The sequence below is a fragment of the Sediminibacillus terrae genome (genome assembly GCF_009602435.1).
Taxonomy (GTDB): domain Bacteria; phylum Bacillota; class Bacilli; order Bacillales; family Amphibacillaceae; genus Sediminibacillus; species Sediminibacillus terrae.
Genome location: NZ_VZDQ01000029.1, coordinates 65,999 through 153,342 on the forward strand (window position 1 = coordinate 65,999; position 87,344 = coordinate 153,342).

General features: G+C 44.5%; 75 protein-coding genes and 1 tRNA gene. 55 read left to right on the top strand and 21 right to left on the bottom strand.

All coding sequences use genetic code 11. The features are described from left to right. The 3 genes from F6X55_RS19600 to F6X55_RS19610 form a co-directional block, all read left to right on the top strand. The coding region (locus F6X55_RS19600) for a LysM peptidoglycan-binding domain-containing protein (protein WP_153465451.1) at positions 1-909 on the top strand (909 nt) is incomplete at its 5' end. A gap of 264 nt (positions 910-1,173) precedes the next feature. Then, the gene (gene htpG, locus F6X55_RS19605) at positions 1,174-3,051 is read left to right on the top strand and encodes a molecular chaperone HtpG (protein WP_153465453.1); all 1,878 of its coding nucleotides are present in this window, start codon (positions 1,174-1,176) and stop codon (positions 3,049-3,051) included. A 154-nt stretch (positions 3,052-3,205) separates the two neighbouring features. Next, positions 3,206-3,757 carry a winged helix-turn-helix domain-containing protein gene (locus F6X55_RS19610; RefSeq protein ID WP_026569446.1) on the top strand — a complete coding sequence of 184 codons (552 nt, stop codon included), beginning with the start codon at positions 3,206-3,208 and terminating at the stop codon, positions 3,755-3,757. A gap of 22 nt (positions 3,758-3,779) precedes the next feature. Here the strand turns inward: F6X55_RS19610 and F6X55_RS19615 are convergent, their stop codons facing one another. Continuing rightward, positions 3,780-5,030, bottom strand: a complete 1,251-nt coding sequence (locus F6X55_RS19615; RefSeq protein ID WP_153465455.1) for an MFS transporter — start codon at positions 5,028-5,030, stop codon at positions 3,780-3,782. Positions 5,031-5,293: 263 nt separating this feature from the next. On the opposite strand from F6X55_RS19615, the gene F6X55_RS19620 reads away from it, so the two are divergent. From F6X55_RS19620 to F6X55_RS19660, 9 genes are all read left to right on the top strand, one after another. Next, on the top strand, positions 5,294-6,649 hold the full coding sequence (locus F6X55_RS19620; protein ID WP_153465457.1) for a radical SAM/SPASM domain-containing protein: 1,356 nt from the start codon (positions 5,294-5,296) through the stop codon (positions 6,647-6,649). Beyond that, positions 6,639-7,187 (top strand): flavoprotein, encoded by a 549-nt coding sequence (locus F6X55_RS19625; RefSeq protein WP_035426551.1) that lies wholly within the window; start codon positions 6,639-6,641, stop codon positions 7,185-7,187. The genes F6X55_RS19620 and F6X55_RS19625 overlap by 11 nt, the downstream gene beginning before the upstream one ends. Before the next feature lie 256 nt (positions 7,188-7,443). Further along, complete coding sequence (locus F6X55_RS19630; protein ID WP_153465459.1) at positions 7,444-7,626, top strand: hypothetical protein; 183 nt, start codon at positions 7,444-7,446, stop codon at positions 7,624-7,626. 229 nt (positions 7,627-7,855) lie between these two features. Beyond that, the gene (locus tag F6X55_RS19635) at positions 7,856-8,728 is read left to right on the top strand and encodes a YitT family protein (RefSeq protein ID WP_026772471.1); all 873 of its coding nucleotides are present in this window, start codon (positions 7,856-7,858) and stop codon (positions 8,726-8,728) included. 654 nt (positions 8,729-9,382) lie between these two features. Continuing rightward, entirely contained in the window at positions 9,383-9,952 is a 570-nt protein-coding gene (locus tag F6X55_RS19640; protein ID WP_237648724.1) for a GNAT family N-acetyltransferase, read from the top strand. Positions 9,953-10,121: 169 nt separating this feature from the next. Beyond that, positions 10,122-10,616 (top strand): sigma-70 family RNA polymerase sigma factor, encoded by a 495-nt coding sequence (locus F6X55_RS19645; RefSeq protein WP_026569451.1) that lies wholly within the window; start codon positions 10,122-10,124, stop codon positions 10,614-10,616. Continuing rightward, positions 10,613-11,719, top strand: coding sequence for an anti-sigma factor (locus tag F6X55_RS19650; protein ID WP_153465461.1), 1,107 nt, complete (start codon positions 10,613-10,615; stop codon positions 11,717-11,719). The genes F6X55_RS19645 and F6X55_RS19650 overlap by 4 nt, the downstream gene beginning before the upstream one ends. Beyond that, positions 11,710-12,030, top strand: coding sequence for a hypothetical protein (locus F6X55_RS19655; protein WP_026569453.1), 321 nt, complete (start codon positions 11,710-11,712; stop codon positions 12,028-12,030). Before F6X55_RS19650 ends, F6X55_RS19655 begins: the two co-directional genes overlap by 10 nt. Before the next feature lie 59 nt (positions 12,031-12,089). Continuing rightward, complete coding sequence (locus tag F6X55_RS19660) at positions 12,090-13,103, top strand: flagellar basal body-associated FliL family protein (protein ID WP_153465463.1); 1,014 nt, start codon at positions 12,090-12,092, stop codon at positions 13,101-13,103. A gap of 61 nt (positions 13,104-13,164) precedes the next feature. On the opposite strand, the gene F6X55_RS19665 is transcribed toward F6X55_RS19660, so the two are convergent. The 3 genes from F6X55_RS19665 to F6X55_RS19675 form a co-directional block, all read right to left on the bottom strand. Then, positions 13,165-13,962 (bottom strand): phospholipase A2 family protein, encoded by a 798-nt coding sequence (locus F6X55_RS19665; protein ID WP_153465465.1) that lies wholly within the window; start codon positions 13,960-13,962, stop codon positions 13,165-13,167. 227 nt (positions 13,963-14,189) lie between these two features. Further along, positions 14,190-14,435 (bottom strand): glutaredoxin family protein, encoded by a 246-nt coding sequence (locus F6X55_RS19670; protein ID WP_161993119.1) that lies wholly within the window; start codon positions 14,433-14,435, stop codon positions 14,190-14,192. A gap of 463 nt (positions 14,436-14,898) precedes the next feature. Next, positions 14,899-15,630: a DsbA family oxidoreductase gene (locus F6X55_RS19675; protein WP_153465469.1), complete on the bottom strand. Its 732-nt coding sequence runs from the start codon at positions 15,628-15,630 to the stop codon at positions 14,899-14,901. A gap of 170 nt (positions 15,631-15,800) precedes the next feature. Here F6X55_RS19675 and F6X55_RS19680 point away from each other — a divergent pair, with 170 nt between their 5' ends. Both F6X55_RS19680 and F6X55_RS19685 read left to right on the top strand, forming a co-directional pair. Then, complete coding sequence (locus F6X55_RS19680; RefSeq protein ID WP_153465471.1) at positions 15,801-16,094, top strand: hypothetical protein; 294 nt, start codon at positions 15,801-15,803, stop codon at positions 16,092-16,094. A 117-nt stretch (positions 16,095-16,211) separates the two neighbouring features. After that, positions 16,212-19,025, top strand: coding sequence for a DEAD/DEAH box helicase (locus F6X55_RS19685; protein ID WP_153465473.1), 2,814 nt, complete (start codon positions 16,212-16,214; stop codon positions 19,023-19,025). Between the two features lie 14 nt (positions 19,026-19,039). Here F6X55_RS19685 and F6X55_RS19690 read toward each other — a convergent pair whose 3' ends face one another. After that, the gene (locus F6X55_RS19690) at positions 19,040-19,438 is read right to left on the bottom strand and encodes a (deoxy)nucleoside triphosphate pyrophosphohydrolase (protein WP_026569458.1); all 399 of its coding nucleotides are present in this window, start codon (positions 19,436-19,438) and stop codon (positions 19,040-19,042) included. A 389-nt stretch (positions 19,439-19,827) separates the two neighbouring features. Between F6X55_RS19690 and F6X55_RS19695 the strand changes: the two genes are divergently transcribed. The 6 genes from F6X55_RS19695 (at position 19,828) to F6X55_RS19720 (ending at position 23,308) form a co-directional block, all read left to right on the top strand. After that, positions 19,828-20,775 carry an aldo/keto reductase gene (locus F6X55_RS19695; RefSeq protein ID WP_153465475.1) on the top strand — a complete coding sequence of 316 codons (948 nt, stop codon included), beginning with the start codon at positions 19,828-19,830 and terminating at the stop codon, positions 20,773-20,775. A gap of 37 nt (positions 20,776-20,812) precedes the next feature. Next, complete coding sequence (locus F6X55_RS20450) at positions 20,813-21,028, top strand: UPF0158 family protein (RefSeq protein WP_153465478.1); 216 nt, start codon at positions 20,813-20,815, stop codon at positions 21,026-21,028. A gap of 220 nt (positions 21,029-21,248) precedes the next feature. Next, positions 21,249-21,764, top strand: coding sequence for a pyridoxamine 5'-phosphate oxidase family protein (locus tag F6X55_RS19705; protein ID WP_153465480.1), 516 nt, complete (start codon positions 21,249-21,251; stop codon positions 21,762-21,764). 237 nt (positions 21,765-22,001) lie between these two features. After that, complete coding sequence (locus F6X55_RS19710; RefSeq protein ID WP_153465482.1) at positions 22,002-22,340, top strand: VOC family protein; 339 nt, start codon at positions 22,002-22,004, stop codon at positions 22,338-22,340. A gap of 3 nt (positions 22,341-22,343) precedes the next feature. Further along, the gene (locus F6X55_RS19715; protein ID WP_026772459.1) at positions 22,344-22,529 is read left to right on the top strand and encodes a glycine zipper domain-containing protein; all 186 of its coding nucleotides are present in this window, start codon (positions 22,344-22,346) and stop codon (positions 22,527-22,529) included. A gap of 293 nt (positions 22,530-22,822) precedes the next feature. Further along, positions 22,823-23,308 carry a hypothetical protein gene (locus tag F6X55_RS19720; RefSeq protein ID WP_153465485.1) on the top strand — a complete coding sequence of 162 codons (486 nt, stop codon included), beginning with the start codon at positions 22,823-22,825 and terminating at the stop codon, positions 23,306-23,308. A 157-nt stretch (positions 23,309-23,465) separates the two neighbouring features. Here the strand turns inward: F6X55_RS19720 and F6X55_RS19725 are convergent, their stop codons facing one another. Next, positions 23,466-23,900 (bottom strand): hypothetical protein, encoded by a 435-nt coding sequence (locus F6X55_RS19725; protein WP_074600494.1) that lies wholly within the window; start codon positions 23,898-23,900, stop codon positions 23,466-23,468. Between the two features lie 354 nt (positions 23,901-24,254). Further along, positions 24,255-24,740 carry a GyrI-like domain-containing protein gene (locus F6X55_RS19730; RefSeq protein WP_153465488.1) on the bottom strand — a complete coding sequence of 162 codons (486 nt, stop codon included), beginning with the start codon at positions 24,738-24,740 and terminating at the stop codon, positions 24,255-24,257. A 108-nt stretch (positions 24,741-24,848) separates the two neighbouring features. On the opposite strand from F6X55_RS19730, the gene F6X55_RS19735 reads away from it, so the two are divergent. Next, positions 24,849-25,811, top strand: coding sequence for a helix-turn-helix transcriptional regulator (locus F6X55_RS19735; RefSeq protein WP_153465490.1), 963 nt, complete (start codon positions 24,849-24,851; stop codon positions 25,809-25,811). Positions 25,812-26,243: 432 nt separating this feature from the next. On the opposite strand, the gene F6X55_RS19740 is transcribed toward F6X55_RS19735, so the two are convergent. Then, complete coding sequence (locus tag F6X55_RS19740) at positions 26,244-26,732, bottom strand: hypothetical protein (RefSeq protein WP_026569467.1); 489 nt, start codon at positions 26,730-26,732, stop codon at positions 26,244-26,246. Positions 26,733-26,829: 97 nt separating this feature from the next. On the opposite strand from F6X55_RS19740, the gene F6X55_RS19745 reads away from it, so the two are divergent. Both F6X55_RS19745 and F6X55_RS19750 read left to right on the top strand, forming a co-directional pair. Next, positions 26,830-27,417, top strand: a complete 588-nt coding sequence (locus F6X55_RS19745; RefSeq protein WP_153465493.1) for a vWA domain-containing protein — start codon at positions 26,830-26,832, stop codon at positions 27,415-27,417. Positions 27,418-27,511: 94 nt separating this feature from the next. Beyond that, a complete protein-coding gene (locus tag F6X55_RS19750) occupies positions 27,512-27,883 on the top strand; it encodes a DoxX family protein (protein WP_153465495.1) in 372 nt (123 codons plus the stop codon). Positions 27,884-28,013: 130 nt separating this feature from the next. Here F6X55_RS19750 and F6X55_RS19755 read toward each other — a convergent pair whose 3' ends face one another. Next, a complete protein-coding gene (locus tag F6X55_RS19755; protein ID WP_153465498.1) occupies positions 28,014-29,063 on the bottom strand; it encodes an NAD(P)/FAD-dependent oxidoreductase in 1,050 nt (349 codons plus the stop codon). Between the two features lie 306 nt (positions 29,064-29,369). On the opposite strand from F6X55_RS19755, the gene F6X55_RS19760 reads away from it, so the two are divergent. Next, positions 29,370-30,191 (top strand): SDR family oxidoreductase, encoded by an 822-nt coding sequence (locus F6X55_RS19760; RefSeq protein WP_153465500.1) that lies wholly within the window; start codon positions 29,370-29,372, stop codon positions 30,189-30,191. A 44-nt stretch (positions 30,192-30,235) separates the two neighbouring features. Here the strand turns inward: F6X55_RS19760 and F6X55_RS19765 are convergent, their stop codons facing one another. From F6X55_RS19765 to F6X55_RS19775, 3 genes are all read right to left on the bottom strand, one after another. Then, positions 30,236-31,081, bottom strand: a complete 846-nt coding sequence (locus F6X55_RS19765; RefSeq protein WP_153465502.1) for an aldo/keto reductase — start codon at positions 31,079-31,081, stop codon at positions 30,236-30,238. A gap of 503 nt (positions 31,082-31,584) precedes the next feature. After that, entirely contained in the window at positions 31,585-32,595 is a 1,011-nt protein-coding gene (locus tag F6X55_RS19770; RefSeq protein ID WP_153465504.1) for a FecCD family ABC transporter permease, read from the bottom strand. Beyond that, positions 32,595-33,620 carry a FecCD family ABC transporter permease gene (locus F6X55_RS19775; protein ID WP_153465506.1) on the bottom strand — a complete coding sequence of 342 codons (1,026 nt, stop codon included), beginning with the start codon at positions 33,618-33,620 and terminating at the stop codon, positions 32,595-32,597. Before F6X55_RS19775 ends, F6X55_RS19770 begins: the two co-directional genes overlap by 1 nt. A gap of 139 nt (positions 33,621-33,759) precedes the next feature. Between F6X55_RS19775 and F6X55_RS19780 the strand changes: the two genes are divergently transcribed. Continuing rightward, entirely contained in the window at positions 33,760-34,743 is a 984-nt protein-coding gene (locus tag F6X55_RS19780) for an iron-hydroxamate ABC transporter substrate-binding protein (RefSeq protein WP_153465508.1), read from the top strand. 68 nt (positions 34,744-34,811) lie between these two features. Here F6X55_RS19780 and F6X55_RS19785 read toward each other — a convergent pair whose 3' ends face one another. From F6X55_RS19785 to F6X55_RS19800, 4 genes are all read right to left on the bottom strand, one after another. Continuing rightward, positions 34,812-35,006 (bottom strand): DUF4177 domain-containing protein, encoded by a 195-nt coding sequence (locus tag F6X55_RS19785; RefSeq protein ID WP_153465510.1) that lies wholly within the window; start codon positions 35,004-35,006, stop codon positions 34,812-34,814. 128 nt (positions 35,007-35,134) lie between these two features. Next, on the bottom strand, positions 35,135-36,154 hold the full coding sequence (locus tag F6X55_RS19790) for a hypothetical protein (protein WP_153465512.1): 1,020 nt from the start codon (positions 36,152-36,154) through the stop codon (positions 35,135-35,137). 419 nt (positions 36,155-36,573) lie between these two features. Then, a complete protein-coding gene (locus F6X55_RS19795; protein ID WP_153465514.1) occupies positions 36,574-38,418 on the bottom strand; it encodes a YecA family protein in 1,845 nt (614 codons plus the stop codon). Positions 38,419-38,550: 132 nt separating this feature from the next. Further along, positions 38,551-38,919 (bottom strand): winged helix-turn-helix transcriptional regulator, encoded by a 369-nt coding sequence (locus F6X55_RS19800; RefSeq protein ID WP_026571815.1) that lies wholly within the window; start codon positions 38,917-38,919, stop codon positions 38,551-38,553. 602 nt (positions 38,920-39,521) lie between these two features. Between F6X55_RS19800 and F6X55_RS19805 the strand changes: the two genes are divergently transcribed. From F6X55_RS19805 to F6X55_RS19845, 9 genes are all read left to right on the top strand, one after another. Then, the gene (locus tag F6X55_RS19805; protein ID WP_026571816.1) at positions 39,522-40,580 is read left to right on the top strand and encodes an LLM class flavin-dependent oxidoreductase; all 1,059 of its coding nucleotides are present in this window, start codon (positions 39,522-39,524) and stop codon (positions 40,578-40,580) included. A gap of 12 nt (positions 40,581-40,592) precedes the next feature. After that, entirely contained in the window at positions 40,593-41,159 is a 567-nt protein-coding gene (locus tag F6X55_RS19810) for an NADPH-dependent FMN reductase (RefSeq protein ID WP_026571817.1), read from the top strand. 329 nt (positions 41,160-41,488) lie between these two features. After that, positions 41,489-42,766, top strand: coding sequence for a hypothetical protein (locus F6X55_RS19815; protein WP_153465516.1), 1,278 nt, complete (start codon positions 41,489-41,491; stop codon positions 42,764-42,766). A 97-nt stretch (positions 42,767-42,863) separates the two neighbouring features. Next, positions 42,864-43,292: a DUF1801 domain-containing protein gene (locus F6X55_RS19820; RefSeq protein ID WP_153465578.1), complete on the top strand. Its 429-nt coding sequence runs from the start codon at positions 42,864-42,866 to the stop codon at positions 43,290-43,292. Between the two features lie 171 nt (positions 43,293-43,463). Further along, entirely contained in the window at positions 43,464-45,191 is a 1,728-nt protein-coding gene (locus tag F6X55_RS19825) for an alpha-amylase family glycosyl hydrolase (RefSeq protein WP_153465518.1), read from the top strand. Positions 45,192-45,202: 11 nt separating this feature from the next. Next, the gene (locus F6X55_RS19830; RefSeq protein ID WP_237648725.1) at positions 45,203-46,360 is read left to right on the top strand and encodes a glycerate kinase; all 1,158 of its coding nucleotides are present in this window, start codon (positions 45,203-45,205) and stop codon (positions 46,358-46,360) included. After that, a complete protein-coding gene (locus F6X55_RS19835; protein ID WP_026571822.1) occupies positions 46,357-47,985 on the top strand; it encodes a sodium:solute symporter family protein in 1,629 nt (542 codons plus the stop codon). Before F6X55_RS19830 ends, F6X55_RS19835 begins: the two co-directional genes overlap by 4 nt. Positions 47,986-47,995: 10 nt before the next feature. Next, positions 47,996-48,538, top strand: coding sequence for a hypothetical protein (locus F6X55_RS19840; protein ID WP_026571823.1), 543 nt, complete (start codon positions 47,996-47,998; stop codon positions 48,536-48,538). Positions 48,539-48,596: 58 nt separating this feature from the next. Continuing rightward, entirely contained in the window at positions 48,597-49,730 is a 1,134-nt protein-coding gene (locus tag F6X55_RS19845) for a CdaR family transcriptional regulator (protein ID WP_153465523.1), read from the top strand. Positions 49,731-50,078: 348 nt separating this feature from the next. Here the strand turns inward: F6X55_RS19845 and F6X55_RS19850 are convergent, their stop codons facing one another. Continuing rightward, positions 50,079-51,845: a glycoside hydrolase family 13 protein gene (locus F6X55_RS19850; RefSeq protein ID WP_153465525.1), complete on the bottom strand. Its 1,767-nt coding sequence runs from the start codon at positions 51,843-51,845 to the stop codon at positions 50,079-50,081. Between the two features lie 293 nt (positions 51,846-52,138). Between F6X55_RS19850 and F6X55_RS19855 the strand changes: the two genes are divergently transcribed. The 6 genes from F6X55_RS19855 (at position 52,139) to F6X55_RS19880 (ending at position 59,972) form a co-directional block, all read left to right on the top strand. Beyond that, the gene (locus F6X55_RS19855; RefSeq protein WP_026571826.1) at positions 52,139-53,413 is read left to right on the top strand and encodes a sugar ABC transporter substrate-binding protein; all 1,275 of its coding nucleotides are present in this window, start codon (positions 52,139-52,141) and stop codon (positions 53,411-53,413) included. Between the two features lie 72 nt (positions 53,414-53,485). Next, positions 53,486-54,814 (top strand): carbohydrate ABC transporter permease, encoded by a 1,329-nt coding sequence (locus tag F6X55_RS19860; protein ID WP_026772447.1) that lies wholly within the window; start codon positions 53,486-53,488, stop codon positions 54,812-54,814. Then, positions 54,814-55,653 carry a sugar ABC transporter permease gene (locus F6X55_RS19865; protein ID WP_026571828.1) on the top strand — a complete coding sequence of 280 codons (840 nt, stop codon included), beginning with the start codon at positions 54,814-54,816 and terminating at the stop codon, positions 55,651-55,653. The genes F6X55_RS19860 and F6X55_RS19865 overlap by 1 nt, the downstream gene beginning before the upstream one ends. Before the next feature lie 85 nt (positions 55,654-55,738). Beyond that, on the top strand, positions 55,739-58,093 hold the full coding sequence (locus F6X55_RS19870; RefSeq protein ID WP_153465527.1) for a glycoside hydrolase family 31 protein: 2,355 nt from the start codon (positions 55,739-55,741) through the stop codon (positions 58,091-58,093). Positions 58,094-58,128: 35 nt separating this feature from the next. Continuing rightward, entirely contained in the window at positions 58,129-59,148 is a 1,020-nt protein-coding gene (locus F6X55_RS19875; protein ID WP_272914959.1) for a LacI family DNA-binding transcriptional regulator, read from the top strand. 239 nt (positions 59,149-59,387) lie between these two features. Further along, positions 59,388-59,972 (top strand): spore coat protein, encoded by a 585-nt coding sequence (locus F6X55_RS19880; protein ID WP_051382242.1) that lies wholly within the window; start codon positions 59,388-59,390, stop codon positions 59,970-59,972. A gap of 346 nt (positions 59,973-60,318) precedes the next feature. On the opposite strand, the gene F6X55_RS19885 is transcribed toward F6X55_RS19880, so the two are convergent. Next, complete coding sequence (locus F6X55_RS19885; protein WP_237648726.1) at positions 60,319-61,134, bottom strand: alpha/beta fold hydrolase; 816 nt, start codon at positions 61,132-61,134, stop codon at positions 60,319-60,321. Between the two features lie 163 nt (positions 61,135-61,297). Here F6X55_RS19885 and F6X55_RS19890 point away from each other — a divergent pair, with 163 nt between their 5' ends. Continuing rightward, on the top strand, positions 61,298-61,741 hold the full coding sequence (locus F6X55_RS19890; RefSeq protein ID WP_051382241.1) for a hypothetical protein: 444 nt from the start codon (positions 61,298-61,300) through the stop codon (positions 61,739-61,741). A gap of 297 nt (positions 61,742-62,038) precedes the next feature. After that, a complete protein-coding gene (locus F6X55_RS19895) occupies positions 62,039-63,820 on the top strand; it encodes a methyl-accepting chemotaxis protein (protein WP_153465531.1) in 1,782 nt (593 codons plus the stop codon). A gap of 47 nt (positions 63,821-63,867) precedes the next feature. Here the strand turns inward: F6X55_RS19895 and F6X55_RS19900 are convergent, their stop codons facing one another. Together F6X55_RS19900 and dat are read right to left on the bottom strand one after the other, a co-directional pair. Beyond that, complete coding sequence (locus F6X55_RS19900) at positions 63,868-64,374, bottom strand: DNA topology modulation protein (protein WP_026571832.1); 507 nt, start codon at positions 64,372-64,374, stop codon at positions 63,868-63,870. A gap of 806 nt (positions 64,375-65,180) precedes the next feature. Continuing rightward, complete coding sequence (gene dat, locus F6X55_RS19905; RefSeq protein ID WP_153465533.1) at positions 65,181-66,050, bottom strand: D-amino-acid transaminase; 870 nt, start codon at positions 66,048-66,050, stop codon at positions 65,181-65,183. Between the two features lie 317 nt (positions 66,051-66,367). Between dat and F6X55_RS19910 the strand changes: the two genes are divergently transcribed. The 8 genes from F6X55_RS19910 (at position 66,368) to odhB (ending at position 78,453) form a co-directional block, all read left to right on the top strand. Beyond that, a tRNA-Gly gene (locus F6X55_RS19910) sits at positions 66,368-66,441 on the top strand. A gap of 163 nt (positions 66,442-66,604) precedes the next feature. Then, positions 66,605-68,320, top strand: coding sequence for an ABC-ATPase domain-containing protein (locus F6X55_RS19915; protein WP_153465536.1), 1,716 nt, complete (start codon positions 66,605-66,607; stop codon positions 68,318-68,320). A 189-nt stretch (positions 68,321-68,509) separates the two neighbouring features. Continuing rightward, a complete protein-coding gene (gene queG, locus F6X55_RS19920; protein WP_026571835.1) occupies positions 68,510-69,658 on the top strand; it encodes a tRNA epoxyqueuosine(34) reductase QueG in 1,149 nt (382 codons plus the stop codon). 151 nt (positions 69,659-69,809) lie between these two features. Then, positions 69,810-70,673, top strand: coding sequence for an amidase domain-containing protein (locus F6X55_RS19925; RefSeq protein WP_153465537.1), 864 nt, complete (start codon positions 69,810-69,812; stop codon positions 70,671-70,673). Between the two features lie 97 nt (positions 70,674-70,770). Then, complete coding sequence (trmL, locus tag F6X55_RS19930; RefSeq protein ID WP_026571837.1) at positions 70,771-71,244, top strand: tRNA (uridine(34)/cytosine(34)/5-carboxymethylaminomethyluridine(34)-2'-O)-methyltransferase TrmL; 474 nt, start codon at positions 70,771-70,773, stop codon at positions 71,242-71,244. A 786-nt stretch (positions 71,245-72,030) separates the two neighbouring features. Continuing rightward, complete coding sequence (locus tag F6X55_RS19935; protein WP_026571838.1) at positions 72,031-73,929, top strand: PrkA family serine protein kinase; 1,899 nt, start codon at positions 72,031-72,033, stop codon at positions 73,927-73,929. Between the two features lie 392 nt (positions 73,930-74,321). Then, positions 74,322-77,183: a 2-oxoglutarate dehydrogenase E1 component gene (locus tag F6X55_RS19940; protein ID WP_153465539.1), complete on the top strand. Its 2,862-nt coding sequence runs from the start codon at positions 74,322-74,324 to the stop codon at positions 77,181-77,183. Next, complete coding sequence (odhB, locus tag F6X55_RS19945; protein WP_153465541.1) at positions 77,170-78,453, top strand: 2-oxoglutarate dehydrogenase complex dihydrolipoyllysine-residue succinyltransferase; 1,284 nt, start codon at positions 77,170-77,172, stop codon at positions 78,451-78,453. Before F6X55_RS19940 ends, odhB begins: the two co-directional genes overlap by 14 nt. A 488-nt stretch (positions 78,454-78,941) precedes the next feature. On the opposite strand, the gene F6X55_RS19950 is transcribed toward odhB, so the two are convergent. Continuing rightward, a complete protein-coding gene (locus F6X55_RS19950) occupies positions 78,942-80,768 on the bottom strand; it encodes an SgrR family transcriptional regulator (protein WP_237648730.1) in 1,827 nt (608 codons plus the stop codon). Here F6X55_RS19950 and F6X55_RS19955 point away from each other — a divergent pair. The 5 genes from F6X55_RS19955 to yhbH all read left to right on the top strand — a co-directional run bounded on the left by F6X55_RS19955 (position 80,767) and on the right by yhbH (position 87,145). Continuing rightward, positions 80,767-82,029, top strand: a complete 1,263-nt coding sequence (locus tag F6X55_RS19955; protein ID WP_153465545.1) for an MDR family MFS transporter — start codon at positions 80,767-80,769, stop codon at positions 82,027-82,029. The genes F6X55_RS19950 and F6X55_RS19955 overlap by 2 nt on opposite strands. 161 nt (positions 82,030-82,190) lie before the next feature. Next, complete coding sequence (locus F6X55_RS19960; protein ID WP_153465547.1) at positions 82,191-83,699, top strand: spore germination protein; 1,509 nt, start codon at positions 82,191-82,193, stop codon at positions 83,697-83,699. Further along, positions 83,680-84,792 (top strand): GerAB/ArcD/ProY family transporter, encoded by a 1,113-nt coding sequence (locus tag F6X55_RS19965; protein WP_161993120.1) that lies wholly within the window; start codon positions 83,680-83,682, stop codon positions 84,790-84,792. The genes F6X55_RS19960 and F6X55_RS19965 overlap by 20 nt, the downstream gene beginning before the upstream one ends. Beyond that, positions 84,779-85,900, top strand: a complete 1,122-nt coding sequence (locus F6X55_RS19970; protein WP_153465551.1) for a Ger(x)C family spore germination protein — start codon at positions 84,779-84,781, stop codon at positions 85,898-85,900. The genes F6X55_RS19965 and F6X55_RS19970 overlap by 14 nt, the downstream gene beginning before the upstream one ends. Before the next feature lie 84 nt (positions 85,901-85,984). Then, the gene (yhbH, locus tag F6X55_RS19975) at positions 85,985-87,145 is read left to right on the top strand and encodes a sporulation protein YhbH (protein WP_153465553.1); all 1,161 of its coding nucleotides are present in this window, start codon (positions 85,985-85,987) and stop codon (positions 87,143-87,145) included. Positions 87,146-87,344 lie beyond the last annotated feature (199 nt).

Consider the following 87,344-nt stretch of genomic DNA (forward strand, 5'->3'; position numbering starts at 1 on the left):
CTACAGGAGTGGAATGATATCAGCAATCCGGATGCGATTCAAATCGGCCAGGTACTAATTGTGAAAGCCCCGGCAGACGGTGGAGGCAGTGGAGCGAGCACCTATACCGTACAGGCCGGAGACAACCTAAGTTCTATCGCTGTGAAATTTGGAGTAACCGTAGCACAGCTACAGGAGTGGAATGATATCAGCAATCCGGATGCGATTCAAATCGGCCAGGTACTAATTGTGAAAGCCCCGGCAGACGGTGGAGGCAGTGGAGCGAGCACCTATACCGTACAGGCCGGAGACAACCTAAGTTCGATCGCTGTGAAATTTGGAGTAACCGTTGCCCAGTTACAAGAATGGAACAATATCAGCGATCCAGATGCGATTCAAATCGGGCAGGTATTACGGGTGAAAGCCCCGGCAGACGGGGGAGGCAGCGGTTCGAGTACTTATACCGTGCAGGCCGGAGACAACCTAAGTTCGATCGCCTTGAGATTTGGCGTGACAGTCGCGCAATTACAGGAATGGAACAACATCAGCGATCCAAATGCAATTCAAATCGGTCAAGTATTAATTGTGAAAGCCCCGACGGATGGGGGAGGCAGCGGATCGAGCACCTATACCGTGCAGGCCGGAGACAACCTAAGTTCCATCGCTGTGAAATTTGGAGTAACCGTTGCCCAGTTACAGGAATGGAACAACATCAGCGATCCAAATGCAATTCAAATCGGTCAAGTATTAATTGTGAAAGCCCCGACGGACGGGGGAGGCAGCGGTTCGAGCACCTATACTGTGCAGGCCGGAGACAACCTGAGTTCGATCGCCTTGAGATTTGGTGTGACAGTCGCGCAATTACAGGAATGGAACAACATCAGCGATCCAAATGCGATTCAGATCGGCCAAGTATTAATAGTCGGTTAAATCATAAAAAAGGAAAAAGTTTTTAATACAAGTAAAAGGCATCTCTTGCAGGTGCCTTTTTTCTATCTGTCCAGGGACTGATGTTTTTATTCAATATAACTTCACCAATTTAGTGCTAATAAAAATTCATGATGAATGAATCTCACAAATATTGACACCATTTAGGAGATGTGATATTTATTTGTTAGGCGTTAGCACTCTAATACGTCGAGTGCTAAAATAAATGAATCCATGCTAAAAATTGATCGAAAAGGGGCTGTAGAAATGGGAAAAAGAAAATTTAAGGCAGAATCCAAACGGTTGCTAGACTTAATGATTAACTCTATCTACTCGCAGCGGGAAGTGTTTTTGCGAGAGTTGATTTCCAATGCCAGCGATGCCATTGATAAAATTTACTACAAGGCGCTGACTGATGAAAATCTGTCCTTTAACCAAAGCGATTACTACATAAAAATCGAAGCGGATAAGGATGCCCGTACCTTGACGATCACCGATACAGGGATCGGCATGACCCAGGAAGAACTGGAGAAAAACTTGGGGACAATTGCGAAAAGCGGCTCGTTGAATTTCAAAAATGAAAATGAAGTGAAAGATGGCCATGATATCATCGGTCAATTCGGGGTAGGGTTTTACGCGGCATTCATGGTGGCAGATGTGGTGACCGTGACGAGTAAAGCGCTTGGCAGTGACGAAGCCTTCAAATGGGAATCAAAAGGGTCCGACGGCTATACCATTGAACCGGTGGCCAAAGAATCAACTGGCACGGTGATTACCTTGAAGCTGAAGGAGAACACAGAAGAGGAAAACTATGATGAATTCTTGGAAGAATACCGCTTAAAAGAAATCGTCAAAAAGTACTCTGATTTCATCCGCTACCCAATTAAAATGGATGTAACGAAGAGCAAAAAAGAAGATGACGGCAATGAGTATGTCGAGTATAAAGAAGAAGAAACCATCAACAGCATGGTGCCGATTTGGAAAAAGAATAAAAACGAGCTAAGTGATGAAGATTATGAGAATTTCTACCGGGAAAAGCGTTATGGATTCGACAAGCCGCTGAAGCACATCCATTTGAGTGTGGACGGTACAATCCGTTACAATGCGATGCTGTTCATTCCGGAAAATCGTCCGTTCGATTACTACACGCAAGAGTATCAAAAAGGGCTGGAGCTGTACTCAAACGGTGTGCTGATCATGGAAAAATGTGCCGACCTGATTCCGGATCATTTCAGCTTCGTCAAAGGGCTGGTGGATTCTGAAGATCTTTCCCTGAACATCTCCAGGGAAATGCTGCAGCATGACAGACAACTGAAGCTGATCGCTAAAAACATCAACAAAAAAATCAAATCCCAGCTTCTCACCCTGCAAAAAGACGACCGGGAGCAGTACGAGAAATTTTATAATGCCTTCGGCCGTCAGATTAAGTTTGGCGTTTATAACGAATTCGGCGCCAACAAAGATGTGCTGAAAGACCTGCTGTTGTTCTATTCTTCGAAAGAGAAGAAACTCGTTACATTGGCTGAATATGTATCGAGAATGCCGGAAGACCAAAAGTACATTTATTATGCAACCGGTGAATCAATCGACCGCATCGATAAGCTGCCGCAAACAGAGCTTGTGGCCGACAAGGGATACGAAATCCTTTACTTCACCGAAGAAATTGATGAATTCGCCATCCGCATGCTGGCAAGCTATGAAGAAAAAGAATTCAAGTCTGTTTCCAGCAATGATTTAGGATTAGAGGATGAGGAAGAAAAGACGCAAGACGATGAAAAAGAACACCAAGAACTGTTTGATTATATGAAAGAGCAGCTGAACGGGAAAATTAAACAAGTGCGGGTATCCAAGCGCTTGAAAACCCACCCGGTTTGTTTGACGGCAGACGGCGAGATTTCTATTGAAATGGAAAAAGTCATCAACGCCATGCCGGACAATCAGCATATTTCTGCGGACAAAGTGCTGGAAATCAATCCGACCCATGAGGTTTTCGAGATTCTGAAGGGTGCCTTCGACAACGATAAAGAGAAATTGAACTTGTACACCAATATTTTATATAACCAAGCCCTGTTAATCGAAGGATTGCCGGTCGATGATCCGGTTGAGTTCTCGAATAACATGTGCAAAGTGATGGTGACGGCTTAAATAATCGTGTGGTCAGAATGTGAATATGGGAAGATGCGAAACTGTGAGGTGGAATCCGTTTGGTCTCTGCTTCGCAGTTTTCGTAGTTTATTGGTAGAATGAAAGGAAACTATTGTGGAATTCGAAAAAGATAGTAAAAAGGGGGGAGTATACGATGGAAAAAAGGGAAACCAAAATCGCCAAATCACTTTTTAATTACCAACGGGCCAGAATTCTTCAAGTGGTAAAGGGGAAAGAAAAAACGGTGAAGCAAATTGCAGAAGCACTGAATGAGAAGCCATCCAGGCTATACTATCATATCAACCAGTTAGAAGAACTAGGGCTGTTAAAGATCACCAGCGAAAAACAGATAAATAATTTAACCCAAAAGTATTATACCGCCGCAAATACTGGTGCAATGTTAAACGAATACACGTTTACCGGAAAAGAAGCATCCAAAAATGCCGAATTCATCACTTCCCAGTTATACGCCTTCACAGAAGAGGCGATTACAAGAATTCAGACAGATCTTAGTATAGGGAATGAGACGGATATATCTTCGGAGGCAAGCATCATCAATGCCCATCTAACGAAAGAAGAGTGGAAAGAAGTCAACCAAAAAGTAAGAGAGATTGTTTCGAAGCGTGAAGACAAAAATGAGGACGGGAAAGGGTATGAAGCTACCTATATTTTCATGAGCTATCTAAATGAACCCGACAACCAATAACTATTCGGAAGCGAGGCGAGCATTACGCCTGCTTCGCTTCGAATAGCGTTTCCGCTTCAAATGAACTAGGAGATGGCATATTTCTCAATGTAGGAATGACTATCCAATAAAAAGAGACGAACATCGTTGCTGCGCTTCCTCCCATAAATATCATCCAGCTTCCTGTCACGGTAGCTGTCGCCCCGCCTATTAACGCCCCTAAGGGAGTGGCAAGTGCGGTTGCTCCTGCTACAAAAGAAAAAACTCTTCCAAGGTAATCAGACGGTACCACTTTTTGCAATGAAGAAAGAAACAAGACATTCGTCATTCCGATAGCAATATAACTGAAGCCATACAAGAAAACGGAAAGCAATGTAATATTCGTTATACCCGCAATCAACCAGCTAATTCCCGAAATAAAAAATCCCACAATTGTCACCCTGCCAAGAGAAATCTTATCAAAGAAACTGCTTATCAAGGAACCGACCAATAAACCTCCCGACATTGCACCTAAATACCATCCATACACATTGCTTCCTCCACGCTCGGCAGAATACTCAGGAAGGATCGCCGATACTGCCCCTATAATGAAATTGGCTAAAATCGCGGCCAGTAAAAATTTCGGAATGAAGGAGTTTTTTATAAAACGGTAACCATCCGTTAAATCGGTTTTGTAGCTTTTCCATTTGTCACTCAATGTTAGGTCGGAATCGTTTTCCGTTTCATTGAATTCTGTCTTTGGGACCTTAAGGTAAAAAAACAGCGTCATCGCCATTAAGAAAGTCGCCGAGTTTAATGTGTAAACCGATACAGCCCCCATGGCTGCGATGATAATTCCGGAAACTCCAAGCAAAATCACATCAAGTAATTGATAGGTAGCGGACATCACCGAGTTTGCTTTGGTTATATGTTCTTTATCGACAATGCTTGGCAATAAGGCTGCCTGGGTTGGATAGACAAATTGCTGAATGATCGAAACGACGGGATTAATGATCAATACAATCCACACGGAAAGAAAACCGAAAAAATAGGCCAAAGGAATGAACATTAGCAAAATAGCCTGAATCATCTGCGAATAAATAAGGATGGACTTATACTTGGCTTGATTAATGAGCGGGCCGATAAAAAATTGAAGGGCGATTGGAGCAGAAGTCAAAAAGCCTGCCAAGCCAGTGAAAAAACTATTGTGAGTAAGGTCGTAAATCAACCACATAGATGCCACAGCGTACAGACTGTCACCGATGTTCGTCAGAACCCTGCCAGAAATCAAAAACGTAAAATTTTTGTTTATCACCTTAACACCTCCATTAAAATTATTTTAACGTTAAATAAAATAAAACGCAATATTTTAATTATTATAATATTGACATAATTTTGAAAACAGGGTAAGTTATATGTAACAGAAAAATAATTAAACCGATAAAATAATTTTAATGAAAGGTGGTGAGTAATATGGCAGATAAACCAGTAACTGTTAATGTATTTTGCTAACCTTTGATTACTTATCATCCGGGGTTGTCCTGTTTTAGGACAACCTCATTGTTTAGGAGGGAAAAAATGTTTAACAGGGATTCCAAAAAAGTGAACAAAATGAAAGAATTACGCTTAAAGCCTTCAAGATTTAACGTGTTCAGTAATGGAGAAGACCATGTAAAACTGTTTAATAGTTATACAGGTGAAATCGTTAGATTTAATGGAGAGCATAAGGATTCTTTACTTAAAACTTTAAGAACGAAGGAAATTTCCTATAAAGAAAATAATCGGCTAGTAGATTTTTTGGTTGATAATAAATTCCTGGTAAATAGTGAAACGGATGAATTCAGAAAAGCCACTGCACAAAAAGTCGCTTCATTGAATAAGGATCGGACACTGAATTTAATCATCATGCCTAATGAAGACTGTAACTTCAGGTGTGTATATTGTTATGAAAGTTTCGAGAAACAAGAGATGAGTAACCATACTAAAAAAGGAATAATTAATTATTTGAAAGCCAATTTACAACGTTACGATACTTTGCTAATCTCGTGGTTTGGCGGCGAGCCATTGATATCTTTTAATGTTATACGCGAATTATCCAAAGAAATGATGAAATTATGTGAGGAATACAATGTAAGCTATCTGGCAGGTATCACTACAAATGGGTACAACTTGACTCCAGAGGTATTTAAAGAGTTGCTAAGTTATCAGGTGGTCGGATATCAAATAACATTAGACGGCACAAAAGAAACCCATGATCAATCGAGAATAGGCAAGCATGGAGAAGAAACGTATGAAACAATCATGGAAAACCTGATCAAAATGAAAGAAGTAGACAATGAAAATTTTCAGGTGATTCTACGATCGAACATAAGCCAGGAAACCTTTCCTGTCATGTATGATTTTATTGATAACATGAAGACTCACTTTGTAGAGGATCCGCGCTTCAGTCTGCATTTTGTTTCTGTGTTGAATTTGAAAGGTGAACAAAATGCAAATATCCACTTATGTAATACGAAAGAATTGTTCCCATTTTATAATTACGCTCAAAACCAAGGGTTTAATTTTGATTTCTATAAGCAAAACTTGCAGCCCGGCGGCTCGGAGTGTTATGCATCCAATCCCAACTCCTTCGTTATAGGATCAGATGGAATGATTTATAAATGTACCGTTGCTTTTGATAATCCATATAACCATGTCGGCGATTTAAAGGAAGATGGAGAAATGAATCTTTATCACGATCGTCTCTATTTATGGTTGTCAGGTGGAGAGAACGAGGATTCATCTTGTACAAGATGCTACTTTAGACCATCCTGTCGGGGGAATGCATGTCCATTGGAAAGAATTGAATCGAATCAGACGCCATGTCCACCAATTAAAACAAATATTAAGCGATATTTAGATATCGTGGAGGAGGATATGGTCTATGAAGGATAAAAAGAAAATCCTGTTCGGTGTGACGGGAGCTATTGGTTCTATCAATGCCCCTGCGTATATTCAGCAATTGATTACGGACTTTGAAGTGGATGTGGTTTTCACAAAATCAGCAGGTTTTTTTATAAACCCTGAGGGGATGAAGCCTATTGCGAATGGGGTTTATACCGAGGCTTTTGATTTAAGCGAAAAGAAAGTCCCACACGCTAATTTACCGAAAGAAGCTGATGCATTTGTCATTCTCCCCACTTCTGCAAATTTTTTATCTAAGCTGGCAAATGGCATTGCAGATGATTTACTATCTTTATGCGCACTAAACTATGAAAAGCCTATTTTCCTGGCGCCGAATATGAATAAGGTGATGTGGGAAAAGAAGAGTGTGCAACGTAATGTGGAATTATTGAAAAATGATGGGCACATATTCATTAATGAATCCTCAGAAGGATATGAGGCTTCTACCGGAAAAAGAATCATATCTGAAGCTGCTTTACCTGCTCCAAGAACTCTCCAATATTACTTATCCCAAGAAGTTTTTGTCTGAATGATTATTTTGAATGAGAAATGGATGGTTTTCTTCCGTAATGTTGTAACCTGGTTTTCTTATTAATGAAATCCAGGTTATTTTATGTCTTTAATCAATGAATATAATGAGCCTAACAATCTTTGGAGCGAGGAGCATACTTAGTATAGTATAAAAAACGGCTGTACTATAAATAGGATATAAAACCTCAGCATTGAAAATGTCCCGAAGGAAACGGGGGTGTCCCCTGCTTACGTATGTTAAAATGTGAGTAATATTGCCTCTTCAAGGTGACGGTTTTGCCACAGAAGGCGGGGATCCGGTTTCTTTTGTAGTGGCGAGAGGGACAGCTGCTTTTGAGTTTATCCATAATCAGCGCAAGGATGACGTGGTGGTATTCATTCATTATACATATTCGCACACTTCTGCTGGAGAAAAAACAGCTGAAGAAAACGCCTGAGTGACTATCGAATGGTTATCCGGATAAAGGAATCGGCCTCATACAACATCACATTTGATAGAGCGGGAAAAACCAACATGCCAGGGAAAAAATCATAATCAAGTAGTCGGAGCCAATGCATTGTTTGATGCCATAAAGTCGTTTGACGGGGAACGTGGGGCTTTTACCTAAGAGAATTTCCATGGCATACATTTTGAAACTGTAAACACTATAGAAACGGGGCATCAGCATGAGTACGTTGAAAAAACAAAAACGCAACAAACTATTCACTCTATTAAGAGGATTAGCAGTAATCGTGGGTGGATTTATCGCAGCATACGGATTGGAAGCGGTATTGATTCCAAACAATGTTTCGGACGGGGGAGTTACGGGGCTAAGCATCGTCGGTTCGCAGCTGTTCGGAATGCCGTTGGGAATTCTCATTGGCATTTTCAATATCCCTTTCATTTGGCTGGGATACAAACAAATCGGCAAAAGCTTTGCCATCTTTTCGATTATCGGGATTGTTTCTCTGGCTGTCGGCACCAGTCTCATGCATCACATCCCGGCGATCATCGAGGGAGACACGCTATTAATCACCGTAGTCGGCGGGATTATCCTCGGGTTTGGAATGGGGCTCGCACTGCGTAACGGCGGAGCTCTGGATGGCATTGATATGCTGGCGGTGCTTTTATCGCGGAAATTGCCGTTTGGGACCAGTGACTTTATCCTGTTCCTGAATTTATTTGTATTCATTTTCGTGTCGTTTGTATTTGGGCTGCAAGGTGCGATTTTGTCTGCGATTGCTTACTTTATCGCTTCGAAAGTGATCCATATCGTCGAAGAAGGATTGAGCGGGTCCAAGACCTTCAAGATTATTACGACAGAGCCGAAAACAATGGTCGAAACGATACGGGATCGTCTGGGAAGGAGTGCCACGTACAAGGAAGCATATGGCGGTTACTCCCATGAAAAATTCATGGAAATCACCTGTGTCATCAACCGGCTGGAGGAAAGCAAGCTAAAGGAAATCATCAATGAAATTGACGACACTGCCTTTGTCACGGTATATGACGTGGTGGAAGTGAAAGGCGGAAACTTCAGAAAAAGTGATATCCATTAAAGGAACAGGAATGAACTTGGGACAAATGCATCATGACCACAACAAAAACCAACCATTCTTATCCTTCTCTCATGATTCGTGTGCCACTCCGGCAAGGTACTTCGCTTCCGCGGGCACGGCTTCAGCTAACTTGGCAAAGAATACCGCTTCGCCAAGTGGATCTTCAGCTCGCGCTCTTCCCGCAGGAGTCTATGTACCTTGCCTCCGTTGAATGAAGGTGGTTTCTCTTCTGGCGTGCTTTCCGTTTTTTCTATTGCTGTTCCGGTAGAAAGCCAATCCCCATGGAAACAAGGAGTACTTTCCTAACTATGCTGTTTATCCGCAACTTCCGATTTCTGAAGAATCTTCTGCTGATTTTTCGTCTTCGTCACTGTTTAGAAACCTAACGCAGATAGAAGAATACAGCTCTGTTTATTTTATCTTGATATGTAGAAATCAGACTACGAAAACGTAGCGATACGAAGAACGCATCAAACAACAGGAAAAAAGAAGTTTACTGAACACACAAGTTAAAACCGAACGAATTTGATTGATACTTCCAATTCGCACGGTTTTTGCTTTGATGACCATGCTTTTGTCCCGGCCGCATTTTCCATTTATAAAGAATAATAAAAGAGCAAGGTGCCAGCGTTTAATTTGGCAGAAGAAAAATCGATGGAGATGAATCGAATGATAGACTTTAGCAACAAACCGACCATCACAGGGGAAAAGGTTATTTTGAGGCCATTCATGGTTGAAGCGGACTTTCCTTATCTCGTGGAGTGTTTAAAAGATCCAGAGGTATTGAAGCTGACAGGAAGTGATTCCGGTTTTGACCAGGAAGAGGTGCTGAAATGGTACCAGACCAGAAACGGTCAGACCGACCGGCTGGACCTGGCCATTGTCGATAAACAAGAAAATCATCTGGTTGGGGAAGTGGTGGTCAATTTATATGAAGAAGCCGATCACAGCATGAACTTTCGAATCCTGATCGGTCCAAGAGGAAGAAACCGAGGTCTTGGCACCGAAGCAACCCGGTTGACTGTCGATTATGTATTCGCCAATACCAATCTTAACCAACTGACGTTGAGTGTGTTCGCATTCAATCCGAGAGCAAAGAAGGTTTATGAAAAAACAGGATTTGTTTTGGACAGTATCGACAAGGATGATTTGCAATATGAAGGAGAGTGGATAGACGCGATCAATATGAAATTGACCAGAGAAGCTTGGCAGGGAACGAAATGAATAGAATAAGAAAATGGAGACCTTTCTATACCAAAAGGTCTTTTTTTCGTCTGTTTTCCCTCCTTTTAGTCAAAACGAACTATTAACATTTCCTGGTTGTCACTGAAATAATAAAAAGGTGCAACTTTTTTGAAGAGGAAAACGTTATTTGAATGAGAGGGGGAGAACATTGGATATCCAGGAGCTCTATGAACTTTATATTCACGATGTCTATCGATATCTTCTCTCCCTCTGCAAAGATAAAAACCTGGCGGAAGATCTTACGCAGGACACGTTCATGAAAGCATATGCGGCATTGGAAACCGGCCCGCCGAATCACTTGAAGGCCTGGTTGATGAAGATTGCCTATCACAACTTTGTGGATTTTGTGAGAAGAAACAAAAAAGTCACGTATGAAGAACCGGAATACTTTTCATACCTGTCCCAGGAGGATTCCACCGAATGGCAAGTGCAAAAAAAATTGGAAAAAGAAGAACTGCATAACAAATTGGCCCAATTAAAACCGATGCAGAAGCATGCCATCCTTTTATGCGATATACAAGGATATTCCTATAAGGAAGCGGCGGAAATGTTATCTGTAAAAGTAAATACATTGAAAACACATATTTTCCGAGGAAGAGGCCGGCTCAGACAGCTATATGCGAATAGGAGTGCTGAGGAATGACTGAAGAATGGAAAACCAAGTTAAAAAAATATTATCAGGGAAAGCTTTCGGACGAGGAAGCGAAAGAAGTGGAGGCAGATTTAGAGAAACTGGATGCGTACCAGTCGGTTATCGATGAGGAGCTGGACGCGGATGAGCACAGGGATGATGCTGCCCTCCCGGAAAATGATCTGCCAGATGGAAAAGCGGCAAAAATGGTCCGAAGCAGTATCCGACACGCCCGATTTTCCTTAATTGCCTATGTCGTCATGATCGTGTTGCTCATCTATCCTGTGATGACCATGGCCAGTTATCTTTATTATGGCTGGGGAAACAAAGCCAACAGGCTGATAGATGCAGCCATCGAAACCGTATATGTCACAGAGCCGAATGTCAGCCTCGAAGAAATGGAGATCGAAGAAGAGGTTGGGTTGTTTTCGCTTGATGTCAACATGGACCTCTTTAAACGGATCGGAGACAAGGATATAAAACTGGGGGATTGGGAGGTGGGCTATCAATTTGACCAGGCAGAGCCTCCTTCCAGAGATTATATTACCGAAACGCCGCCGGAAGACATTCCTTATTACGACACGAAGAAGCTTTATCATCCAGAAGCGAGCATAACCAATCATGATACGGATGCCTGGGACACGTTGGAGAAGCTTCCCGAAGGAACGGTTGCGGAAGCCTATCTCTCGTTAAACGACCTTCATCAGCCCGACAGTATGCGTGAGATTACGGAGGGCCTGGACATTGAATGGCGGTGGTATGCCATCGATACCGGGCTGGAAGCTTCCGGCAAAAGCAGTGAGGGCGGCTATCTGGCACCAATCGGCTATCCTGCCCAAACAGATCCGGATGCCTGGTCGCCCTATCACGATGGAAAACCGAATGCCGAACAATTCATGGACAGTCTTCGGTTTCTGGAGGATTATGAGCAGCAGGCCGTGGATATCGCCCATGCAAAATGGCTCGATCTGGATGAACGAATCGATTATTTAGAGGGTCACGGAATCAAAGCGTATGGCGGTGTCGTTACAGGTCCGAGCAAGGAAATCCTTAAACTGCAAGACAACGAATCGGTTCGTGCCATCTATCTTGGGGAGGTGCGATTATGGAACTAGGCAGCATCTTTAAACGGAAAAAAGCTCGGAAAGTAGCGGAAACGAGATTGGGTGTGGCTTCTTTTATTTTGGCTTTGTTCACACTTGCCTATTTTAATGTTTTTTTGATGACGAAAAGCAGCTTGGGGGCCTTTTCCAATATGTTTCTTCAAATCATTCCGGCAATAGGTCTCCTGCTGGCATTTCTCAGTTTTTTTCGCGTCCATCACAAAAAAACTTTCACCTGGTGGGCGCTGTTTGTATATGTGTTTATAGGGATAAGCTTGGTCACTATCCTTTTTGTGGAATTCATCATTTACCCGAAACCGTAACAGAAGCACATCGGAAAACATAAGAACAACCATACATCAAGGGGCAAGGAGGATTTTTTATGAAAAAACGCTGGATGATCATCATTGTCAGTATCGTGCTGCTGCTCGGCATCATGGCAGGATTGTCCTGGTATGTTTCGAAGGACGAAAACAAAGAGGACGAAGCGGCAAAACAGCCTCCTTTGAAACAAGCATACAGTGTCACCGGGGAAGGGCAGACAGCATATGTGACTTATGATGAAGAGGGAAACAATGAAATCCATCTATCTAATCCCGAATCAAATCAGAAATCGACCGTTCTATCTGTTGACGAACCGGTTGCATCGATCGATTTCAGTGCCGACGGGGAAACTTTATATTATGCGACCAATGATATTATTTCCAGCCGAACACTGTTAAGCCATATTTACAGTTATCATTTGGAAACAAAGAAAGAAACCGAATTACTCCAAAGCAGTTCGATTGTCATGGAAGTGAAAGCCGGTTCAACGGATGACAGCCTGCTGTATTATCGGGCAAATGCTTTCGAAGATATGGGAGGAATCACCGGAAAAGTCAGCAGTGACTTTCAGGCATACCGGCTTGATTTGAGCGATTTGTCGGAAGAACAGCTTACCAGCCTGGATGACAAGGAAATCAAGGGTCTTGCATATACGAAGGAAGAGGACGGTGCATTAGTTTCAGTGGGTAATACGATTATCAAAATCCCTTTTGAAAACCCTGAAAATACCGAAACGATTTTAACAGAAACGGAACAGGTCTATGATCTGGCCGTTAATCGTCAGGACGGTGGCATCATTTATTCCATGCCGGGAAAGGATGGACCGGGGACCTACAAATATGAACTGTACTACCGGGATTCCGAGGGAGAAAAAACGCAAATCACAGAGAACGAAAGCCATACAGGAAATCCGGCTTTGTTACCTAATGGTGATTTGTATTATATGATTGATGCGAATTTTGGTAAGGGCGAGCCAAGCTATGTTCTGTATAAGCAAAGTCCCTGGAAGGAAGGGGAGCCGGAAGTAGTGGACCTGCCTGACGATAAGCTAAATCAAGACGACGAATCCTAAAAAACGCCCCGTGTCCTGCAATGGACACGGGGCGTTTATTTTGCCGGCTGGATAAAGCTTTTTAGTTACAGAAACCGTATTTCACTTTTTGTTCAAAGGCAAAAATAAGTCGCGACCCGCCGGCCTCGTCGGTGCCTTCTGCACAACTAATCAATTGGTAGTCGCAGTAACAGGAGCCGTACCCTCGGGAGCTGTAACACGAATCGTGTACCTTGCAGCACGCATCAAGCGGATTGACAGGATCCAGCCAGGATTTTGTACATCCGGCGCCGCAATAATTGTATGTTACCAGCTCATTCCAAGGCAGTCCGTTATAGCGAAATTGACAACACTCCGTTCCAGCTGTCGGGTAAATATCGAAACATGGAACACCCCAGAATTCGTCTGGATCGGAAGAGAGCGTAGTAAACGAACCAGCGTCCTGCTCCTGTTCCAATAGGAACGTTTCTGCCACAAATTCGATTTGCGCCGTTTTAGCATCCACGAAATGCTCCCTGGCAAATGCACCATTTTCGAAAATGAGCTTTCGCTTGATAATGTTGTTGTCTTCGATATTTACAACGGACACCAGGGCTTCACTATCTTCCCGGCCGGTTTCCAGATTGTGATAATGCGTCAATTCCACACCGAGGTTGTTCCCTTGTTTGAGGAATACGGCAGTAGTCTTCAGATCTGCTTCGTCAACGGATACCGGCTGCTCTTGCTCTTCCTTGGTGGTGATGAAAATTTCCACTGCGGATGTCTCTTCCAGGGAGTTTTCCTGTACAGGGACAAACTTATTGATCTCGTTGATGAGTTCTTGATTCAACAGCGCTTCTCTTACCAATTTGGGTGAAACTTTTCGTCCTTTGAATAACAATCCAAACACTCCTTTGATGATTTTTTTATACGGATAAAACGTTTGTTCCTCTGGAGGTATTAACTGGGCCTCCTTGTCATTTCCCTCCTTTTTTTCGGTGTTAGTAGGTAAAGAAAGGGAGAGGAATGATTTATCAACCTGCCGGAGACTATTTTTTAATAGAAAAAGGCTTCTCCATCCGAGAGAAACCTTTTCATGATAATCCCGCTATAACAATGTGCATACCTTTACAACAAACCTTCCAGCTTCTTTTTGTTGAATCCCAAGATGTGATGGTCAATCCCGTTTCTACGGATCACCGTAAACGGGGTGCCTCTCACGTCATATTGAATGAATTCATCAAACGCCTGTTCATCGTTTTTAATATCCTTTTCTGTAAAATCGATTTCTTTCTCCTGCAGCCAGCTGACCAGCCGGTCGCAAAATCCACATCCCTGATTGGTGTACACGACAATTTCCTGCTTAGCGGCCATGAACTCCCTCCTTTCTATCATTTAAAGAGGAAGCGATGAAGCAGAAATCAACTTGTTTTTGCATTTTTTTGAATCAAGGCAGAAATTTCATCCCATACTGTTGACTGGCATATTCGCTGATGGAGTTCACCTGGTCAGCGGACTTTAGAGCCAAGTCCTGAAAGAATGCGCGTTCCTCCTCTGAACATGACTCATCGATGCACTGAGCATAATACAATTGACAGCATCTTGCTTCGAAGAAACAGTGACACAATTTTTCGCACATCTCCACTGAATATCATCCTTTCTTGGAAAGCGTTTGGCGACAGGAGCTGGGAAAGAAACTTCCCTATATGATTAAAGAGAGGGCAAGGAGGATTTTGTAAACCTGTGATGGAAAAAAGGGAAGGGAAATGGAGGAAAATTGCTTGCCATGAAAAAAAGCGCCTGGGATCATCCCAAGCGCTCTAACTCTTATAATCGATTAATCCTTATCAGTCGGAACAGCACAGCTGTCATCCGTGCAAACCGCCCCGTTCCCGCCATCAGGGGACAAATCCTGGAGATTTGGCTTTGGATTTTCTTCTTCCCAAATCTTTTCAAGCGCCCCTTTAAACGTTTCTAAAGGCTGGGCACCGGAAATGGAATATTTATTACTCACCACAAAGAAAGGGACACCCGTCGCTCCGATTTGCTGAGCGGTTCTCTCTTCAGTCCGCACTTCATCCGCAAATGCAGCTTCATCGTTCAATACTTCCAATGCTTTACTTCGGTCCATCCCTGTGGCTTCTGCAATGTCAGCCAGGGTCTCGGGATCTCCGACATTCTTCGAGTCGGTAAAGTAAGCGTGCAGCAGGTTTTCGGTAAGCTCTTTTTCTTTGCCGAGTGTCCGGGCAAACTTCGCCAGACGATGCGCATCGAAAGTGTTCGTCGGTTTCATGTCATCGTAATTGTAGGTCAAGCCTATTTCAGCAGCCTGTTCAATGAGCCCTTTGTTCATTTCGCGCACCTGCGCTTCACTGGACTGGAATTTAGCAGCCAATGCTTCGTAAATGCTTTGATTGGTATATTTAGGCGCAGTGGGATCGAGTTCGAAGCTCTTGTATTCCACCTCTACCTCGTCTTTATGCGGAAACTGTTCAAGCGCCATCTCTAAACGCCGCTTGCCAATATAACAAAACGGACAGACAAAGTCGGACCATACTTCTATTTTCAAAAGAAACACCTCTGTTCGGTTAGTTTAACGTCATTGTAGCACAGGGACTGTAAAAAACTTGATCATCCTGCTCACGGTCCGCTCATTCTGAAATTTATTGCGAAAAAACGGAGTAGGCGGAATAAATTTTGGAAAAGCTAACAGGTAGAAAATACAGAGGGGGTCAACAAATGCCTATACAAAATGATTATGAAATCCAGCAGCTGCTTGAAGTGTCTCAGAGACTGGAACAGGCCGCCAACCAGGCGAAAAACAGAGCCGACTTGGAAGCGATTGAACAACTGCAAAATCAACTGCGGGAAGTACAAGGGAAAATCCAAGATGCGCGGGGAAGAGCAATCAATGGAAGCGGAACATCAAGCGAGCCATTGTTTGAAGCCCAGCTAAGGGTAGAAGAGACGCAACATCAGATGGAGAGGGCGTTGAGTAATTTGAGTGCGGTGGAGGATGAGGTGCAGCCTTAGAAAGGGAGCCAATTACTTTAAAGGAGTAATTGGCTTTTTTTATAATATTATATATTACATAAGCAAATATTGTATAATCATGGTAAAGTATGAAGAAAAAGCTAGGAGTATGTACTTATGGATGGAAATACTAAGCTAGTAGTAAATTCAGAAAGAGGCAATCTATTAAAAGAACTAATAGGCTCAATCGAAACTTGTGAGAGTTTTTATTTTAGCGTTGCTTTTGTGAACTATAGTGGTTTGCAGTTGTTGTTGGATCCGTTAAAAGAAGCGGAAAAAAGAGGAATAAAGGGTAAAATCCTTACCTCTACATATCTTAATTTTACAGACGCCAAAGCATTGGAAAAAGTTAAAACTTTTAATAATATTGATTTAAAGGTTTTTGTAACTGAAAAAGAGGTTGGATTTCACACAAAAGCATACATATTTGAATATAAAAATAGTTATAAGGTAATCATAGGTTCGTCCAATATTACTCAAAGTGCGCTTAAAAGTAATATTGAATGGAATGTAGAGATCATTTCTAAACGTGAAACTAGTTTCGTTCATGGTGTATTAAAAGAGTTTAATAGTTTGTGGGATAGAAGTGAAAATGCAGATGCCTCGTTTATTAAAAACTATGAAGAGTTTATTCGGAGTTTAGCGAATGTACCTAAAATAAGTCATATGATTTATGAGAAGCCAGAGTATATAACACCCAATCGCATGCAAAAGCGAGCTATGGATAATCTAGAACGACTTCGTTCTTATGGAGAAAATAAGGCACTTGTTATTGCGGCTACAGGGACAGGAAAAACTTATATGTCAGCGTTTGATGTTAAAAGTTTTAAACCAAAGCGTTTATTGTTTGTCGTTCATCGAGAAGAGATCTTAAAGAAAGCAAAGGAAACATTTGAGAAACTATTGCCAAATGAGGGATTATCTTTTGGCTTATTTACGGGAAACTATAAGCAACAAGACAGTGATTACGTGTTTGCAACGATTCAAACAATATCACGTTGTTATCAAGAATTTGACCGACAAGCGTTTGATTATTTAATTATTGACGAAGCCCATCATGCTACTGCTGACACGTATCAAGGAGTGCTAAATTATTTCACTCCTAAATTCACTTTAGGAATGACAGCAACACCAGAACGGAGTGATAACCGTAATATTTTTGAGTTGTTTAGTAACAATGTAGCACTTGAAGTACGACTACATGAAGCATTAGAGGATGAATTAGTAATTCCTTTTCATTATTTTGGAATTACCGATATTGAAGAAGTGGATCTTAGTGGTGTTTCTCTTGATAATATTGATGAAATCACCAAGCGTCTTAAGGTAAATGAGCGAACTGATTTTATCATAGAAAAGCTAAATTTTTACGGGAACGACGGAGAAAAGAGAAAATGTCTTGGTTTTTGTGCTAGTAAAAACCATGCAGATTATATGGCGAATGAATTTAATAAAAGAGGATATAGTAGTGTAAGCTTAAATGGAGAAGATACCATTTCTAAAAGAGAGGAATATATTAAGAGGCTAGAGAATCCAGAGGACGAATTAGAATTTATCTTTACAGTAGACATATTTAATGAAGGTGTCGATATCCCTTCTGTTAACTTGGTTTTAATGCTTAGACCCACAGATTCTCCGATCATATTTATTCAACAACTAGGAAGAGGTTTACGCAAATTCGAGGGTAAAGAATTTTTAACGGTTTTAGATTTTATTGGTAACCATAGCAAGACTTTTTTAATTGCAGTGGCTCTTAATGGTAGTAGATATTATGACAAAGAAAGCCTTAAAGTAGCAATTTCGACTGGTTTTGCTAATATACCTGGAGCTACCCATATTCAGATGGATCAAATATCTCAAGAGCGCATACTCGCTCAAATTGATAAAGAAAACTTTCACTCTATGAAATACTTAAAAGAAGAATATTTTGAGTTTAAAAAACAAAATCAGGGTCACATCCCCTATTACTTATTGGATTATTTGAAGTATGATGGGGCCCCAGATCCAGTAAAGTTTATAGCAAAAGAAAAAACTTATCTCCGGTTTATTGCTAAAGTCGAAAAAGATAGCAAACTAAAGACACTGTTATTGAATGAAGACTTTGAGGATACTTTAAAGGAATTGTCAAGTATGCTTCCTTTAAAACGCGTCTATGAGTTTATCATTATTAAATATCTGCTTCATCACGAAGAGATCACAATTGATATAGCAAAACAAGAGATATTGAAAATAGTAAAGCTAGTAGATGAAGATAGTATTCGTCATGCATTTGAATATTTAAATCAGAATTATTATGACAGCGTCCAAAGGAAAAGTAAGCCAAAATTAGTACTTGCTAAGGATGAAAAACTTCAGAAAACTACTTTGTTTAATGAATTGTTATTTAATGAAGAATATAAAGAATATATACAAGATGTGATTGAGTACGGAATTTTTCGTTATGAACGTGAATATAAAGATAGCTACTATGGCATTCCTCATTTCAAATTGTATGAGCAGTATCAAATGATGGATGCAGCCTTACTTTCTAATTATCGGAAAACGCATAGTGCTTTTCGTGGTTCTGGACTGTTGGTAAGTGAAAATGATTTCTTCTTATTCATTGATCTCCACAAAGAGGAAGGTATTAAGGATAGTATAAAATACAAAGATATGTTCTTGGATCAAAAGTATTTTCAATGGGAATCACCAAACAATACAACTCCTACCTCAGTTAGAGGGAAGAACATTATTCATAATAAACAAAGAGGGATACATCTTCACTTATTCGTGAGGAAATATAAGGAGATTGAAAAAAACAAAACTGAGCCTTATATCTATATTGGGAAAGGAAACGTAGTAGATTATGAAGGTGAAAAGCCAATAAAAACAGTGATTGAATTAGAACATGAAGTGCCCACAACTTTATATACTGAGTTTACAGAGAAAGTATAGTCACTTTTATAGGACTATACTTTCTCTTTTATTAATTGCTCAACTGCTGGAATATCGGCAGGAGCCCACTTTAAGGAAGCTAGATTTTCTCTCTTTAACCAAATAAGCTTTGAGTGTTCACTAGGAGTTAATCCTCCTTCAGTAATAGAAGACTTTATGGTGATTAGATGGATGGTGAATTTTTCATATTCATGGATGTTTTCGTTAAATACTTCAGTTGCCTTAATTTTCCCATCCATTTCTTCATCAATTTCTCTTTCAAGAGCAGAGTAAATATCTTCGCCTTCTTCCACTTTACCGCCTGGGAACTCCCACATGTTTGGGATAGACATGGATGGAGAGCGTAAGGCACAAAGTATTTCATTCTTTTCATTTTCAATAATTGCAGCAACTACTTTTACTGTTTTTTTCATTCGATCCCTCCTAGAAACAATTCTACCATAGGTTGATCAGTCTTATTTAAATAGAAAACATGAAAATATGCATAATAAATAGTAATGAGCATTAAAACGGAAAACTCAAGAATTTTCTTCATACAAATGATATTACTTGACGAATAGAGTAGTGTAATTTGGGAATTATCTCGGTTATGAATCATAAAGTATAAAGGCAGGATAGGAAAAACAACCTTAACTGAAAATATTGCTGCCTGAAAGATATTTGAACTAATAAGACATCGAAGGTTGTTCAATGACAGAGGATTAATCTTTATGGTTTGATATACATAGTGCCTCTCTCTTTTAACTCCCCTCATTCCGTGGAATAATAAACTTGTATAAACTATGTAAAAAGGCGGGATGACATGAAATCCGTAAAACTAAAAGGCGAAACGATACCTCCAATAGCCTTGGGTACCTGGTCCTGGGGAAATGGAGTAAATGGCGGAGACACTGTGTTTGGAAATAATCTTTCAGGCGAAGATTTGAAACCTGTTTTTGATGCGGCCATGGATGCTGGTTTTAATCTATGGGACACCGCGGCAGTGTATGGAATGGGTGCTTCGGAAACCATTTTAGGAAACTTTATCAAGGAACGTGAAGATGTGTTGGTATCCACCAAATTCACCCCTGGTGCCCATGAAGCAATGGAAGACACCCTGAATGACAGCTTCGAACGACTGGGTGTGGACCATGCGGATATTTACTGGATTCACAATCCAAACGATGTCGAAAAGTGGACAGCGGAGCTGATCCCCCTAATGAAAAACGGTAAGATTAAGCACGCAGGTGTCTCCAATCATAACTTGGAAGAAGTGAAGAAAGCTGCTTCGATTTTGGAACAGGAAGGACTGGAGCTTTCCGCTGTGCAAAATCATTACAGCTTGCTTTACCGTGCTTCAGAAGACGCGGGGATTATCGACTGGTGCAACCAGCATGATGTGTTGTTCTTTTCCTACATGGTACTTGAACAGGGGGCGTTGACAGGCAAGTACACTGCTCAGAACCCTTTTAAAGCAGATACGAGAAGAGGAAAAGCGTTCAGTCCCGATGTACTGAAAAAGTTAACCCCCCTATTAGAGAAAATGAAGAGCACGTCTGAGAAGCATCAGGTTGATACAGCGCAAATTGCCATGGCGTGGGCAATCGCGAAAGGCACGGTGCCGATCATCGGTGTAACAAAGTCCAGCCATGTCGATGGAGCCATTGCTGCAGCAGATGTAGAACTGTCCGATCAGGAAGTGAAGAGTTTGGAAACAGCGGCTAAAGAAACCGGTGTGGAAGTCAAAGCCGAGTGGGAACAGGAAATGTAAGATAACGATTCTAGGATGAGGACCTTTCACAGCGTTTGTGGAAGGTCCTTTTTTCATCGCGTGTTACCGTCAACCCGAGCATACCCGGGGCAAGCTGTTATCCGTCATAAAAGGAAGAGGGGCATTCCGTCGTTTCAAGGATACCATCATTGACTTAGACATCAGGAATGAATGGTTTGAATTCCGGGATCAAGCCTACAGGGAAATCGCAAAAGAGTTCTGCGAAAAACACGATATTGAATACATAGACTGAGCTTCCAAACCTTGAACAACCGAAATGGGTACTTCCTGACAGCTGGATGAAGCTTTTAGCGATTTTCTGAAACCAATACTTCTGCAGGGTGGTAAGTGACATCCTCCTCTCCCATACACCGGGTAAGAGTAGCTTTGTTTAAATCTGGGTAAAGATAAAAGTGGAAAGTTAAAAACCAATGCTCCCTTGATTTAAGCAAAAGCAGAAGGAGGTAATCGAAATGGGAAATCATGCATCAGAAAACCAGGAAACGCTCAAAAAGATAAAAGACTTGATCAAAGACGAAAAGATTGCAATGCTGACCACGGTTTCACCGGATGGCAAATTGATGTCCCGGCCGATGCAGACGCAGGAAGTCCAGTTTGATGAAGAAGAAATATGGTTCCTTACCGAAAAAGATACGGACAAGTACCGCGACATCAGCCAAAACGCCGAAGTCAACCTGGCATACGCAGATGGTTCCTATGTGTCCATCAGCGGTACTGCTGAATTTGTCCAGGACGAGGACAAGAAAAAAGACTTTTGGAATCCAATCGTCGGAAAAGTGCTGAACACCTCCGCCGAGGATCCAAACGTCGTGTTGGTCAAAGTAACCCCGACTATCGCGGAATATTGGGAATCTGGCAAGAGTATGAAGACGGTAAAAGAATTTGTGAAAAAGATGACCAACAAAGATTCCATGGAAGAAGACAATGATTTGAAAGAAACCGTACACTTTGATGAAAATACGCGATAGAGAATAAAAGCCATGGGTTTTCCCCATGGCTTTTTCTAATGGATTTACAGGTCGCTCATTTGGATAGTTGTATAACGGCTAAATATTTACGTAAGCATGAAAAAAGCTTTCTGATTATTTTGCGATGATATACAACTAAATTCGGCAGTTTACTTATAAAAATGGCAAAAAATAAAGGTATAGATTACCCAATGATAGAAAGTAACAATTAAATACTTGAAAAGGAGTTGTACCTGCATGTTTGAGAGGATAGACACTGTTTGTTTAACAGTTAGCAATGTGGAAAAATCAAGTATGTGGTATCAAAAGTTAGGGTTTAAAGTAGCATATAAAGGTGAAGGGTATCAAGTGTTCACGATTGGAAATAGTGGAATTCCTTTGACTATCGAAGAAGGCAATGTAGCTTCCCAAAATTCAACTTATCCTATTTTTTTCACTAATCATATTAAGAATACATATGGAAATTTAAAAGAAAAAGGTGTAGAAGTAACTGAATTAAAAAATGATGGTGACAATACCTTTTTTGATTTTTATGATTTAGATGAAAATAAATTGCAGGTTTGCTTTTGGGAGTAAATGATGAGCAAAAATAAAAAAATTACAGGGAATACTTATCTAGGGGTGGGAATTGGTGTAGGATTACCTTTAGGAGCAGTGCTAGGGTTACTAATATTTGATGAGCTAGCAATCGGAGCGGGTATGGGTTTGATTTTCGGAATAACAGTTGGAACAGCAATTGATTCAAATAAGATTAAAAAAGAATAAATAATACTTATTCGTAAGCGGGGGAGTCAGCTGAAGAGAAGAGATTGAATATAGGACTACATCTTGGACATATCTTAAGTGTGATTCTTTTATCATCGACTGTTCTATTTATCTAACCTAAATATGAAAGTTAAATAAGCTTGTTTTTCCGCTTGGTAAAATCATTGCCAAATTGATTGTTACTTTTAATGTTATTCATGGTGGCAGTGTAAATCTTCTGGGGATAAGAAGGTGTTACCTGTGACAGACTTCGATGGAAATTCACGATTGAATGAAAGGGACTGGTGATTAATATGAAAAGACTAAAGTATCTAGCCTTTGCGTTAGGTGTCATTTTTCTGTCCGTATATCTTTACCAGCATTTCATTTATTATATGATTCCGTTCAATCCTATAGACGAGTATGCAACGGAAACCCCAGTTGACTTTCATCTTACGCAAAATCTCTCTGACGGTGAAGAAGTCAATGCCAAAAGCCACGATCCGAAAACTTGTGATCTAATTTTGGAGTATCTCGGCAATTTAAAGTTAAAACCGTTAAAGGATAAGGATGCACGAAACGCGCTTGCTAAGAAAGAAAATGAGGGCTATATAACAGGAATGCTAAAGTTAGATCAATCAAGAGAAATATTTATTTCAGACTTATTTATAGATGACCCTGATGTCCTTCATATTAGTTCTTCAATAGCCGGGTTCAAGGGAGAAGGATATTATAAAATTGTTGATTCCACATTTGATTATGACTATATCATGGAATTGATTGGTAATGAGGAGGAATAAAACAGGAAATAACGAGCTTGATGTGCTCCTTAATCAGATACCTTTTTTCCATTTCAGAAATAGAAAAGCCCCGTCTTGTAGACGGACTATAGTGGTTAAAACCGTCTACAAGCGGGACTCGGTAATACTTCAGATCGGTTGGCTTCTTTTTACATTATTAAAGTAATATCCAACCGCCATCTGTATGAACCGCCGTGACCATTCCGTTTCCTTGAACAATTCTAAACCCTTCATCAACAAATTCGAGGAACGGTAAATCAACCCTGATAAGGTCATATTGTGGATTGTCATCGAAGAAATATTCGAGTTGTTGTAAATAATCTTCGCCATTTCGGCAAACTTCAATAACTAGAGCACGGTCATTTCCTATGTTACCCATAGCCGAAATTACGCCAGCTGCCAAGGTGACAGGAGTGGGCAACATAAAGGCAAACGACAGTACGGTTGCAAATGCGTTTAGACCACTGACAAGTTTTCCCTCATCGACATAAGTGAAGCCTTGCATTCTGATTTCATATTGCGCCCTTTTAATCTTGTACAAATTATCACGGGACAGCGTGAGATTTCTAATATATTCTGTTCTGCGACCCATAACAACATCCCCTTTTTTCGCTTATTATTGTAAGAGAAACTTCGTTGGCCAACTTAAATCGTCTTACAATATATAAAGGGGATTTACTACTTAAAAATCAACCAATCCTTTAAAAAATTTATTAGTATCCTTTCCATGAAGTACAAGGAAATCCTCCGGGAAATCTGTCACATTTCCCGAGGTTAGATGCTTCCATTAGGGTTTGGAGCATGAGAGTAACCACGGGTGCATATATATACGTCTAGAGCGTTACTGTGTGTTTGGAAGCAGATACAATAAGACATTTTCAACGGTTCTTTGTCAGACTGTCCTGATTTTCTTAGGCAGTATGAACTAACTGCGATTTCTATCTTTTTATTTCCTGACTACAGGAATCCACATTTCTCCGAAAACGAAGCCGTTTCTTTCGCCCATTTCAACCGTGGTATTGGGTCCCCCGACATAGGCAAATTCTGTTGCTTCCGGCAATACTTGCCCAAACGCAACCCCGGAAACCTTGTTGTTCAGTTCGTCAGCCGTCTTTGCTTCTCCTTTGACAACCAGGTACTCTCCTTTAGGAAATTCGATGACTCTGGCATCTTCAGGAACAGATGCCGATTCCTTTGCTATGACGCCGGCATAATGCATCATTTTGTTGTTCACTGCTTCGTTTACGGCAAAAATGTAATCATTTGCAGCAATGCCTTTTAGTGTGTCCAGCCTTCCATCCTGGCTGGCGGCCTGCCAAAAATCCGCCTTTTCTTTGCTCAATCCAGCAAAGTCTCTATAATCGCTCTTCAGCTCCGTTCCTAATCCTATTACCGTAAAGCTGTCTTTTTCTTCTAAAGTATAATCTGCCATATTCAAAACCTTCCTTTACTTAAGTTTTCAAGTGAATTGTCTGCATCACTTGTTACGTATATAATAACGTTAAATAGTATCAAAAACTGACACCTTTTGGAGGGCACAATGAAAAAAGTTGAACGGATAAATCTCATTATGCGGTATATCAATAACCGTGCCCACTTTACCATCTCTGAAATCATGCAGGAATTCACCATTTCCCGCTCGACTGCCATTAGAGATATCAGAGAAATTGAAGCCATGGGAATGCCGCTTGTCTCCGAAGTTGGAAGGGATGGTGGTTATTTTGTTATGCACAATTTAGTCCTGCCCGAGGTCCGTTTTTCCGATGACGAAGTCAAGGCTCTTTTCATTGCCTTTATGGCCACACGAAATCAGCAACTTCCTTATCTGAAAAGCCGTCAGTCTATCGCCGAAAAATTACTCGGTCTCATCTCGGAAAGCCAGCAAGACGATCTTATTTTTTTGAATCAAATCCTGCTTTTTGAAGGGACTAATCCACACAACCCTGATTTGCTTGATCTTTCGGACCTTCCACATCCCATAGTAGAAACACTCTTCCAAACGCTGCTTTTGGATCGGTATATATTCCTCATCTTTCAAGAAGACAACGTCACCAAGTATTCCCCGGTTTATCTACTGCACCTTTATCATGAAAAAAGTCAGTGGCTGATTGAAGGATATGATTTAAAGGAAGGGGCGAAGCGGATTTTCCACGTCGACCATATTATCGATATCCAACCTTGTCCGATAGAAAGTAGGACAAGTAAACAAAAGATTGCAGAAAAATTACGGGAGCAGACAGAAGCGATTAACCTTGTCTTGGAACTCGGTCCCAAAGCAATTGCACAGTTCAAAAAATATCATCCACTACATGTTTCCCTTTCCTATACAGATCCTTACCAAACAACCGCCGTACTAAAAACATTTATCGCCGTTGAAAAGCCAGAAGAAGTTGCCGAATTAACAAACTGGCTGCTTTTCCTGGGGGAAGATTTCATAGTCCGGGAAATGCCGGGTGAAATGTTGGAATCCTTGCAAGAAAGATTAAGGCTATATTGCCCATAACATCGGTTGGCTAAAACCAACTGGACCTGCGAAAGGCGGGAGCAGGGTGATAACGAGAAGAGTACAGAACATGAGTTGGGATTTACTTTAAGATATCCCACAAAGCTGGAGAAAAGAAAACTGCCCAAGCCAAGCCGGTTAATAGGCTATTTTTATTTGCTGGTGTTGTCAGTATGATAATTTTAGAGATAATTGGAAGTCTGTGGAACAGGTAAGAGATCATGCAAAGTTATTATTGGCAAAAGATGATCAAGTCGATAAAAGAAGGTCATAAATCCTCTAAGAAGAGCAAATTCCCTGTAAAGAGGATCAACTCTACGCCAAAGAGAATCAACTTACATAAAAAGATGATCAATTCGCCACCAAAGATGAGCAAAGTAATACCATCCTAATGAAAGAGAGTTCCCAACCCGGAAGCTCTCCTTCATTTGTTTACCACAACGTCTTTACTCCCATGTATTCCAATGCCTGATTCACTTCGTCGATATCATACGTGCCGTTTTGCAAACAAAAACGGATCACGAGGTCAAAGGGATCATTGTATGAAAGGGAATAGCCGGCGGCATCTAACAATTCTTCGGTTTTTGTTTCTTCTAATCGCAATCCGATTGCCAGGGCAGCGGCGGTTTGTTTGCTTGTTTTGTAATCCGGGTTGGATCTGATTTTGGAGAACAGTCTTCTGTCGAGTCCGGCCCGTTTATACACCTCAGAATCGGTATATCCTTTCTCGTCGATGAACGCAAAGAGTGTTTCGGAAAAGGAAGGGGACTGTTTTTCCTTTATATAGTCTTCTAAATCCGCTATATTCGTTTCGCTGTCTACGGAAAAGATACTTTCTGACTCATATAGCGGCATGTTCATGCTGATTCGATGCATTTCCACGTATTCCTGCAACGCTTCCAGCGTGTTTTGATCAAGCATGATCGGGCCTCCTCATTGTCGCTTCAAAGGCGACCTGTTCCTTTGTTTTTGTTGTTATCATTATAGCATCGAAAGCATACGAAAGGATGAGGAATCGATGAAACAAAAGGTGACGGAGATTATTTTCTTACTCGATCGGAGCGGCTCGATGAGCGGTTTGGAAAGTGATACCATTGGCGGCTTCAATGCTATGATGGAAAAGCAGCGCCGTTTGGAGGGTACTACGACAGTAACCACTGTTTTATTTGACCATGAATACGATATATTGTGGGAAGGGATGGACGCGGAGCAAGCTGTGTTGACAAGCAATGAATATGTTGTCAGAGGTTCGACCGCCTTGCTGGATGCTGTTGGGAGGACGATTCTAGATGTCGATCGACGACATTTACAAGCAGGATTTGAAGACAGACCGGATGAGGTGTTGTTTGTCATCACTACCGATGGAATGGAAAATGCCAGTAAAGAATTCAGCTATGAAAAAGTGCAACGCTTGATTAAGCGGCAAAAACAGCTGCATGACTGGCAGTTTATTTTTCTGGGGGCTAACATCGATGTGGCAGTCGAAGCGAGCCGGATGGGGATCGAGGAAGAAGATGCCCATGCATTTGAAGCGTCCGCCGAGGGTATGGCAACCATGTATGATCAAGTAAATGAAATGATGATGGAGAAACGAGGCAGACGATGATCCCGTGCCTGGGCACGAATACCGTGTCCAGGCAAATATGTTTGGATAATAGCAGGGTTGGTTATGAAAAGAGTACGAGGAAGGAGTCCTACATATGAAAGTGTCTTTTCGAACGCTCTATTCTATTATCTTGTTTGGAGCAGGCATTTTGCATTTTGCGCGTGAGCGGGGCTTTCGCAGAATCGTGCCTAAAGTAATTCCCTTTCGACGCTCCATTGTACTAATCACAGGGATAGTGGAAATGATTTTTTCCGTACTGCTCTGGGTGAAAAAAGGGCAGCAGCTAACAGGGAAATTCTTGGCGCTTTTTATGATGGCAGTTTTTCCGGCAAATGTATATATGGCTGTGAAAAGAATATCGTTCCGGCCGGGAAAACCAGCAAACCCTTGGATTCTATGGTTGCGTTTACCCCTCCAGTTTCCGTTGGTTGTCGGGGCATTGAAGCTTGGAAGAAAAGAAGGCTGAAAACTACTATGAAAAGTCGAAGTCCAATTTATCGACCAAGGGTCTTAGAAAGAAAGTAACGGTCGATACGAATGAGTAAACCCGACAGTCCAAAGAGGGCTGTCGGGTTTGCCATTTCAGTCGGTCTTGTTTATTGCACCATTTGGTTGATCAACGTTTTGTTCCGCTGCTTGAAGATTTCATTATGGGAGGATACCATGCCGTACTCTTGGGCATCCGGCTCAATGTATTGCTTTGCCCGGTTGACGGCATTGGCTGCATCTTGGAAAGCACCGGCGATGAGGTGTACTTTCCCGTCATATTTGAGAATATCTCCGGCAGCAAACAGTCCGTCCACCGATGATTCGCTTGACGGGTTTCCCTCGATAAAATAATTGTCGCGTTTTTTTATGTCCATGGAGCAGTTTTTCAACAGCTCCGTGTCCCGTTCGTAGCCATGGTTGATGATGACTTCATCAATGGGAAGTTCGGTTACTTCGTTTGTCAGGTGGTTGGTCAACTCCACTGATTTTATTTTCTCTTTTGTTTTACTTGCGACCAATTTGGTGATGGAAGTATGGAAGTAACATTCCGCCGGACTGTTTTTCAACTGTTCGACCTGCGCTTCATGTCCCTTGAGAGCATCCTTTCGATACGTTAAATAAACCTGTTTGGCGAATGGGATAAGTTCGTTTGCCCAGTCTACTGCAGCATTTCCGCCACCTGAAATAATGACGGTTTTATCCTTGAATTGATTCAAAGATTTCACCGTGTAATGCAGGTTGGCTACTTCGTATTTTTCCGCACCGTCGATCTCGAGCTTTTGCGGCTTCAATATACCACCGCCGACAGCGACGATGACCGTTTTTGAATAATGTTTTAGTCCGGCTGCCGTATGCAGAACAAAATGGTTTTCATCGTTCCGGGTGATTTTCACGACTTTTTCATTCAGTGCAACTGTCGGCTCAAAGGTAAGCCCTTGTGCAACCAGTTGCTCTATCAGTTTTTCACCAGAAACGGGGGTCAGGCCCCCGACATCCCATATCATTTTTTCCGGATAGACATGGATTTTGCCGCCGAGATGCGGCTGATATTCGATCAGTTTCGTTTTCATCGCCCGCAGTCCACTGTAAAAAGTGGAATATAATCCGGCAGGACCGCCTCCTATGATGGTCACATCGTACAATTCTTCTTCGTTCATTTTCTTCTCCTCCTTGGTTGAAAAGTATTGATGCGGTGGATGTAAGTAGCGACTTCTCGAGCTGTATGTAATGAATCATCGTTTAAATGATAATGATTTTCAATATCAATTAAATCTTACCACAAGCAAAGAAGTAACTCAATAACATGTGATAGAAGTATCGAAAAGAGAATGGGAAACGAAACTCCGTATTTCTTGAGATTTACGGTATTTTCTTCAAGCGGTATGTGATTACAAGCTGTTTAAAACAGGGACAGACGTGGAACGACAAGAAAATACAACCCAAATGAAAAAAGGAGGAAGAGCATGGGCAAGTTAAACGATAAAGTGGCAGTCATCACAGGCGGTGCGACCGGCATCGGAGAAGCGACTGCAAAAGTTTTTGCGAACGAAGGTGCGACGGTAGTGATAGCGGATATCAAGCAGGAAGAACTGGAAGGTACTGCGAAAGAAATCCGGGATAATGGAGGCACTGTGAAAACATACCGGGTTGATGTATCCAAGGAGGAAGAAGTGGAAGGCTTTGCTGATCAGGTAAAAGAAGAATTTGGACGGATTGATGCTTTGTTCAACAACGCAGGGACGGATCAAGAGGGCGGAAAAGTACATGAATACCAAGTTGAACTGTTTGATGAGATTCAACAAACGGACCTGCGCGGTACTTTTTTGATGAGCAGGTATTTTATCCCGCTGATGCTCGATAAAGGAGGCGCGATCGTCAACAACGCGTCGATGTCGGGCAGCTTTGCCGATTTAGATCGTTCTGGCTACAATGCGGCAAAAGGGGCGATCATTAATTTTACGAAATCCATCGCGATTGACTACGGAAGGCAGGGGATCCGGGCCAATTCCGTTTCGCCGGGTACGATTGAGACGCCACTGATTGACAAGCTTGCTGGCACGAAGGAAGAGAAAAGCGGTCGGCAGTTCAGAGAATCGAATAAATGGCTCGCACCGCTAGGTCGTCTTGGTGATCCAGAAGAAATCGCAACGGCTGTTCTGTTTCTGGTTTCTGATGATAGCTCTTATATGACCGGACAGGACATGATTGTCGACGGTGGAATAACGGCGTACACTTGGCCGGGAAAAATGGTCATGGACGATAGCTGGAAAAACACCACAGAATAAAAGGAGAGTGTTCATCCCCGTATGCAGGATGAACACTCTTTTTTTCAATACTCTTCGTAAACGGCAGGATCCTGGTCGTTGATGCGTCCGTCCGGTTTGGTCATGGAGGAGATACTGTTCATTTCCGCGTCGTCCAGTGAGAAATCAAAAATCGAAATGTTTTCCCGTTGCCTGTCCGGATTTGCAGATTTCGGGATAGAGATAGCCCCTAATTGATAATGCCAGCGTAACACGACTTGTGCTGCAGATTTTTGATGGCGTTCTGCGATTTGCTGGATCGTAACTTGCTGTAGGATGTCGTTGCCATGTCCAAGCGGACTCCACGATTCTGTCTTAATGCTGTTTTCTTCATGCCACTTTCTTTGTGGTCCTTGGTTGAAGTAAGGATGCAGTTCGATCTGGTTGATGCTTGGTTTTTCTCCCGTTTCCTTCTCCAGTCTTTTTAAATGGTCGGGAAGGAAATTGCATACGCCAATCGAGCGGATCAGCCCTTGTTTTTTTGCATCGATCAATGCTTGCCATGCTTCTACGTAGTGATCCTGTTTCGGATTGGGCCAATGAATCAGGTAGAGGTCATAATAATCCAGGCTGGCACGATACAAGGATTCCTGGACTGTTTTGATTGCTTTCTCATAAGTTTGATAACGTCCCGGCAATTTGGATGTGATGCGCAGTTTTTCCCGGGGAACAGCACTGCGTTTCACCGCTTCGCCAACCGTACCCTCGTTTTCATAATTGTAAGCGGAGTCGATCAGCCGATAGCCGTTTTCTTCGATAGCACGCTGAATTGCAGCAGCGCCTTCATTGCCGTTAAGGGCATAAGTACCCAAGCCGATTACCGGGAGTTCCAAACCATCATGCAGGGTCACTTCTGGAATTTGGTTGTTCATTCTATTCGCTCCTTTCTATCATTGATTTATAAGATTATCATAATTCGGACTATTTTTCCTGATTGCTGTTTTCGATGGCGTTGTGGGTTTACCATAAAATTGGGGCTTCGGGCTATTCTTCTTACTGGAATTCAGATGGAAGTATATACAAATATTGTAAACAATAGGATAGAAATCAATCCCCGCGGTATTTTGTCTTGATTATATAAAATTAGCCCCCGTAAACGCAGCGGAGGCAAGAAATGGAGACTCCAACGGGAACAGCACGAGCTGAAAATCCCGCAAGAAAGCGTTTTGTGCTTTCTGAGGAAGTGGAAGCCGTGCCCGTGGAAAGCGTAGTAATCTTGCATAGCGATACGAACTACTCATCAACTAACAGGATAATAAGAAGTCTATCTAAGGAATACAAATATTAAAAAACGAGCGAATTTGATTGATTGTTCAAACTCGCTCGTTTTTTGTTTTGGTGGCCATGCTTTTGTCCCGGCCGCCTACTGTTTTCATTAGGTTTTCATCAACAAATAGATAAAGTAACTACCGCCGATGATGGATACGATGAGACCGACCGGTATCTCCGATGGTGCAAGGATGTTTCTTCCAATTGTATCTGCCACGACTAACAACAAAGCTCCCATCAATGCGGCGATCGGCAAGAATCGTTCGTGGGTAGGGCCGACTAGTTTTTTCGACAAGTGTGGGACGACCAGTCCGAGAAAGGCAATCCCTCCGCCGACTGCCACGCTGGCACCTGCCAGAGCAACTGCGATGAACAGCACGGTCATTCGTTCCCGTTCCACTTTTGTTCCGAGTCCCTGGGCGACGTCTTCCCCCAGATAAAGGGTGTTCAGTGATTTCCCTTTATATATCGCAAGCGGGACAAAGAGGATGATCCATGGCAACAATGCGAGCACATAACTCCAGTCTGTACCGGAAATATTGCCGGACAGCCAGACGGTTGCCCTGGTGAAATCATCTGGGTCCATTTTCAATTGGAAAATGATGATCAGTGCGGCGAAGGCACTGTTGATTCCGATCCCGACCAATACGAGCCGGATAGGCGATACACCGTTTTTCCATGAAATCGTGTAAATCAGAACCGCTGCTGTTATTGCTCCGATCAAAGCAGATAAGGGCATCATGTAAATCGACAAAGAGTCGGAGACAACAGTGCTGCCTTCAAACAGGAAAATGTACAACACAACGGCGAAGCCTGCTCCTGCATTGATGCCGATGATACCGGGATCCGCCAATTCATTGCGCGTCACACTTTGCAGCAGGGCGCCGGAGACAGTCATCCCAGCTCCGATTAATAACGCGATAGTCATTCGCGGCAACCGGAATTGAAATAATACCATTTCGTTCTGGGCGTCACCGTTTCCGGTCACTGTCCGAAAAATCTCCAGCGGAGAAATCCGGATAACGCCGAGATTAAGACTTAACACCAATGTCGCGATGATGGCCAGGAATAAAGCAAGGCCGATCAGCCACGTTTTTTTCTTTGTTTGCTTGCTCATTATAACGATCTCCCTTCACGACGTGCTAAATAAAGAAAGAAGGGAACACCTATTAAAGCGGTAACCGTTCCGACCGGTGTTTCGAAAGGCGGATTGATCATTCGCGATACGGTGTCGGCGGCTACAAGCAGGATCGCGCCCAAAATGGCCGAACAGGGAATGATCCAGCGGTAATTGATTCCTACCAGGAAGCGGGTGATGTGTGGAATCACAAGACCAATAAAACCGATGGTGCCTGCGACCGATACTGCCGCACCTGTAAGCAAAAGGACGACGATCGTGCCTGCGAATTTAATTAGGCCTGTTCGCTGGCCGAGCCCTCTGGCCACATCTTCCCCTAAATTCATGACGGTGATCGAACGGGCGAGCAGCAGAGCCAGAATGATACCGATGATGACGATGGGAGCGAGTAATTTTACATGCACCCACTGTACGCTGGATACGCCTCCTGCGTACCAGAAACTCATATCCTTCGCGATATTGAAATGAATCGAGATACCTGATGAGAGCGAATTAAGCATCGCAGTAACCGCAGTACCTGCCAATGCCAGTTTGACCGGTGTAAGTCCGGTTTTGGAAATCGAGCCGACGGCAAAAACGATTCCGGTACCCAATCCTGCGCCGGCGAACGCCCACAGCATCATGGTTATGCTGGATGCTGACGGGGTGACTACCAGTGCGACTGCCATCATGAATGCCGCTCCGGAAGTTACTCCCATAATCGAGGGAGAAGCAAGGGGATTTCGTGTCATCCCTTGCATGATCGCCCCGGACATAGCTAAGGCGGCACCGATCAGAGCAGCTGCCAAGGCTCTGGGAATCCGTAAATTCCGGATGATTTGGTGCGAAGTGGAGGAAGCATCGAATTGGTAGATGCTTTGCCAAATCGTTGCATATTTCACGTCTGCGGCTCCATATAAAATAGACAGTCCCATCGTCAACAGTAGAACTGCCAGTCCGCCTATTAAAATAACCGTAGCAAGGAGAGGGCGGGGTCCTTTGTCTGCAGCTGTAATGTTTGCCATATGTAATACTCCTCATGGATAATCGGTAGTGAGAATACCTATCATTATAATATACTGCCAATATAAAATAAAGCTTGTCATTGATAATGAGAATTGTTATCATTTAAGATGTCAATTAGATAATCAGGAGGATAAAGACATGAAAAAGAAAAGTTATCTTTACATATTTACCAGCTTGCTAGTCTGTTTCTTTGTTTTATCTGCTTGTGGAAATAATCAGGATGAGGATAATGCCTCTGATAGCGATAATGAGAATAAACAAACCGAAACGGAAAACGAATCCGGTGAACGGACGTTGACCGATGCAATGGGAAACGAAGTCACTATTCCCGAAAATCCAGAGCGGGTGATTGCTTCCTATTTGGAAGATTATCTGGTGGCTTTGGATATTACACCTGTCGCACAGTGGTCTGTACAGGATGGAGCAAGCATCCAGGATTACTTGCAGGACTCGCTGGGCGATGTCCCGACCATTCCGCATGACCTTCCGTATGAAACGGTCGCAAGCCATGATCCCGATTTGATTATCATGGATTCCGCAGAAATGGTGGAAGGCAACAAATATGAGCAATACAGCAGCATTGCCCCGACGTATGTCGTCGGAACCGAACAAAACAATGACTGGCGGGAAGAGTTTAAGCAAATCGGCGAGATCTTCGGCAGGGAAGATGATGTTCAGAAAGAGTTGGATGAATATAAACAAAAAGCAGAAGAAGCCGGCGAGAAAATCCAAACAGCGATTGGCGACGAATCTGTAGCCGCTATCTGGCTGGTAGGAGGAACTTTCTATATCGTGAGTGATAACCTTTCCAGCGGTGACGTCCTATACAATGATCTTGGTCTGGCACTGCCGAATGTTGTGAAAGAGATATCTGAAAGCTCTGAAGCGAACTGGTCGGAAATTTCCCTGGAGAAGTTGGCTGAGCTTGACGCTGATCATATCTTCCTGATCAACAGTGACGGGGAAGGTGCTGAAGCGCTGCAGGATGACATCTGGCAGAACATCCCAGCTGTCAAAAACGACAACATTTACGAGTATGGACCAGAATCCAGCTGGCTATATACCGGACCGGTTGCGAATGAACAAATGATTGATGTTGCAGTGGAGAGTTTGACAGAATAATAACCAGTAGAGACTGGAAGAGCCTATCCGTGCAGGATAGGCTCTTTTTGCGTTAAAAACAGTGGACTTTAGTTGCTTTCATGTTTTTTTCGTTTGAAAATCAGTTCGAAAAAGGAAGCCAATCCATAGCTTTTTGTTGGTGGGGCGAAAATTTGAACCAATTCCCATCCCTCTTTTTCATGTTCGGAAACAATGCTATAGTAATCCTCTTTAGGCTTTTGTTTGTAATCCAATTCGATTTTTATAAATTTATGTTCATACAAAGCAATTACCTCCTTTTTAAGTGAATACGCTTTAAAAAGGAGGAAGGTTTCAATTTCTAGGAAACATGAGTGTATGGCTTTGAAATCATAGGGCGACAGCCAATCCACTTAAACTATCATTTATATTTTTATTCTATCTCTGAGAAATCACTTGGCAGTTCTTCCTCATAGTTCCCGTAAATGTCTATGACTTCAAAAAACTGGTCGTCTTGATAATGTATGCCATATATATTTTTGATGATATCTTCAGCGTCTAGATCTTCATCATATTTGCTTTCAAGCTGGAAATAATCTATGTAATCGATTTTGCCATGTGGCGGAACTGTCATTGTAGAATCGAATGCATCGTCATGTAAGTCGGCTTCAGAATATTCTTCCCCGGTATCGAAGACAAAGCATCTTGTTGCATCATAGTGAACTTCCTCATCCGACAAGTTTTCGACCCGGATATAAGCTTTTGCGAGCTGATTGTTTCTGGCTTCCATTTGATAAGCGGTAACCTTGAGTCTGTCTTCGGGGATGAAACCGTTGATGCTTTCTGGCGTGCTTCCAGCTTGTTCATCAGCTGGCTGCTCAATACTCTCGCTTGCAGCTATCTCATCAGTTGCATCGATCGGTGCTTCTGCTTCCTGTTTTTGTTCTTTCAAAATACCTGCATACGATTCTGGTACTTCCTGGTGTAAGTTTATCGTCACAGGCATATCCAGATACTCCCCTTCGTACTTCAAGTTGAAATCCTCTGCTAGAAGTGGCTTTTGGGTGGCTTGTAAATCAGTGATCATGTCAGTATAAAGATAACCTTTAGATTGACGTTCAATAGTTTCCGTACGGATATCATTATCGGCGGTTAGCTGATAGCCGTGTTGCTCTCCATCGATCTCTGTCCAAATCGAAAAATCATCTTCCCCAATTTCGATTTTCTCATCCGTGTTGTTTTTGGCTGCAATTAGTACTGGGATTTGCCCATCGTCGCTTAGCTGGTCACTTGCGAGGTAAGCTTCAAACATAATGTCCTGGGGAACTGTTTCTCCTTGACTTGTTTGAGAGTTCTCGCTTTTTGCTTGGGTTTTTTCTTCGATCTTGGTAGTGTTGCAAGCAGCTAAAGCAACCAGTGCAGCTACTGCCAGTAAAAAATATAAATTTTTCATGTTGAATTCCTTCCTGATAAATAGATTCTGAACAAAAATATTCTACACCTTATTGGTGCGATTTGGTAGATGCAAATATTCGAAGCTTCGGTGGTTGGTGAAATGCCATGATAAAATAGGATAAGAAGCCGCAGTCTATTACGTGCGGAAATCAGACCACGAAAACTAGCGGATGCAAGATTCGGAGACTCCGAGGGTAACAGCAGGAGCTGAAAATCACGCGAAACAGCGGTTGCTGCTTTCTGAGGGAGTTGAAGGAACGCGCAGTATCTTGCCGCAGCGATACGAAGCACGCATCAAACAACAGGATAATAAGAAGTCTATCTATGGCACACAAAAATTAAAAAACGAACGGATTTGATTTATATATCATATCCGTTCGTTTTTTCTTTTGTGGCCATGATTATGTCCCGGCCACTTTATTTATGCTCATACTCTGTTTCATAGATTTCCAGCATTTCCATTTGGTAGTCTTTCGCGGCAGCGGCAACCTGTTTGTCGATTGTGAGCTTGCCTTCATTGGCCAGCCACTTGGTCAGCGCTTTTACCGTTGTGACCATATCCTTGATCATCGACTTGCTGACTTCTTTGTTTAAAGCGAAGAAATCGACCAATAACAGATCACGCCAGAATGCCAAATCACACGCTTCCCAGCTTTGCTTGTCCCTTGCTTCCAAAGCCTCTCTTATATCAAACAGACTGTTACGGTATTTACGTTCCGTTCCTTCCGATTTTCCGTCCGTTTTTTCTTTGTAACAAGCAACGATGTCTTTAACGTAAAATGCATTTACCGTGTCCGCCGTGAATCCGAGTTTTTCATAAATTGGAATATCGGCTTCGGACACCACGTGTTCCCGAGGCTCGGGAGAAACTGGTCGGATGCTGGTATGACGGTTTTCTCCTCCAGTCACAAATGGTGACAGCGGCAGGCCGAGTTCTTTCCTGACGGTATTGAAGTCGGGAGTGATATCGACAGCTCCGTATCTTTCATGAACCATTCGATGCATATCATTTTCGGCCTGCTTCAGCCATTGTTCGGCAAGTTCCACTTGTCCGGCCGAGACGAGTTCCCGTAAAGATTGGTTGTCATAAACCGGGATTTTCTTATCCACATCGGTATGCAAGGAATGATGGGCGTATAAAGCGATATATTCCGGCACTCCTTCATCAGAGGAAATAGCCAATTGCTTACTGTCTATCTGTACGGGAAGCATGAAGCGCTGTTCAAAGTTTTCCGCATAAGAAATTGCACCGTTGGTCTTTTCCACTTTTCGCAAGAAGGCGTCGACGGTTTCCCGGTCGGTTGTCGTGAAGGTCAATGACTTGTTTTCGATTTCCAAGGTGGCGTTCACTTCCGACAAATGGACCTTTCCATTTATTTCGCTGTCGCTATATTCCTGGACGTTGCTCAACCAAGTCAGTCTCTTATGGGTAACTCCCCATTCATCGATGCCGAAATCCTCATCGTTGTATAAAAAACGTTCTGCCTCGTCTTTGTCGTTCAACAGGAACATGTAAGTGTAAGTTACTTTTTCCTGTTTGGCGCGTTCTTCTGTTTCTGGACCGTTCACAAGGGCTCCCAGTATTTCAGGATAGTATTCCAGCAAGACTTGCTCCAGGTCAGCACCGTTTTCCGTTTTTAAATCCCTGATGAAATTTACTGCGTGATAAAATTGCTTGGGTGAAACCAACGACCTCACTCCGTTGAAGTAGTAAGAATCATCGACAGGCTCAAGCAGCGCCAATGTTCCGTGCCAAGGAAAAACTTGTGGAAGGTTTTCCTTCGTGATGGGAAGGTTGAATGTTTCTCCGCGGAACTGTTCTCGGAAAATAGCCTCTTTCTCGTTACTGTCGATTGCTTCAATCATTTTCGGCTTCATCCGCACCCAACGTTCCGCCATTTGTTTTTCTTCTGGGGAAAGACGCTGTTCGTTTTCGGCCAGGAACCATTCAATTCCGCGCAAGCCATTGTCATATCGATGGAAGAAATACAGCCAGAAATTGAAAAATCCCCGTTGATTGCCTCCAAGTCCGCTGTTTGCCCGCTTTTTAAACTCAGCTTCCAACGGATGATAAGCATTGATGGACAGCTTGTCCAGGATAAAATCGTTCAACTGGTTGACCATGTTGAGCTTTTGCTGGGCAAACCGTTCTTCTTTCACCTCTTGCAGTTGAACGACATTGTCTTTCTTCATACAGCATTTTTTATATTTTTTCCCGCTGCCGCAAGGGCACGGGTCATTTCTGCCAACTTTCGTAATCATCTGTATTCTCCTTTGCGTTAGGTTTTTCTCTTAATGTTTCGTTTGCCTGCCCGGATGGACAGAAAGCATTTCAATCTATGTAGGAGCTAGCACACCAAAAAGGCTGCCGTAAGCAGCCTTGCCATTGTAACATTATTCGTCTGAGGAAACGGTTTTAAGAGCTTTGTAGTTGTTTTTCTGTTGCTTGTGGAGGGTATGCCGGGTTCCCCATTCATGCATCGCCTCCAGAATCGGTTGTAAGCTCATGCCGTATTCCGTGATCGAATATTCCACTTTCGGCGGTACTTGCGGATAAACGACACGCTTAATAATATCCTCTTCTTCCAGTTCACGCAACTGTTTTGTCAGCATTTTTTGCGTAATTCCCGGCACACTACGTTTAAGATCGCTGAAACGTTTCGTGCCGTCCTTCAGCAAATGAAGCAGGATAATCGGCTTCCATTTACCAACCAGGATGCCCAACGCATCTTCTACTTTGCACAAATCCGGTTCGATTGTCATGAAGTTCACCTTCTCATGGTATCTTTTAGTATACTATAGCACTTCTAAGTGGGTACTTACATTATTTGTTTATATCTTTTACAATAACAGTGCACAGGGAAAAAAGAAAGGCGGAAATTTTGTGGAAGCTTTTCCTATCATCCAAAACAAAGGAATGGAATTAGGTTTGTAGACAGAGAAGAGTTTTACCTTACGGACATCAAAACAAAGAAGGTAATAATTATTTACTTAAAAGATATTGGAAAGTTTGACTTATATTTTCGACGATAATTTTATCTTTATTTTTGCTGAATAAACTTCTCTTTCCTTTGGAAATAGTGAGTTATTTTGTAATAGCGTTAATTATTTTATTACCGTTTATTTTCTATGTGTGTGTCAATAAAAAAGAAAGAAACAAGCATATGACCGAAGAATAATAGGTTGGTGAACAGGAACGATTAGCCAAACTCATTGTAAATGGCGAAGCTGACCGAGAATGCAGGACTAGCGGCCAGCGGGGGCGGGGAAAGCTGTTAAAAGCAGTTTGTTTCATCATTAGCCTCAACTATCCTGGCAACAAAGAAACGGTCAGGAAGTCAAGTTTGCTGAAAGGTGGAAGGAATATGGAAAAATATCGAATCGATAAAAACAAAGGATTGGAATTTGGGATTTATACATTGGGCGATCATTTGCCGAACCCATTGACAGGAGAGAGGATTTCAGCAGAACAGCGGCTGCATGAAATCATTGAATACGCAAAACTGGCCGACCAGGCAGGAATCGATTTCTTTAGTGTCGGGGAGAGCCACCAGGAATATTTCGCGACCCAGGCACATGCTGTGGTGCTTTCGGCAATTGCTCAGGCGACGGAAAACATCAAAATAGCCAGTTCATCGACGATTATCAGTACCTCTGATCCGGTGCGTGTTTATGAAAACTTTGCCACCCTCGACTTGATTTCCAAAGGAAGAGCGGAAATCATCGCCGGCAGAGCCTCCCGGATTGGATTATTTGATTTATTGGGCTATAATATCCGCGACTATGAAGAACTGTTTGAAGAGAAGTTCGATTTGCTGCGGCAAATCAATGAACAGGAAACAGTCAACTGGAGCGGAGAGTTCCGGGCGCCATTGAAAAATGCGCGTGTCCTGCCTCGTCCGCAATCTGGTTCCATGCCGATTTGGCGTGCGGTGGGCGGTTCTCCTGCCAGCGCGATCAAAGCCGGTTATGCAGGGGTTCCGATGTTCCTTGCGCATTTGGGAGGGCCGGCAACGGTGTTCAAACGTTCGGTCGATGCATACCGGGAGGCAGCGCGCAGCAGAGGTTTCGATACGGACGAACTGCCGGTCGCGACTGCAGGCTTTTTCTATGCAGCTGAATCTTCTCAGCAGGCACTCAAAGACATGTACCCATTCATCAACGAGGGCATGAAGAAAACAAACGGACAGGGCTTTCCAAAGCAGCATTTTGCACAAGGGGTCGATCCGCATAATATCATGAACATAGGCAGTCCGCAGGAAATCATCGAAAAGATTTTGTATCAGCACGAGTTGTTCGGTCATCAGCGGTATATTGCCCAAATCGACTTCGGAGGCATGCCGTTTGATAAACTGCAGAAAAATATCGAGTTGATCGGTACGGAAATTTTACCAGCGATCAGAAAATATACAGCAAAGGATTAGGAGGAAGCGGAAGTGAAAATTGTCGGATTATCCGGTTCAAAGGTAGGCAGCAAGACGAGAACAGCCATGAACTATACCGTCCAAGCGCTCCAGGAAAAATATCCGGATACAGAAGTGACGTTAATCGATTTGGCTGAGTATGATGTCCAGTTCAGTGATGGGCGGAATTACATGGAATACGATGGAGATACAAAATATGTAGCGGAGACAATCATGGAAGCTGATGCGATTGTCATCGGTACTCCTGTATTTCAGGCGTCGATTCCGGCTACGCTGAAAAATGTTTTTGACCTGCTTCCGGTCAATGCGTTCCGTGACAAGGTCGTCAGCATATTGGTGACAGCAGGTTCGCCAAAGCATTATTTGATGGTCGAGCAGCAGTTGAAACCGATTCTTGCTTATATGAAAGCACAAATGGTGCAAACGTATGTGTTTATCGAGGAAGAAGATTTTTACCGCAAAGAAATCGTCAATGATGACGTATTGTTCCGCATCGGTCGGCTGGCAGAGGACACTGTCGTGTTAACCGAGACATTCAGCCAGATTCGGGAAGCGAAAGAAGCGGAATACGATTTTTAAAAGAAGTGAAACAGGGACAAAAGCATAGTGACCAAAACAAAAACCGAACGAATTCGACTCGTTCGGTTTTCGTACTTACATATATACAGAGCAAATCTCCACGCCGACAAGGTCCCTCGCTTTTCAATAGACTATCTTTTTCTGTTTTTTCACTCATTCATCTCAGGAAATTTGCTGACCACGCTTTACCAGCTTTATTTGGCATGGGTTATGAAGTTATATCGGTATTCCGAAGTCTTAAGACGAAACAAATGCACGAGTGTTTTCGTAGTAATCAATATAATGCCAACTTTGACCAGGATATAAGCGGTTGAAGGAAGGAGAGGAATATGGACGATAGAATGAAAGCATTGGTGGATGTGACGAAAAAGAAATTTGGTTTGCACAACTACTATTTGGGGAGACATGCTTTTAATCGCCATGTAGACATGTTTAAACAAACGAAATATACCTTGAGCATGGAATGGTTTCCAATCCATGCTCAAGTGCCCGACGAAGATGGGTTAAATCCAGAGGGGACGGCAGTAATTGAAATGGATATCAATCAACATGTTTTCTCGAGTGCCATATTTGTCGGTGGGAAATCATTTGCGGAAAACGGCATCGCTTTTTCTCCTTCATCAAGGGAGGCTGTCATCAGTTGGGTGGAGAAAGAAACCGGGCTGGTATTTGGCAATCAATTCTCCGCACAGAAAGCTTCCTGTCAGGAATTTCGGTTTCAATCCTGTGTGGACGGAATGCCCACTTCTCCCGGTGGTCAAATAGAAATAAAGCTGGATGATGAAGGAAAACTAATCTTCTTTTCGATTACCGGAGAGTTTCCGACGACGGAAGTGGTGGAGAAAGCTGTCTATCAACTGAGTATTGACACCATAGAAGAGTTGGCGAAAAAACAAGTGCAGTCGGTTGAGTTTCCGGTTTTCGAGCAAGAGAAGCTGACTTCCGTTTACGCGTTGGAAGAAATATACGTGAAAAACGATCGAAAAGGAACGATACCTTTTGAAGTGAACGCTTCCTCCGGGACTATTGTATTAGTAGACACCCCCCTCTTCTGGTGGAAACAGGTTGATTCAGTAAGTTCTTTTACTCCGCTAGAGATGAGCTGGCAGGAAAATATAACAATGGATCAGGCATTTGCTTTGGAGCCATCGCCGGATGTATTGCCAATTACCTGTGAGCAAGAAGATGGATGTAAGGAGGCAGTAAGAGAAGTGCTGCAGCAAGAATACCCGGATGATTCAGGAAAGTGGATCATGAAGACAGTCCACCGTGAAAATGGAAAACTGGTTGCAACGCTAAAGCCCAATAATCATAGTCAGAGGGTGTTTAGTAGAAAGCTGCTTGTATTTATCGATGCTGATCGTTTAATCCCGGAAAATTATATCGATAACCAAGACTTGTGGAAAATGTTTGAGTCCTGGGAAGCCCCTGAATCTGTAACCCTCCCTAAAGAAATGGCATTTGAGAAAATGAAGGACCTGTTGAAGCTGGAACCGGTATATGTATATGATTCTACTGAAAACAAGTACATCCTCTGCGGCAAACTTGACTGCCACTATGGAGTTTCTGGAGCTGATGGAGAAGTTCTTTCGCTAAAAGATTTATAGGGTCACAAAAGGCTGATCATGACCTGGTTTTTAGCTGGTTGTTTGTTATACTCAGGGATAAGAGAATGAAAAAATGTCAAGAAAGGCGGGAAGCAACGTGTACGAGCTGAAGACGAAAGAGAACGAGCATAGTGTCATCGCGTTTATCGAAGCGGTCGACCATCCGAAAAAAAGGGAGGATGCCTATCAATTGTTGGATATCTTTACCGAAACGACTGGATATCAGGCGAAAATGTGGGGAGCGAGTATCATCGGTTTTGGCTCCTATCATTACAAATATGCTTCCGGTCACGAGGGAGATGCTCCGCTCGTCGGTTTTTCCCCGCGCAAGGCACGCATCAGCCTGTATATGGCAACCGGTGATCCAAATCGTGAAAAGCTGCTTCCTGAGCTGGGGAAACATATGGCCGGGAAAGGCTGTATTTATATCAATAAGCTTGCGGATATCAATCCAGCTGTTCTAAAAAAGATGATCATCCAGTCCGTGACGTTTTTGCAGGAAGCTTATCCGTCCCCCCAAAAATGATTGGCCGTTATCGCCGCACCTGGCAAACAGGGAGCGGTATTTTTTTGGAAATTTTATGTTCAAATGAACAAAATAAAACTTGTTTATGAGCATTATTTTGTTACAGGTAACATTGAAAGCGGTTTTTCGGTTTGATAGAATGTAACAATCAAAGCTGAGGAGGCGAACAACATGGAAATAAACAAGAAAACGCTTCACGCTATGGAAGAGAAGTTGCAATCCATTTATGAACAGCAGGACGCTGCCTACTTACTGACAAATATACAACGATTGCTGGATGAGTATGAGTCGACTATTCCAACTCAAAACAGGAAGCACGAGTTTGTATCGGAGAAGGATACGATTTTGATTACGTATGGCGATACCATCAAGGAAGACGGCAAAGCTCCTTTACAAAGTCTCCACGAATTTCTGAACGGTCATGTGAAGGATACCGTCTCCGGTGTCCATGTACTGCCTTTTTATCCTTTCAGTTCGGATGATGGCTTTTCTGTAATCGATTACTTTTCGGTCGATTCAAAGCTGGGCAGTTGGGATGAAGTTGAAAGCCTTTCAGACGATTATGAATTGATGTTCGACGCTGTTATCAATCATATTTCCGCCAAAAGTGATTGGTTCCAGGAGTACCTGAAAGGGAATCCTGCCTATCAGGATTTTTTTATCGAAGCCGATCCGGAAGCTGATTACAGCAAGGTTACTCGTCCAAGGGCATTGCCGCTGCTGACGAAATTTGAAACCGCTAACGGACCGAAATACATTTGGACAACGTTCAGTGAAGATCAGATTGACCTGAATTATAAAAATCCGGATCTCGTTCTGAAGATCATCGAATTGCTTTTATTTTATATCGGTAAGGGAGCCAAGTTGATCCGTCTCGATGCCATCGGATTTCTATGGAAAGAGATGGGCACGAGCTGCATCCATTTGGATCAGACCCATCGAATGATTCAATTGTTCCGGCATATCGTCGAGACGATTGCGCCTGATACGATTTTGATAACGGAAACCAATGTCCCGCATAAGGACAATATCAGTTATTTTGGAAATGGATATAACGAAGCGCGCATGGTGTACCAGTTCCCGCTGCCTCCATTGACGCTTCACACCTTTTTGACCGGGGATGCGAGTCACCTAGCTGACTGGGCAAGCAGCGTGGAAGAAACAACGGGAGAAACCACCTTTTTTAATTTTCTGGCCTCGCATGACGGAATCGGCGTCCGTCCTGTGGAGGGAATCTTGACCGATGAGGAAGTCGAGGGAATGATCGACCAGGTTCAGTCCCACGGCGGCTATGTTTCTTACAAGGATAATGGCGACGGGACAAAAAGTCCGTATGAGCTGAACATCAATTACTTTGATGCATTGTCACACCCAGATGATGAATTGGAAAAGAAGGTGAAGCGGTTTGCGGCTGCACAGTCGGTTTTGCTTTCTGTAACCGGTGTTCCCGGCATCTATATTCACAGTATGCTTGGTTCGCAGAATGATCAGGAAGGAGTCGAGGCGACTGGACGTTACCGTTCCATCAATCGGGAGAAGCTTGACCGGAGCAAGCTTGAAAAAGAGCTTGCAGATCCATCGTCAATACGCAGCCAGGTACTAGATAACCTGAAACAATTGATCAAGATAAGAACCGCTGAACGGGCATTCCATCCAAACAGCCCACAGCAAGTACTCAAGTTGAACAACCATGTCTTTTCAATCGTCCGGACGAATAAAGACAATGCAGAAGAAAAAGTATTTGTCCTGATCAATGTATCCGATAATCAGCAAAGCCTGATTCTTGATAGTGGCAGCCAAACAGCACGCGATCTTATTTCAGGAAAAACCTATCGCCCCCAAACGGATAAGCTGTCGGTTTCCCTCGAGCCGTATCAAGTTATCTGGTTGAAGGCCTAGGGGGTATCAACATGAAGTATGTAATTGCCCCTGATTCTTTCAAAGGTTCCATCACGAGCATCGATGCAGCCAAAGCGATCAGCCGTGCTGTCAGGGAAGCGGATGAACAGGCTGAAGTAGTAGAGTTGCCGATGGCTGACGGTGGTGAAGGGACGGTCGATGCCGTTCTGCTTAGCAGAGGCGGAGACAAAGTAACGTGCCAGGTAGAGGATCCGCTTGGCAGGATGATTGCGGCAAGCTATGGCTGGGTGGAATCAGAAAAAACGGCGGTCATTGAGACGGCTGCTGCTTCCGGACTGCCGTTGCTGACGGAAGAGGAGCTGGATCCTTGGAAAGCGTCCAGCTATGGAACCGGCCAGCTGCTCAAGGATGCATTGGAAAAAGGGGCGGAAACAGTCATTCTCGGACTTGGCGGAAGTGCAACCGTGGATGCAGGTGTCGGATTGTTCCAGGCATTGGGACTGAAGGTCTACGGGCAAGACGGCCGTGAAATGGGGCGGCTCGGCGGGCGGCTCGACCGGATAGGGAAAGTAGACGCCTCCGACCTCCACCCTAATCTGAAGCAAGTCAAATTTATCGTCGCCTCCGATGTGACCAATCCGTTGCTCGGCAAAGACGGAGCTGTCGCGGTGTTCGGCCCGCAAAAAGGCATATCGGAGGAGGATCTTGAAAATTTCGAAGCAGGAATGGCCTCCTTTGCTAAAGTAACAGGCAAAGCAGTAAAGCGGAACATGACGGAAGAACCGGGCAGCGGTGCTGCTGGCGGAATCGGATTTTTGCTTTATTCGTTGTTGACGGTCGAATTCCGCAGCGGCCTGGAGCTGATGGTCGAATTGACCAAACTGGATGAACACTTGGACCGAGCGGACGTTGTGTTCACCGGAGAAGGAAAAGTGGACGGCCAGTCGTTGTTCGGCAAAGTGCCGGTAGGTGTCGCCCGGACTGCCAGGAAGAAAGGGATACCGGTTGTGGCGTTTGCTGGCATGATCGGCGATGGTCTCGACCGGCTCTACGAGGAAGGGCTCACGGCTGTCGTACCGATTGTAGATCAGCCGATGAAGCTGAAGGACGCAATGGCTGAAGGGAAAGCGTTGTTATATAAAGCAGCCAAGCGGACGATGCAGCTGATTTTACTAGATAAAAGGGAGATTGGGAGGGGAACAAAATGAATAACTTTACAACGATCGATTTTATCGTTTTGATTGTTTATGTATTGGGGATAGCATTTTTCGGTGCATTTTTCGGAAAAAATCAAAAATCCACGAAGGACTATTTTTTAGGCGGACGCAGCATTCCCTGGTGGGCAATCGGATTGTCGGTAATGGCGACACAGGCCAGTGCGATTACATTTATCGGTGCGCCAGGCTGGGGATATTCCGGCGGACTGGAGCGGATAAACACCTATATCAATGTTCCGCTGGTCATGGCATTTTTGATGGTGACCATCGTGCCGTTCTTTTACCGGACGGAAGTATATACGGCATATGAATATCTGGAAAGGCGGTTCGATGCGAAAACAAGGTCGCTGACAGCCGGTTTGTTCCTGGTGGCTCGCGGGCTGGCCACAGGAGTGGTCTTGTATGCCCCTGCGTTGGTCTTATCCGTTGTGACCGGCTGGGATGTAAACGTTACAATTATCATCATGGCGATCATCGCGGTTGCCTATACCGTTCTGGGCGGAATTTCCGCTGTCATATGGACAGATGTCATTCAAATGTTTGTCTTGTGGCTGGGAGCCGCATTAGCCATCATTAAAATCATCAGTACCATGCCGGACGGTTTTTCCGGTGCCATGGATATCGGTGCTGAGGCAGGTTTGCTGCAGTCGCTCGATTTCCGGTTCGACTTGTCTGTGGAGTATAGTATTTGGGCCGGTGTCATCGGTGGTTTCTTCATGCATGCCGCTTATTTCGGCACAGATCAAAGCCAGATTCAACGGGTATTGACGAGTAAGTCCATCAAGGAAAGTAAAATGTCTTTGATTGTCAGCGGATTGTTCATTTTTCCGCAAATGATGCTGTTCCTGATTATTGGAATTATGCTGTATGCATTCTACTCGCAGGCTGGCAGCCCCGGAGTTGAAAACTTGAATGAACTGTTCCCGCTGTTTGTGGTCAACAACTTTCCCGTAGGTATCACCGGGTTGATCATTGCCGGCGTCTTCGCTGCAGCGATGTCGAGCCTTGATTCGGCTTTGAACTCACTGTCAGCGGTGTCGATTCGTGACTTTTACGCAAAATATTTCAAAAAAGACGCCTCGGAAGGCCATTACTTAAAAGCTTCCCGTTGGGCCACGATTTTCTGGGGATTATACGCGACGGTTTTTGCCTTTTTTGCAGGGAACCTCGGCCCGGTCATCGAAGTGGTGAATGAAATCGGCTCTTACTTCTATGGTGCTCTGCTTGGTGTTTTCATACTGGCTATCTTTTTCCGGCGGGCGAACGGTACTGGAGCATTTGTCGGAGTCATTGCCGGAATGCTCGCTGTCTGGGCAGTGGTTACGTTTGCCGATATCTCGTTTTTGTATAATAATGTTGTCGGAGCTGTCGTAGCAGTAGCTGTTGGATATGCCGTCAGCCTGTTTGGCAAAGCACCGGTGAAGGAGAAACTTGCCGGCTTGGTATTCGGTGACACGGAGCCGGTGCAGGAAGTATTGAAAAGGCGTCAGTCGGAAGCTGATAAAATAAAAGAAATCGAAGAGGAAAAATCGATGAAAAAATGGCCGTACATTTTGGTTGGCTACTTCTTCGTCACCTTGCTGATTTTATATATCATTCAAACAACAACGATGTAGGTGAAAGCACATGGATAGCTATGTATTGCAACAGGCTGTTGGGCAAGAGGAAGCCGTACGGTCGATTAGACAACATCAAAACAACCTGATTGCCAAATGGCAGCGGTTGTTCCGCTCGGGACGTCAATTGACCTCCATTGAGTTGGTCCATCTTCCTTACTGGTGCTTTACCTATCAGTATCACAGCAAGCAGATGAAAGATCCGATCCGGGGGAAGGTTGCAGTGGAAACATATCGTCACCATACGGCCATTCTTCCAGAATCAGCTCAATACGACCCGGCGGAAAACGAACAGACATTGCTCCTGCCATGCGGTGGACCTGTTCCGGAGGTCGCACGGGATGAAATTTACTGGGAGGCTTTCAGCCGCGAAAAGAAGCGCAAAGACATCACGGTGGATATCCTGGAAACGTCCTTGTTGTATGTGCCATACTGGATTGGCTATCTTCAGGGGGAAACCATCGATATTATAGCGGTAGATGCTGCAAATGGAAAAATTGACTTAGGAATCAAAGATTCACTGCTGGAAGCTGTCATGGCTTCCAGCAAATAAAGGGCTGCCTCGACGGCAGTCCTTGCTGTATTTCAAAACAACATGCGGGGGATGGCAAATGGCACTTTTATCTGAAGCAATCGCACAGCAAATCGTTTTGGAAATGGAAAAAATCATTGAACGTAATATCAATATCATGAATGAGACAGGCGTCATCATTGCAAGTAAAGATACAGAGCGGATCGGCAGCTTTCATGAAGGAGCTTTGAAAGCGATTCAGGAAGGGGAGACGGTTCCGATTTATTCAGATCAGAGCCACCAAGGGGCAAAGGCAGGAATGAACATGCCGATTTTATTCAAAGGAGCGCTGATTGGCGTGATCGGTATTACCGGGCATCCGGACGAAATCAGCGACTATGCCAAAATCATTCACAAAATGACCGAGGTGATGGTAAAAGAAGCGTATGTAAGCCAGGAACTTGAACTGGAAAAGAGCGCGAGAGAGCGGTTTGTGCATGAATGGATGCAACGACAATGGACCGACCGGCGTGATTTTATGCTGCGTGCAAAAACATTGCGCATCGATATGTCGACATCAAGACAGGTTCTACTGTTTGATCTTGTCCATGTAAAGAGAAAACAGGATTCAGAAGTGACCAGGCAGGAACGCTTACGCTCGATCATGAAAGAAGTTGGCGACATGCTTGGTGTCGGGGAGCAGGATATCCTGGTGATGTGGCAATCCAACCAGTTTGTTTTGTTGAAGCAAAACGCGCCTGCTTTCTTTCCTTCCCGGGTAAAGGAGAGCCTCCGGCGTCTGAGCAGCAATCAAGTCGAAATTTATTGCGGTTTGGGCAGACAGCATCACGGCATGGATGGCACAGTGAAATCATTCGAAGAGGCACAACAAGCGGTGTTTTTCGCCAGGCAAAAACAACAGTCTGTTGTTGTATTTCAAGAGTTGGGTATCGAGTCGGTTGTTTTCCAGATTCCCGAAACGGTAAAAGAAGATTTTGTCGAGCGGTTTTTCCCTGTTTTTCATGATGAAAAGCAGCATCAACTGGTGGAGTCTGTCAAAGTGTTCCTCGAACATAATCAAAGCATTGCGTCGGCCAGTGACGCGTTGTTCATCCATAAGAACACCTTGCAGTACCGTTTAAAAAAAATGGAGCAGTTGACGGGTCTTGATCCCCGGAAATTTCAGGACGCGGCATTATATTGGCTGGGCTTGGCATTCCTGGAAAAACACTGAAACGAGCTCGGGACAAAAGCATCGTGGCCAAAATAAAAATCGGACTTCTAACCTTCTCTTATGAAATGTGCTGCTCTCCACCCCGGCAAGGCACTTCGCTTTCAGCTCGTGCTGTTCCCGTCGGAGTCTCCGTATCTTGCCTTCACTTCGTTTTCACGGTCTGAGTTTCAAGACAAGAGGAATAGAACCGAATTTTGTGGACATGCTTTTGTCCCGGCTTCGTTTTTTAAAGTGATTCCTTTCTTAGGACTGGGTGTAGTGTACTAACAAACGTAATCCTTCGTCGTTACGAAAAACACATTGCCTTATTAATTAAATCTCCACTATCGAGCGGGTAAGCCCGGTGATTTATTGTTCGAAAATACGAAAGCCAAATGGCGGCAATTCCATTTCGACAGGCAATGTTATTGGCTGCTTTTTCAGAATGCCTTCAGCTGAAAGTCGCCATTCCCGTGAGTCAGGTGTTCCCACGAAATCTCCAGTCGATAGCAGTTCAGCTTCGGGGCTATTGTTGAGGACAAATAACAGCCGGCCGGTTTTACCGGATTTTTCATAAACCAGACACTTTTCATTGCTGGTTTCATGAAAGCGGAAGTCGGCATGATTGCCGAAAAGCGGCTCGTTTTTCCGAAGTTCGATCAAGGAACGGACAAAGGCGAACAGCTCCCGGTCCTGTTTGTCTTCTTCCCACTCCATGCATGCGCGGCACCCTGGATCTTCTCCCCCGGCCATGCCTATTTCGTCCCCATAGTAAAGACAAGGCGTACCAATAAAGGACAATTGGAACAAATAAAGTAATTTGATTTTATTTTTGTCGTGGTCGGCTAGTGTTGCTATCCTTGGCGTATCATGGCTGTCGAGCAGGTTGAATGCCGATTCGTTGACGTTGGCTGGATACATATGCAAGACCTTTGTGATTGATTGTGCGAACTTCGATGCAGGGATCTTCTGTTTCGCAAAGAAGTCCACCGTTCTATTGGTGAATGGATAATTCATTACCGCATCGAATTGGTCTCCCCTCAGCCAAGGCATGGAATCATGCCAGATTTCTCCCAATATATATACATCGGGCTTGACACGCTTAACCGTTTTCCGAAACTCCCTCCAAAAGCTATGGTCGACTTCGTTGGCGACATCGAGCCGCCAGCCGTCGATATTGAATTCTTCCACCCAGTATTTAGCTGTCCGAAGTAAATAGTCTTTTACTTCCGGGTTGTTTGTGTTCAGTTTCGGCATGGAACCGACAAAGCCGAAAGTGTCGTAATTTGGTTGGCCGTCCGCTTTGACAGGAAATTCCCGCAGGTGGAACCAATCTTTGTAGCGCGAACGTTCCTGATTTTCCATGACATCCTGAAACGGCGGGAAATAATAGCCGCTGTGATTGAAAACCGCGTCGAGCATGACCCGGATGCCGCGTTTGTGACAAGCATCGACCAAACGGCGAAAGGTTTCTTTGTCGCCAAATTGCGGGTCGATCTCCATGTAATCGATCGTGTCATATTTATGATTGGAATAGGCGGTGAAAACAGGGGTGAGATAAATACCGTTGATTCCTAGTTCCTCCAGATAATCCAAGTGATCCATCACACCTTGGAAATCTCCACCGAAGAAGTTCTCCGGTGTCGGTTTGGCACGTCCCCATTCCACCGTCCCGGGCGGATTGAGGGCAGCATCGCCATTAGCGAAGCGTTCTGGGAAAATTTGATACCAGACCGTGTCCTTCACCCAGGCTGGCGGTGAAAATAAATCCACGGCATGCAAGTAAGGAAAGCAAAAATAATTGGCGATATCACTTGGTTTGGAATGGAAAAATCCACCCTCGGTGAAATAGCAGACTTCCTCTTCAGATTCACAGTGAAAACCGTAACGGAGCCGGCGGAAAGGCGGTTTGATTGCAGCAAACCAGTAGTCATGCAAATCCGTGGAGCCGGTTTTTTTCATCGGTTTACTGTCTGTTTGCCATTTTTCCTCCTTCCAATCATATGGGTCTCCATGGATGAGGGAGACACTGTTGATATCATCTTTTTTTGTTTGAAGCAAGATGTGCAGCGTTTCCTGATCATACATGTAGGCGAAGTTATCCTTCGGCCGGTGATAGACTGCTTCTTTTATCATCCTTAAACTCCTCCCGGGAGAGCGGGCCAGTTGGCACCCATTTAAAAAACCCCGTTTTCCAAATGGAAAACGGGGTTGTGGCCAGAGCCAGGCATTGCCCTCAGATTATTGTCGATCAATTGCTACCAATATACAGAAAGCGCTTCAACTCGTCAACCCATGGATTTGTGTTTTTTTGGGGTCAGGCCCCACTTAAAAAAAATAAGTGAAAACGGTTGCACAAATGAAACGTGCGGTGTAAAATGTAATCATATTAGTGCAAACGTTTGCGCAAAAGAAAAGGGGAGAAGAAAATGAACAAAAGTCTTAGAATGTCGATTAAATTCATCCTGCTGTTGAGTTTTTGTTTTTTACTGGCGGCGTGTGCGCCAGAGCGTGAAGAACCGGCAGGCGGAGAGGATTCTGACCAAGCATCCGCTGAAAAACCGGAAGAGCTGACGATTTGGGCAAATGACGAAGAAGCCCAGTTGGAAGCAATCGAAGACATAGCAGCTGATTATGAAGAGCAGGAAGGAATCAAAGTCAACGTGGTTGCAAAATCGATGCTGGATCAGGAACAGGAATTGGCACTTGCCGGGCCGGAAGGAAAAGGGCCTGATTTATTTTTCCAGCCTCATGACCGTATAGGGAACATCGTGGCACAAGGACTTGCCGAGCCGCTCGAATTGTCGGATGAGCAAATCAGCGGTTACAGCGAAGCTGCGATGGAAGCAGTCTCCTACAATTATGACGGGCAAACCGATTGGTATGGAGCGCCGATGGTCTTTGAAACGTATGGTATTTTTTACAATACGGATATCATTCCGGAAGCTCCTGAGACAATAGAAGATTTGCAGAATGTGGTCAGCGAGCACACCAATCCTGAACAAGAACAGTATGGTTTTCTGATGAAACCGAATGATCTTTACTTTGCTTATCCGTTCTTCAAAAACTTCGGTGCCTATATTTTTGGAGGGGATACCGGTGAATATGATACATCCGATATCGGCCTGAATAACGATGGTGCTGTGGAAGGCGGAGAGCTTTATCAATCATTCTTCGGACAGGAAAAAATCCCTGCATCCACGACCTCCGACGTAATCGACGGATTGTTTACAGAAGGCAAGGTCGGTGCCGTTATAAACGGGCCATGGGCCATTCCTGGATACAGAGAAGCGCTTGGTGACAGTCTTGCTTTTGCTCCGTTCCCTACGATTAACGGAGAGCCGGGAGAAACGTTGGTCGGTGTAAAATCCTGGATGGTTTCTTATTACTCGGAAAATAAAGATTGGGCAACCGACCTTGCGTTGTTTTTAACGAATAATGAAAGCTTACAGCATTACTATGAAATAGCAGGCGAACTGCCGCCGAACACGGAAGCCCTGGAAGCGATTGAAGATCCGATTCATGCTGCGTTCGCGGACCAAATCCAACATGGCGTTCCGATGCCAAGCACCCCGCAGATGTCACAAGTATGGGAACCCATGAACAATGCGTTGCAGTTCTTGGCGGATGGAGAAGATGTCCAGCCTGTATTGGATGAAGCAGTCGAACAAATCAAGGCAAATATAGAGGCTTCGGGACAGTAAGTATTTTAGGGGTAATGGGAAGGAGCATCTTCCCATTATCTTTATGAAATAGCTAAAAAAGGGGTGAATCAAATGGCCTTGCCTGATTACCAGCAAGAAGACAACAAGGATACAAGGGGAAGCAAGAAAAAGAAACATAGTCCGGCACTGGCGGTTTGTCTATCAATATTGTTTGCGGGTCTTGGACAGTTGTACAACCGCCGCTATGTAAAGGGGATTTGTTTCCTTATCATTGAAGCTGCATTTCTGGCGACAATGTTGCAATCAATCAATTATGGACTTTGGGGACTCCGGACACTCGGTACGATTCCGGGAACAGACCATTCCATCCGGCTGTTGGTGTTTGGCGTGCTTTCCTTAATTGGCGTGTTTTTTGCTCTTGCTTTGTACATTGCCAATGTCCTTGACGCCAGAAACCAGGCACGGAAGATACAGAATGGGTGGAAGCCTTCATCGTTCCGGGATGCCATCAGCTCGTTTTATGAGTATGCGTTCCCTTATTTGATGACTTTTCCCGGTCTGCTGCTCATGGTTTTTGTGGTTATTTTTCCTTTGTTATTCTCTGTGCTTTTGGCCTTTACCAACTATAATCTATATAATTCGCCGCCACGTAATTTGGTAGACTGGGTAGGTTTTGACAACTTTGTCAACCTGGTAACAGTTCCGCTGTGGCAGGATACATTTTTGAGTGTGTTTTCCTGGACCATTGTCTGGACGGTCGTCGCGACTACACTGCAAATCGCTTTGGGATTGTTTCTCGCCTTGATCGTGAATGATCCCCGCATTAAATTTAAAAAACTGATCCGCACGGTCTTGATTTTACCTTGGGCTGTCCCAGCCTTCGTGACAATCTTGATTTTCTCCGCCATGTTCAATGATGACTTCGGAGCCATCAACAGAGACATTATCATTCCGCTGCTTGGAGGCGGTGGTTTGCCATGGCTTAGTGACCCATTTTATGCCCGGATTGCCATTATCCTGATTCAAACATGGCTGGGATTTCCGTTTATTTTCGCTTTGTTTACCGGGGTACTGCAAAGTATCTCGAAGGACTGGTATGAAGCGGCGGATGTGGATGGTGGCTCCAGGCTGCAAAAGTTCCGTCATATCACATTGCCGCATGTCATGTTTGCTACTGCGCCTTTGCTGATCATGCAGTATGCGCAAAACTTCAATAATTTCAATATCATTTATTTATTCAATGAAGGTGGACCACCTGTGAGAGGGCAAAATGCCGGCGGGACCGACATCCTGATTTCCTGGGTTTATAAATTGACCTTCGATACCAATAATTACAGCATGGCTGCAGTTATTTCCATCATCATGGGAGTGATCGTCTCCTGTTTCGCTTTTTATCAATTCAGAAAAACTCGATCATTCAAAGAAGAGGGTGAAATTTGATGAACCAGAAGAAAAAATCAAGAATCGAAGTCGCTGCCATGTATTTGGTACTGACGGCTGTCGCCGTGGCGATATTTTATCCACTGGTTTGGACAATCGGCATTTCTTTCAACCAGGGTAACAGCCTTTACTCATCCTCCATCATTCCGGAAAATTTCTCTTTGGATCATTATAAATGGTTGTTCAGTTCGGAGAGTGACTACCTGCTCTGGTACAAGAATTCTCTGATTGTGTCTGGTGTAACAGCTGTCGGCAGCGTTATTTTCACTTCGCTAGTAGCCTATGCATTTTCACGCTATCAATTTGTCGGCAGAAAAAACGGTTTGTACATCTTTTTGCTGCTGCAAATGTTTCCGGTCATGATGGCGATGGTCGCTCTGTATATTTTCCTTAACATGATCGGCCTGTTGGACACGCTGACAGGGTTGATATTGATCTACTTAGGAGGACAAATTCCGTTCAATGCCTGGCTGGTGAAGGGTTACTTTGATACGATTCCACGTGAACTGGATCAAGCCGCACGGATTGACGGCGCTGGGCACTTGCGGGTGTTTTGGAGCATTATGCTGCCGCTGGCCAAGCCGATACTGGCTGTCGTCGCCTTATTCAATTTCATGATGCCGCTGTTCGATTTTCTCTTGCCTTCGATTGTCTTGTCCAGTGCTGACAATTACACGCTGGCGGTGGGACTCTACAACTTTATCAATGACCAGTTCGCCAACAATTTTACCAGATTCGCAGCAGGGTCGATTCTGGTGGCAGTGCCGATTGCCGCTGTTTATCTATACTTGCAACGCTATTTGATTTCCGGATTGACAGCAGGCGGCACAAAAGGCTGAGAATGTTGCGCCTTTTACTTTGAATCTCATATGAAAACGTTACAATAAAATAGATACTTACAGCTTGATGAACAGGAGGTACGACATGTTAGAAGATACTAGTTTTGCGATTCATCCAGGTGCGGAGCAGCAGAGGAATGCGGCTGTCTATCACGACATCGGCAATGTGAAATATCAGGAGAAAGGGAACGATTCGTTTCATTTCATCTGTGAAAACGGACAGGTCGCTATCCGCTTTTATACGGAAGCCATTGTCCGCATCACCATGAATCCAAAGGGCGAACCGAGTGGGGGTCAATCACGCTCCGTAGTTGCAGAAGCAAAGAAAGTCGACGTCGAGGAGGATGGCACTGCGGAGGTTTATGAATTGAAAACAACTGAGCTTCATTTGTCGATTTCCAAGACTCCTTTTCGAATCCACATCTATGACCGGCAAGGAAGGGAATTGGTAACGGAAGCGGAACATGGGATGGCTTGGCAGGAAAACGGCGAGGTAGCCGTCTTTAAACAGATGCATGAGAATGATCACTTTTACGGATTTGGAGAGAAGGCCGGTTTTCTCGATAAACGCGGTGAAATGTATGAGATGTGGAATACGGACGTGTATGCCCCGCATAATCCGGAAACAGACCCGCTCTACGAGTCGATACCGTATTTCATGACGCTGAGAGACGGAAAAGCGCACGGCATCTTTTTTGATAATACGTTCCGTTCCTGGTTTGATATGCGTTCTTTCGCAGAGCGTTATGCTTACCGAGCAGAAGGAGGACAGCTTGATTATTATGTAATGGCAGGTCCTGAACCAAAGCACGTATTGGAGCAATACACATACCTGACAGGGAGAATGCCGCTGCCTCCGAAATGGGCGATCGGTTACCATCAGTCACGTTACAGCTATCAGACGGAAGAAGAAGTGCGGGAAGTTGCTCAACATTTTATCGACCGGGATATCCCGCTCGATGTGCTGCATCTCGATATTCATTATATGAACGGGTACCGTGTTTTCACTTTTGATGAAGAACGGTTTCCAAATCCGGAAAAACTTGTTCGCGATTTGCGCGAAATGGGGATAAGGGTCGTGCCGATTGTGGATCCCGGTGTCAAAAAAGACCCGGAATACCCGACTTATCAGGAAGGGGTCACCGGTGATTTGTTTTGCAAGTATCTCGAAGGAGATATTTATTTCGGTGATGTCTGGCCGGGGACAAGTGCATTTCCCGACTTCACCGAAGAAAAAGCCCGGAAATGGTGGGGGGAAAAGCATCGTTTTTACACGGAAATCGGTGTCGAGGGTATCTGGAATGATATGAATGAACCGGCTGTTTTCAATGAAACGAAAACGATGGATGTACAGGTCATGCACTGGAACGATGGAAGTCCTGCCACCCATCGCGAGCTTCACAACCTGTATGGGATGTTGATGGGAAAAGCGACTTATGAAGGATTGAAAGATCAGCTCGACGGTAAGCGTCCATTCCTGCTGACCAGAGCCGGATTTGCCGGGATTCAGCGTTATGCTGCAGTCTGGACGGGAGATAACCGCAGCTTCTGGGAGCACCTGCAAATGTCCCTGCCGATGGTGATGAACCTTGGACTGTCCGGAATTTCTTTCACGGGACCGGATGTCGGTGGATTTGCACACCATTCGAACGGAGAACTATTGACACGTTGGACACAGGTGGGGGCGTTTACGCCTTTTTTCCGTAACCATTCGGCCATCGGTTTTTTGTATCAGGAGCCATGGCGTTTTGGAGAAAAGTATGAAGCAGTGATCAAGGAATATATCGAGATGCGGTACCGCTGGATGCCGCAGCTGTATTCGCTGTTCGCCATCGCAAGCAGTCGGGGATTGCCGGTGATGCGGCCATTGTTCATGGAATTCCCCGAGGATGAGAAAACGTACAATCTGAATGATCAATTCATGATCGGCGATAATGTGATCATTGCCCCGATTCTCGCTCCGTCAGTCGTGGACCGTGCCGTTTACCTTCCGGAAGGGGAATGGGTCGAGGCATCCAGCGGCGTGGCGTATCAAGGGGAAAACACCTATTTGATCCATGCTGAACTGGAAGACCTGCCGTTGTTTATTAAAAAAGGGACGGCGGTGATGCAGACAGATTGGACGTCCAACAAAGACAAGTCATGGAAAAGGGTGCGGATGGATATTTATGCCGGTGATCAGGGAGAGGATTACCGTTTTACGTTCTATGATGATGACGGGGAAACTTTTGCTTATCAGCATGGAAGCTATTTGGAACTGGAAGTGGAGGTTGTGTCGACCGAAGAAGCTGTCAAGGTGGATATCGTTGATCGTCGAGGCGATTATGTACCGGCATATCAGCAAATCGATATCCATGTAATTGGTCGGAAGGACGGCCAGGATGTTATACTGAATGGAGAAAAAGAAAACGGAGACAGTTACCTGTCGTTGACAGAATGAACGAATAACAAAAAAGTAGAGGGTGGACTTGGCTGATGGTGACAATAAAGGATGTAGCAAAGGAAACAGGTGTATCCCCCTCTACTGTGTCACGCGTGATTGCGGACAATCCGCGGATCAGTCCGGATACAAAGCAAAAAGTGCGCGAAGCAATGGAACGGCTCGGCTACCATACCAATATCCATGCACGTAACCTGGTGGCTAAGTCGACTAAAGCAATCGGTGCCATCATGCCGTCGTCTGCTAATAAAGCGTTACAGAATCCGTTTTTTCCCGAGGTTCTTCGGGGAATCGGTTCTGTCATTCATGAACGACAGTATTCGTTGACCCTTTCCAGTGGCGAGACAGAACAAGAAATTCTGGAAGAAGTACAGCGGATGGTGTATGGCAGTTATGTCGATGGACTGATTTTGTTGTATTCCCGTGTGGAAGATCCGGTCGTGGCCTTTCTCGAGGAGCGGGATTTTCCGTATGTCATGATCGGCAAGCCCTTTGCCAGGCTGGAAGAAATCACCCATGTCGACAATGACAATTTTATGGCTGGAAAGCAAATCACCAATCATCTTATTGCAAGAGGCCATGAGAAAATCGCCTTCATCGGGGGTTCCAAGGACCTTTTCGTTACAAGGGACCGGGAGTCCGGCTACCTGGCGGCGTTGACAGATGCAGACTTGCCGCATGACGAAGACTATGTCATCCATACGGAATTTTTAAAATCAGGCGGAAAGGAAGCGGTCGAACAGTTGCTTTCTCTTCCTATACGTCCAACCGGGATTGTCGTGACAGATGACTTAATGAGCCTTGGGGTACTGAGTACTCTCGAGGAATCCGGCGTCCAGGTTCCTCATGATATCTCGCTGGTCAGTTTCAATAATGCTTATTTGTCTGAGATAACAAAGCCGGCGTTGACAACCGTCGATATCAATATTCATGAGTTAGGCGCCCAATCAGCCAGGGCGCTAATTGAAAGGACGATCGACAACAAAATCCCTCCGAAGCGGATCATTGTGCCATATACCATTATTTACCGTGGTTCGGTGAAGGAGCAAAAATGAGTAAAGGAATTTTCGGTGGCCGGGACAAAAGTATTGCTATCAAAACAAAAACCGAGCGAATGAGGGAATCGTTCGGTTCTTGTTTTGGGCACGATGCTTTTGTCCCGGACTCTTTTTTATTTGAAAAGTGACTTTGGGGTATAGTCCTTCTGGGAATTCAAAGATGGCGCATTTAATTTTTGGATTGGAAGACAATAGGGAGTGGATCAAGTCCAACTATACTTATTGGAGGTATTACGATGAATGCACCAGCTCACGAGCTTCTAGAAACACAGGAAGCACTTAGAACCAAAGCAGCAGAAATTGAACAGCATGGCTTTTTTGCCAACCAATGTAATGACCAGCAGCTAAAGGGCATGCTGACAAGACACCAGCAGCAAATGATAACGGCCTATCAGCAAGGGGTCAATTTAATGCAAGGCAAGAATGTACAACTTGCCCACCAATACCCGAATTTCCAGGCAGTCAACACTATGCCGGGGATGCAGCAGAACAATTCTTCGGCACCGTCGGTGAATACTCAGTCGCTTTCGGATCAGACAATGGCGACGTTGGCATTGAATGCTCATAAAGCAGGTGCCATGATGGGAATGCAGTGGGCAAATGAATGTGTGGACCCGCAGCTTCGCAGTTATCACGTGAACGGCGCTAATTTGTGCCAGGAAATGGCGTATGAAATGTGGAGCTGGATGAACCAAAAAGGTTACTACCAGCCAGCACAATTCAACTCCCAGCAAACTTCGACCATGGCCGCTTCTTTTCAGCCGATGCCCAACCAAATGGGCGGTCAGACCAACCAGTTCCAATCCGGACAAATGCAATGACCGAAAAACAGTACCGCTACCTACAAAGGTCCGGTACTGTTTATTTTTAGGAGATAAGCAAGAGATGTGCAGCTCCAGCGGCCCCCTCGAAGATTTAAGCAAAGCCTCTGTGTGTGACAATAGACCGCCGCTTCGAGGCCTTGGTTGAGCTTGTCGATGGGTGTTGATGAAGGTGTTGTCACAGGATGTGGAAAATTAGCCTGTACTCATTTAAACAGGCCTTTGCGCTTTTCTTTCTAGAAAACCCTTGTTAAGGTGTCAGCAAAAAGGCAACACGGAAATGCAGCTTCGTTTTTTCTTCTGCCATCGCTTGCGCTCCGTTCGTTTCGTAATACCCTTACCCAGCTTATGCATCTAGATGCTCTAAAAAGGCAGCTGCCGCAAGTGTTGGTTGGTCAATCGTGGAGTAATGGCTTGCGTTCGGAATGATCTTAAACACGGACCCGGGAATCGTTTGATGAAGGATCATCCCCCAGTACGGAACCAGGAATCGATCATGCTGCCCCCAGAGCAGGGTGACAGGTTTGCTGATGTTTGGTAAGTAGGGGACAAGGTCTTCTGTTTGATGGTGATTAAGGGCCAAGGATGCTTGACGGAGCTCCTCCGGTCCAGATGGCGTATTAAATGGAGAGGTGAATTTTTGAAGCAAACCAGGCGTCAGCATGGAAGGGAAGTACACTCCTTCTCTAAGCATCCGTTCAATGAATAACGGAGACGGCATGAATTCTTCTGCAGTTGGATACCTGATTGATTCAACGATAGGCAACGGCCAGTTGGCATACGTAACGCCATCAATGACAATCATGCTTTTCATCCGTTCGGGATGATGGACTGCAATGATTTGAACAACTCCCCCGCCCAAATCGTGACCGATAAAGTGAGCTTTTTCAATTTGAAGCTGATCCATTGCGGTAAGAATATATTGGCTTTGTTTTGGCAAGGTCAAGTCTTCGCAAGGTCCCCGATCTGATTTTCCGTATCCGATCATGTCCACAGCCAATACGGTATAGTTTTGCTTGAGGTAAGGTATCACATAGTCCCATAAGTGGGAATTAGTCGGAATTCCGTGGTTTAAAACAACAACATCCTTACCGTCTCCTTGATTGAAAAGACGGACATTCATATTATATTTCCCTACATTTATTTTCCGTTCGTCAACCACTTTATCTGCCCCTTTCGATATCCCTTGTTAATTTATGCAATCCAACGAATCGGTTGCCTGTCTGAGCAGCAATCTGCAATGAAATCGTTTAGATTATGCTGAAAAAGGATATAGATTACTAGCACAATTATTCATTACGGCTAATTAAACGGAGGGGATTCACATGAAAAAATCAACAATGGGAATGATTGCCGGATCTACAGCTTTGGTCTCAGCAGGTACGGTTATGGCTGTGAAGAAATATCAGGAAAAATCGGGAAATGGAAGCGTAAACGCCAATGAGATGATGGAAAAGGTCAAAACAGGGGCGGGCAAAACCATGCAAAAGGCCAAAACGGCCATCGATAAGCAAATGGATATGATGAATAAAGAAAAACAAATGATCGATCAAGCGGACGCAAAATTACAAGATGGCAAAGGTTCTTCCAACCTTGATCCAACCATCCAAAAAAAAGATGAAATCGAAAGCCCCGATGCCCCCGAGGATGAGGCAGAAAAAGGTTTGACAGGGCTGGATCACGAGTATCGTTCAGAATGGGTTGCCAACGGCTTCCCGCAAACCCATCGGGAAATGGAAAAGCTGGAAGAGGAAGATGATAGTAAATAAAGAAAGCAAACCGGACCTTCGAACGGGTCCGGTTTTTTGCCGGCCAAATAATGGATAGGTAGTATGTCTTACGGAGTCTATGAAGTGAAACGAAGGGACGGCGTAAATTTTCGATCATACTAACGGGCAGTATCCGGATAGCCCGCGGCTTTTCTGTCAATCTCGAACCACCTGATGTGTTTGGTCACTCGCATTTAAAGTTTTTGTAAAGTATCGACGATTGCATAGCAATCCCCTCCAGGTTCTTTTAAAATTTGCTACAGATAGACAAGAAAAATTAAAAGGTGGTAGGGGGAAATGGGGATAAAGTTTTGGGCAGGCAGTAAAAACACGAAGCATGCAACAAGACGGGCAGCCTTAAGGAGTTACTTTTTGAAAAAAAGCAAGTGGAACAATATCACGATAAGTCGCAAACTGTTGTTGCAGGCTTTTTTGACAATTGGGCTTTATCTTGCTGCCGCCGTTATCATTGGCAGTTTGCTGGTCAGTTTAGTGAAGGATATACATCGTATTAAGATTCAGGAAGAACGGGCGGTGCAGATGACGGAAATTGGTTCATTAATAAGGTCGAAGGACATCCGCATCGCCGATTATATAACGTTTTTGCGAAGTGAAGACCAGCAGGAATACCGTCAGCTTCGGAACAGTCTGAATGAAAAAATAAAAGAGGTATCTGCCGCTGTAACTGATACTCCAGCGGCTGGAACGTTCCGGGAAATCGAAAATAACAACCGGGAAATCGATAAACTGTTTGTCGACAATGTCGTCCCGTCAGTGGTTCGAGGAGACACGGAAATATATACCGATGCACGTTTGCAGATTTCTGCGCTTCGTAATCAGAATGTCGAACTGCTTGATCAACTTAAAACGGATGTTCAAGCTGACAGTAACCAATTGATCACTGCAGCCGAAAACAATATCAGGACAGCCATGATTTCCATGGCGGCGGTAATAATGATTGTCAGTATTATCAGTGCCGGAATGGCCGTTTTGATTGCCCGCACCCTTAGACAAGGGTTGAAGCAACTAGTGGAAGTCAGTCATCGAATTGCGGACGGAGATTTGACCAACCAAGAAATTGATTATGAAGGGGAGGATGAAATCGGACAGCTGACCAAAGCGGTGAACAAGATGAATCGGAAAATCAAGGAGATGGTCGGCCATATTCAGCAAACATCCCGTCAAGTCTCCGGGCAGAGCGACTTTTTATACCGGCATTCCAATGAAGTACAACAGGCGAGTGAAAATATAGCAGCCACTATGCAGCAATTATCGGCAAGCTCCCAGGAACAAGCCGGTTTTTCACAAAGCATTCACGGGATAGTCAGCGGTTTCTATCAGGATATTGAACGGGCAGATGCAAAGGGAGCTGAATTGGCTGCCTCTTCCAAACAGGTCCTGTCTGCCACCCAGGCCGGGAGTGAATCGATGAACAGCACAACCAGCCAGATGAAAGAAGTGTATGCTATTTTTGAAAGTGCTGTGGAAAAAATGCGCAATTTGGACGAGAGTTCCAAGGAGATTTCTCATTTGGTGGAAGTGATCAAGGGAATTGCCGCACAAACGAATTTGCTTGCACTCAATGCTTCGATTGAAGCAGCCAGGGCGGGCACTGCCGGAAAAGGGTTTGCCGTGGTGGCCGAAGAAGTCCGGAAGCTTGCAACACAGGTCGAGCTTTCTGTCAGTGAAATCACCAGAATGATTTCGGGAATACAGGCCGATACAGCGAATGTTTCCTCATCCCTGACCGATGGTTATCAGCAAATCGCAGAAGGAAAACAGAAATCTTTGGAGACAGAGACAAGTTTTCATTACATACAGGAAGAGATGGCAGGAATGGCCGATGGAATCCAAACCATCTCTCAGACAATCCGACAGCTGAGCTTGAACAGCAAAGATATCAACCAATCGGTCGATAAAATCGCAGATATCACCAATCAATTTTCAATCGGTTTTGAGCAAGCGTCTGGTTCGGTTCTTGAACAGAAGCAGGAAATCAGAGGTGTTTCCGACAGCGCCGCCACCCTAGCAGATTACGCAAGACAACTTGATAAGGCGGTCGCACGCTTTACCATATGAGGCCGGGCGTGCCGGAACACCAACTGTAGCTATGTAAAGGCAAGAGGTCATTTTTTTAGCTGATTGAGCAGTTTTTTCGTGTGCTTAGGGGTCTTTAAATGGTAGATGGTAATGTCGTTCGTGTTCCTCAGCTTGTCTTTGATAGCAGGGGCCCTCCGTTTCTTGAACCTGGCCACCCAAAGGAAAAATTCAAGGTCGAGTTTTTCCCGGCAATCTACTCCCATATCGGGACGGGTTTTCCCTTGGTACTGAATGCGTCGTTTGACTATGCCATATAAGCATCTCAAGGTGGAATAATCGAGAAAAATCACAGTGTCTGCAGCCTGCAGCCGTAATTCCATGGTGGACCCGTAGTTGCCATCAATGATCCAGGCGTCCTGCTGGATGATCTCCTGCTGCAGCGTTTGCAGTTCCTTTTTGCTGATCGGCTGCCAGCCGGGCTTCCAAAAGTAAGCATCCAAGTGGTAGACGGGTAAATGGAGAATCTCGCCCAATTGTCTGGCCAATGTTGATTTTCCGGCACCGCCGCTACCGATAATCGCGATTTTTTTCAAGGATTAGTCCCTCCCGGTAACCATATTTTGTCTGAGCGTATGTGTTTGTTTGTGGGTTTGTTCGATGATGAAGCAAAACAACAAGGTGAATGGAAGATTTTGTTTTTCTGGTGACAGATTTTTAATCATACCATTATTTTTAGAAAAATCAATAACTTTTTAGAAGAAAGCTGAATCGTGGTTCGTTCCGAAGGAAAACCAAAAGAGCCTGGGAGAAAAGCATCGTGACCTAGTAAAAAGCAAACCGTTCCTACCCTTCTCATGAAAAGTGCAATTTTCCACTCCGGCAAGGTACTTCGCTTTCCGCGGGCACGGCTTCAGCTAACTTGGCAAAGAATACCGCTTTGCCTATTGCCGTTACGGATAGAGAGCGAAGCTGCGTGGAAACCAGGAGTACTTCTTTATCCTTTTTATGCTATTGTTCAATTCCGAAGAATAAAGGAACCCAGATGCTGATTTTTCGTCTTTGTCACTGTTTAGATATCTATCATCCAATAGAAGAATACGGTTCATCTTGTCTTTATCGTGTGGAAATCAGAGCACAAAAACGTAGCGAAGGCAAGATACGGAGACTCCAACGGGAACAGCACGAGCTGAAAATCCCGCAAGAAAGCGGTTGGTGCTTTCGGAGGAAGTTGAAGCCGTGCCCGTGGAACGCGTAGTAACTTGCCGTAGCGATTCGAAGCACACATCAAACAACAGGATAAAAAGAGAATATACAAATACAAACCGAACGAATTTGATTGGCAGCTAGAATTCGTTCGGTTTGTACTTTAGTGGTCTTGCTTTTGTCCCGACCTCTTACGTTATCTTACTTGTGCGAATATAGATGCAGTCAGACCGGCGTCTTCTTCATAGGCTTTTTGCAGTTTTTTCGTGACAGGTCCAGGTTCTCCCTTGTGTACTTTCATCCCGTCGATTTTCACAATCGGCATGATTTCAGCTGTACTGCTCGTCAGGAACACCTCATCTGCCTGCTGCAAATCATCAGTCGAGAATGCTTTTTCCAGTAAAGGGATATCCAGTTGTCGAGCGAGCACCTTTACTCGGGAACGGACACATCCATGCAGAATGTTGTTCGTTTCCGGGTGGGTACGAATTTCCCCGTCCTTTACAAGATAGACGTTGGAGGAACTGCATTCTGTCACCGTTTCATCACGATGGAGGATCGCTTCAAATGCTCCCTGTTCTTTTGCCTCTTGTTTGGCAAGCACATTCGGAAGCAAGTTCAGGCTTTTGATGTAACAGTTTTGCCAGCGCACATCCGGCTGGGTGATCGCGGCTACACCGTTGGTCAATTTTTGAATCGGTCGAGGCGTTTCCTGAGCGTATGCATAAAAGTTTGCATCGACATCCGGAAAGACATGGTCCCGTAAAGCCGAACCCCTGGTTGCCTGGAGGTAGACTTTGGCATCTCCTTTTATCTGATTGACTTTAAGCAGATCACCAAGCAGCTGAAATAGTCGTTCTTTCGTGAAAGGCAAGGTTAGTTTGACAGCCTCTGCCGAGCGGAAAAGCCGGTCGATATGTTCGGTTATTAAATAAAAATGTCCTTGATAAACGCGGATGACTTCATATATACCATCCCCGAACTGCAGTCCGCGTTCCTGGAACGGGTACATTAACTCGTCTTCGTTCACGAAATTTGTTTGGGACAAAACCTGTGAATAAATCATGGAAGGAATCCTCCTTTTTCGAAGTTGACAGTTATAAAAAATTATAGCACAGAATAACCTTGTATTATATGGTGGAATGGCTGTAGATGCTGGTTTTCATAGAGCTAGCTGCGCGTTTTTCCGGGATCCCCATCTTCTTTTCCGAAAAACAGTCATTTTTTTCGACAAAAAATGATATATACCTATTGCAACACCGGAATCCGGTTGTTATAATGATAAACATCACTTAAAGGAAATATTCTTTTCAAGCCTTTGCCGAAGCTTTCGGACCAAAGGAAAAACTGGAAAATGCAGGTGATGATTTGTCTACTTAAGATGCGGGTGTAGTTTAGTGGTAAAACCTCAGCCTTCCAAGCTGATGATGAGGGTTCGATTCCCTTCACCCGCTCCAATGAACTCATGAGCCAACGCAGTGTTTCGTTTTTAAAGCAACGAGGCATTGCGTTTTTAATTTGGTTAAAATTAACTGGATGTCTCGGAAGATGCTCGCTTGATAGGAAGTCATGGAAGATTGTATCCTAGAACTAGTCAGTGTTTAAAAGAGGTGTCTTATGATGAAAGAACTGCAAAGAAAGCTGCAGCAAATCGATGGGAAAAGCTATAAAGGGTATAAAGGGATTCAAGGACGTTATTCCTTTCACCGTTATGAGCTAGTCGTCGATTATGTACAAGGAGATCCGTTTGCTTCTCCTTCAAAGATCCGCTTGATAGTGCCGGACGCTTATCGACGGATAAAGCCGGACTGGAAGGGGAACCGCCAGCGGAAAATATATAGCGAAGATCGAATTGCAAGAGCGGTTGCCAAGGCAATCAAGGATAATACCGTGTACAGCAAAGGTTCCGGAAAAAGCGGTCTGATCGCTATCGACAATCCTGGTCAGGAAATACTGGAACGAAGTGCTGTTCAGCTTGACCCTGGTTTTACAACGATTTGTTTATCAATCGGTCTGCCGGCAAATGGCAGGAGGATTAATGGAAGAGAAGCAGAGAAACTGTTTTTTGACATAATCCCCGCGATTATGGAAAAGTCGGTTTTTTCTATTTCCGATGAAGATATCGAAGCAAGCGTTCAGCTAGCCGATCAACATCAGGCAATTAGACAAAAAATGGAGGAACATGGCTGGATTTCCTTTATCGCAGATGGAGCAATCCTTCCCAGGGAAAGTGGAATCGGCAATCGACCGATGAGACAGGCAGTCCCTTTTCAAAGTACCAAGGAGAACCGGGTATCGATAGAAGTGCCTCATCGGAAAGAGCCGCTTACGGGAATGGCCCTTTCAAAAGGGATCGTCTTGATTGTCGGTGGTGGATACCATGGGAAAAGCACCCTGCTCCAGGCAATTGAGCGCGGGGTGTATCACCATGTTAAAGGTGATGGACGGGAATATGTATTGACCGATCCGACTGCGGTGAAAGTGCGTGCCGAAGACGGACGCCAGGTATGCACCGTCAACATTTCACCTTTTATCAACGATTTGCCTCACATGAAGGATACGAGCGGTTTTTCCACAGAGAACGCCAGTGGAAGTACTTCGCAGGCAGCCAATGTCGTAGAAGCATTGGAAGCTGGTGCTGCTTCGGTGTTAATCGATGAGGATACGAGTGCTACCAACTTTATGATCCGTGATCAGCGGATGAAGGAATTGGTCGTGAAAGAAAAAGAACCGATTACGCCGTTTATTGATAAAATACGGCAAATGCGCGATCAGCTCGATGTGTCCACGATACTTGTGATGGGTGGTTCGGGTGATTATTTTGATGCTGCCGATCAAGTGATCATGATGGATCGTTATCAACCTTACAATGTTACGGAAAAAGCCCGGGAAATTGCAGAAAGATATCCTTTTAACCGTCAGCGTCCTGCGAGTGAACCATTTGGCAGTCTGCCTGATCGGCGCTTTTTGCCTGGCAGCTTACAAACCAGCCAGGGAAAAAAGCATAAAGTCCAGGCGAAAGGGCTCACGACGATTATCATGGGACGGACCGATATCAATCTGCACTATGTCGAGCAATTAGTCGATGCTTCACAAACGAGAATGATAGCCGAAATCATTCGGCATCTGGACCAGAAAAAGTGGCTGGCAAACGACCGTTCACTGACAGAAATACTGGATGAAATAGAAGCGCAAATCGATCAAAAAGGACTCGGATCCTTCGCGCCGTTTCCGGACCAGCACCCTGGTGACCTGGCCAGACCACGCCGGTTCGAAATAGCAGCCACCCTGAACCGCATACGCACAGCCAAAGTCAAAGATATCAGCAACCGTTAAGCCGGGGGTCAGTCCCTGAATCGATCGAGGGACAGTCCCCACCCTGTTTTGGGGTCAGTCCCTGTTCTGGATGAAATTCCGGTACGACGGGGTTTCCTGGTCGGCATGGAAGATGTTTTGGATTTTTGGGGTCAGTCCCCCGACCCATCGGGGGACTGACCCCCTTCAGTTAGAAAGGAGGGAAAGTGGATGGCTTATGAGGAGTTGAAGCAGGAGATTATAGACTACAGCAAGTCCATTGGCATCGATAAGGTTGGTTTTGCTTCTGTGGATGTATTTACCGAGTTGAAGTCACGGTTGGAACGGCAGCAGGATCTTGGCTATCAGTCTGGCTTTGAAAAAGGGTCGATAGAGGAGCGGACGAATCCTGTCAAGCTGATGCCGGAGGCGCAGTCGCTAATTTCGATTGCCCTTGCCTATCCCTCCAGACTGAAGGATGCCCCAAAGAGCAAGAAAGGGGAGCGGAGAGGGCTGTTCTGTCGTGCTTCCTGGGGAAAAGATTATCATGATATTTTACGAGATAAATTGGAGAAACTGGCTGCGTTCATTTCGGAGAAGGTGTACGGTTTTAGCTATCGATCGATGGTCGACACTGGAGAACTGTCAGACCGTGCCGTCGCTGAACGGGCGGGCATCGGATTCAGCGGAAAAAATACCACGTTGATTACTCCTGAATTTGGTTCCTACGTGTATTTAGGAGAAATGATCACCAATGTTCCATTCACACCGGATGAACCGGTTGAAGACAGCTGCGGGGAGTGCACCAAGTGCATCGACGCTTGTCCGACAGGCGCGTTGGTCCAGGGCGGGCAATTGAACGCCCAGAAGTGCATTGCTTTTTTAACCCAGACAAAAGACTTTTTGCCGGATGAATACAGGGGCAAATTGGGAAACCGGATCTATGGCTGTGATACGTGTCAGCTGGTTTGTCCGAAGAATCATAAGAAAGATTTCCACCTTCATCCGGAAATGGAGCCGGATCCGGAGGTTGTGAAACCGAAACTAGTGCCGCTGCTTTCCATGTCCAATCGGGAATTCAAAGAAAAATTCGGAGATATCGCCGGCTCGTGGCGCGGAAAAAAACCGATTCAACGCAATGCGATCATCGCCCTTGGCCACTATAAGGAAGAAAGTGCCGTCGAGGAGTTGATCCGGTTGATGAAGGAAGACCCCCGACCGGTCATCCGTGGGACTGCGGCTTGGTCTTTAGGAAAAATAGGCACGGAAGCTGCTTTTGCAGCTATTGAAAAAGCTAAACAAAAAGAAACGGATGAACAAGTGCAATTCGAGATGGACAAAGGACTTGAATTTAAAGAGAATGCGAGACAGCACGCATGATATGCAAAGTCATATGGCGCTCTGTCTGATATGTGGTCCGATTACAAAAAGAACCCCCTTGCCGTTCCTGCCTATCCCATCAGGCTGGAGCGGTTTTTTTGTTCAGAGAAGCTGGTTCCTCTCATATATGTGTATTAGGAGGGATGCGCGCATGGATGATAAACAACTATTGACGGCGTATTGGCAGCATCTATTGGAGCAGAGAAACGAGGGGGATCCGGAGAGTTGGATTGCACGGAAAAAACGCCTGCATGAGGAGCGCGGAAATAAGGTGCCGAGAATCAGAGGGGAGGGGAAACTCCAGCGGAAAAGTCGGGGGAAACAGGATAAGTACACGATCGAGTATGATTTACTGACAGTATTTTTCGTCAAGCAGGGAAACTCTTTTTATCATGAAGAGGAACAGCGCCGTCATACTGCCGTCATCCAGGAAGGACAGGTGATCAGTGATGAACTGCTTCTTCCTCCCGAGCCGGAAACACAACTGCCGGCCATCGAGATATTTGGCAAAGAGGAAACGCGAGTGCAACGCTTTGACTATGACAGGCGTGCTGCAGTCCAATATGCGGAGCGATGGTGGAACGATTACAACCCTGAGTTTCGGAAATTTGCCGTGGACTGTACCAGTTACGTGTCCCAATGTCTCCATGCCGGCGGCGCACCGATGTGGGGAATGCCCGACAGAGGGCGGGGATGGTGGTATCAGGGAGACAGTTGGAGTTACAGTTGGGCTGTTGCCCACTCCTTGCGCTGGTATTTGAGCGGGTCGACACAAGGGTTGAAAGGAAAAGAAGTAGAAAGGGCCAGCGATTTATTGCCGGGGGATGTAATTTGTTACGATTTTCAAGGAGACGGAAGATGGGACCATAATACAATCGTAGTATCGAAGGATACAAACGGCGAGCCGCTTGTCAACGCCCATACAGACAACAGTCGGCACCGCTATTGGGAGTACCGGGATTCGATGGCCTGGACGGAAGACTGCCAGTACAAGTTTTTCCGGATCGGTGAATGATACTGTGACCTCCCATTCATCCCCCGGCAGGTGTTCACGTAACTTCTGTTAACTGTGGTATAATAAGCGGGTTACTAACTATTTGGGGTGAAAAAAAGTGGCAATACACGTAGTTTTATTTCAGCCAGAAATACCCGCCAATACGGGTAATATTTCGCGCACCTGCCTGGCCACTGGTGCGACATTGCATCTGATCAGACCGCTTGGTTTTTCCACTGATGACAGGATGGTTCGCAGAGCTGGTCTGGATTATTGGAAGGATGTCAAAATCCATTATTATGATTCCTTGGATGAATTGTACCAAACTTATCCAGATGGGGATTTTTACTATATTGAAAACTTCGGTTCCAAACATTATACCGACTTTGACTTCAATCAGCCTGAAGAAGATTTGTTTTTTGTATTCGGCAGGGAAACGAACGGAATTCCGAAAGAATTGTTGGTAGGAAAAGAGGATAAGTGTTTACGGATCCATATGAATGACATGGTCCGCTCCCTTAATTTATCCAATACGGCGGCAATTATTGTTTATGAAGCACTGCGGCAACAGGGGTTTCCCGGGTTGCATTAAAGATATATAAGTGAAAATGCCAGCCTGGCGGTTGTTTATTTGTAGCGATTGTCGCGTCCGCGGCTTTTCTCTTAGAATCGTTGTTGTGGAAGAAAAGTAGAAAGTCCGTTATCTGTGTATATGATTTGGTCTTCTTTTTCTTACGCCTATATCCATTATATTGGATTTTCTCGCTTGATACTCAGCAGGCATTAAACATATTTTAGTGTCTTTTTCAAATTTTCTATTTTCATCAAGTGGGTAATTCATCTAAACCGGAAAATAAAAAAACAGAACGCCTGGTTCTAAATCCTGGCGTTCTGTTTTTTATTTTTATGTTATTTCTTGTCCTCTTTTTGTCGACTGCATTTCATAGCAAGCAGGTGGAAAGAAGGAACTACTTATCGTTTTGGGGATTGCTTTGATTCCTTGCCGGCTGTGAAAATGGAAGTAAGGAATACAATGGTTACGCCCAAAATCAATGCAATATTCATACTCATGGAAGGCATCCTCCTTTATGTTCTGTGGCCACACCAGGCAGCAATTGTTTATGTAGCTGTATCTTTCCTCCATTATAACGAATTATGAGAAGCTTGTGAACTCCGAACCTGCGAGTCCTTTCAAGACAAGGGGAGTATCATTATCATCAGGTTACCTGTTGCTATCATTCATCTTCACAAGGGTGGCTACATAGATTAAAGTAACCATCTTTTCTTATGGGAACCAAGAAGGGAACAGGGGTAGAGGAAACCTGTGCTCAACATACGGCTGGGTAGTTTTGCTAAATTCTTCAGGGAGGGCGTAGAGATGGATATATTGAAAAAAATCCAGGATCATAGAGAAGATCAGGAAAAGTTGAAATGGGAAGGAACTTTCGCGGATTATCTGGACCTGTTAAAGGAACGGCCTTATTTAGCTCAATCTGCCCACTCAAGGGTCTATAACATGATCAAGCATAAGGGAGTCACGGAACGGGAAGACGGGGTGAAAACATACCGCTTTTTTTCCGATGCGCTCTATGGATTGGATGAAGCACTCGAACGGCTGGTAGAGGAGTATTTTCATCCGGCAGCAAGACGACTTGATGTAAAAAAGCGGATCTTGCTTTTGATGGGTCCGGTAAGTGGAGGGAAGTCTACATTGGTGGCCTTGTTGAAACGCGGCTTGGAACAGTACACACTGACCGATGAAGGAGCTGTTTATGCAATCAAGGGCTGCCCGATGCATGAAGATCCACTCCATTTGATCCCGGCACATCTACGACCGGATTTTGAAGAACAATATGGTGTGAAAATTGAAGGAAGTTTGTCTCCGCTGAATACCATGCGACTGGAACAGGAATATGAAGGGCGGATCGAAGATGTCATGGTGGAGCGGATTTTCTTTTCTGAAGATAAACGAACAGGAATCGGCACGTTCAGTCCTTCCGATCCGAAGTCCCAAGACATAGCGGACTTAACCGGATCGATAGATTTTTCCACCATTGCTGAATACGGTTCTGAATCCGATCCCCGCGCTTATCGTTTTGATGGCGAACTCAATAAAGCCAATCGGGGAATCATGGAGTTCCAGGAAATGCTGAAATGTGACGAGAAGTTTCTTTGGCATTTACTTTCTCTCACCCAGGAAGGGAATTTCAAGGCGGGCAGATTTGCACTTATTTCCGCTGATGAACTGATTGTGGCCCATACAAACGAATCCGAATATCGATCATTCATCGCAAATAAAAAGAACGAAGCACTTCATTCCCGGATGATCGTCATGCCGGTTCCATACAATTTGCGGTTGAGCGAAGAAGAACGCATTTATGAAAAGATGATCAAAGAGAGTGATATAAAAGATGTCCATATCGCACCGCATACGCTCCGGGTTGCAGCCATGTTCACCGTCTTGAGCAGGCTGAAAGAATCCAACCGCGGCAGCATCAGCCTGCTTAAAAAAATGTATCTTTATGACGGACAGAATGTGGAAGGGTATAGTGATGCTGATGTCCTTGAAATGAAAAAGGAATTTGCCGATGAGGGAATGAGCGGCATCGACCCGCGTTATGTCATCAATCGGATTTCCTCGACAATCATCAAGAAGGAAATGACTTCGATCAATGCACTGGATGTCCTGCGTTCACTGAAGGATGGCCTGGACAGCCACGCCTCCATTTCCAAAGATGATAAGGAGAGGTACTTGAATTTCATTTCAATTGCCCGGAAGGAATATGATGAAATCGCCAAAAAAGAAGTCCAAAAAGCGTTCGTTTATTCGTATGAAGAATCGGCGCGGACATTGATGGAAAACTATCTTGATAATGTAGAAGCTTATTGCAACAAAACAAAACTCCACGATCCTCTGACAGGAGAAGAAATGCATCCGGATGAGAAATTGATGCGTTCGATCGAGGAACAGATCGGCATTTCGGAAAATGCCAAAAAAGCGTTCCGGGAAGAGATCTTGATCCGGATTTCCGCCTATGCACGGAAGGGGAAAAAGTTCAATTATCAATCACACGAACGCTTGCGTGAAGCTATTCAGAAAAAATTGTTTGCCGATTTGAAGGATGTTGTCAAAATTACGACTTCGAGCAAGACACCGGATGAACAGCAGCTCAAGAAAATCAATGAAGTGGTGGCCACACTGATCGATGAGTATGGCTATAACTCTACTTCTGCAAATGAACTGCTCCGTTATGTCGGCAGTTTGTTGAATCGATGATGGTTGCATGATTCCTTTTTAGTGGGCACTTGAAACAGTAACAGTCCTTTCTATCTATATTTGCTTGTCGGTCGCGGGCAAGTGCATGCTCCTCTGGCGCTGTTTTCGAACGTAAGCACATTGCATGTTCCACGCCTGGATTGTGATACCTGCCGATTTTTCATAACATTCTCCTTATAACCTTGGCTCCATGATAACGGAGCCAAGGCTTTTTACATATAATTATTTTATATTTCGATTATTTTGATAGATGCTGTCGGTAGGTTATTGTTTCCTTGTATAAAATAGGGTATATTAGTTGATGTAGAAAGAGGTCAGTTCTATAATGGTCATTGAATGTTCAATGACGTCTAATTGATGGAGAAAGTGAACTTCTAATGGGGGTATAAGTCGTGACACAGCAAGAATCTAGTGGAAGATTCTGGGAAAATTTTCATGGTCCAAACATGGGGTACATTGAAGAACAGTATGAATTGTACAAACAAGACCCCTCGACAATCGATGCATCTTTGAAAGAAATGTTCGATCAGCACGGGGCACCTGAATGGTTGACACAAACAGGGGGATTGCAGCAAACCGATTCAGCGACAACTTCAGCCAGTGATATCAAGAAATTAACCTCGGCAATGAAACTTGTGGAGGCTATTCGCCGTTACGGACATTTAGAAGCGGACATATATCCTGTCGGAAAAGAGAAGGATCGCAACTCAGAGTTGGTCAATCCGGCTTATTATAATTTGACGAACGAAGATTTGGAAGCGATTCCTGCGAGCTGGATTTGGGACGATGCGCCCGGTAATGTGACCAATGCGCTGGAAGTGGTCACATTGTTGAAAAAGAATTATGCGGGTACCACTTCTTTTGAATATGATCATGTGAACAATGACGATGAGCGGAAATGGCTGCAGGATAAAATCGATACCGGCGCCTTTGCATTGTCATTGAGTAAAGAGGAAAAAAAGCAGCTGTTGAAACGGCTGACAGATGTAGAAGGATTTGAAAGTTTTCTTGCCAAGACCTTTGTCGGCCAGAAGCGTTTTTCCATCGAGGGATTGGAAATGATGGTACCGATGCTTGATAAAGCGGTCAACAATTCATTTACCGATGAAACCGAGGAAATCTTGATGGGGATGGCGCACAGAGGTCGTTTAAGCGTGTTGACCCACGTGCTTGGCAAGCCATATGACAAGATATTTTCTGAATTTCATTATTCATCAGATAAAGAATTAATGCCGTCGGCCGGTTCCAAAGGAATCAATTATGGCTGGACCGGCGATGTGAAATATCATTTCGGTGCAGTGAAAAGTTTGGGTGAAGACAAAGTATCTCCTACTAAAATCACCTTGGCCCACAACCCTTCCCATCTTGAATTTGTGAACCCAGTTGTGGAAGGCTTTACAAGAGCTGCGCAGGAAGATATCGATCAATCAGGCGAGCCTGTTCAAAGTCAGGACCGGGCTTTCAGCATTTTGATTCATGGAGATGCTGCTTTTATCGGGGAAGGTGTTGTAGCCGAAACGTTGAACATGAGCGATTTGCCAGGTTATCGTACAGGCGGCACTCTGCATTTGATCGCCAATAATCTGGTCGGCTTCACTACCAGTCAGGATCAAGGCAGATCGACCAGATATGCAAGTGACTTGGCGAAAGGATTCGAAATTCCGATCGTCCATGTCAATGCGGATGACCCGGAGGCATGTGTGTCCGCTATGGCGCTTGCATATGAATACCGGCAGACCTTCCATAAAGACTTTTTGATCGATTTAGTCGGCTATCGCCGTTACGGTCATAATGAAATGGATGAACCGCGTGCGACACAGCCGCAGCTATACAAAGAAATAGATAAACATGATTCTGTTGCTGTCATTTATGCGAAACGCCTGCAACAAGAAGGGGTCATCGGCGAGAGCGATTACGAAAAACTGAAAAATGACCGGGAACAGGAGCTTAAGGGTATTTTCGATAACATGATGGAAAATGAAACAGATGAACCGGAACCGAAGCCGGCTCCAGAGGCTTTGTCAAATGGTCTTGACGGTATCAAAACAGCTGTCCCGCTCGACCAGCTGAAGCAGCTGAATGAAGGTCTTCTCAAACGTCCGGAAGGTTTCCAAGGTTTTAAGAAACTGGAAAAAATCCTTAAAAAACGTGGAGAATCGTTGGAAGAAGGAAACAAGGCGGATTGGGCCACGGCAGAAACGCTTGCATATGCGTCCATTTTGCAAGATGGTGTCTCTATACGTCTGACCGGCCAGGACTCGGAACGCGGAACCTTCGCCCATCGCCATCTGGTGCTTCATGACGTGGAGACAGGGGATACCTACTGTCCTATGCACGGATTGGACCAGGCAAACGCTTCGTTTGCCATCCATAACAGTCCATTGTCGGAGGCGGGTGTGCTAGGTTTTGAGTATGGGTACAGCGTTCAATCACCGAACACACTGGTTCTTTGGGAAGCGCAATTCGGTGATTTCGCCAACGCTGGCCAAGTGATTTTAGACCAGTTCATAGCTGCCGGACGTGCCAAGTGGGGGGAAAAGTCGAACATGGTGCTGTTGCTTCCACATGGCTACGAAGGCCAGGGACCGGAGCACTCCAGCGCCAGACTCGAACGTTTCTTGCAGCTTGCTGCTGAAAACAACTGGATTATCGCCAACGTGACCACCAGCGCACAATACTTCCATTTGTTACGCCGTCAGGCAGCTTTGAGAGGGAAAGATGCAGCCCGTCCGCTTGTTGTCATGACGCCGAAAAGTTTGTTGCGCAATCAGCGTGTAGCTTCTACGGCAAGAGAGTTCAGCGAGCAGAACTTCGAAAAAGTCATCACACAACCAGGTTTGCCGAAGACGACGAAAAAAGCGAAAAGACTGGTCATCGGCAGTGGTAAAGTGATGGTGGATATCGCTGAAACGATGAGCCAGAATGAAGATAAAGTGAAGGATACCCATGTGATCCGATTGGAGCAAATTTATCCATTCCCTGCCAAAGAATTGGAAAAGATACTGAAAGATTGTCCAAATGTGGAAGAAGTGATCTGGGTTCAGGAAGAGCCGAGAAATATGGGCAGCTGGAACTTTGTCAAAGAACTTCTATACAATCTGCTGGGTAAACATCAACAGCTGCGTTATGTCGGTCGTCCTGATCGGTCGTCACCAGCGGTTGGAGAGCCAAACATACACAAAACAGAACAAAAACGAATCGTGCAGGAAGCCTTAAAGCTGTCTAAAGGAGGAGATTCCAGTGAAGGAAATTAAAGTCCCGGAATTAGCAGAATCGATTACAGAAGGTACTATCGCCGAGTGGCTCGTCAAGAAGGGTGACAAAGTGGAGAAGGGCGATCCGGTATTGGAGTTGGAAACCGACAAAGTCAACGTCGAAGTGAACGCTGATTATGCAGGCGTTGTAGTGGAGATTACGAAAGAAGAAGGCGAAGACGTCGAAGTCGGCGACGTCATCGCCAAAGTGGATGAAAACGGGGAAGCCGGCGATGCCGGAAGTAACGGCCAGGAAGAGTCTGCAGATGCGGAAGCGCCAGCTGAGGAAAGCAAGCAGGAATCGGCACCGGAAGAAAAACCGGCAGCTGCCAGCCAAAGCGAAGGGCAAACCACTTCCAACAGCAAAGAAACGGTTGCTTCACCTGCTGCGCGGAAGCGTGCTCGTGAGTTAGGCATTGATCTTAGCGATGTTTACCCTCGTGATCCACTAGGCCGTATCCGTCCGGAAGACGTAGAGCAAGCGGCAAAAGGCGGTCAAAAGCAAACAGAAGCACCAAAACAAGACAAGCAGTCGGCGGCAAAATCTTCCGAGAAGACAGAATTCGACAAGCCGGTAGAGCGGGTGAAAATGAGTCGCCGCCGTCAGACAATCGCCAATCGGTTGGTGGAAGCGCAGCATAACGCAGCGATGTTGACCACGTTCAATGAAGTCGACATGACCGCAATCATGAAACTGCGCAGCGAGCGCAAGGATAAGTTCCTGGAAAAACATGATGTCAAGCTTGGATTCATGTCCTTCTTTACGAAAGCTGTCGTCGGTGCTTTGAAGGAATTTCCGCTGATCAACGCAGAAATCCAAGGCAATGAACTTGTCTTGAAAAAATTCTATGATATTGGTATTGCTGTATCGACAGATGACGGACTCGTCGTTCCCGTCGTCCGTGATGCCGATCGTCTCGATTTTGCCGGTGTGGAACGGGAAATCGCCCATCTTGGCAAGAAAGCGCGTGATAAACAGTTGCAAATGGCTGATTTGCAAGGCGGCTCGTTCACGATTACAAACGGCGGCATTTTCGGATCCCTATTATCGACACCGATTTTAAATGCGCCTCAGGTTGGTATTCTCGGAATGCATTCCATCCAGAAACGGCCGATTGTCATGCCGGATGATTCCATCGAAGTCCGACCGATGATGTATGTGGCAATGTCTTATGATCATAGAATCGTAGACGGAAAAGACGCGGTCCAGTTCCTGGTTCGGATTAAACAAATGCTCGAAGATCCATACGATTTGTTGTTGGAAGGATAAAATCAGTAAGCTAAAGAGGCCCGGTATAACAAAAACGCCCAGGAGTTGTCTCCTGGGCGTTTTTTCTAATCCTTCCCGTCGATTGGACAAAAACCTTACCATCGCTATAGCGAATATGGCAACGAGGATAAACATTTTCACTTTATTTTTCTTCCCTATGTCCATCCACTTCTATCAAAATAGCCTCTATCCTAAAGGAAACTCCAGGCAACAGGCGAGTTCAATATATTTCAACAGGCCAACCTACAATAAGACCAATGGCATCCTTTCAAGCATTTTTTTCATCTTACTCATTACTAAATAGCATGATAGCAAATGTAGTCCACCGGGGTGAAAGATTCACTTTTACAGATTCGGTTTCCTTCAACTGATTATAAAAGTGCTGCTCATAGAATAAAAAAATCAGCGGTCAACAGATCCCCTCCCATGTGCAGAAAGTCAAAAGGGGTCAGGATCGCTAAAACGGTGGAAAGCCACAAAAATGCTTGTCATTTCACCCAAAGTTTCCGGAAGTCTACCTGGCCAAATGATTTAAAACGGATATCTTGGATCATCGGATGGAAGACTCTGCTTTTAATAGGATGATGTTGAAAAAGAATAAGGTGGTTGTCTTTCAAGTAATCTTCCATCACATCGATAATCTTTTCCCTCTCCTGTTTGGCTGTGGATTGTTTGAAGGCTTCCAGCCAGTCGTCGATTTTTTCGAGGTGGTCTGGCGTCATAAATCGTCTGAACAACAGGATTTCATTGTAAAAGGCGCCTAAAAAGGATAAGTGAAAGTCAGAAGTCGAAACTTCCCCCATGAATACCATATCCGCGTGATCATCGAACGTAAACGCGTAAAAGTCTTCCAAACTGAAACTGTGCAACTCCACTACAATGCCATACTGGGATGCTTGGCGTTGAAACCATGCGGCTTCCTCTTTTGCTTTCGGAAAGTCGAGGCAGTACAGCTGCAATGGTTCTCCTTGGTATCCGGATAACTGCAGTAATCCGGGTACTTGTGATTCATCTCTGCTACGTTGTCCTGATTTCCAGGGAAAGAAGCTGGTGGCTTCCACCGGTGCTTCCAGTCCCAAATCTTCGTGCATTCTAAACGGATTAAGGAGGTGAAACAATGCTGTCCGGAAATGGGGATTTTGAACAGCTGTTTGTTTGGTGAAATTGAAAGCGAGAAAGCGAAATCCGGTTTCCACTTCTTTTTTCTGGATGCCTTCCTCGAATTCTTCAACGGCACTGATATTATAGGTGACGGTTTTCACCGTATCCATCGGTATCTTCCAAAATTCAATCCGGTCCAGGAAGGGGCGCTCGAGAAAGTATTGGTCAAAGGCTTCCAAAACAATCCGCTTTTTACTGCGTTCCTTCAGACGGAAAGGCCCGGTGCCGATCCATTGATTTTCATCAAAAGGTACATCCTTGGGCAGGATGGATAAATTCGTGCTGCTTAAGTAGCGGAGAAAAAAGGGATTAGGGCTTTTTAGTTCAATAGTGACTTGGTACCTGTTCGGACAGTCGATTTCCGAAATATCGCTGACAAGCCAGTAAAACGGCGTACCGGGTTTAAACCGTTCCAGTGTGTGTTTGACATCGGCGCTTGAGAAAACGCCTTGATGGTGGAAGCGCACCCCTTTTCGCAAGTAAAAAGTCCATATCGTGTTGCTTTCATCCACCTGCCAATGATGAGCGAGGCGAGAACGGATTTCATCTCTTTTTTCGTTATAAGTGACGAGCGTATCACCGAGTTGCTGGATCATATGATTTTCCACAGTTATCGAACTATAGACAGGATCAAGCGTACTTAAATCCCGCGAGATAATCGTGCGGAGGACGTCCTTCTCTTGCTTGGACTCCTGCATGCCGAACATTTTCTGCAACTGTGGCGAGATGGATGCAACCCATGCTCTTGGGATGGGCAGCTGCAGCAAGTGGACCAGATCATCCAGTTTGTCGGTGCGGATTGCTTCTTGAACGAACTGTTCCACTTCTTGCTGAAATGGCCGCCGGAAGGTTAAGCGGGAGGGATTTCCCCTGCCGATTCCAGGCGTGTAGCTTAATTTGTTTTCTTCTTCGTATTTCCTCAGTTTTCGTTTGACATTTTTACGCGTGCAAAACCAAAGCGTCTCCAGTTCCTCGAATTTAAATGGGACCTGTTTATTTTGTTCTTTGCTGTATAAATGGGCACGCAATGTATAATACGATAAATCTTTGATACACTTCACCTCCGGAAAAGGGGACATTAATAGATTGATTATACCCTTTTTACCCCTTTTAAGAAAAGGCAAAATGGAAAGCAGAAGGAGGGAATGCTGCATGTTCAAGTCACTGCACCCGAATATCCGTGTTCGTATTTATACTTCTTTCCTCAGCCGGATTATCGGTTCGATGATTTTTCCGTTTATGGCGATTTACTTTACCGACAAAATCAATGCGACGGCGGCAGGGATATTATTGCTGGTGAATGTCGTGATTCAATTTTTAGCTGGTTTGTATGGCGGCTTTCTTGCGGACATACTTGGCAGAAAACGATTGATGGTCGTAGGGGAAACGATGAAACTGATTGCCTTTACCGGGATGTTAATGGTCAACGCTCCTTGGGGGACATCAGCGATTGCGACCTTCGCTATGATGCTGGTGATTAGTATCGCCACGGGTTTTATCAACCCGGCCGCTGAAGCGATGCTGATCGATGTCAGCACGAAGGAAACGAGGGCATTCATGTACTCGGTTAACTACTGGGCTGTCAACCTTTCCTTGATGCTGGGATTGATGATAGGGGGATGGTTGTTTAAAACGCATTTTTTTGAATTGCTGATCGGACTCGTGATGATGAGTGTGGTCACTCTCTGGATGACATCTGCCTTAATCACAGAAACGTTGCAAACTGAAAAGAACAGGGTTCAAATACAATATGGGTTGCTTCCCTTGATGCGCAGCTATCAGACTGTCATAAAAGATATCCCTTTCGTACTGTTCACCCTTGGAGGAATTGCAATTCTGACGTTGGAATTCCAGCGAAACAACTTTGTTGCCGTCCGGTTGGAACAGGAGATTGTTCCTCGCGCTTTTGCTTGGATGGAAGGACACGAAGTGATGGTAGACGGCGTTAGACTGCTTAGTATACTGACAGTTGTCAATACGATCATGATTGTTTTATTCACGGCTGTCATTTCCAAGTGGATCAAAAATAAACCAGAGCAGCCGATTATGTATGCAGGGTTTATCCTGTTTGGATGCGGTTATGCATTCATGGCCTTTTCCAACCATATTCCAGGTTTGTTTTTGGCAGTAGTCATCCTTTCTGTCGGTGAGCTGCTGTATGTACCGACAAGGCAGTCGATGCTGGCCGATATCGTTGATGATAGGAAGCGGGGAGCCTACATGGCGTTCAACGGGTTTGTCTTCCAATTCGGGAAAATGTTCGGAGCCGTTGGAATTATCGTCGGAGAAGCAATCGGCGGTACAAGCATGGCAGTCCTGTATATCGTTTTCGTCATGTTGGGAATAGCATTCACGCGTGTCGCCATCATCAAGAAATCCGTAGCCATTCCAGCCAGCAACCATTTACATTCCTGATCATGTGAAAACCGGGGACAGACCCCCACCATGCTGCAGTGTTAGCGCGACGCAGTGTTACTTGGGTGGGGGTCTGTCCCCTCCTGCTCGTTTTTTGAGTAACATTGGCATGTATGGTACATACTATCTGTATATTTTCAGAGCGGTGAGGGTGGCTGGTTATGAAATCTTTCAGGTCTTCGGGGGGAAGGCAGAAGGAAGAAAAGCGAAAACAGGAGACTGTACCGAATTCGACTTCATTAGAGGATAATATCACGTATTTTATAGAGGCCTTCCACCAATCCGATGATTTAAAGCTTCGGATTTTGGAGGAAGGCAGGACTGTCCTCTTATATGTAGAGTCACTGGTTGACCAGGAAAAAATCCAGAACGAATTTTTCAAGCCATACATGCAAATGGGCGACCAGGAAATCATGAAGGTTTCCAGTGGCAAAAAGGTACATGACCGGAAAAAGATCATAAAAATGCTGTTAAAAGGTCATTGCGCTTTTGCCACCGATGGAAGTGCTGACATGCTTCTCTTTCATACAACTTCGGCATTTAACCGCAGTGTGGAAGAACCGGACAATGAAAAAGTAGTCCGCGGTTCCCATGAAGGGTTTGTCGACAATTTGATGATCAACATCAATTTGATCCGCAAACGGATTGAAAATGAAAACCTTGTGGTCACCTTTGACAAACTGGGAAAAATGACAAATACAAAGGTTGCTGTTGTCTATCTGGAAGGGGTAGCCAATCCAGAGCTGGTTGAAAAAGTGAAAACAAGACTGAAGGATATTTCCATTGACTTTGTCATCAGTCCGGGATTTATCGAAGAGTTTATCGAGGATCACACTTATTCTCCCTTTCCCCAAATGATCAATACAGAACGTCCTGACAAAACAGTGGCTAACTTGATGGAAGGGAGAGTCGCGGTTTTGTCGGAGGGAAGCTCGACTTGTTTGATGGCGCCGGCGACTTTTTTTGCCTTTTATCAGTCTCCGGATGATTATAATTCCCGCTGGTTTACCGGTACGTTCATCCGCTTGATTCGTTTGTTCAGCTTCATCATCGCCATCGGACTGCCGGCCTTTTATATTTCGATTGTCGGGTTTCATTTCGAAGTGATTCCAAAGGATTTGGTCATCCCGGTAAAAAGCTCTATCAATGAAATCGCCTACCCGCCGATCATCGAAGCACTGGTGATGGTCATTATCATCGAGCTGATCAGAGAAGCCGGTATCCGGCTACCGACGCCAGTGGGCCAGACCATCGGCATTGTCGGCGGTTTGGTCATCGGGGATGCCATTGTCCGTGCCGGGCTTGTATCCAATTTTATGATCATCGTCGTTGCACTGACAGCGATTGCTTCTTTCGTCGTTCCCTCCAACGAAATGAGTACGACTCTGCGACTGCTGACGTTTCCGCTGATCATTTTATCGGCGACCCTTGGTTTTGTCGGAATCGTCTTCGGCATGCTGCTTTTGTTGATCCATTTAAGCAGAATGGAATCTTTCGGTACACCTTATTTTGCACCACTTGCCCCATTGCATGTGAAGGATTTAAAGGATACTTTTATTCGTCTTCCGTTGTTCAAAATGAATACGAGGCCGAAAAATGCCCAGCCGATCAAGAAAAAAACACAGACCACATCGAGGGAGTGGAGGCGGGATGGCAAAAACAGCAAATAAAAAAATTTCACGGCGCCAGTTTTTTTTTATCATCGTCCAGACACAAATGGGAGTAGGTGTCCTGTCTCTTCCATTTGACTTGCATCAGGCGGCCAAACAGGACGGTTGGATATCCCTGCTGCTGGCAAGCATGGCCATCCAATTGATTATAGTGGCTATGTGGTTGACGGCATCCACCTTTCCGGACGATGATCTTATCGCCTTCCTTCCGAAGCTGTTCGGCACCATAATCGGCAACCTGTTGAGTGTGGCTTATTATTTATATTTCATCTGCATCTGTGTGTTGATATTGATTTTGTACGGTCGTATGCTCCACCTCTGGATTCTGCCCAACACCCCTTTTTGGTTGTTGGCGATTTTGCTTGCATTTACAGGTTTCTACTTGATTTCAAGCGGACTGCTCGTCATGGCAAGAATTTACACCTTTGTTTCGATATTGCTTGTCATCATTTTTTTCCTGTTGGTGTTTGCGCTGCGTGACATTCAGCTGGTTTATTTACTCCCGGTCGGCCAGACCCCTGTCCCGCAAATATTCAAGGGGGCACAAGCTGCAATCCTGGCGATGCTCGGTTACATTTCTTTTTTCTTTCTCTATCCGCATACGAAGGGGACCCCGACCGAGCGGTTGAAAACAATGTCCTACGCAAACTTGTTCGTTACCCTCTTTTACTTGTTTGTCGTGTTTGTCTCGTTCACTTACTTCAGTACAAGTGAAATTGCTTTTGTGCCTCAGCCGGTATTGTATTTGTTGAAAGCTATTGAACTGCACATAATCAGCAGGGTCGACTTGTTTCTGCTATCGATGTGGATTGTATCGGTTGCCACCTCTTTTTCCACTTATTTGTTCATGGCAAGCAAAGGAGTGACTGACATGTTCCACTCCAAAAAACCATCCCGATTCGCTTTGTTCTCTACCATAACCATTGTCATCGCATCCTTGATTGTGGGAATCGATGAACAGCCGATCGACTCGTTCACTCAATTTGTCACACACGTCTCGATGGTATTTTCGACTGCAATGCCGCTGTGTCTCATGCTGTACACAGTCACTATTCACCGGTTTGTAAGGAGGAAGCGAGATGGCAAAATTTAAGTGGAGCCCGCTAGTCTTAAGCCTGCTATTGTTGACTGGTTGTTGGGATCAGCGGCAGTTTAAAAATGTAAAACTTGTACTGGCTGCAGGAATCGATGCGGCGGACGAAGGACAAGTGGAAAGTACCGTGGTGATTACCAATGTCCAAAGCTCATCCGAAGGACCAGGCACCGAACAAACGCAAATAATCTCTGCAGCCGGTCACTCTCCGTTGAATACCAGAACCAATATCGATCAGAAAATTTCCAAACGTTATGATCAGTCCAAGCTCCATGTATTGCTGCTGGGTGAAGAATTGGCCAAACAAGATATATATCCTTCTTTGGACATGTTTTACCGTGATCCGAAAAGCAACCTTCATGCACAGCTGGCTGTTGTAGGAGGAAAGGTTAAAGATGCACTTTCTCTAAGTGTCTCAGGTGAGCCCCGGATCAGCGAATACATCACTGGCATGTTGACCGGCGAAAGACGATCGACCCATTTACCCAATACAAACATTCAGTTGATTTGTTCGGAGTTGCTGGAGCCTGGCCAAGATTTTGTCCTGCCCTACCTGGTTGTTAATCAAGAAGAAAGCGTTTTGGAATATCGGGGGCTTGCGCTTTTTAGCGGGCAATCTTACAGTGGAAGGTATTTGCCGGCAGAAAAGGCGGTATTGTTTCTTCTTATGAAAGGGATAAGGGGAGCAGATGCACAAATGACACGCAAAATAGGCGGAGATGACCATCCTGATGTAAATGATTTTATTACAGTGGATGTTAAGGAAATTCACCGGAAATTGTCCTTCGATACAAAAGGAAGCCTTCCCAAAGTCGAAATGAAGCTGAAAATGGAAGCAGATGTCCTGGAATATCCGCCCAACCATTTGCAAAGCGCAAAGAAAATCAACGAGCTGGAAAAACGGATTGAAAAAGATCTCACCAAGGAAGCAAAGGAAATCATCGGGCTGTTACAGGAAACGAATTCCGATGCCTTCGGTCTTGGACGCAGACTTCAGGCATATCATCCCAAGGTCTGGAAAAAACTCAATTGGAACGAGGAATATGCTGATATCGAGATCGACCCTACAATCACTTTTGAAATCCAGTCACACGGCATCACCAACTAGGGAGACCGTCCAATTATCAAAATCTTTAATCAAATAAACCTGTCTTGCATACTATAGAAATAATAAAACGAAGGAGGGTAATAGATGGCTGATTCGAAGAGTTATGTGATTTCAGAAGAAGATTGGTCCCTCCATAGAAAAGGGTTCGATGACCAGAAACGCCACCAGGATAAAGTCCAGGATGTATTACGGAAACAACTGCCCGATTTAATAACGGAAGAGAATATCATTATGTCCAGGGGGAAGGATATGGTGCGGATTCCGATCCGTTCCCTCGATGAATATAAGATCCGATACAGCCAGGATAAAAACAAGCATGCAGGACAGGGAGACGGCGACAGCAACGTTGGAGATGTCGTGGCAAGCGACGGCAGGCCGCAAAAAGCCGCCGGAAACGACTCGGGTGCCGGTGATCAGGCCGGGCATGACTATTATGAAGCAGAGGTTTCTTTTGAAGAGTTGGAAGAAGCCTTTTTTCATCAACTGGAGCTGCCTAATCTGCAAGAAAAGGAAAAAGATAACATCGTTACTTCTCATATCGAATTCAGAGATATACGAAAAAAGGGACTGACCGGCAATATCGACAAAAAGCGATCGATGCTGGAAGCATATAAACGGAATGCGATGGCAGGCAAATCAGGATTCAATCCGATATATCCGGAAGACCTTCGCTTCAAAACGTGGGACGATATCGAGAAACCGGAATCCAAGGCGGTTGTATTGGCGATGATGGATACGAGTGGATCGATGGGATTGTTTGAAAAATACGTGGCCAGAAGTTTCTTTTTCTGGATGGCCAAATTCCTGCGTTCCAAATATGAAACAGTAGACATCGAATTTATCGCCCATCATACCGAAGCAAAAGTGGTCGATGAAGAATCATTTTTCAGCAAAGGGGAGAGTGGAGGAACGATTTGCTCCTCGGCCTATCGAAAAGCATTGGAAATCATCGATTCCAAGTATCCGCCGGAACAATATAACATTTATCCTTTTCATTTCTCAGACGGCGATAATCTGACATCGGATAACCGCAGATGCGTGACGCTTGTCGAGGAATTAATCGAAAAATCGAGTATGTTCGGCTATGGGGAGGTCAACCAGTATAATCGCCACTCTACTTTGATGCAGGTTTACAATAAAATTGAATCACCGAAATTCCGCTATTATATTCTCCGGAAAAAAGCAGATGTATTTTACGCAATGAAACGTTTTTTTAACAACCAGCAGGAAGAAGTTATTTCTTAGAAAAGTCTTAAGAGAATCACACGAGATAACATTCTTATTAGCAGGCCGGATCGTAAATGATCCGGTCTTTTGTTTTAATGAATTAGAAAACCCCTGGCAATGCCAGGGGTTCCGGAGAGCTTACAGCGTGGTAATAAAAAAACCTCACTTCATGGTAGGATAAAGTTGGTTTCCCGACCACTTCATCTCACCAAAGAAG

Excerpts from the sequence above, each read along its gene's own strand:
- htpG (WP_153465453.1), top strand. The coding sequence starts at position 1,174 with ATGGGAAAAAGAAAATTTAAGGCAGAATCCAAACGGTTGCTAGACTTA.
- F6X55_RS19610 (WP_026569446.1), top strand. The coding sequence starts at position 3,206 with ATGGAAAAAAGGGAAACCAAAATCGCCAAATCACTTTTTAATTACCAA.
- F6X55_RS19620 (WP_153465457.1), top strand. The coding sequence starts at position 5,294 with ATGTTTAACAGGGATTCCAAAAAAGTGAACAAAATGAAAGAATTACGC.
- F6X55_RS19625 (WP_035426551.1), top strand. The coding sequence starts at position 6,639 with ATGAAGGATAAAAAGAAAATCCTGTTCGGTGTGACGGGAGCTATTGGT.
- F6X55_RS19635 (WP_026772471.1), top strand. The coding sequence starts at position 7,856 with ATGAGTACGTTGAAAAAACAAAAACGCAACAAACTATTCACTCTATTA.
- F6X55_RS19640 (WP_237648724.1), top strand. The coding sequence starts at position 9,383 with ATGGAGATGAATCGAATGATAGACTTTAGCAACAAACCGACCATCACA.
- F6X55_RS19650 (WP_153465461.1), top strand. The coding sequence starts at position 10,613 with ATGACTGAAGAATGGAAAACCAAGTTAAAAAAATATTATCAGGGAAAG.
- F6X55_RS19655 (WP_026569453.1), top strand. The coding sequence starts at position 11,710 with ATGGAACTAGGCAGCATCTTTAAACGGAAAAAAGCTCGGAAAGTAGCG.
- F6X55_RS19660 (WP_153465463.1), top strand. The coding sequence starts at position 12,090 with ATGAAAAAACGCTGGATGATCATCATTGTCAGTATCGTGCTGCTGCTC.
- F6X55_RS19670 (WP_161993119.1), bottom strand. The coding sequence starts at position 14,435 with ATGGCCGCTAAGCAGGAAATTGTCGTGTACACCAATCAGGGATGTGGA.
- F6X55_RS19680 (WP_153465471.1), top strand. The coding sequence starts at position 15,801 with ATGCCTATACAAAATGATTATGAAATCCAGCAGCTGCTTGAAGTGTCT.
- F6X55_RS19685 (WP_153465473.1), top strand. The coding sequence starts at position 16,212 with ATGGATGGAAATACTAAGCTAGTAGTAAATTCAGAAAGAGGCAATCTA.
- F6X55_RS19690 (WP_026569458.1), bottom strand. The coding sequence starts at position 19,438 with ATGAAAAAAACAGTAAAAGTAGTTGCTGCAATTATTGAAAATGAAAAG.
- F6X55_RS19695 (WP_153465475.1), top strand. The coding sequence starts at position 19,828 with ATGAAATCCGTAAAACTAAAAGGCGAAACGATACCTCCAATAGCCTTG.
- F6X55_RS19705 (WP_153465480.1), top strand. The coding sequence starts at position 21,249 with ATGGGAAATCATGCATCAGAAAACCAGGAAACGCTCAAAAAGATAAAA.
- F6X55_RS19710 (WP_153465482.1), top strand. The coding sequence starts at position 22,002 with ATGTTTGAGAGGATAGACACTGTTTGTTTAACAGTTAGCAATGTGGAA.
- F6X55_RS19715 (WP_026772459.1), top strand. The coding sequence starts at position 22,344 with ATGAGCAAAAATAAAAAAATTACAGGGAATACTTATCTAGGGGTGGGA.
- F6X55_RS19720 (WP_153465485.1), top strand. The coding sequence starts at position 22,823 with ATGAAAAGACTAAAGTATCTAGCCTTTGCGTTAGGTGTCATTTTTCTG.
- F6X55_RS19725 (WP_074600494.1), bottom strand. The coding sequence starts at position 23,900 with ATGGGTCGCAGAACAGAATATATTAGAAATCTCACGCTGTCCCGTGAT.
- F6X55_RS19730 (WP_153465488.1), bottom strand. The coding sequence starts at position 24,740 with ATGGCAGATTATACTTTAGAAGAAAAAGACAGCTTTACGGTAATAGGA.
- F6X55_RS19735 (WP_153465490.1), top strand. The coding sequence starts at position 24,849 with ATGAAAAAAGTTGAACGGATAAATCTCATTATGCGGTATATCAATAAC.
- F6X55_RS19740 (WP_026569467.1), bottom strand. The coding sequence starts at position 26,732 with ATGCTTGATCAAAACACGCTGGAAGCGTTGCAGGAATACGTGGAAATG.
- F6X55_RS19745 (WP_153465493.1), top strand. The coding sequence starts at position 26,830 with ATGAAACAAAAGGTGACGGAGATTATTTTCTTACTCGATCGGAGCGGC.
- F6X55_RS19750 (WP_153465495.1), top strand. The coding sequence starts at position 27,512 with ATGAAAGTGTCTTTTCGAACGCTCTATTCTATTATCTTGTTTGGAGCA.
- F6X55_RS19755 (WP_153465498.1), bottom strand. The coding sequence starts at position 29,063 with ATGAACGAAGAAGAATTGTACGATGTGACCATCATAGGAGGCGGTCCT.
- F6X55_RS19760 (WP_153465500.1), top strand. The coding sequence starts at position 29,370 with ATGGGCAAGTTAAACGATAAAGTGGCAGTCATCACAGGCGGTGCGACC.
- F6X55_RS19765 (WP_153465502.1), bottom strand. The coding sequence starts at position 31,081 with ATGAACAACCAAATTCCAGAAGTGACCCTGCATGATGGTTTGGAACTC.
- F6X55_RS19770 (WP_153465504.1), bottom strand. The coding sequence starts at position 32,595 with ATGAGCAAGCAAACAAAGAAAAAAACGTGGCTGATCGGCCTTGCTTTA.
- F6X55_RS19775 (WP_153465506.1), bottom strand. The coding sequence starts at position 33,620 with ATGGCAAACATTACAGCTGCAGACAAAGGACCCCGCCCTCTCCTTGCT.
- F6X55_RS19780 (WP_153465508.1), top strand. The coding sequence starts at position 33,760 with ATGAAAAAGAAAAGTTATCTTTACATATTTACCAGCTTGCTAGTCTGT.
- F6X55_RS19790 (WP_153465512.1), bottom strand. The coding sequence starts at position 36,154 with ATGAAAAATTTATATTTTTTACTGGCAGTAGCTGCACTGGTTGCTTTA.
- F6X55_RS19795 (WP_153465514.1), bottom strand. The coding sequence starts at position 38,418 with ATGATTACGAAAGTTGGCAGAAATGACCCGTGCCCTTGCGGCAGCGGG.
- F6X55_RS19800 (WP_026571815.1), bottom strand. The coding sequence starts at position 38,919 with ATGACAATCGAACCGGATTTGTGCAAAGTAGAAGATGCGTTGGGCATC.
- F6X55_RS19805 (WP_026571816.1), top strand. The coding sequence starts at position 39,522 with ATGGAAAAATATCGAATCGATAAAAACAAAGGATTGGAATTTGGGATT.
- F6X55_RS19815 (WP_153465516.1), top strand. The coding sequence starts at position 41,489 with ATGGACGATAGAATGAAAGCATTGGTGGATGTGACGAAAAAGAAATTT.
- F6X55_RS19825 (WP_153465518.1), top strand. The coding sequence starts at position 43,464 with ATGGAAATAAACAAGAAAACGCTTCACGCTATGGAAGAGAAGTTGCAA.
- F6X55_RS19830 (WP_237648725.1), top strand. The coding sequence starts at position 45,203 with ATGAAGTATGTAATTGCCCCTGATTCTTTCAAAGGTTCCATCACGAGC.
- F6X55_RS19835 (WP_026571822.1), top strand. The coding sequence starts at position 46,357 with ATGAATAACTTTACAACGATCGATTTTATCGTTTTGATTGTTTATGTA.
- F6X55_RS19840 (WP_026571823.1), top strand. The coding sequence starts at position 47,996 with ATGGATAGCTATGTATTGCAACAGGCTGTTGGGCAAGAGGAAGCCGTA.
- F6X55_RS19845 (WP_153465523.1), top strand. The coding sequence starts at position 48,597 with ATGGCACTTTTATCTGAAGCAATCGCACAGCAAATCGTTTTGGAAATG.
- F6X55_RS19850 (WP_153465525.1), bottom strand. The coding sequence starts at position 51,845 with ATGATAAAAGAAGCAGTCTATCACCGGCCGAAGGATAACTTCGCCTAC.
- F6X55_RS19855 (WP_026571826.1), top strand. The coding sequence starts at position 52,139 with ATGAACAAAAGTCTTAGAATGTCGATTAAATTCATCCTGCTGTTGAGT.
- F6X55_RS19860 (WP_026772447.1), top strand. The coding sequence starts at position 53,486 with ATGGCCTTGCCTGATTACCAGCAAGAAGACAACAAGGATACAAGGGGA.
- F6X55_RS19865 (WP_026571828.1), top strand. The coding sequence starts at position 54,814 with ATGAACCAGAAGAAAAAATCAAGAATCGAAGTCGCTGCCATGTATTTG.
- F6X55_RS19870 (WP_153465527.1), top strand. The coding sequence starts at position 55,739 with ATGTTAGAAGATACTAGTTTTGCGATTCATCCAGGTGCGGAGCAGCAG.
- F6X55_RS19875 (WP_272914959.1), top strand. The coding sequence starts at position 58,129 with ATGGTGACAATAAAGGATGTAGCAAAGGAAACAGGTGTATCCCCCTCT.
- F6X55_RS19880 (WP_051382242.1), top strand. The coding sequence starts at position 59,388 with ATGAATGCACCAGCTCACGAGCTTCTAGAAACACAGGAAGCACTTAGA.
- F6X55_RS19890 (WP_051382241.1), top strand. The coding sequence starts at position 61,298 with ATGAAAAAATCAACAATGGGAATGATTGCCGGATCTACAGCTTTGGTC.
- F6X55_RS19895 (WP_153465531.1), top strand. The coding sequence starts at position 62,039 with ATGGGGATAAAGTTTTGGGCAGGCAGTAAAAACACGAAGCATGCAACA.
- dat (WP_153465533.1), bottom strand. The coding sequence starts at position 66,050 with ATGATTTATTCACAGGTTTTGTCCCAAACAAATTTCGTGAACGAAGAC.
- F6X55_RS19915 (WP_153465536.1), top strand. The coding sequence starts at position 66,605 with ATGAAAGAACTGCAAAGAAAGCTGCAGCAAATCGATGGGAAAAGCTAT.
- queG (WP_026571835.1), top strand. The coding sequence starts at position 68,510 with ATGGCTTATGAGGAGTTGAAGCAGGAGATTATAGACTACAGCAAGTCC.
- F6X55_RS19925 (WP_153465537.1), top strand. The coding sequence starts at position 69,810 with ATGGATGATAAACAACTATTGACGGCGTATTGGCAGCATCTATTGGAG.
- F6X55_RS19935 (WP_026571838.1), top strand. The coding sequence starts at position 72,031 with ATGGATATATTGAAAAAAATCCAGGATCATAGAGAAGATCAGGAAAAG.
- F6X55_RS19955 (WP_153465545.1), top strand. The coding sequence starts at position 80,767 with ATGTTCAAGTCACTGCACCCGAATATCCGTGTTCGTATTTATACTTCT.
- F6X55_RS19950 (WP_237648730.1), bottom strand. The coding sequence starts at position 80,768 with ATGCAGCATTCCCTCCTTCTGCTTTCCATTTTGCCTTTTCTTAAAAGG.
- F6X55_RS19960 (WP_153465547.1), top strand. The coding sequence starts at position 82,191 with ATGAAATCTTTCAGGTCTTCGGGGGGAAGGCAGAAGGAAGAAAAGCGA.
- F6X55_RS19965 (WP_161993120.1), top strand. The coding sequence starts at position 83,680 with ATGGCAAAAACAGCAAATAAAAAAATTTCACGGCGCCAGTTTTTTTTT.
- F6X55_RS19970 (WP_153465551.1), top strand. The coding sequence starts at position 84,779 with ATGGCAAAATTTAAGTGGAGCCCGCTAGTCTTAAGCCTGCTATTGTTG.
- yhbH (WP_153465553.1), top strand. The coding sequence starts at position 85,985 with ATGGCTGATTCGAAGAGTTATGTGATTTCAGAAGAAGATTGGTCCCTC.